Annotated in this window: 84 protein-coding genes and 1 tRNA gene (2 of these 85 running past the window's edge); 35 read left to right on the forward strand and 50 right to left on the reverse strand. The window is 58.2% G+C overall.

Translation table 11 applies throughout. From position 1 onward, the window contains the following. From AOC04_RS22145 to AOC04_RS22170, 6 genes are all read right to left on the reverse strand, one after another. On the reverse strand, positions 1 to 481 hold the start of the coding sequence (locus tag AOC04_RS22145; RefSeq protein WP_060696676.1) for a PepSY-associated TM helix domain-containing protein. It extends 632 nt beyond the left edge of the window; 481 of the gene's 1,113 nt are visible here — the first part of the coding sequence; it begins with the start codon at positions 479 to 481; its stop codon lies beyond the left edge, outside the window. A 132-nt stretch (positions 482 to 613) separates the two neighbouring features. Further along, positions 614 to 3,049: a TonB-dependent siderophore receptor gene (locus AOC04_RS22150; RefSeq protein WP_060696677.1), complete on the reverse strand. Its 2,436-nt coding sequence runs from the start codon at positions 3,047 to 3,049 to the stop codon at positions 614 to 616. 90 nt (positions 3,050 to 3,139) lie between these two features. Further along, entirely contained in the window at positions 3,140 to 4,114 is a 975-nt protein-coding gene (locus AOC04_RS22155) for a FecR family protein (protein WP_060696678.1), read from the reverse strand. Next, entirely contained in the window at positions 4,111 to 4,635 is a 525-nt protein-coding gene (locus tag AOC04_RS22160; protein ID WP_162232797.1) for an RNA polymerase sigma factor, read from the reverse strand. Before AOC04_RS22160 ends, AOC04_RS22155 begins: the two co-directional genes overlap by 4 nt. Before the next feature lie 203 nt (positions 4,636 to 4,838). After that, the gene (locus AOC04_RS22165; protein ID WP_060696679.1) at positions 4,839 to 5,549 is read right to left on the reverse strand and encodes a 3'-5' exonuclease; all 711 of its coding nucleotides are present in this window, start codon (positions 5,547 to 5,549) and stop codon (positions 4,839 to 4,841) included. Next, positions 5,546 to 7,480 carry a putative nucleotidyltransferase substrate binding domain-containing protein gene (locus tag AOC04_RS22170; RefSeq protein ID WP_060696680.1) on the reverse strand — a complete coding sequence of 645 codons (1,935 nt, stop codon included), beginning with the start codon at positions 7,478 to 7,480 and terminating at the stop codon, positions 5,546 to 5,548. Before AOC04_RS22170 ends, AOC04_RS22165 begins: the two co-directional genes overlap by 4 nt. 273 nt (positions 7,481 to 7,753) lie before the next feature. Between AOC04_RS22170 and AOC04_RS22175 the strand changes: the two genes are divergently transcribed. After that, positions 7,754 to 8,194, forward strand: a complete 441-nt coding sequence (locus AOC04_RS22175) for a response regulator (protein ID WP_060696681.1) — start codon at positions 7,754 to 7,756, stop codon at positions 8,192 to 8,194. A gap of 69 nt (positions 8,195 to 8,263) precedes the next feature. On the opposite strand, the gene AOC04_RS22180 is transcribed toward AOC04_RS22175, so the two are convergent. Beyond that, entirely contained in the window at positions 8,264 to 10,441 is a 2,178-nt protein-coding gene (locus tag AOC04_RS22180) for a malate synthase G (protein WP_060696682.1), read from the reverse strand. Between the two features lie 370 nt (positions 10,442 to 10,811). Between AOC04_RS22180 and AOC04_RS22185 the strand changes: the two genes are divergently transcribed. Then, complete coding sequence (locus tag AOC04_RS22185) at positions 10,812 to 11,330, forward strand: glycine cleavage system transcriptional repressor (protein ID WP_060696683.1); 519 nt, start codon at positions 10,812 to 10,814, stop codon at positions 11,328 to 11,330. 40 nt (positions 11,331 to 11,370) lie between these two features. On the opposite strand, the gene rarD is transcribed toward AOC04_RS22185, so the two are convergent. From rarD to AOC04_RS22210, 5 genes are all read right to left on the reverse strand, one after another. Continuing rightward, the gene (rarD, locus tag AOC04_RS22190; protein ID WP_060696684.1) at positions 11,371 to 12,255 is read right to left on the reverse strand and encodes an EamA family transporter RarD; all 885 of its coding nucleotides are present in this window, start codon (positions 12,253 to 12,255) and stop codon (positions 11,371 to 11,373) included. Between the two features lie 173 nt (positions 12,256 to 12,428). After that, positions 12,429 to 13,403 carry a serine/threonine protein kinase gene (locus AOC04_RS22195; protein WP_060696685.1) on the reverse strand — a complete coding sequence of 325 codons (975 nt, stop codon included), beginning with the start codon at positions 13,401 to 13,403 and terminating at the stop codon, positions 12,429 to 12,431. 235 nt (positions 13,404 to 13,638) lie between these two features. Beyond that, the gene (locus tag AOC04_RS22200) at positions 13,639 to 15,540 is read right to left on the reverse strand and encodes a PhoX family protein (RefSeq protein ID WP_060697009.1); all 1,902 of its coding nucleotides are present in this window, start codon (positions 15,538 to 15,540) and stop codon (positions 13,639 to 13,641) included. Positions 15,541 to 15,623: 83 nt separating this feature from the next. Beyond that, positions 15,624 to 16,388, reverse strand: a complete 765-nt coding sequence (locus tag AOC04_RS22205; protein ID WP_060696686.1) for a TOBE domain-containing protein — start codon at positions 16,386 to 16,388, stop codon at positions 15,624 to 15,626. 59 nt (positions 16,389 to 16,447) lie between these two features. Next, complete coding sequence (locus AOC04_RS22210; protein ID WP_060696687.1) at positions 16,448 to 17,188, reverse strand: ComF family protein; 741 nt, start codon at positions 17,186 to 17,188, stop codon at positions 16,448 to 16,450. Positions 17,189 to 17,277: 89 nt separating this feature from the next. On the opposite strand from AOC04_RS22210, the gene bioB reads away from it, so the two are divergent. From bioB to AOC04_RS22245, 7 genes are all read left to right on the forward strand, one after another. After that, positions 17,278 to 18,333 carry a biotin synthase BioB gene (gene bioB / locus AOC04_RS22215; protein ID WP_060696688.1) on the forward strand — a complete coding sequence of 352 codons (1,056 nt, stop codon included), beginning with the start codon at positions 17,278 to 17,280 and terminating at the stop codon, positions 18,331 to 18,333. A gap of 113 nt (positions 18,334 to 18,446) precedes the next feature. Then, on the forward strand, positions 18,447 to 19,619 hold the full coding sequence (gene bioF, locus AOC04_RS22220) for an 8-amino-7-oxononanoate synthase (RefSeq protein WP_060696689.1): 1,173 nt from the start codon (positions 18,447 to 18,449) through the stop codon (positions 19,617 to 19,619). Then, on the forward strand, positions 19,612 to 20,343 hold the full coding sequence (locus tag AOC04_RS22225) for an alpha/beta fold hydrolase (protein ID WP_060696690.1): 732 nt from the start codon (positions 19,612 to 19,614) through the stop codon (positions 20,341 to 20,343). Before bioF ends, AOC04_RS22225 begins: the two co-directional genes overlap by 8 nt. Next, positions 20,336 to 21,148 (forward strand): malonyl-ACP O-methyltransferase BioC, encoded by an 813-nt coding sequence (gene bioC, locus AOC04_RS22230; RefSeq protein ID WP_060696691.1) that lies wholly within the window; start codon positions 20,336 to 20,338, stop codon positions 21,146 to 21,148. Before AOC04_RS22225 ends, bioC begins: the two co-directional genes overlap by 8 nt. Further along, positions 21,145 to 21,825 carry a dethiobiotin synthase gene (bioD, locus tag AOC04_RS22235; RefSeq protein WP_060696692.1) on the forward strand — a complete coding sequence of 227 codons (681 nt, stop codon included), beginning with the start codon at positions 21,145 to 21,147 and terminating at the stop codon, positions 21,823 to 21,825. The genes bioC and bioD overlap by 4 nt, the downstream gene beginning before the upstream one ends. A gap of 284 nt (positions 21,826 to 22,109) precedes the next feature. Next, on the forward strand, positions 22,110 to 23,915 hold the full coding sequence (locus AOC04_RS22240) for a phenylacyl-CoA dehydrogenase (RefSeq protein WP_060696693.1): 1,806 nt from the start codon (positions 22,110 to 22,112) through the stop codon (positions 23,913 to 23,915). Positions 23,916 to 24,180: 265 nt separating this feature from the next. Further along, positions 24,181 to 25,959, forward strand: a complete 1,779-nt coding sequence (locus tag AOC04_RS22245; RefSeq protein ID WP_060696694.1) for an acyl-CoA dehydrogenase C-terminal domain-containing protein — start codon at positions 24,181 to 24,183, stop codon at positions 25,957 to 25,959. A gap of 299 nt (positions 25,960 to 26,258) precedes the next feature. Here the strand turns inward: AOC04_RS22245 and AOC04_RS22250 are convergent, their stop codons facing one another. After that, a complete protein-coding gene (locus tag AOC04_RS22250; RefSeq protein WP_060696695.1) occupies positions 26,259 to 27,158 on the reverse strand; it encodes a LysR family transcriptional regulator in 900 nt (299 codons plus the stop codon). Between the two features lie 229 nt (positions 27,159 to 27,387). Here AOC04_RS22250 and AOC04_RS22255 point away from each other — a divergent pair, with 229 nt between their 5' ends. Together AOC04_RS22255 and AOC04_RS23685 are read left to right on the forward strand one after the other, a co-directional pair. Further along, positions 27,388 to 28,662: an aspartate aminotransferase family protein gene (locus tag AOC04_RS22255; RefSeq protein ID WP_060696696.1), complete on the forward strand. Its 1,275-nt coding sequence runs from the start codon at positions 27,388 to 27,390 to the stop codon at positions 28,660 to 28,662. Between the two features lie 175 nt (positions 28,663 to 28,837). Further along, positions 28,838 to 28,996, forward strand: coding sequence for a YqaE/Pmp3 family membrane protein (locus AOC04_RS23685; RefSeq protein WP_004419451.1), 159 nt, complete (start codon positions 28,838 to 28,840; stop codon positions 28,994 to 28,996). A gap of 77 nt (positions 28,997 to 29,073) precedes the next feature. Here AOC04_RS23685 and AOC04_RS22260 read toward each other — a convergent pair whose 3' ends face one another. From AOC04_RS22260 to AOC04_RS22300, 10 genes are all read right to left on the reverse strand, one after another. Then, the gene (locus AOC04_RS22260) at positions 29,074 to 30,900 is read right to left on the reverse strand and encodes a S9 family peptidase (RefSeq protein ID WP_060696697.1); all 1,827 of its coding nucleotides are present in this window, start codon (positions 30,898 to 30,900) and stop codon (positions 29,074 to 29,076) included. Beyond that, on the reverse strand, positions 30,866 to 32,011 hold the full coding sequence (pqqE, locus tag AOC04_RS22265; protein ID WP_004419448.1) for a pyrroloquinoline quinone biosynthesis protein PqqE: 1,146 nt from the start codon (positions 32,009 to 32,011) through the stop codon (positions 30,866 to 30,868). Before pqqE ends, AOC04_RS22260 begins: the two co-directional genes overlap by 35 nt. Further along, complete coding sequence (pqqD, locus tag AOC04_RS22270) at positions 32,004 to 32,279, reverse strand: pyrroloquinoline quinone biosynthesis peptide chaperone PqqD (RefSeq protein WP_004419445.1); 276 nt, start codon at positions 32,277 to 32,279, stop codon at positions 32,004 to 32,006. The genes pqqE and pqqD overlap by 8 nt, the downstream gene beginning before the upstream one ends. After that, positions 32,276 to 33,028 (reverse strand): pyrroloquinoline-quinone synthase PqqC, encoded by a 753-nt coding sequence (gene pqqC, locus AOC04_RS22275; protein WP_060696698.1) that lies wholly within the window; start codon positions 33,026 to 33,028, stop codon positions 32,276 to 32,278. The genes pqqD and pqqC overlap by 4 nt, the downstream gene beginning before the upstream one ends. Before the next feature lie 67 nt (positions 33,029 to 33,095). Next, positions 33,096 to 34,007 (reverse strand): pyrroloquinoline quinone biosynthesis protein PqqB, encoded by a 912-nt coding sequence (gene pqqB / locus AOC04_RS22280; RefSeq protein ID WP_060696699.1) that lies wholly within the window; start codon positions 34,005 to 34,007, stop codon positions 33,096 to 33,098. A 97-nt stretch (positions 34,008 to 34,104) separates the two neighbouring features. Beyond that, positions 34,105 to 34,179: a pyrroloquinoline quinone precursor peptide PqqA gene (gene pqqA / locus AOC04_RS23690; protein WP_003444522.1), complete on the reverse strand. Its 75-nt coding sequence runs from the start codon at positions 34,177 to 34,179 to the stop codon at positions 34,105 to 34,107. Positions 34,180 to 34,329: 150 nt separating this feature from the next. Then, the gene (gene pqqF / locus AOC04_RS22285) at positions 34,330 to 36,777 is read right to left on the reverse strand and encodes a pyrroloquinoline quinone biosynthesis protein PqqF (protein WP_060696700.1); all 2,448 of its coding nucleotides are present in this window, start codon (positions 36,775 to 36,777) and stop codon (positions 34,330 to 34,332) included. 48 nt (positions 36,778 to 36,825) lie between these two features. Beyond that, positions 36,826 to 37,620 (reverse strand): carbon-nitrogen hydrolase family protein, encoded by a 795-nt coding sequence (locus AOC04_RS22290; protein WP_060696701.1) that lies wholly within the window; start codon positions 37,618 to 37,620, stop codon positions 36,826 to 36,828. Between the two features lie 135 nt (positions 37,621 to 37,755). Beyond that, positions 37,756 to 39,438: a flavin monoamine oxidase family protein gene (locus AOC04_RS22295; RefSeq protein ID WP_060696702.1), complete on the reverse strand. Its 1,683-nt coding sequence runs from the start codon at positions 39,436 to 39,438 to the stop codon at positions 37,756 to 37,758. 169 nt (positions 39,439 to 39,607) lie between these two features. Next, positions 39,608 to 40,060, reverse strand: a complete 453-nt coding sequence (locus AOC04_RS22300; protein WP_060696703.1) for an Lrp/AsnC family transcriptional regulator — start codon at positions 40,058 to 40,060, stop codon at positions 39,608 to 39,610. A 466-nt stretch (positions 40,061 to 40,526) separates the two neighbouring features. Here AOC04_RS22300 and AOC04_RS22305 point away from each other — a divergent pair, with 466 nt between their 5' ends. Beyond that, a complete protein-coding gene (locus AOC04_RS22305; protein WP_060696704.1) occupies positions 40,527 to 41,459 on the forward strand; it encodes an NHL repeat-containing protein in 933 nt (310 codons plus the stop codon). A 44-nt stretch (positions 41,460 to 41,503) separates the two neighbouring features. Continuing rightward, complete coding sequence (locus AOC04_RS22310) at positions 41,504 to 41,857, forward strand: delta-60 repeat domain-containing protein (protein WP_060696705.1); 354 nt, start codon at positions 41,504 to 41,506, stop codon at positions 41,855 to 41,857. Between the two features lie 424 nt (positions 41,858 to 42,281). On the opposite strand, the gene AOC04_RS22315 is transcribed toward AOC04_RS22310, so the two are convergent. The 4 genes from AOC04_RS22315 to rpsU form a co-directional block, all read right to left on the reverse strand. After that, a tRNA-Ile gene (locus AOC04_RS22315) sits at positions 42,282 to 42,358 on the reverse strand. A 493-nt stretch (positions 42,359 to 42,851) separates the two neighbouring features. After that, positions 42,852 to 44,699, reverse strand: a complete 1,848-nt coding sequence (rpoD, locus tag AOC04_RS22320) for an RNA polymerase sigma factor RpoD (protein ID WP_060696706.1) — start codon at positions 44,697 to 44,699, stop codon at positions 42,852 to 42,854. A 67-nt stretch (positions 44,700 to 44,766) separates the two neighbouring features. Next, positions 44,767 to 46,731, reverse strand: coding sequence for a DNA primase (gene dnaG / locus AOC04_RS22325; protein ID WP_060696707.1), 1,965 nt, complete (start codon positions 46,729 to 46,731; stop codon positions 44,767 to 44,769). A 473-nt stretch (positions 46,732 to 47,204) separates the two neighbouring features. Continuing rightward, entirely contained in the window at positions 47,205 to 47,420 is a 216-nt protein-coding gene (rpsU, locus tag AOC04_RS22330; protein ID WP_002551877.1) for a 30S ribosomal protein S21, read from the reverse strand. Between the two features lie 198 nt (positions 47,421 to 47,618). On the opposite strand from rpsU, the gene tsaD reads away from it, so the two are divergent. Then, the gene (gene tsaD / locus AOC04_RS22335; RefSeq protein WP_060696708.1) at positions 47,619 to 48,644 is read left to right on the forward strand and encodes a tRNA (adenosine(37)-N6)-threonylcarbamoyltransferase complex transferase subunit TsaD; all 1,026 of its coding nucleotides are present in this window, start codon (positions 47,619 to 47,621) and stop codon (positions 48,642 to 48,644) included. Positions 48,645 to 48,689: 45 nt separating this feature from the next. Here tsaD and plsY read toward each other — a convergent pair whose 3' ends face one another. Further along, positions 48,690 to 49,259, reverse strand: coding sequence for a glycerol-3-phosphate 1-O-acyltransferase PlsY (plsY, locus tag AOC04_RS22340; protein ID WP_060696709.1), 570 nt, complete (start codon positions 49,257 to 49,259; stop codon positions 48,690 to 48,692). A 74-nt stretch (positions 49,260 to 49,333) separates the two neighbouring features. Between plsY and folB the strand changes: the two genes are divergently transcribed. Further along, positions 49,334 to 49,687 (forward strand): dihydroneopterin aldolase, encoded by a 354-nt coding sequence (gene folB / locus AOC04_RS22345; protein ID WP_060696710.1) that lies wholly within the window; start codon positions 49,334 to 49,336, stop codon positions 49,685 to 49,687. Next, complete coding sequence (gene folK / locus AOC04_RS22350; protein ID WP_060696711.1) at positions 49,678 to 50,205, forward strand: 2-amino-4-hydroxy-6-hydroxymethyldihydropteridine diphosphokinase; 528 nt, start codon at positions 49,678 to 49,680, stop codon at positions 50,203 to 50,205. The genes folB and folK overlap by 10 nt, the downstream gene beginning before the upstream one ends. A 97-nt stretch (positions 50,206 to 50,302) precedes the next feature. On the opposite strand, the gene AOC04_RS22355 is transcribed toward folK, so the two are convergent. From AOC04_RS22355 to AOC04_RS22405, 11 genes are all read right to left on the reverse strand, one after another. Further along, positions 50,303 to 51,532, reverse strand: a complete 1,230-nt coding sequence (locus tag AOC04_RS22355; RefSeq protein WP_060696712.1) for a multifunctional CCA addition/repair protein — start codon at positions 51,530 to 51,532, stop codon at positions 50,303 to 50,305. A gap of 61 nt (positions 51,533 to 51,593) precedes the next feature. Further along, a complete protein-coding gene (locus tag AOC04_RS22360) occupies positions 51,594 to 53,156 on the reverse strand; it encodes a SpoVR family protein (protein WP_060696713.1) in 1,563 nt (520 codons plus the stop codon). Beyond that, positions 53,153 to 54,427, reverse strand: a complete 1,275-nt coding sequence (locus tag AOC04_RS22365; RefSeq protein WP_060696714.1) for a YeaH/YhbH family protein — start codon at positions 54,425 to 54,427, stop codon at positions 53,153 to 53,155. Before AOC04_RS22365 ends, AOC04_RS22360 begins: the two co-directional genes overlap by 4 nt. 100 nt (positions 54,428 to 54,527) lie before the next feature. Then, positions 54,528 to 56,450 carry a PrkA family serine protein kinase gene (locus AOC04_RS22370; protein ID WP_003444505.1) on the reverse strand — a complete coding sequence of 641 codons (1,923 nt, stop codon included), beginning with the start codon at positions 56,448 to 56,450 and terminating at the stop codon, positions 54,528 to 54,530. A gap of 297 nt (positions 56,451 to 56,747) precedes the next feature. Then, entirely contained in the window at positions 56,748 to 57,077 is a 330-nt protein-coding gene (glpE, locus tag AOC04_RS22375) for a thiosulfate sulfurtransferase GlpE (protein WP_060696715.1), read from the reverse strand. Positions 57,078 to 57,109: 32 nt separating this feature from the next. After that, positions 57,110 to 57,991, reverse strand: coding sequence for a symmetrical bis(5'-nucleosyl)-tetraphosphatase (locus AOC04_RS22380; protein ID WP_060696716.1), 882 nt, complete (start codon positions 57,989 to 57,991; stop codon positions 57,110 to 57,112). Continuing rightward, a complete protein-coding gene (gene apaG, locus AOC04_RS22385; protein ID WP_060696717.1) occupies positions 57,991 to 58,371 on the reverse strand; it encodes a Co2+/Mg2+ efflux protein ApaG in 381 nt (126 codons plus the stop codon). The genes AOC04_RS22380 and apaG overlap by 1 nt, the downstream gene beginning before the upstream one ends. 156 nt (positions 58,372 to 58,527) lie before the next feature. Then, positions 58,528 to 59,346 carry a 16S rRNA (adenine(1518)-N(6)/adenine(1519)-N(6))-dimethyltransferase RsmA gene (gene rsmA, locus AOC04_RS22390; protein WP_060696718.1) on the reverse strand — a complete coding sequence of 273 codons (819 nt, stop codon included), beginning with the start codon at positions 59,344 to 59,346 and terminating at the stop codon, positions 58,528 to 58,530. Next, the gene (pdxA, locus tag AOC04_RS22395; RefSeq protein WP_060696719.1) at positions 59,343 to 60,332 is read right to left on the reverse strand and encodes a 4-hydroxythreonine-4-phosphate dehydrogenase PdxA; all 990 of its coding nucleotides are present in this window, start codon (positions 60,330 to 60,332) and stop codon (positions 59,343 to 59,345) included. The genes rsmA and pdxA overlap by 4 nt, the downstream gene beginning before the upstream one ends. After that, positions 60,329 to 61,669 (reverse strand): peptidylprolyl isomerase SurA, encoded by a 1,341-nt coding sequence (gene surA / locus AOC04_RS22400; protein ID WP_073509789.1) that lies wholly within the window; start codon positions 61,667 to 61,669, stop codon positions 60,329 to 60,331. The genes pdxA and surA overlap by 4 nt, the downstream gene beginning before the upstream one ends. Then, a complete protein-coding gene (locus AOC04_RS22405) occupies positions 61,644 to 64,391 on the reverse strand; it encodes an LPS-assembly protein LptD (RefSeq protein ID WP_060696721.1) in 2,748 nt (915 codons plus the stop codon). The genes surA and AOC04_RS22405 overlap by 26 nt, the downstream gene beginning before the upstream one ends. Positions 64,392 to 64,523: 132 nt before the next feature. On the opposite strand from AOC04_RS22405, the gene AOC04_RS22410 reads away from it, so the two are divergent. The 3 genes from AOC04_RS22410 to AOC04_RS22420 are packed head-to-tail and all read left to right on the forward strand — an operon-like array spanning position 64,524 to position 66,986. Continuing rightward, a complete protein-coding gene (locus AOC04_RS22410) occupies positions 64,524 to 65,549 on the forward strand; it encodes an aminoglycoside phosphotransferase family protein (protein WP_060696722.1) in 1,026 nt (341 codons plus the stop codon). Next, on the forward strand, positions 65,546 to 66,217 hold the full coding sequence (gene murU, locus AOC04_RS22415) for an N-acetylmuramate alpha-1-phosphate uridylyltransferase MurU (RefSeq protein WP_060696723.1): 672 nt from the start codon (positions 65,546 to 65,548) through the stop codon (positions 66,215 to 66,217). Before AOC04_RS22410 ends, murU begins: the two co-directional genes overlap by 4 nt. A gap of 1 nt (position 66,218) precedes the next feature. After that, positions 66,219 to 66,986: a DnaJ domain-containing protein gene (locus tag AOC04_RS22420; RefSeq protein WP_060696724.1), complete on the forward strand. Its 768-nt coding sequence runs from the start codon at positions 66,219 to 66,221 to the stop codon at positions 66,984 to 66,986. A gap of 11 nt (positions 66,987 to 66,997) precedes the next feature. Here AOC04_RS22420 and AOC04_RS22425 read toward each other — a convergent pair whose 3' ends face one another. Continuing rightward, positions 66,998 to 67,993, reverse strand: coding sequence for an alpha/beta hydrolase family protein (locus AOC04_RS22425; RefSeq protein ID WP_060696725.1), 996 nt, complete (start codon positions 67,991 to 67,993; stop codon positions 66,998 to 67,000). A 74-nt stretch (positions 67,994 to 68,067) separates the two neighbouring features. On the opposite strand from AOC04_RS22425, the gene AOC04_RS22430 reads away from it, so the two are divergent. The 6 genes from AOC04_RS22430 to AOC04_RS22455 all read left to right on the forward strand — a co-directional run bounded on the left by AOC04_RS22430 (position 68,068) and on the right by AOC04_RS22455 (position 75,734). Continuing rightward, positions 68,068 to 70,455: a PAS domain-containing sensor histidine kinase gene (locus AOC04_RS22430; protein ID WP_060696726.1), complete on the forward strand. Its 2,388-nt coding sequence runs from the start codon at positions 68,068 to 68,070 to the stop codon at positions 70,453 to 70,455. A gap of 21 nt (positions 70,456 to 70,476) precedes the next feature. Further along, complete coding sequence (locus AOC04_RS22435; protein ID WP_060696727.1) at positions 70,477 to 71,106, forward strand: response regulator; 630 nt, start codon at positions 70,477 to 70,479, stop codon at positions 71,104 to 71,106. A gap of 272 nt (positions 71,107 to 71,378) precedes the next feature. Then, a complete protein-coding gene (locus tag AOC04_RS22440) occupies positions 71,379 to 72,503 on the forward strand; it encodes an ABC transporter ATP-binding protein (RefSeq protein WP_060696728.1) in 1,125 nt (374 codons plus the stop codon). A gap of 40 nt (positions 72,504 to 72,543) precedes the next feature. Beyond that, the gene (locus tag AOC04_RS22445) at positions 72,544 to 73,584 is read left to right on the forward strand and encodes an ABC transporter substrate-binding protein (RefSeq protein ID WP_060696729.1); all 1,041 of its coding nucleotides are present in this window, start codon (positions 72,544 to 72,546) and stop codon (positions 73,582 to 73,584) included. Between the two features lie 67 nt (positions 73,585 to 73,651). After that, complete coding sequence (locus tag AOC04_RS22450) at positions 73,652 to 74,899, forward strand: ABC transporter permease (protein WP_060696730.1); 1,248 nt, start codon at positions 73,652 to 73,654, stop codon at positions 74,897 to 74,899. 10 nt (positions 74,900 to 74,909) lie between these two features. Continuing rightward, positions 74,910 to 75,734, forward strand: coding sequence for an ABC transporter permease (locus AOC04_RS22455; RefSeq protein ID WP_060696731.1), 825 nt, complete (start codon positions 74,910 to 74,912; stop codon positions 75,732 to 75,734). A 3-nt stretch (positions 75,735 to 75,737) separates the two neighbouring features. On the opposite strand, the gene AOC04_RS22460 is transcribed toward AOC04_RS22455, so the two are convergent. Next, positions 75,738 to 76,196 carry an REP-associated tyrosine transposase gene (locus AOC04_RS22460; RefSeq protein ID WP_060697010.1) on the reverse strand — a complete coding sequence of 153 codons (459 nt, stop codon included), beginning with the start codon at positions 76,194 to 76,196 and terminating at the stop codon, positions 75,738 to 75,740. A gap of 298 nt (positions 76,197 to 76,494) precedes the next feature. On the opposite strand from AOC04_RS22460, the gene rpe reads away from it, so the two are divergent. The 7 genes from rpe (at position 76,495) to AOC04_RS22495 (ending at position 82,849) form a co-directional block, all read left to right on the forward strand. Next, positions 76,495 to 77,169, forward strand: a complete 675-nt coding sequence (rpe, locus tag AOC04_RS22465) for a ribulose-phosphate 3-epimerase (RefSeq protein ID WP_060696732.1) — start codon at positions 76,495 to 76,497, stop codon at positions 77,167 to 77,169. Beyond that, positions 77,166 to 77,984, forward strand: a complete 819-nt coding sequence (locus AOC04_RS22470; RefSeq protein WP_060696733.1) for a phosphoglycolate phosphatase — start codon at positions 77,166 to 77,168, stop codon at positions 77,982 to 77,984. Before rpe ends, AOC04_RS22470 begins: the two co-directional genes overlap by 4 nt. Before the next feature lie 70 nt (positions 77,985 to 78,054). Continuing rightward, entirely contained in the window at positions 78,055 to 79,542 is a 1,488-nt protein-coding gene (trpE, locus tag AOC04_RS22475; protein ID WP_060696734.1) for an anthranilate synthase component I, read from the forward strand. 11 nt (positions 79,543 to 79,553) lie between these two features. Continuing rightward, positions 79,554 to 80,147 (forward strand): aminodeoxychorismate/anthranilate synthase component II, encoded by a 594-nt coding sequence (locus AOC04_RS22480; protein ID WP_060696735.1) that lies wholly within the window; start codon positions 79,554 to 79,556, stop codon positions 80,145 to 80,147. Between the two features lie 9 nt (positions 80,148 to 80,156). Continuing rightward, positions 80,157 to 81,206 (forward strand): anthranilate phosphoribosyltransferase, encoded by a 1,050-nt coding sequence (gene trpD / locus AOC04_RS22485; RefSeq protein ID WP_060696736.1) that lies wholly within the window; start codon positions 80,157 to 80,159, stop codon positions 81,204 to 81,206. Beyond that, entirely contained in the window at positions 81,203 to 82,039 is an 837-nt protein-coding gene (gene trpC, locus AOC04_RS22490; RefSeq protein WP_060696737.1) for an indole-3-glycerol phosphate synthase TrpC, read from the forward strand. Before trpD ends, trpC begins: the two co-directional genes overlap by 4 nt. Before the next feature lie 108 nt (positions 82,040 to 82,147). Continuing rightward, the gene (locus tag AOC04_RS22495) at positions 82,148 to 82,849 is read left to right on the forward strand and encodes a lipoate--protein ligase family protein (RefSeq protein ID WP_060696738.1); all 702 of its coding nucleotides are present in this window, start codon (positions 82,148 to 82,150) and stop codon (positions 82,847 to 82,849) included. Here AOC04_RS22495 and crp read toward each other — a convergent pair. Further along, a complete protein-coding gene (gene crp / locus AOC04_RS22500; RefSeq protein WP_060696739.1) occupies positions 82,846 to 83,490 on the reverse strand; it encodes a cAMP-activated global transcriptional regulator CRP in 645 nt (214 codons plus the stop codon). The genes AOC04_RS22495 and crp overlap by 4 nt on opposite strands. A 227-nt stretch (positions 83,491 to 83,717) precedes the next feature. Between crp and AOC04_RS22505 the strand changes: the two genes are divergently transcribed. Further along, positions 83,718 to 84,140: an OsmC family protein gene (locus AOC04_RS22505; protein ID WP_003444470.1), complete on the forward strand. Its 423-nt coding sequence runs from the start codon at positions 83,718 to 83,720 to the stop codon at positions 84,138 to 84,140. A 234-nt stretch (positions 84,141 to 84,374) separates the two neighbouring features. Here the strand turns inward: AOC04_RS22505 and coq7 are convergent, their stop codons facing one another. From coq7 to hemJ, 6 genes are all read right to left on the reverse strand, one after another. Further along, complete coding sequence (gene coq7 / locus AOC04_RS22510; RefSeq protein ID WP_060696740.1) at positions 84,375 to 85,022, reverse strand: 2-polyprenyl-3-methyl-6-methoxy-1,4-benzoquinone monooxygenase; 648 nt, start codon at positions 85,020 to 85,022, stop codon at positions 84,375 to 84,377. Between the two features lie 120 nt (positions 85,023 to 85,142). Then, positions 85,143 to 85,481 (reverse strand): histidine triad nucleotide-binding protein, encoded by a 339-nt coding sequence (locus AOC04_RS22515; protein ID WP_060696741.1) that lies wholly within the window; start codon positions 85,479 to 85,481, stop codon positions 85,143 to 85,145. 66 nt (positions 85,482 to 85,547) lie between these two features. Next, on the reverse strand, positions 85,548 to 86,336 hold the full coding sequence (locus tag AOC04_RS22520; protein WP_060696742.1) for an SDR family NAD(P)-dependent oxidoreductase: 789 nt from the start codon (positions 86,334 to 86,336) through the stop codon (positions 85,548 to 85,550). A 76-nt stretch (positions 86,337 to 86,412) separates the two neighbouring features. Further along, complete coding sequence (locus AOC04_RS22525; protein ID WP_060696743.1) at positions 86,413 to 86,928, reverse strand: DUF805 domain-containing protein; 516 nt, start codon at positions 86,926 to 86,928, stop codon at positions 86,413 to 86,415. 62 nt (positions 86,929 to 86,990) lie between these two features. Then, entirely contained in the window at positions 86,991 to 87,950 is a 960-nt protein-coding gene (locus AOC04_RS22530) for an NAD(P)H-dependent flavin oxidoreductase (protein ID WP_060696744.1), read from the reverse strand. Positions 87,951 to 87,980: 30 nt separating this feature from the next. Then, positions 87,981 to 88,409 (reverse strand): protoporphyrinogen oxidase HemJ, encoded by a 429-nt coding sequence (gene hemJ, locus AOC04_RS22535; protein WP_060696745.1) that lies wholly within the window; start codon positions 88,407 to 88,409, stop codon positions 87,981 to 87,983. A 134-nt stretch (positions 88,410 to 88,543) separates the two neighbouring features. Between hemJ and argC the strand changes: the two genes are divergently transcribed. Then, positions 88,544 to 89,578, forward strand: coding sequence for an N-acetyl-gamma-glutamyl-phosphate reductase (gene argC / locus AOC04_RS22540; RefSeq protein WP_060696746.1), 1,035 nt, complete (start codon positions 88,544 to 88,546; stop codon positions 89,576 to 89,578). Between the two features lie 133 nt (positions 89,579 to 89,711). Then, positions 89,712 to 90,062 carry an iron-sulfur cluster insertion protein ErpA gene (erpA, locus tag AOC04_RS22545; protein ID WP_003444456.1) on the forward strand — a complete coding sequence of 117 codons (351 nt, stop codon included), beginning with the start codon at positions 89,712 to 89,714 and terminating at the stop codon, positions 90,060 to 90,062. Between the two features lie 75 nt (positions 90,063 to 90,137). On the opposite strand, the gene AOC04_RS22550 is transcribed toward erpA, so the two are convergent. After that, a complete protein-coding gene (locus tag AOC04_RS22550; protein ID WP_060696747.1) occupies positions 90,138 to 91,229 on the reverse strand; it encodes an anhydro-N-acetylmuramic acid kinase in 1,092 nt (363 codons plus the stop codon). Positions 91,230 to 91,232: 3 nt separating this feature from the next. Next, positions 91,233 to 92,210: the 3' portion of a peptidoglycan DD-metalloendopeptidase family protein gene (locus tag AOC04_RS22555; RefSeq protein ID WP_060696748.1), read on the reverse strand. The gene runs 414 nt beyond the window's last position; only the last 978 of its 1,392 coding nucleotides appear in the window; the start codon falls outside the window, past its right edge — the gene reads right to left on this strand; the stop codon is at positions 91,233 to 91,235.

Raw genomic sequence — 92,210 nt, forward strand, 5'->3', positions numbered from 1 at the left:
TGATCGCCAGCACAAAGAGGATGCCCATGAACGCCAGCAACAGCTTGCCGGGCAGACCGGCAAACATGTCCACGTGCAGGCGCAGCATGACCATCATGATGCCGCCGTTGGCGGAGGGCACATCAATCGCCTCGCCGGTACGTGCATCGAGCATAAAGGTGTGGGATGAATTGGGCTCGGTGTCTGCAGTGGGAGCCATGATGGTCAGGACGGCATTGGGTTCATCGTCGTCCCAGCCGAAATACTGCATGACCTCTCCCGGCCGGTGAGCCTGCGCCGCGAGCACCAGCTGTTGCAGATCGAGGGTTGGCGTGCCGGCAGGCAATTGCTTGACCTGTGGCGCGTCCCCCAGCAGATGGTCGATCTCATGGTGGAAAATCAACGGCAGGCCGGTCAGCGCCAGCATCAGCAAAAACGCGGTGCAAATCAGGCTGGTCCAGGTGTGAATAAAGGACCAGCGGCGGATGGTTTTGCTTTTCATGACATTCCCAAATGCAAAAACGCCCTTGTGGAAGCGAACTTGCCTGGCGATGGCACCCCCTCGGTCGGGGGATGATCTCATCGCGAGGCAAGCTCGCTCCTACAGGTGGGTAGTGGTGCTGTGTTTAGCGGGTTACCACTTGTAGTTGACGCTGGCCATGACGTTGCGGCGGTCGCCGTAGTAGCAGTAGAAACCATCGCAGGTCGACAGGTATTGCTTGTCGAAAACGTTGTTGGCGTTAACCGAAACCGTGGCGCCCTGCAGCGATTTGTTCATTTTGCCCAGGTCGTAATGCACCGCCGCATCGTAGACGGTGTAGGCGTCTGTGTGACCATAGGAAGCGTCCGGTACATAGGCCATGCTGCCAATCGCGATGTTGTCGGTCTCGCCAATGTAGCGGGCGCCAAAGCCTACGCCGAACCCTTGCAGCGCACCTTTGTGCCAGGTGTAGTCAGCCCAGATGGAAGCCTGATGTTCGGGGGTCAGTGGCAGTGGACGGTTCTTGTCCAGGGGGTCGGACACCTTGGTCATTTTGGTGTTGGCGTAGGTGTAGGCTGCCGTCAGCTTCAGGTTCTCGTTAACGTTGCCCACCGCTTCCAGTTCCAGGCCACGCACGTTGGCTTCGCCCAGCGGCCGGCTGACGCCCAGCGTATCGCTCAGCACAATGTTCTTGCGGGTCAGGTCATAGACTGCGGCGGTAAACAGCATGTCGCTGCCCGGCGGCTGGTACTTGAGGCCCAGCTCGTATTGCTTGCCGGTGCCGGGCTTGAATGATTTGCCGGCAAAACCACCTGGCTCGGCCTGGAACGATTCGGCGTACGAAACATAAGGCGTGAAGCCGGAATCGAACACATAGCTCAGTGCGGCATTACCGGTGAAGGCGCTGTCGTCACGTGTGTCGCGGGCATTGTTCTCGTTGTAGAACGTAGTGTCGGTGTGCAACCAGTCCTGACGTCCGCCAAGGGTCAAGCGCCAGTTGTCCAGGGCCATCTGGTCTTGCAGGTAAAGACCGGTGTCGCGGGTCTTCTGGTTGTAGTCGTTGTAGGTGGCGTATTTGACGTTGCTGAAATCCTGCCCATAGATCGGGTTGATGATGTTGCTGGCCGGAGCGGCGCCGTAATCCCATTTGTAGTTGGTATTGACGCGCTGATGGTCGAGCCCGATCAGGACGGTGTGCTTGATTGCGCCGGTATCGAAGTCAGCCTGGAAATTGTTGTCCACGGCGAACTGGCTGATGTCTTCATCGACCACGTTGGCCCCGCGCTGAACGGTGCCATCGTCTGCCACCGAGCCGTAGTAACCGCCTGCAGTGATGCCCTGGAAGGCCAGATCGCTCTTGGTGTAGCGCAGGTTTTGACGGAACTGCCAGACATCATTGAGGCGGTGTTCAAAGGCATAGCCGAGTGCGTAGTAGGTCTTGTCGTAGAACTCCCACTTGGGATCACCCAGGTTCTCGTGATACTTCACTTTGCCCGCAGGCGTGGACACCTTGGTCCCTTGCAGCGGTAAAAACTGGCTGGTGATCCCGGTGTCATCCCGGTTGAACTGGCTGAGGAAGGTTAGCTTGGTGTCTTGGTCAATGTTCCAGGTCAGGCTCGGTGCAATGTTGTAGCGCTTGTCTTCGTTGTGATCGATGGCGGTGTTGCTGTCACGCACCACGCCGCTGACGCGGTACAGAAAACGGCCTTCATCATCAATCGGGCCGGTGCTGTCGAAGCTGATCTGCTTGCGCTGGTAGCTGCCGATCTGCATCTGCACTTCGTGGCTGGCGGTATCTTCCGGGCGTCGGCTGACCATGTCGAGCAGACCGCCAGCAGGGGTCTGGCCGTAGACCGATGACGCCGGGCCGCGGAGCAGGGCCACGCGTTCCAGGTCCCAGGTTTCAAGTTTGGGCATGGCGTAGGTGCCTTTAGGCAACGGCAGGCCATCGAGGAACTGGGTCGGCTCAAATCCGCGGACCTTCAACCATTCAGCACGGCTGTCACTGCCATAACTGCTGGCCGTTACGCCCGGCATATAACGCACCGCATCATCCAGGTTCTGCACCGCCCGGTCCTGCATCTGGTTGCGGGTGGCGACGGAGATCGAGCGCGGGGCTTCGAGCAGGGAGGTGTCGGTTTTGGTGCCGGCGGCGGTGCGTTGGGCAAGGTAGCCGTCGACCGGCCCCCATGCGCTTTCATAGCTGTCCTGGCCGCTGATGGTGGTGGCTTCAAGCGCCACCACCCCTGCAGGGATGGCGATCAGGGTGAAGCTGCCGGCGCTTCCCGGCACCAGTTGCAGGCCGCTGTCGCGCAACGCCTCGCGCAATGCCGTGCTGGCCTCGAACGAGCCTTTGACCGGGGCTGAGGTTTTACCTGCAACCAGAGCCGGGTCGATGGCCAGGGTGATACCCGACTGGCTGGCGATCTGGTTCAGGGTTGCCGCCAACGGCCCGGCGGGCAGGTTGTAGCTGCGCGCAGTCGAGGCCTGCTCGGCGGCGATCAGCGAGGTGCTGGCCAACGGGGCGCAGAAGGCGATGGCTACGGCTAACAGGCTGGGGCGCAAAAAGGTGTCGAGGGAGCGGGACATTCGGCGGGTTCCTGAATGGAAATGTTTCTCAATGACTATCTGCCGAACGAGATCAGAAAAGTGATAGGGCTGATTGAAAATAATTTAGATTTAGTTTTTGCCGGGCCTGGCGCTGACGGTGACCCACCACGGGGTGTGCTGTTCAATCTGCACCGGTAAAGCGGGCAGCAGGGAATTGAGCGCCAGTTTGACGTTGTTCAGGGCGAAGCTGCCGCTGATGCGCAGGTCGGCCACGTCAGGGTCGACGCCCAGATGGCCGCGGTGATAGCGATTGAGTTCGCGCACCATGTCGCCCAGACGGACGTTGTCGAGGACCAGCATGCCGCGGGTCCAGGCGTCTGCTCCGGCGTTGACGGCGAGCATCTGGCCGAGGTGGTCGCGGTGCATCAGTACTTGCTGACCCTCGTTGTAGATGATTTCGTCGACGCTGTTTTCGGGATGAGCCGCGACCCGCGACTGCAATACGCTGAGGCGGGTGCCGTCGTCCTCGCGCCTCACCAGAAACCGCGTGCCCAGTGCGCGCAGGCTGCCATCGCGGGTTTGCACGATAAACGGCCGTGGGTCGCCATGGCCGGTCTGAACCATGATTTCGCCTTCTTGCAGGATGATTCGCCGCGTCGTCTGATCAAACCGCACATCGACTGCGCTGTGGGTGTTGAGGTTCAGCAGCGTGCCATCGGCCAGGTGTAACTGGCGCTGCTCGCCTGTGGCGGTGCGGTGATCGGCCATCCAGTAATCAACCGGCAGAAAGTCTTTGCCGACGAACAATGTCAGCCCGAACACCAGCGCGATGCTGGCCAGCCCGCCGCCGATTTTGCGCACCTGCTGCACGCCGTTGCGGGCCTTGAGCAAAGCGTTGCGTGCCGGGGCAGTGGCGCTGCTGAAGCGGTGGTCGAGCATGCCCAGTTGCAACCAGGCCCGCGCATGCTCTTCGCTGGCGCCGTACCACTTGCTGAATTCGGCTTGCTCTATCTCGCTGCCATTGCCGCAGTCCAGACACAGTTGCCAGGCAATGGCAGCATCCAGCACGGCTGCCGATACCGGTCTGGAACTGACCGGGCTCATGCCGGTTCGCCATACAGGGCGATGTAGCACTGGCGGATACCCTGGGCCAGGTACTGGCGCACGCGGGGCACCGACACGCCGAGGCGTTCAGCGATTTCAGCGTGGGTCAGGCCGTCGATGCGGCTATGCAGGAAGGCTGCGCGGGACTTGCTCGACAGTTTGCCGAGCAGGCGGTCGATGGCCTTGAGGTCTTCGAGGATCAGTTGCTGTTCTTCAGGCGAGGGTAGCTCGGCCTCGGGGATCAGCATCAGCTCGTTGAGGTAGGCCTGCTCCAGGGCGGCGCGGCGGAAGTAATCAAACAGCAGGCCTTTGGCAATGGCAGCCAGGAACGCCCGGGGTTCGCGGGGGGCCTTGAGGTCTGCGCGGCCGAGCAGGCGCACAAAGGTGTCCTGGCTCAAGTCTTCCGCCCGTTGCGGGCAGGCCACATTGCGTCGCAACCACGCCAGCAGCCAACCGCGATGGTCGCGGTAAAGCGCTCCAACCAGTTCACTGTGGGGGGTTTGGACTGACGACAAGGACATCACCGAAGATGAGTTTTAACTAACGATAACTATTCGCGATTGTGTCAGAGGCTATGGGCATGCGCAATTGACACTCATCGGAAGGTAAACAGCCTGTAGGAGCGAGTTTGCTCGCGAGCTCTTTGGCGCAGCCATGTAAGACTCGCGAGCAAGCTCGCTGCTACAGGTGTGAAGTCGTGCCGGTTGAGGAGTCGAGTTCGGTGTCAGAAGCTATGGGCTTGCTTGCGCCGCAGCCATTGGTTTAGCCGCTGCTGCAGGGCCAGCGGGCTGTCGATCTGTTGCGCGCGGGCGCGGCTGAACAGGATCAGCGCCAGTTCGGCTGTGGCCAGGGCGTCGGCACTGGCGTTGTGGCGGTCTTCGACTTGCAGGTTGAAGTGTCTGATCCAGTGATCAAGCCCGGCTTCACGCAGATTGACCTGCGGGCACAGCATCGGCGCCAGGGCCGCCACGTCCATGAACGGGTGCTGCAAGCGGTAGCCCAGGCTTTCTTTAAGGGCACGGCCGAGCATGTGCTGGTCAAAGGGCGCGTGGAATGCAAGCAGCGGGCTGTCGCCGACGAAGGCCATGAAGTCGAGCAAGGCATCGGCCGGATCACTGCCCGCCGCAATCGCTTCGGGGCCCAGGCCATGCAGCAACACGCTGGGAGTGAGGGGGGTGTCGGTGCGCAGCAGGGTACGTTCAAACGCCTGGCCCAGGTCTATCGCCCCATCTTCGATGACCATTGCGCCTATCGACAGCACTTGATCGCGATTGAGGTTCAGGCCACTGGTTTCCAGATCGACCACCACCCAGCGTTGTTTGCGCAGGGAGGTCTCGCTCAGCCCGGGTGTCGGCGGCAGTTGCTGAACGCGTTGCTGCTGCTCAAGGCTCAAGACCGGCTTTTTGCGTGGCAGTAACCAGGACAGCAGGCTCATAACTGATACCGCAGGGCCAGGCTGCTCTGCAGGCGCTGGGCCTGGCGCAGGGCTTCACGCAGGATGCGTCGATCCAGCTGGTTCAGGCTGTCTGGGTCGACACGGTTGGACCAGGGGCGGTTTTCCCGGCTTTGCAACTGGTGCTGTTGCATGCGGGTTTGCTGGATGAATTGGTAGGCCTCTTCATACGCCGCTCCGTCCAGCGGTTCGATCACTTCAAGGTGCACCAGCCGGCGCAGGCGTTCGAGGGTGTTGTTGGCTTCCACGCCGTGGGCCAACGCCAGTAGCCGGGCACCGTCGACAAACGGCGTGAGGCCTTGCACCTTGAGGTCCAGGGTGGCTTTGTCGCTGCCTTTGCGCTCCAGCACAAACTCGCGAAAACGCCCCACGGGCGGGCGATGGCGAAGGGCGTTGTCGGCCATCATGCGCTGGAACAAGCGATTGTCAGCCACTTGCTCAAGGATCCCGCGGCGCAGTTGCTGGCAGCCCTGTTCGTCACCCCAGACCACTCGCAGATCGAAATAAATGTTCGATGCCAGCAGGTTCTCGGGGGTTGCCTCGCGAATGAAAGCGGCGAAACGGCGGGCCCATTCGGCGCGTGCCAAGCACAGGTCCGGATTGCCGGCCATGATATTGCCCTTGCACAGGGTAAAGCCGCAGGCCGCAAGATGATGGTTGATTTGCTGCGCAACGGGCAGCAGGCGCTGGCGAATTTCGGCGGCGTGGCTAGCGTCCCTGGCCTCGAACAGAATGCCGTTGTCCTGGTCGGTGTGCAGGGTTTGTTCGCGTCGCCCTTCGCTGCCAAAACATAGCCAGCTGAACGGCACGCCGGGGTCGCCGCGGTCGGCCAGTACCAGCTCGATCACCCGGCATACGGTGTGGTCGTTGAGCTGGGTGATGATGTGGGTGATCTGGGTGGATGACGCACCATGGGCCAGCATGCGCTCTACCAACTGGCCTATCTCGCCGCGCAGGCTGATCAGGTTTTCCAGGCGGGGCGCATGACGGATGGTGCGTGCCAGATGGACCAGATCTACCCGTTGCAGCGAGAACAGGTCACGTTCGGAAACCACGCCGCACAGGCGTTGATCCTTGACCAGGCATACGTGGGCAATATGGCGCTCGGTCATGGCGATGGCCGCGTCAAAGGCGCTGTGGTCGGGGGTCAGGTAAAACGGCGCCGGGGTCATGTACAGGTCGATTGCCTGGGCGAAGTCCTGGACCCCGCTGGCCACCACCTGGCGCAGATCGCGCAGGGTGAAAATCCCCAACGGCGCTTTGCGCTCGTCGACCACCACAATGCTGCCGACTTGCTGTTCATGCATCAGGCGCACGGCTTCGCGCAGTGCGGTGTCCGGCAGGCAGGTCACCGGATGGCGCATGGCCAGTTCGCCGAGCCGGGTGTTGAGCGAATATTGAGTGCCCAGGGTCTCTGCGGCTTTTTGCTGAACCTGTTGGTTGACCTTGTCGAGCAGGCTGCTGACGCCACGCAAAGCGAAGTCGCGGAACTCGTCGGACAGGGCAAACAATTTGATAAAAGCGGGCTTGTTCAGTTGCAGGCAAAAAGTGTCTTCGGCGGCCCGGTGTTCGGTGCGGGTGGCGCGCTCGCCCAGTAGCGCGGCTAGCGGGAAGCATTCGCCGGCGGTAATTTCAAAGGTGGTTTCGGCGCCTTCACGGCCCACATGGGTCCGTTCACCCACCACCCGGCCTTGCTTGACGATGTAAAAATGATCTACCGGCCCGTCAGTCGGTCGGATGATGCTCTCGCCGGGGCCATAGAAGCGCAGTTGGCACTGCTCTACCAGGAACGCCAGGTGAGTGTTTTCCATTTGGTTAAAGGGCGGGAATCGCTGCAAAAATTGCATGGTGCCGTGAATGTTCTGCAGCACCGCAGTTTTCCCTGCCTGGAGAAACGCATCCGATTTACTCATTACCATTACCGCGTTGTTGTTATGACGGGACGGGGCGGGCCCATGGCGTGTTCTGACCCTCATGCTCGGTTGTCTGCGCGCGGGTGCCCATTGGACGTAAGTCTATGGGCACCGGTCGGGTCGAAGTTTTTGCGGGCTCGTGCGGACTTTTTCCTTGTATAACCAGATCTCAGGCTTGGCATTAATGTGATCTGAGTGCACATTGAACCGACCAAGGGATAGCCGACTTTAGCGCTGGGGTATTTGACCGGCATGACAGCTTACGAGAGCCGTATGACTGAACACGACATATTGACCGACGCCGAGCGCGAGGCCTTGAACGAGGTGATGCGAACACCCGTTCCGGAGCAGCATGTGGTGTTGATTGTTGACGATGATGAGCTGGCTTGTGAGCTGTTGGCGGAGTTTTTGACGTTGCACGGCATTGAGTGTGTAACGGCAAGCAATGAAGGTCAGGCGCTGGCGTTATTGAAGTCTGAAAAATCCATTGGGCTGATCATTACTGACTTGCGCATGGTGCCCCACGACGGCTTGCACCTGATCCGCAAAGTGCGCGCATCAGATCGGGCAAGTTTGCCGGTCATCATCATGTCGGGCGACGCCGGGGTGCGTGATGCCATCGAGGCGATGCATCTGGATGTGGTGGATTTCCTGCTCAAGCCGATTGATACCGCCAGGTTGCTCAAGCTGGTAAAGCAGGAACTGGTGTTGTAGCCCCGCACAGATTCATGCCCGAAAAAAAGCCCCGGCACATGGCCGGGGCTTTTTGTTTTGTGGCGGTTGTTACAAGCCATTCCTGGCTTTGAACTCACGACGACGGCGATGCAAAACCGGCTCGGTATAACCGTTCGGCTGTTTGCTGCCTTCGATCACCAGTTCGACTGCTGCCTGGAAGGCGATATTGCTGTCGAAGTCCGGTGCCAGCGGCCGGTACAGCGCGTCGTTGGCATTCTGGCGATCGACCACCGGGGCCATGCGCTTGAGGCTTTCAAGCACTTGCGTCTTGCTGACGATGCCGTGACGCAGCCAGTTGGCGATGTGCTGGCTGGAAATACGCAGCGTCGCACGGTCTTCCATCAGGCCGATGTCGTTGATGTCCGGTACTTTCGAACAACCAACGCCCTGGTCGATCCAGCGCACCACGTAACCCAGGATGCCCTGCGAGTTGTTATCCAGTTCGTTCTGGATCTGCTCGGGTGTCCACTGCGGGTCAACGGCCAGCGGGATGGTCAGGATGTCATCGACCGATGCCGGGACGCGTTTGGCCAGTTCGGCCTGACGGGCGAACACGTCAACCTTGTGGTAATGCAGCGCATGCAAGGCGGCCGCCGTGGGCGAAGGTACCCAGGCGGTGTTGGCGCCTGCCAGCGGATGAGCAATTTTCTGCTCCAGCATGGCGGCCATCAGGTCGGGCATTGCCCACATGCCTTTACCGATTTGCGCCCGACCTTGCAGCCCCGTACTCAAGCCGACATCGACGTTGTTGTTTTCGTAGGCGCCAATCCATTTTTCGGACTTCATGTCAGCCTTGCGCACCATAGGCCCGGCTTCCATCGAGGTGTGAATCTCGTCGCCAGTACGGTCCAGGAAGCCGGTGTTGATAAATACCACGCGCTCGCTGGCCGCCTTGATGCAGGCCTTGAGGTTGATGGTGGTGCGGCGCTCTTCGTCCATGATCCCGACTTTGAGCGTGTTGCGTGGCAGCTTGAGGACGTCTTCGATGCGCCCGAACAGCTCGTTGGTGAACGCCGCTTCTTCAGCGCCGTGCATTTTCGGTTTGACGATGTACACCGAACCGGTGCGGCTGTTTTTGCGGGTGGCCGTGCCGTTGAGGCTGTGCATCGCTGCCAGGCTGGTCAGCAGACCGTCGAGGATGCCCTCGGGGACTTCGTTGCCGTCCTTGTCGAGGATTGCATCGATGGTCATCAGGTGACCCACGTTGCGCACGAACAACAGGGAGCGGCCGTGCAGGCTGACAGTGCCGCCGTCTGGCGCGGTGTACTCGCGGTCCGGGTTCATGGTACGGGTGAAGGTTTCGCCGCCCTTGGACACTTGCTCGCTCAGGTCGCCCTTCATCAGGCCGAGCCAGTTGCGGTAGATCACCACCTTGTCGTCGGCATCGACCGCGGCGACCGAGTCTTCGCAGTCCATGATGGTGGTCAGCGCGGCTTCCATCAGCACGTCTTTGACGCCGGCGGCGTCGGTCTGGCCGACCGGGCTGGCAGCGTCGATCTGGATTTCGAAGTGCAGGCCATTGTGTTTGAGCAACACGGCCGTCGGCGCGGCAGCAGAGCCGTGATAGCCGATCAGTTGCGCAGTGTCGCGCAGGCCGCTGGCGTTGCCGTCCTTGAGGCTGACCTGCAAGGCACCCTCAACGATGGCGTAGCCCGTGGCATCAACGTGGGAACCGGAGGCCAGGGGGGCGGCTTCGTCGAGGAAGGCGCGGGCGAAGGCGATCACCTTGTCGCCACGGATCTTGTTGTAGCCTTTGCCCTTGGTGGCGCCATCGGCCTCGCTGATGGCATCGGTGCCGTACAGCGCGTCATACAGCGAACCCCAACGGGCGTTCGAGGCGTTGAGGGCGAAGCGCGCATTCATTACCGGCACCACCAACTGGGGGCCGGCCATGCGGGCGATTTCGTCATCGACGTTTTGCGTCGTTGCCTGGAAGTCTGCAGCTTCTGGCTGCAAATACCCGATGTCTTGCAAGAAGGCTTTGTAAGCCACGGCGTCATGGGCCTTGCCGGCCTGGGCCTGGTGCCAGGCGTCGATCCGCGCTTGCAAATCATCGCGTTTGGCGAGCAGTGCTTTGTTCTTGGGTGCCAGGTCATGAATAACCTTGTCGGCACCGGCCCAGAACTGGTCGGCGTCGAGGCCGGTACCGGGAATGGCTTCGTTGTTTACGAAGTCGAACAGGACTTTGGCGACCTGCAGGCCACCGACGTGAACGTGTTCAGTCATTGCTTGCCTCACTCATTTTTATTTAAAGCCTGGAGCGCTTCTTAAAACACCGCGTTGCTCATGCTGGCGGGGTTGTGCGGGGTGTAGCAGACGCCTTGGCGGACTATGTTGCAAATTATGTAGTGGTTGCCAGGGCATACTACATGATCAATTGAAGATGTGAAAATCAGACTAATCACGTCGTTCTGCGACCATTTGTACGCTATCGGTCACACAGAAGAACAGGATGTTCTCAAGAAATGTACGGGTTGTTCCAGATAATTCTAAAAACAGTACACAATTTGTTGTTCGGGGATGTTTTTGTGGGAGCCGAAGTGGCAGTTGTGGTCTTGCCTATACTCATCCGACCCCTAATAAGAGAGTCCCCGCCATGAACCATCTTGTGATTACCGTCTTTGCCCCGGACAAGGCAGGGCAGGTTGAGCGCATTGCCCAGTGTATCGCCGAGCATGGCGGCAATTGGCTGGAAAGCCGGATGTCGCGCATGGCCGGGCAATTCGCCGGGATCCTGCGCGTGGGCGTACCTGCCGAAGCCCATGATGAGTTGATCGCTGCGCTGCATGGTCTGGCCCCGGACGGGATTCGGGTGCTGATTGCCGAAAGCGGGATCGAGCAGTCGTGCACCTGGAAGCCGATTGCCATGGATCTGGTGGGCAATGACCGCCCGGGTATCGTGCGCGACATTACCCGGGTGCTGACGGAGCAGGGCGTTAATCTGGAGCGTCTGGTGACGGATGTGCGGCCCGCGCCCATGAGCAACGAGCCGCTGTTTCATGCCGAAGCCATTCTGGCGGTACCGCTGACGCTCTCGCTGGAGGTGTTGCAGGCGCGCCTGGAAACCCTGGCCGACGAATTGATGGTCGAGCTTGAGTTGCGCCCCGAGGACTAGGGGCCTTTCTCATTCAGTTTCCCGGCCGCATTGTGCCCCCCTAACCCCGGCGAAGGGTCAGCACTGCATCGAGGGTATAGACCGCCAGACCCGCCCAGATAAACATAAAGGCCATGAGTGTGGCTTCGGACAAATGCTCGCCAAATACCGAGACCGCCAGAATCAATACCAGTGTCGGTGCGATGTACTGCATAAAGCCCAGGGTGGTGTAGGGCAAGTGCCGTGCCGCGGCGTTGAAACTCACCAAAGGGATCAGGGTTGCCGGGCCTGCAGCTACCAGTAACCAGGCTTCTTTAGTGCTCCAGAACTCGGCATGGGCACTGTTGGCCTCGGGGTGCATAAGCAGCCAGCCAATGGCGATAGGCACCAGAATCCAGGTTTCGACCACCAGCCCCGGCAGCGCCTTGACCGGCGCCTGCTTGCGGATCAACCCGTAAAAGCCAAAGCTCAGTGCCAGCACCAGTGACACCCACGGCAGGCTGCCGACTTGCCACACCTGTTGTGCAACCCCGAGGGCGGCAAGCCCTACGGCCATCCATTGCAGGCGGCGCAGGCGCTCGCCCAGCAGCAACAGGCCGAGCAATACGTTGACCAAGGGGTTGATGTAGTAACCGAGGCTGGCTTCCAGCATGCGGTCGTTATTGACCGCCCACACGTAGGTCAGCCAGTTGGCCGCGATCAACAGCCCGCTGATGGCCAGTACACCGAGGCGTTTGGGGTTGTCGCGCAGCTCTTGCCACCAGCCCGGATGCTTCCATACCAGCAGCAACAGCGAGCCAAACAGCGCAGACCAGAGCACCCGGTTCACGATGATCTCGGCCGCGGGGACGCTGGCGAGTAGTTTGAAGTAGAGCGGGAAGATGCCCCAGATGATATAGGCGCTAAGGCCTAAAATGTACCCGCGACGCGGGTTGGCGGCTTGCATGCAGAATCCTTGCTTAGGCAACTAACTGATACGGAACAGCCCAAGAGTGTAAGCAGGTTTTACAGAGTGCGAGCAAAGTTTTTGTAGGGGCGAGCTGTTCGTTTTCGGGTAAAAGCTCGCGAGCAAGCTCGCTCCTACAGAACAAGCTCGCTCCTACAAAAGTCGGGGGCGGGTCAGAACAGCTTCAGCGGTTCTTCATTGAGTGCCGACAGTTGTTCGCGCAAGGCCAGCACTTGGTCGCCCCAGTAGCGCTCGGTGCCAAACCACGGAAAGCTGTGGGGGAACGCCGGGTCGTCCCAGCGGCGTGCCAGCCACGCGCTGTAGTGCATCAGGCGCAAGGCCCGCAGCGGTTCGATCAGCGCCAGTTCGCGCGGGTTGAAGTCATGGAACTCGCTGTAGCCGTCCATCAGTTCTGACAGCTGGCCCAGGCACTCCTGACGATCACCGGCCAGCATCATCCACAGGTCCTGCACCGCAGGGCCCATGCGACAGTCGTCGAGGTCGACGATATGGAACACCTCATCGCGGCACATCATGTTGCCGGGGTGGCAATCGCCGTGCATGCGGATGTTGGTGTGCGGGGTGGCGGCGTACACATCTTCGACGCGCTTGAGCAGGTCACGGGCCACCGACTCGTAGGCCGGTAGCAGGCTGCGCGGAATGAAGTTGCCTTCGAGCAGGGTGGTGAGCGAGTCGTGGCCAAAGTTCTTCACGCCCAGCGCTTCGCGGTGTTCAAACGGCTTGGTCGCGCCTACGGCATGCAGGCGCCCGAGCAGTTGCCCCAGACGGTACAGCTGGTCGAGATTGCCGGGCTCCGGCGCACGGCCGCCCCGGCGTGGAAACAGGGTGAAGCGAAAGCCGGCGTGTTCGAACAGGCTCTGGCCGTTGTGGATCATCGGCGCGACCACCGGGACATCACAGTCGGCGAGCTCGAAGGTAAAGCGGTGCTCTTCGAGGATGGCTTCGTTGGTCCAGCGTTGCGGTCGGTAGAATTTGGCGATCAGCGGTTCCGAGTCTTCGATGCCGACCTGGTACACGCGATTTTCGTAGCTGTTGAGCGCAAGCACGCGGGCATCGCTCAGGAAACCGATGCTTTCGACGGCGTCGAGCACCAGATCAGGGGTAAGTGTTGCAAACGGATGAGACATGCTGACTCCTGCGCGCAGCAGGCTGCCGCGTCCGGCCATGCATGTTAGCGCAGACCGGGAACGATCTGGCACTAAACCTTGTGGCTGGCGGCCAATGGGCCTCTTTGTGGGAGCTGGCTAATGGGCAGGCGTGAGGGAGCTGGCTTGCCAGCGATTCAGGCACAACGCCGGGTCTGGGGTTGTGCGGTGATGCTTTCGCCGGCAAGCCGACTCTCACAATAGAGCCGGCGTTGCATCAGGCGCCGACGATGCCGCCGTCTTCGCGGCTGATGGCCATGACCGAGGAGCGCGGTTTACCGTCGGGCAGGTGCTCGGGGAAGGTGGAGCCACCGTTTTCACCGGGATGCTGGATGCCGACAAACAGCGTCTTCTGGTCAGGGGAGAAGCTGATGCCTGTTACCTCGCAGCCAACCGGGCCGACCATGAAGCGGCGGATTTCGCCGCTGACCGGATCGGCGCAGAGCATCTGGTTATTGCCCATGCCGGCAAAGTCTGCGGCGTTGCTGGCATCGCCGTCGGTCAGGATCCACAGGCGTCCGGCGTCATCAAAGCCCAGGCCATCGGGGCTGTTGAACATGTTTTGCGCAGTGATATTGGACGAGCCGGCTTTGGGCTGACCGGCATGCACCACCGGGTTGCCGGCGACCACAAACAGGTCCCAGTCGAAGGTGTCGGCGCCGTGATCGCCGTTGTGGGCTTTCCAGCGCAGGATCTGCCCGTACACATTCTTCTCCCGGGGGTTGGGGCCTCCGACCGGTTGCCCGTCTTCGCCGCGTTTGGCGTTGTTGGTCAGGGTGCAATAGACCTGGCCGTCCTTGGGGCTGACCACGATCCATTCCGGGCGATCCATGCGTGTGGCATTTACCACGCTGCCAGCCAGGCGTGCATGAATCAGTACGTCGCCCTGGTTGGCGAAACCGCTGGCCGTATCGACCCCGTTTTTGCCATGGCTCAATTCCACCCACTGCCCCTGCCCCCTTGGCAGGTCGGGGTTTTTGTCGCCGTCGTCAAAACGGGCAACGTACAGGGTGCCGTGGTCCAGCAGGTCGCGATTGGCCTTGGGGTCTTTATGGTCGATCCGGTCGCGGCTGATGAACCGGTAGATAAATTCGCCGCGTTCGTCGTCGCCCATGTAGACCACCGCTCGGCCGTCTGTGGTTTCGGCCAGGGCTGCGTTCTCGTGCTTGAAGCGGCCCAGCGCAGTGCGTTTGACGGGCATGGAGTGCGGGTCGAACGGGTCAATTTCGACCACCCAGCCGTGGCGATTGAGCTCGTTGGGATTGACCGCCAGGTCGAAGCGCGGGTCATGGGGGTGCCAGTTGATTTCTTTGCTGGCGGCCACTGCGCCATAACGTTTTTGCGCGGCGTCGAAGCTTTGTTTTGGATCGGAGCTGCCAAAGCAGTCGGTGAAGTTCTCTTCACAGGTCAGGTAGGTGCCCCACGGGGTTTTGCCATTGGCGCAGTTCTGAAAGGTGCCCAGGGCAAGGGTGCCGCTGTGGTCGGCCCCGGTGCGCAACAAGGCATGACCGGCCGCCGGCCCGCCCAGACGGATCGGTGTATTGCCATGTACGCGACGGTTGAACGGCGAGCCCTGGGCGAACTGCCAGCCGTTGCCGGTACGACGGATTTCGATGACCGATACCCCTTCGCTGGCCTGGGCTTTTCGCACGTCTTCAAGTGAGGCGGGCATACCGCCATGGGGGTACAGGTAGCGATAGTTGGTGTATTCGTTGTTGATGGCCATCAGCGCACGGTTCGGGTCATCGGGGAAGGCAAACAGGCTCATGCCGTCATTGTTGTCGCCGAATTGCACTTCCTGGGCCTTGGCCGAACCGTTACCGCTGGGGTCGAACGCCGGGCCTGCAGCGTGCAGTGGCTGGCCCCAGCTGATCAGTACGCTGGAGCGATAGCCGGGTGGCAGGCTGATGCTGTCAGTGGTGGCCGCCTTGATACTGTCAAAACCCAGCAATTGGCTGGAGGCGGCGCTGATGCCGGTCGCCATGGCGCTACGGCTCAGCAGGCCGCCGCCCAAAAACATGGCTGCACCGCACAAGGCGCCGGCACCGATAAAGCTACGCCGGCTAAGGCCGATGATTTGCTCAAGGTCAGTGAGTTGATCTTCTTTTAACAGGGTCATGACAGGCTCGGCTCGCAGACGGTTTTGGCAGTCACCATAAGCAGCGGGCATGACAGCAATGTTTCAAACCGCAGTCCTGACCTTTACACAGGGGTGCCCAGCAACACCAGCGACGGCGAAAACTGCACCTGCGTCGCGCTGCCCGCCTTGAGCCCCAGTATTTCGAGGTGTTGCGGTTCGCTCAGGGCGCACAAAACCTGGCCGCCGGAGAGGCTGAAGCGCACTTCGCTGGGGCCGTCTTCGGCGTGGAGGATCTGCTCAATCTGCCCCTGCAGATGATTGTGCTCAGGGGTCGGTGTCTGACTGGCATCGATCACTTGCAGCCAGCCGGCCTTGATCAGGGCCACCACCGGGCTGCCCACAGCCAGCTCCAGGCGCAGGGTACTGTCGCGGGTGATTTGCGCGTGCAACGTCAGGCCGCCCGACAGTTCGAGCTCAATCATGTCGTTATGGCCATGACTGGCGATGGCGATCACGCTGCCGCGCAACTGGTTGCGGGCGCTGGTTCTGAGCATCAGGCGGCCCAGCAGGTCGAGGTCTTCGGCATCTTCGGCGGCGTCCAGCACCTGGCTCTGCAATATCTGCAGGCGCTGGTAAAGGCGCAGCACCCGCTCACCGGCGTCGGACAGTCGCGCGCCGCCTCCGCCTTTGCCGCCAACACTGCGTTGCACCAGCGCCGTTTGCGCCAGGTTGTTCAGTTCATCGATGGCGTCCCACGCAGCCTTGTAGCTGATGCCCGCGCTTTTGGCCGCAGCAGTGATCGAGCCCTGTTCGGCAATGTGCTGTAACAGCGCAATTCGCTGCGGGCGGCGGACCATGTGTTGTGCAAGCAGGGTGGGCAGGTGCATGACGGCGGATTCGCTAGACGGGTCGAGCCGCGCAAAGTGCCTGCTAGACCCGGGGGCCGTCAAGGTGCGCCTTCAGGTTTCGGGGTACGGGCCAGGCAGTACACGTCGACCCTCCGTGCCCCGGCGTTGAGCAGCAGACGAGCCAGACTTTGTGCAGTGGCCCCGGTGGTCAGTACGTCATCGACCAAGGCCAGATGCAGCCCCTTGACCTGCGTCCCCGGTGCCAGGGCAAAGGCTTGCAGCAGATTGCGCTTGCGGATTTTGGCGCCCAGCGCCTGTTGCGCAGGGGTGTCCCGGGTGCGCAGCAGCCAGTGCTCGCACCTCGGGATACTCAATTGCGCACTGAGCCAGTGACAGAGCATTGCCGCCTGGTTATAGCCACGTTGGCGCAGACGCTGAACGGACAGCGGTACCGGCAGCAAAAAGTCGGGTCGCTCCTGGCCGCAGTTGAAGCGATCAAGCAGGCATTGGCCGAGAAGTTCGGCCAACAGTCGGCCATAGGGCCATTTACTGTTGTGCTTGAAGCGTACGATGAGGCTGTCGACCGGAAAATCGTACGCCCAAGCTGCATGCACTTGCTCGAAGGCAGGCGGTTGCTTGAGGCAATGACCGCAGATAAGCCCAGACATTGGCAAGGGCAAGGCGCAGCGCTGGCAGCTCTCGCCCAGCCAGGGCAGCTCCAGTTCACAGGCGCTGCAGATCGGTAAAGCGCTCTCGGTAACTTCATCGCAGAGTAAACAGGTGTGGTTATTAAATAACCAGATGTCAACCGATCTAATCCAATGTGGTTGACAGTTCATGTCGCATCCTTAAACATGCCGGGCATCCGTGCCGTGCCTGAAGCGCTTGCTTCAGGTTCAAGTCAAAGCATAAATCAAGAGAAACGCCGATGAGCGCCAGCACCCTTGCCAACTTGCGACATGATTGGTCCTTAGCCGAAGTTCGCGCCTTGTTTGTTCAGCCATTCAATGACCTGCTATTTCAGGCCCAGACTGTTCACCGCGCACATTTCGATGCCAATCGGGTGCAGGTTTCGACGCTGCTTTCGATCAAGACCGGGGCTTGCCCGGAAGATTGCAAATATTGTCCGCAGTCGGGCCACTACAACACCGGCCTGGCCAAAGAGAAGCTGATGCAGGTGCAAGCCGTGCTTGAAGAGGCGGCCCGGGCCAAGGCGATCGGAGCTACCCGTTTCTGCATGGGCGCAGCCTGGAAACATCCTTCGGCCAAGGACATGCCCTACGTGCTGGAAATGGTCAAAGGGGTCAAGGCGCTGGGGCTGGAAACCTGCATGACCCTGGGCAAGCTGGACCAGGAGCAAACCAGCGCACTGGCTCACGCCGGGCTCGATTACTACAACCACAACCTCGACACCTCGCCCGAGTTCTACACCAGCATCATCACCACCCGCACTTATAGCGAGCGTCTGCAAACCCTGAGTTACGTGCGCGAAAGCGGGATGAAAATCTGCTCCGGCGGGATTCTAGGCATGGGTGAATCGCTGGATGACCGGGCCAATCTGCTGATCCAGCTGGCTAACTTGCCCGAGCACCCGGAATCGGTGCCGATCAACATGCTGGTGAAAGTGGCCGGTACGCCAATGGAAAACGCAGAAGATATCGACCCGTTTGATTTCATCCGCATGCTGGCGGTGGCGCGGATCATGATGCCGCAGAGTCACGTGCGGCTGTCGGCCGGGCGTGAAGCGATGAATGAGCAGATGCAGGCGCTGGCATTCTTTGCCGGGGCCAACTCGATTTTCTACGGTGACAAATTGCTGACCACGGCCAACCCGCAGGCTGACAAGGACATGCAGCTGTTCAGCCGCCTTGGCATCCTGCCCGAGGCCCGCGAAGACCATGCGGATGAAGTGCATCAGGCGGCCATTGAGCACGCGCTGATGGATCAGAAATCCAGCGAACAGTTCTATAACGCTGCGGTTTAAACCCGAGCCCCACCCTCTGCAGGAGCGAGCTCTTAAACGGCTCGCGAGCAAGCCCGCTCCTGCAGGGGCCGCTCGCTCCTGCAGGTTGTGCGCCATCTGTTTTCGAGGCCAGCATGTCTTTTGATCTGAACGCCCGTCTGGCCGCGCGTCGTGCCGACAATCTATACCGCCAGCGTCCATTGCTTGAGAGCCCGCAAGGGCCGCAGGTGGTGGTCGATGGTCAGCCGTTACTGGCTTTTTGCAATAACGACTATCTCGGTCTGGCCAATCATCCCCAGGTCATCGAAGCCTGGCAGGCCGGCGCATCGCGCTGGGGAGTGGGCGGCGGGGCATCACATTTGGTGATCGGCCACAGCGCGCCGCACCATGAGCTGGAGGAGGCGCTAGCCGAGTTCACCGGTCGCCCGCGGGCGCTGTTGTTCAGCAATGGCTATATGGCCAATCTGGGCGCAGTTACCGCTTTGGCGGGGCAGGGCGATACGGTGCTTGAAGACCGTCTCAATCATGCTTCGCTGCTGGATGCAGGCTTGCTGAGCGGTGCGCGTTTTAATCGTTATCTGCATAACGACGTACTCAGTCTGGCCGCGCGGCTGGAGAAGGCCAACGGCAATACGCTGGTGGTAACTGATGGCGTGTTCAGCATGGACGGTGATTTGGCCGACCTTCCCGCACTGACTCGCCAGGCCAGGGCCAAAGGCGCGTGGCTGATGGTCGATGATGCCCACGGTTTCGGTCCTTTAGGGGCCAATGGCGGCGGGATTGTCGAGCACTTCGGCTTGGGTGTGGACGATGTGCCGGTGCTGGTCGGCACCCTGGGTAAGGCTTTCGGCACCAGCGGTGCATTTGTGGCCGGCAGTGAAGAGCTGATTGAAAGTCTGATTCAGTTCGCCCGGCCCTATATTTACACCACCAGTCAGCCGCCCGCGCTGGCCTGTGCCACGCTGAAAAGTCTCGAGCTGTTGCGCACCGAACATTGGCGCCGTGAACACCTCAACCAGTTGATTGGCCAGTTCCGGCGTGGCGCCGAGCAGATTGGCCTGCAGCTGATGGAGAGTTTCACGCCGATCCAGCCGATCATGATTGGCGACAGTGGCCGGGCAATTCGTTTGTCGCAGATGTTGCGCAAGCGCGGGCTGATGGTGACGGCCATTCGTCCGCCAACGGTGCCGGCAGGCAGCGCGCGATTGCGCGTGACACTGTCCGCCGCGCACACGCAGGCGCAGGTGCAGCTATTGTTAAATGCACTCGATGACTGTTGGCGCAAGCTGGAGCCCGACCATGCGTGATCGTCTGATTTTGCTGCCCGGCTGGGGCCTGGGGGTTTCACCACTGGAGCCCCTGGCTGCAGCGTTGCGGGGCCTGGACGAGCACTTGCGGGTTGAAATCGAACCGCTGCCGGTGCTGGCGTCGACGACCCTGCAAGACTGGCTCGATGAACTGGATGCCACTCTGCCCGACAACGTCTGGCTGGGTGGCTGGTCGTTGGGCGCGATGCTCGCCACGGAGCTGGCTGCACGCCGGGGTGATCGTTGTTGCGGGCTGGTGACTCTGGCCAGCAACCCGAGTTTCGTCAGCCGTGACGATTGGCCAAGCGGGATGCCGGCCTCGACCTTCGAGCCCTTCCTCAGTGGTTTTCGCGAAGCGCCCAACACCACCCTCAAACGCTTTTGTCTGTTGTGCAGCCAGGGCTCGGCCGAGCCTCGTGCATTGGCCACCCAGCTGTTGAGTGGCGCACCCAAAGCGCAACCGGACATCCTGCTTGCAGGCCTGGAGTTACTGGGCAAGCTTGATACGCGGCGTGCCTTGCAGGCGTTCAACGGGCCGCAATTGCATTTGTTTGCCGGGCTTGACGGGTTGGTGCCGGTACAGGCGGCAACTGACATGCTGGCGCTGTTACCTGATGTCGAAGTGGGTCTGATTGAACAGGCCTGTCATGCCTTCTTACTGGAAGCTCCCCACGAATTGGCGGCGGCGATCCAGGCTTTTTTACATGAGTCGGGTGATGACTGATCTTGGTTTTGCAACCCCCGCCAATTGCTTGCCGGACAAGCGTCAGGTGGCGGTTTCGTTTTCCCGGGCCGCGGCCAGCTACGATAGCGTTGCTGAGCTGCAGCGCGCAGTTGGTCATGAACTGGCCGCCCGTTTGCCGGCCGATCTGAAGCCGCAGCGGTGGCTGGATCTGGGCAGCGGCACAGGCTATTTCAGCCGGGTGCTGGGCCAGCGTTTTGTTCACAGCGAAGGCCTGGCGCTGGACATCGCCCAGGGCATGCTGGCGTTCGCCCGGCCTCAGGGCGGAGCGCATCACTTTATTGCCGGGGATGCCGAAAGCCTGCCGCTGCAATCGGGCAGTTGTGATTTGATTTTTTCCAGCCTGGCGCTGCAATGGTGTGCCGATTTCAATGCCGTGCTCAGCGAAGCCCATCGGGTGCTCAGGCCCGGAGGAGTATTTGCCTTTGCCAGCTTGTGCGTGGGTACATTGAGGGAGTTGCGTGACAGCTGGCGGGTGGTCGATGGCCAGGTCCACGTCAATCGCTTCCGTGAGTTCGAAACGTATCAACAGCTGTGTGCCGAAAGCCCCCTGGATGTGCTCGGCTTGCACAATCAGCCGCATGTGCTGCACTACCCGCAAGTACGCCAGTTGACCCATGAGTTGAAAGCCCTGGGGGCCCATAACCTCAACCCCGGCCGCCCTGAAGGGTTGACCGGCAGGGCGCGGCTTCTGGGGTTGGTGGGTGCTTACGAACAGTTTCGTCAGCCTCTTGGATTGCCGGCGACGTATCAGGTGGTCTACGGGATTTTGGAGAAAACGCGATGAGCCCTGCGTACTTCATTACAGGCACCGACACCGACGTTGGTAAAACCACGATTGCAGCAGGTTTGTTGCATGCTGCACGCGAGGCCGGATTGAGCACGGCGGCGGGCAAGCCGGTGGCTTCGGGCTGTGACAACACCCCTCAAGGTTTGCGTAACGCCGACGCGCTGGCGCTGATGGCAGAGTGTTCGATCCAGCTCAGCTATGACGAGGTCAACCCCGTGGCATTCGAACCGGCTATCGCTCCGCACATTGCTGCGCGCGAAGTCGGTGTGGTGTTGACGGTGAAATCGTTGTTGTTGCCCATGCGCCAGATTTTGGCCCGGCAGGCGGATTTCACCCTGATTGAAGGCGCCGGAGGCTGGCGCGTGCCGCTGTCCGGGCAAGACAGTTTGTCGGATCTGGCCCAGGCACTGGATCTGCCGGTGATTCTGGTGGTGGGCGTGCGCCTGGGGTGCATCAGCCATGCCTTGTTGACGGCCGAGGCGATTGCGCGGGATGGTCTGCAACTGGCCGGTTGGGTGGCCAACATCATTGGGCCGAAGACCTCCCGGCTTGAAGAAAACCTCGCCACCCTGGCTGAGCGCCTTCCGGCGCCCTGCCTGGGCCGTGTGCCAAAGCTCAAGAGCGCCTCGGCACAAGCGGTGGCCGAGCATCTGCAGCTGGATTTGCTGGACTAAGCCCTGTTTCCCATGTGACTGCTCCCTTGTGGGCGCTGGCTTGCCAGCGATCCTGGGGGGCGGGTGTGCCTGTGCCCAGGCGCTGATGAAATCGCCGGCAAGCCGGCTCCCACCGTTCGAGACAGGCCCCATATAAACGCGTTGCTGATATGCCAAGACGAACGGCGGCATAGCGCTGCTTGACAATAAATGGGCGTAAACGTATGTTTCAAACACCTGTTTGACCGCCATAACAAATCCACGCGGTTGTTCATCCCCGGATTCATCAGCAGAGGTTTATCGCTATGCCTGACTACAAGGCCCCCTTGCGTGATATTCGCTTCGTTCGTGACGAACTGCTCGGTTACGAAGCGCACTATCAGAGCCTGCCGGCTTGCCAGGACGCTACTCCAGATATGGTTGATGCCATTCTTGAAGAAGGCGCCAAGTTTTGTGAGCAAGTGCTGGCACCGCTGAACCGCGTGGGTGATATCGAAGGCTGCACCTGGAGTGAATCCGGGGTTAAAACGCCTACCGGCTTTAAAGAAGCCTACAAACAATTCGTTGAAGGTGGCTGGCCTAGCCTGGCTCACGACGTAGAACACGGCGGCCAGGGCCTGCCGGAGTCTCTGGGTCTGGCAGTCAGTGAAATGGTTGGTGCGGCCAACTGGTCGTGGGGCATGTACCCGGGCCTGTCCCACGGTGCGATGAACACCATCTCCGAGCACGGCACTCCCGAGCAGCAGAACACTTACCTGAGCAAGCTGGTGACTGGCGAGTGGACCGGCACCATGTGCCTGACCGAATCGCACTGCGGTACCGATCTGGGTCTGTTGCGTACCAAGGCCGAACCTCAGGCTGATGGTTCGTACAAAGTTTCGGGGACCAAGATTTTCATCTCGGCCGGCGAACATGACATGGCCGACAACATCGTCCATATCGTTCTGGCCCGCCTGCCGGATGCACCGGCCGGCACCAAAGGTATTTCGCTGTTTATCGTGCCCAAGTTCCACGCTAACGCCGATGGCAGCATCGGTGAGCGCAACGCGGTGTCCTGTGGCTCCCTTGAACACAAAATGGGCATCCACGGTAACGCGACCTGCGTGATGAACTTCGACGGCGCTACAGGTTTCCTGATCGGCCCGCCGAACAAAGGCCTGAACTGCATGTTCACCTTTATGAACACGGCACGTCTGGGCACCGCTTTGCAGGGGCTGTCCCACGCCGAGATCGGTTTCCAGGGTGGTTTGAAGTACGCTCGCGACCGTCTGCAAATGCGTTCGCTGACCGGGCCTAAAGAGCCTGAAAAGGCCGCTGACCCGATCATCGTCCACCCGGACGTACGTCGTATGCTGTTGACCATGAAGGCATTCGCCGAAGGCAACCGTGCGATGGTTTACTTCACCGCCAAGCAAGTCGACATCGTGAAATATGGCGTTGATGAAGACGAGAAAAAGAAAGCCGATGCATTGCTGGCCTTCATGACTCCAATCGCCAAGGCGTTCATGACTGAAGTCGGTTTTGAGTCCGCCAACCACGGTGTACAAATCTACGGCGGCCACGGCTTTATCGCTGAGTGGGGCATGGAGCAGAACGTTCGCGACAGCCGCATTTCGATGCTGTACGAAGGCACCACCGGTATTCAGGCACTCGACCTGCTGGGCCGCAAAGTGCTGATGACTCAAGGCGAGGCGCTTAAAGGCTTCACCAAGATCGTGCACAAGTTCTGCCAGACCAACGAAGGCAACGAAGCCGTTCAGGAATTCGTGACACCGCTGGCTGCACTGAACAAGGAATGGGGTGAGCTGACCATGAAGGTCGGTATGGCAGCCATGAAGGACCGTGAAGAAGTGGGCGCGGCCTCGGTCGACTACCTGATGTATTCCGGCTATGCATGCCTGGCGTATTTCTGGGCCGACATGGCGCGTCTGGCAGCTGAAAAACTGGCTGCGGGCACGTCCGAAGAAGCGTTCTACAAAGCCAAGTTGCAGACCGCGCGCTTCTACTTCCAGCGCATCTTGCCGCGTACCCGTACGCACGTTGCCACCATGCTGTCGGGTGCAGGCAACCTGATGGACATGAAAGAAGAGGACTTCGACCTGGGCTACTAAGCCCCGGCCAGTCATCTGCAAAAGCCGCTTCTCCTCAGGGGACGCGGCTTTTTTATTTTGTACGTACCCCTTGTTGCAGGGGCGAGCTTGCTCGCGAGCTTTTAAACAAACAGCTCGCGAGCAAGCTCGCTCCTGCAGGTCGTGACTTAAGTATTGTGTCTGGTCACAGCTTGACCCTATGTATCGCTATCGTCGTTAAGTTAGACTGAGTTCCGGTTTCAACTGCCCGTTCGGGCTTCAACGTTTACAGATTACGAGGTTTGCCATGGCTGATTACAAAGCGCCCCTGCGCGATATGCGCTTCGTCCTCAATGAAGTTTTCGAGGTTGCTGCTCTTTGGGCGCAATTGCCTGCATTAGCTGAAACCGTCGATGCTGAAACTGTTGAAGCCATTCTCGAAGAAGCGGGAAAGGTCACCGCCAAAAGCATCGCGCCGTTGAGTCGCAGCGGCGACGAAGAAGGCTGCCACTGGAAGGACACCGTGGTGACGACACCTGCCGGTTTCGTCGACGCCTACAGAACCTACGCTGAGGGCGGCTGGGTCGGCGTGGGCGGCGCCCCGGAGTTCGGCGGCATGGGCATGCCCAAGTCGGTGTCGGCCCAGGTCGAAGAGATGATCAACTCCTCCAGCCTGGCTTTCGGTTTGTACCCGATGCTGACGGCCGGAGCCTGCGTATCGATCAACGCTCACGCCAGCGAAGAATTGAAGGCCACTTACCTGCCGAATATGTACTCGGGCGTGTGGGCGGGCTCCATGTGCCTGACTGAACCCCATGCCGGTACCGATCTGGGGATTATTCGCACCAGGGCCGAGCCTCAGGCAGATGGTTCCTACAAAGTCAGCGGCACCAAGATTTTCATCACCGGTGGTGAGCACGACCTCACGGAAAACATTATCCATTTGGTTCTGGCCAAACTTCCCGATGCGCCCGCCGGGCCTAAAGGCATTTCGCTGTTTCTGGTGCCCAAGTTCATGGTGCATGCCGATGGCAGCCTGGGTGAGCGCAACCCGGTTACCTGTGGTTCCATCGAACACAAAATGGGGATTCAGGCTTCAGCCACCTGCGTGATGAACTTCGACGAAGCCGTCGGTTATCTGGTGGGCGAGCCTAACCGTGGGTTGGCGGCGATGTTCACCATGATGAACTACGAGCGTCTGGGCGTCGGCATTCAGGGCCTGGCTTCGGGCGAGCGTTCGTATCAGAACGCTGTGGAATACGCCCGCGACCGCCTGCAAGGGCGTGCGGCAACCGGCGCTCAGGCCAAGGACAAAGTGGCTGACCCGATCATCGTTCATGCAGATGTGCGCCGCATGCTTTTGACCATGAAAGCCTGCAACGAAGGCGGACGTGCCTTTTCGACCTACGTTGCCAACCAGCTGGATATTGCCAAGTTCAGCGAAGACCCGGCGGCGCGTGAGCGGGCCGATGCCCAAGTGGCTTTGCTGACGCCTGTGGCCAAGGCCTTTTTGACTGATCTGGGGCTGGAAACCACTGTGCATGGCCAGCAAGTGTTTGGCGGGCATGGCTATATTCGGGAATGGGGCCAGGAGCAACTGGTGCGTGATGTGCGCATCACGCAAATCTACGAAGGCACTAACGGTATTCAGGCGCTGGATCTGGTCGCCCGCAAAATCGTCGGCAACCGCGGGGCTTACTACCGCTTGTTTGCCGACGAAATTCGTCAGTTCATCGCCGCGCAATCCAGCAGCCTGGACGAATTTACCCAGCCTTTGGCTGCAGCTCTGGACACGCTTGACCAGTTGACGGCCTGGGTCCTGGAGCGCTCGCAAAATAATCCGAATGAAATCGGCTCGGCCTCGGTCGAGTATCTGCAGGTTTTTGGCTACACGACCTATGCCTACATGTGGGCAATGATGGCCAAGGCTGCTTTGGGCAAGGAGTCGCAAGAAGCCTTCTATGTCAGCAAACTGGGCACTGCACGCTTCTACTTCGCGCGTCTGCTGCCACGTATTGACTCGTTGAGTGCGTCCGTGAAGGCCGGCAGCGAATCGCTTTACCTGCTCGACGAAGCGCACTTCTAAAGTCTTGTCAGGGCAATGTAAGCATTTGCTTACATTGCGTACTGCCAATCGCCCATATCGCCAGATTGGATCCATGGGTAATCTACTTATCAGGGACGTAGAGCAGGAAGCTCAAAGCAACAACAGGGACACGTAGGATTCTGCCAGGAAGGCGGAGTGAAAAGGATGTCAGGGAAACAGTCTGCAAAACCCCGCCTAGGCGGGGTTTTCTTTTTTGTGCGTATGGATTTTGATGCGCCTGGCAATTCCCGACTTATGGCCGCTGGCAAGCCAGCTCCCACAATGAATGAGGCGAAGGGCTACAGTGTCGCGTCTTTGCGATGCGTCACTTCCTCCAGCAACGTGCGCAGTAGTTCAAGAGTCGCCTGCTGGCGCTGTACATCACGGCATACCAACCCTACTTTAAGCGGCACGCGCGGTTCACTGAGCGGCTTCCAGAGCAATGCCTGATTGTCGTGCTCGTGTCGCGAGCGCCCTGGCAAGACCGTCGCGAGCCTGGTATGGGGCAAGCTTTCGAGAATCCCGGCCATGGTGTTCAGTTCAGCCTGAACCTGTGGGCGACGGCCCAGGCTTGCGAGCTGGCTCTTCCAGATCTGGCGCACCTGAAATTCTTCCCCCAGCAGCAACATTGGCAGTTCTGCAGCCTGCGTCAGTGACACCTTCTTGAATTCGCGCAACGGATGATCGGCCGGGATTACCAGTTGCAACTCGTCTTCGTACAGCAGTAAGCCGTGTAGCCCGGGCTGACGTGGCGGCAGGTAGCTGATACCGATGTCGAGTGACCCATTGAGCAGGCGCCGTTCGATCTCGATGCCCGTCAGTTCATATATCTGCACCACCAGATGCGGCTGGGCCTGGCGTACTCGCTCAAGCATCTGCGGCACCAGGCTGGTGTGCACGGTTTGCAGTACACCGATGGCAATCGTGCGCAACGCCTGGCCCTGGAAGTTGCTCAGTGCCTCTTTGGCCCGTTGCAAGCCATCGAGCAACGGCAAGGCATGGTTGTACAACGTGTGGGCAGCCAGGGTCGGCAGCAGGCGTTTGCTGCTGCGTTCAAAGAGGCTGACGTCGAGGTTGTGCTCCAGGTGGCGTATCTGCTGGGACAGCGCCGGCTGTGAGATGGACAGGCGCTCTGCAGCACGTCCTACATGACCTTCCTCGTAGACCGCGACGAAATAACGCAGTTGCTTAAAATCCATAAGTATTACTTATCGAAAATGCTTAAAAAACGAAATGGCTCAAAGGCCCGGCGGCGCCTAGTCTACGCCCATTCCACAAGGGCCGTAGAGCCTGAGAGCCAGAAGATCACTGATTTGCATGAGAGTTTTTGCATAGGTTAGGCAATATAACTTGCCCACAGCACGACCATTCATGCACAAGACACCCGCTTGCAAATCGTATCTGCTTATGATCACAAGGTCAGCGTGCATGAACCTGTTTAACCTGCGTCGTCCCCAGCCCAGCCTCAACCTGATGGCAGCCGAGTCTGCCCCGTCAATTCACGACGGCCGCCAGTCCCGCGCCTGCCTGATGCCCAGTGTCGAGCGTGCCGCTCAAGTCTTTGTGCGGGGCCAGGGCTCATGGCTGTGGGACAGCGAAAGCCGTGCCTATCTGGATTTTACCCAGGGCGGGGCAGTCAACAGTCTGGGCCATAGCCCGGCCGTGTTGATCAAGGCGATGGCTGATCAGGCGCAGTCGCTGATCAATCCGGGGGCGGGTTTTTACAATCGGGGAATGCTGAGCCTGGCCGCGCGTCTGTGCGACAGCACCGGCAGTGACCAGGTGCATTTTCTTAATACCGGAGCCGAGGCCAACGAGGGCGCGATCAAACTGGCGCGCAAGTGGGGGCAACTGCATCGTGGCGGTGCCCATCAAATTATTACCGCAACCCACAGCTGCCACGGTCGCAGCTTTGGCGCGATGTCCGCTTCGGGCAGCAGCAACTTTGAGAACCGCTTTGAGCCGCAATTGCCGGGCTTTATCCACGTACCGTTCAACGACCTGCCAGCGTTGCACGCCGCCGTCGACGCGCAGACCGTGGCCATCATGCTGGAGCCGGTTCAGAGCGATGCCGGAGTGATCCCGGCGACCGGGCATTACCTCAAGGGCGTCGAACGACTGTGTCGCGAGTTGGGCATCTTGCTGATTCTGGATGAGGTCCAGACCGGGATGGGGCGTTGTGGCACCTTGCTGGCGGAACAGAGCTACGGCGTACGTGCCGACATCGTAACCCTGGGCAAAGGCCTGGGCGGCGGTGTGCCTCTGGCCGCCGTGCTGGCGCGGGGCAAAGCCTGTTGCCTGGAACCGGGAGAGTTGGGCGGTACTCATCATGGCAACGCATTGATGACGGCTGCCGGCGGTGCGGTGCTTGAGGCGCTGCTGGAAAAAGGTTTTCTGCAGCAGGTGCGGGACACCGGTCAGTACATGCGCGAGGGCCTGGCCCGTTTGGCAAACAGTTATGCACAGGGTGAACTGCGTGGCCAGGGCCTGTTCTGGGGGCTGACCTTGTCGGATGACTCGGCGCAGGCCGTGGTAAAGGCGGCCTTGTACGAAGGTTTGCTGATCAGCGCGCCTCAGGCGGACTGTCTGCGCTTCACCCCTGCGCTGTGCGTCAGCAAAGGCAACATCGATGAAATGCTGCTGCGTCTGGCCCGGACGTTTGCACGGGTACGAACGGCGCAGTTGCAGTGCCGCAGAATTTAGAGTCATACCGGATTTAAAGAACCGTCTCGCGGTGTACCGCGCGCCCTGTGCCTGTTTTGTTCGGCACGGGGCGTTTTTTTGTCCAGGATAAGTACCGACTGAACCTTTTAATCGCGTGCGCAGTCGATTAGCTGTAGGGCTCGATTGGGCCCGCTATCAATTGGGAGCTGAACTCATGGACCTTATTAAAATCATTTTTGCGATCTTGCTCCCTCCACTTGGCGTGTTTATGCAAGTGGGATTTGCCGGCGCATTCTGGCTGAATATTCTGCTGACCTTGTGCGGTTACATTCCGGGGATCGTTCACGCGGTATGGATCATCGCCAAGCGTTAATGGGATTGTAGGAGCGAGCTTGAAGATCAACAGCTCGCGAGCAAGCTCGCTCCTACCGGTTGTGTGCAGTCCAAGGGTTATCTGGCCAGCAACTCGCTATAAAACAACCATTCCTGTTCCAGTGCATGTTCCTGATTTTTGGCCTTGCGAAATCCGTGGTGCTCATCGGGGTAGTAGTACGCCCGGGCCGGGATGTCGTTGTCTTGCAGCGCCTTGAGCATGTCGCGGGTTTGTTGCGGGACGACCACAGCGTCCAGCTCTCCCTGAAAGAAAATCACCGGCACGCGGATCTGGCTGGCATGCAGTAACGGGGTGCGCGCCGCATAACGCTCGGCATCCTGTTGCGGGTCGCCGATCAGCCAGTCCAGGTAGTCGCCTTCAAACTTGTGGGTGGCACGCGCCAGGGCGATCGGATCGCTGACCCCATACAGGCTGGCTCCCGCACGAAAGACATCGTGAAATGCCAGCGCACACAAGGTGGTATAGCCGCCTGCACTGCCGCCACGGATAAATGCGTTTTCGCCATCGATCAAACCCTGGGTCGCGAGGTAGCTGACCACAGCGCAGGCGTCTTCAACATCCACCTCCCCCCATTTCAGATGCAGGGCCTGACGATAGTCGCGACCGTAGCCAGTGCTACCCCGATAGTTGAGGTCGGCAACGGCAAAACCGCGCTGCGTCCAGTATTGAATGCGCGGGTCGAGCATCGGGTAGCAGGCCGATGTCGGGCCGCCGTGAACAAACACCACCAATGGCGGTTTGGTTTCGCCGTGCATCGCCGGGTAGAAAAAGCCATGGGCTTCGCCGCCACCGGAGGGGTAGCGCAGGGTATGTGGGCGGCTGATCTGCTCGGGGGGAAGCGGTGCAATGCCCCCTGCCAGAACGCTGACCTGTTTGTCGCAGCGGCGGATGGCAATCACGGCCGAGGGGCTGACCGGTGATGCGGCAATGCAATAGATGAACTCATCATCCAGTGCCAGACAGCGAAAGCGGCTGTAATCCCCGGTGTAATCTTCAAGATGGCCGTCAGGCGTATGGATGCCCAAGCGTGCGAAACCGCCCACGGTCCAGCTGGCCAGATAGGCCTTCTCTCCCAGTGGGAGCCAAGTGCTGGTGCCCAGTTGCCAGGGTGCTGGGGCGTGATCGGCATCAGCACTCGGTGCAGGTATCAAGCCATCGGCAAATTGTGCCCACGGCTGCCAGAAGCCGGCACGATCGGTGAGGCAATACAGGCGGTTGTGTTCGTCGAAGCGCGGTTGTTGCAGTGATTCTTCTCTGAGGTCGCCGGCGATGCAGCGTGGGGTATTCCAGCGGCCATCGACGTTGCCTTCAGCCAGCATCAAACGGGTCGACGTCCACGGCTGATGCGGCCGGCTCCATTCGATCCAGGCCAGACGCTGGCCGTCAGGGCTCAGGGTGGGGGCGGCGTAGAAGTCGGCGCCTTCAGCCAATATCCGGCGCTCAAGGGTGTCGAGGCTGATGCTGACCAGTCGGTGCCGGTCGGCATTTTCTTCGACGGCGAGTACCTGCCCGTCGGTGTATTGCACATCGCCATAGCGACAAGTGCCCCGGGTCAGTGCTTGTGGAGCCTTGCCGTCCAGGGTTTGCAGATACAGTTGCTGGTCGGACTCGTTGACGAACACCACACCGCTATCGCTCAGGCAGAACGCCCCACCGCCATACTCGTATACCCGGCTGCGCACACTGAATCCGTCGGGTGTCAGGCAACGTGCCTGGCCATCGCGCCAGTGCCAGATGCGACAGGCCGCGTCAGCAGGGCGGTATTCATTCCAGAACAGCCCGGCCGGACCGACCCGCAACTCTGCGAAATCGACTCCGGCGGCTACGGCGAGTGCGGCGCTGAAGGGTTCAGCCTTTTGCGATGAGACGTGAGTTTCGATCATTTCGGAACGCCAGTTGTTCGATGGTCTGGGTGGCGTGCTCGGCTTCTTCGCGCGCCTTGAGAATCAAGTCGTGTTGCGGCGATTTGCTGCAAACCGGGTCCGCATTGCTGGCATCGCCGGTGAGCATGAAGGCCTGGCAACGACAACCGCCAAAGTCCTTCTCTTTCTCGTCACACGAGCGGCAAGGCTCGGGCATCCAGTCATAGCCTCGAAAACGATTGAAGCCGAACGAGTCGTACCAGATGTGTTGCATGCTGTGGTCGCGCACGTTGGGGAACTCGACCGGCATCTGACGCGCACCATGACACGGCAAGGCGGTGCCGTCAGGTGTCACGGTCAAAAAGATGCTGCCCCAGCCGTTCATGCAGGCTTTCGGGCGCTCTTCGTAATAGTCCGGGGTGACGAAAATCAGCTTGCAGGGGTGGCCTTCGGCTGCCAGTTTGGCCCGGTATTCGTTGGTGATGCGCTCAGCCCGCACTAGCTGTTCTTTGGTTGGCAACAGCCCGACCCGATTGAGCTGGGCCCAGCCGTAGAACTGGCAGGTGGCAAGCTCGACGAAGTCGGCCTCAAGGGCTATGCACAGCTCGATAATGCGATCGATCTTGTCGATGTTGTGCCGATGGGTCACGAAGTTCAGTACCATCGGGTAACCGTGGGCCTTCACCGCGCGGGCCATTTCGAGTTTCTGCGCGAAGGCTTTTTTCGAGCCCGCCAGCAGGTTGTTCACCTGTTCGTCGCTGGCCTGAAAGCTGATCTGGATGTGGTCCAGGCCGGCCTTTTTGAAGTCGCTGATTTTCTGCTCGGTCAGGCCGATACCTGAGGTGATCAGGTTGGTGTAGAAGCCCAGCTTGCGCGCCTCGGCGATCAGCTCGGCCAGATCCTGACGCACCAGCGGCTCGCCCCCGGAAAAACCCAGCTGCGCGGCGCCCATTTCCCGTGCTTCGCGAAACACCTTGAACCATTGCTCGGTGCTCAGTTCCTTGCCCTGTTGGGCAAAGTCCAGCGGGTTGGAGCAATAGGGGCATTGCAGCGGGCAGCGGTAGGTCAATTCGGCCAGCAGCCAGAGCGGCAGGCCGATTTCGGGTTTGGGCGGGATACGGCTGTCAGGCAAGTTCGATCCAGTGCTCTGCACGAGCGACCTCCATAAATTGCTCGATGTCTGCGCCGAGCTCGGGTACGCCGGGGAACTGTTGGTCCAGTTCGCCGATAATGGCGGCTACGTCACGCTGGCCATCTATCAGGCCACCGATCAATGCCGCGCTGTCGTTGAGTTTGATCATGCCTTCGGGATACAGCAGCACATGGCCTTTTTGCGCCGGTTCGTACTGAAAACGATAGCCCTGGCGCCAGGTCGGGATTTTGCTGCGATCGAAGCTCATAGGGTGATTCCTTTGTGCCAGACCCGTTGGTCGGTCACGCTGTGGTAAGGCGGGCGGTCCAGCTCGTAGGCCATGGTCATGGCATCGAGCATGCTCCAGAGAATGTCCAGTTTGAACTGCAGAATTTCCAGCATGCGCTGCTGGCCTTCGTAAGTGGTGTAGTGCTGCAGGGTAATCGCCAGCCCGTGCTCTACATCGCGCCGGGCCTGACCCAGGCGGGTGCGGAAGTACTCGTAGCCGGCCGGGTCGATCCACGGGTAATGCTGCGGCCAGCTGTCGAGGCGTGACTGGTGAATTTGCGGCGCGAACATTTCGGTCAGTGAACTGCTGGCGGCTTCTTCCCAGCTGGCGCGGCGGGCGAAGTTAACGTAGGCATCCACGGCAAAACGTACACCGGGCAGGACCAGTTCCTGGGAGCGCAGTTGGTCCGGGTCCAGCCCGACGGCCTGGCCAAGTCGCAGCCAGGCTTCGATGCCGCCGTCTTCGCCGGGCGCGCCGTCGTGGTCGAGCATGCGCTGAATCCACTCTCGACGTACTTCACGGTCGGGGCAGTTGGCCAGAATCGCGGCGTCCTTGAGCGGGATGTTCACCTGATAGTAAAAGCGGTTGGCGACCCAGCCCTGAATCTGCTCGCGGGTCGCACGGCCTTCGTACATCGCCACCTGATAGGGGTGGTAGATGTGGTAATACGCGCCCTTGGCCCGCAGGGCGGCTTCGAATTCGGTGGTGCTGAGAGGGGCGTGGGTCATGGTGCCTCCAGAAAATAATGTCTCTGTAGGAGCGAGCTTGCTCGCGAGCAAGCTCGCTCCTACAGATTTAGAGCTCGATACTCATGCCGTCAAAGGCCACTTCAACCCCCCGGCGGGCCAGTTCGGCGCGCTCGGCGGAGTCTTCGTCGAGGATCGGGTTGGTGTTGTTAATGTGGATCAGGACTTTGCGTTGCCCGGGCAATTGCTCAAGTACTTCGAGCATGCCACCGGGGCCGTTCTGTGCCAGATGGCCCATTTCGCGACCGGTGCGAGTCCCGACGCCACGGCGTTGCATTTCGTCGTCGTCCCACATAGTGCCGTCCACCAGCAGGCAGTCGCTGCCGGCCATGATCTCCAGCAATGGCCCGTCGACCTTGCCCAGCCCCGGCGCGTAGAACAGTTTGCCGCCGGTGCGCAGGTCTTCGACGATCAGGCCGATGTTGTCGCCGGGGTGCGGGTCGAAACGGTGCGGTGAATAGGGTGGTGCAGCACTGCGCAGGGGGAGCGGGCTGAAGCGCAGGTTCGGGCAGGCCGGGATGGTGAACGAGCCTTCAAGCTCGATACGGTGCCAGTTCAGGCCGCCGTTCCAATGCTTGAGCATGGTAAACAGCGGGAAGCCGGTGCTGAGGTCTTCATGAACCATATCGGTGCACCACACATCGTGCGGGCAGCCTTCGCGCAGACTCAGCAGGCCGGTGGTGTGATCAATCTGGCTGTCCATCAGAATGATGGCGCTGATCCCCGTGTCACGCAGGGCACGACCCGGTTGCATGGGGGCAAAACTTTGCAGTTGTGCGCGGATGTCGGGTGAGGTGTTGCAAAGCACCCAGTTAACGCCGTCATCGGAGATCGCAATCGAGGACTGGGTTCGGGCTTTGGCGTTCAGCGTGCCATCGCGAAACCCCGCGCAGTTGACGCAGTTACAGTTCCACTGCGGGAAACCGCCGCCAGCGGCGGAACCTAGAATCTGGACAAACATGGCATGCTCTCTGGCAAATCTGAAAATAAAAACGCCCCGGCGAACCGAGGCGTTGAGTTGCTCTGCTCAGCTCTGTTGTGTACAGAGGCAGTGCAGATCAACGGCTAGCGAAGTACATGGTGACTTCAAAGCCAATACGCAGGTCGGTGTAAGCGGGTTTAGTCCAAGCCATGAGGTAACTCCTTCAGCGGTGGTGGGTGGGATCTCTAACGTAGTACAACTCCCGAAGGCGTTGTGCAAATGCTTAGGTGGCTATCTTACTCAATTAGACAGTTGTTGAACGCTCAATGTCGGAAAAAGCTCGTTGCACGTACGGTAACGATCAGCTTCTCCCTTGATAAAACGCTTCAGTCGCCGCGTGTGTTGCAAGGCACACACGAGCGCTATCAGCCTGATTGATTTGCTGTGCAACCTTGAGTGTAGTGTCTTGCTCAAGCGCTATAAGCGCGGCGTAGAGGCCTGTGAGGTAATCCGACGGGTGACCTGCCAGTCTGGCCTGCCATAACAGCTCAGCGGCCTGCGACACGCCCAGTGACTCGCTCGAGAATTGTCGTGCCAAAGTATCGCGTGCTTGAGTGAAAGAAGTTTCATCCAGCGCGCTGACTAAGTTCGGCAAATCGTCGAGAAAACTCTGGATGTGGCCATGGATTTCAGCGGTCGAGGCGTGGGGCGATTGAACGCCAAACAGCAGGCCGGTTTGCCCATTGATTTGGCGCAGGCCACTGAACACGGCGTAGCCCAATTGCAGCTCGACCCGTAGCCGCTGATAGAACGGGGTTTGCGCGATATGGGCAAGCAAGCGCCAGGCGGCTTCGTCAGCGAGATTGCCCATTGGAGCAGGGCAAAACAACAGCAGGGCCTGCTCGCTGGAATCGCAGGGCTCGGTATGCCAGAGGTGCCGGCCCGCAGGCTCGAGCGATTGCGCGACCCGGGCATCCGGGGTGCCAGGGACTTTGGCCAATACGGGCGTAATCAGGGGCTGCGTGGCGGCTGGCAAGCCGACGGCCAGCCCGTCCCACTGTGCTGTGGCCCAGCACTGCTCCAGGTCACCGACCGCGTATTCGCTGCGAGTCTGGCAGACCTCGGGGAGGCGCTTGAGCAATTGGCGAATGGGCATCAAGGAGGGGGCGTGTGGGGGGCTACTCAATGGCTCGGTCGGCGGCGTGCCCAGTACGCGCAGGGCGTGTTCGAGGATGGCTGGCATGGGCATATGAAAACCGTGCAATTTCAGCAGCCAGTCATTGGCGTAAGCGCTGAAGGACAGTTCGACTCCGGCCTGGCGGGCATCCTGTTGCAGCGAGCGCAGGCCGGTTTCCAAGAGTGGCAGCACGCCTTCTGCGGGGATTGCCCGCAGACGCCAGCGCAGGTAAATCGCAGCTTCGCCGTTATGGGCAGCAACCGCCGTACTGAAGCTCATCGCAGACAGATCGCGGCGACTGCGCAAGCGATCCTGAGCGAAGGTGCGCAAGCCCCGGTGAGCGCTGGTTTGTCCACGAATCAGGCCGGCACTGACCGGCTCTTTAGGTGCAAGGAGAAATGGATTGGGTGTTGGCAGTTGCCAGGCGTGCAGGCGGGTGGAGAGGGGCCCGGGCTGCATCTGTGTCAGCATGGCTTTAAGGGCCGCCACGGCTTGATCCGACAGCTGCACCTCGCGCTGCTCGCAGTCCAGGCGGGCCAGTTCCATTGCGCCACAGACGTCCATCTGACGCTGTTGCAGTAAATGAAATTCTTCGCGCAGAGCCGGCCAGTTTTGCTGGGCGCTGAAGAACGCCAGCCAGTCGTAAAACATCTCGTTTATCTGTGTGGCGTCTTGAGTGATTTCGGCCGCTGCGCTGAACTCAATTTGCAGCAGTGCCTGACCCTTGAACTGATACAGCACAGCAGCTTTCAGGCCAGTGATCAGTTGCTGCTGGCGTAGCTGTGCCATCAGGCCGCCGGGTTTTTCGGCATTGATCCAGTGGCACAGGAAGTTCAGAGCCTGGCTGGAGGCGGGCTGCAGATACTCGAAGGCGAACATCAGGTTCAAGTGCTGGCCGTCGATATGTTGGTAGCCCTGCCTGGCGTCAGCCATCAATGCCGGGGGCGCGACTTGTGCGACGGTTTCTGCGCAGCGCAGTTCGGCGCTGCAGTGTTCTGCCAGTGCGGTCAGTTGGTCTGCGGACTGCGGGCCCGTCAGGCTCAGACTCATTTGCCCGGTTTGATAGAACTGTTGGTAAAAGTCCTGCAGCGCCTGCTGAAAACTCGGGCGAGGGATTGGCAGGCTGTAGCGGTTGCCGGCATGAAAAGCCCTGAGCGGATGTGCCGGATTCAGGTGCTGCAACAGTTTCAGTTGGCGTTGTGCGCAAGGTTCGCGAGCCCAGGCGATAAATTCGGCATGCAGTACTTCGCGTTCGCGTAGCTGGTCATCCAGAGTCATGGATGAATGCGCGAGCATGTCGCATAAACGCTCAACGCCACCGGCAAAGGCCTCGGGTGTCAGCTCAAAAAAGAAGTCGGTATGACGCTCACTGGTTCTGGCATTCACCTGACCTGCGTGGCGTTGCACGTAGGCCATGAGGTTATCTTGTGCCGGGAAACGCTCGGTGCCGAGGAACAGCAAGTGCTCCAGAAAGTGCGCGAGGCCAGGCCAGGCGGCGGGGACATCGTGACTGCCTGCGGCTACGCGTAATACGGCCGCGCAGCGCTTGAGGCGCGGCTCATGGCGCACAGAAAGAGTCAGCCCGTTCTTCAGGGTCGAGCGTTGGGTGTGGGGGTGGTTCAGCGCAGGCATGGGCACTTCCGGAACAGAGAAGCGCTCATGCTAGCGGATTACTGGCAATTAGCGCTTGCTCAGCTCGTTGTAAAGTTCGGGGCGGCGGTCGGCCAGGTAGAAATTACCGGTTTTGGCGTCAAGCAGCTGCTGGCGTTCCAGCGTAGCGCTAATCAAGGTTTCGTCATGTCCGGCCAACGCAATCTGCAAGCCGTTGGGTGCAGCGATACTGCTTTGGCCGCAGTAATGAATACTGCCCTCATGTCCGCAATAGTTGGCGTAGGCCACATAGCACTGGTTCTCGAAGGCACGGCAGCGCACGGTGACATCGGCGATAAAGTCATAGGGCGCCATGTTGGCGGTGGGTACCACAATCAATTCGGCGCCGGCCAGGGCCAGGCGCCGGGTATTTTCCGGGAATTCCAGGTCGTAGCAAATCAGCAGACCCAGTTTCCAGCCATTGAGCTCGAACACCGGGAAGGCGTTGGGGCCTTTGCTGAACATGGAGTGGTCCAGGTCTCCGAAAAGATGGGTTTTGCGGTAGTTGCACAGGCTTTTGCCGTGGGCGTCGATCAACTGCACGCTGTTGTAGATTTTCCCGTCGTCACCGCGCTCGGGGTAGCCGTACGCAATCGCCATGTTCGTGGCTTTGGCCAGTTCGGCAATTTGTTTCGCAGCATCGCCGTCGTGAGTTTGCGCGAGGCTCTCCACGGCTCTGGCACCGATGTTGTAGCCCGTTAGGAACATTTCCGGCAGGACCAGCAAGTCGACGTCTTCGGATTGCAGCGCAATTTCACTCAAGCGCTGAAGGTTTCCCGCGACATCCAGCGGCAGGGGCGGACATTGATAAAGGGCGATGCGCATGGGGTTCTCCGGTGTGAATGCTGACCTTTCCCAGGAGTCTGGCTCGACGGCGCTGATGCAATCGCTGGCAAGCCTGACTTCCACAAGCCGTGGATCAATTCAGACCCTTGGGATACACGATCATCACAAGGATGGTCAATCCGGCAGGGCAATCGGGCCGATTTCGTGGAACACATCGCCCGGCCCTGGATTCTCGGCATGGGTGCTGCCGCCGAAGTGGGTCATGATGCCCCATACCGCGTTCAAGGAGGTCTGTACCGCACCCTCTACCCATGCCGGGGTCCATGACACATCATCGCCGGCAATGAAGATTCCGCGTTGCTCGCCGGGTAAATCCTGCTGCATGAAGTGGGCGTACATTCGCTGGTTGTAGCGATAGTGCCCCGGCAGCGCGCCTTTAAAGGCGCCAAGGAAGTGCGGATCGGCTTCCCACGACACGGTGATCGGGTCGCCGATGATGCGGCTGGCGATATCCACCTTGGGGTAGATCTTTTTCAACGAGTCGAGTGCCAGTTTGACGCGCTTTTCCACGGGGTGAGGAAGCATTTTCAGCGCATCACTCATCCACGAGTACGACAGACAGATAACCCCGGGCTTATCGTCTCCGTTATCGAACAGGTAGGTACCGCGGGTCAGGCGATCGGTCAGAGTCATGCTCATCAGGTCGCGGCCAGTTTGCGGGTCTTTGTCTTTCCAGAACGGGCGGTCGACCATGACAAAAGTTTTCGAAGACTGCATGTAGCGCGTACGGTCCAGTGCCATCCACACCTTTTGCGAAAACAGCGACTCTTCGCATTCGATCTGGGTGGTCAGCAGCCAGCTTTGACAGGTAACCAGAATGGCTGCATGGGAGCGGACCACCCCCAGGTTGTCGGTGACGCAAAACTGCCCGTCAGGGGCGCGGGATATGGCTTTGACCCCGGTACGCGGTGCACCGTTGTGCAATGAGCTGAGGCTGGTGCCTTCGGGCCAGTGGGCGCAGCGTTCAGGCGCATGGCGCCAGATGCCCAGCGGGACTTGCTCAACACCGCCGACGACCAGGTGCTGGTGGTCATCACAGTTGGTCATCACTACCCGGAAAATCTCGAGCATTGAGTTAGGGAAATCGGAGTCCCAGCCGCCGGTACCAAAGCCGACCTGGCCAAACACTTCGCGGTGCTGGAAAGACAGTTTGGCGAAGGCCTTGGATGTGGCCACAAAGTCGTAGAACGTGCGGTCGTCCCACAGTGGAACCAGCGTGTTCCACAGCTCTTTGAGGCGTGGTACGTCACGGTCGCGGATGGCTTGCTGGATATCGCCAAAGCGCGAACCCGATTCGAGCGCATCCGCCCACGCGTCAGCGACTTCCTGGAAGAGTGCAGGCAGGTCCGCCAATTTTTGGGCATAGAATGTCTGGCCTTCCAGATCAATCACAGTGCTGCCCGAAGCGGGTGTCAGCGGGTTGGGAAACGGTTTGGTTTCCAGCCCCAGCTTGTCGACGTAGTGGTAGAACGCGGTTGAAGACACCGGGAAACGCATGCCGCCCAACTCGGCGATTACCCCTTCAGTGCCTTCAAAGGCTTGTGAACGCAGGCGCCCACCCATTTTCGAGGCTTCATACACTACGGGTTTGAGGCCCAGTTTCATCAGTTCGTATGCGGCGACCATTCCGGCCATGCCAGCGCCAACGATGGCCACCTCGGACCCCAATTTGTCCGCAGGGATACTGCCCAGGCCAGCCGGGTGTTCGATCCAGTCATCAAAGGCAAACGGAAAGTCCGGGCCGAAGATGGTAATGGGTTTTTTTCCGTCGATAGGGTGGCGATTATTTTTGTTCATGGCTGACCTGCTGGCGACCCGCGTTCAACGCTGAGTATAGGAAAAGACAGGCACCATGATAGGGAGCGTAGAACACGTTAATAAGGCGCAATGTGTCGTCGTTATGACTGATTTTTAGTCAGTATGACGAATCAAGGCTGCATAGTGATGTGTCTGACAGGGGTAAGTGTCACCCGCGGTCGACTTTGCTGCTGAGAATGATCGAGGTGGTGGTTTTTTCAACACCTTCGACATTGCCAATCTGATCCAGCAATTGATCCAGCTGCTCGGGAGAGTCGCTGCGTAGCCACGCCACGTAATCGAATTCGCCACTGACAGCGCACAGTTGCTGCACCTGGCTCATGCTGCTCAGGCGTCTGACGACCTCTTTACCCGAGCGCGGTTGCACGGTAATGCCGACATAAGCCTGCAAGCCTCCATCAATAAGTCGCTGCCCCAAACGTACGCCGTAGCCTGTGATCACTCTGGTTTTCTCCAGCCGCGCCAGACGAGAGGTCACTGTAGTGCGCGCGATCCCCAGCTTGCGCGCCAGCATCGCCACGCTTTCGCGGGCATTGAGCTGCAAGGCCGCAATCAATTGACGGTCGATTTCATCCAGTGCATGCGGGTGGGCATCAGACAAGGGGGGCTCCTGTTACATGAGTGGCGCGGGCGGTCATGGTACATGGCCTCTCGTTAGCAGCCTACGTCTGGACTCGGTTCTTCATATGTTCATCAAACGACAGTTATAACCACGAAGATAATGAGCCTGTCGATCAGACGATGAAATATATAAAAGTCATAGCTTATATACGTCTACTGACAGTTTTCGGGAGGATGAATTCGGATTAAGTGCTTTATGCAAAACATGCAATACTGGATTTAATTACCTGAAAAATCAGAACGTCAAATACCTGTGTTTGTATAGCGTGTCGCGACAATCACCGGTCTTGCTGTCGACATATAAGAAAACAGTTTTGGTGCGAATACCCCATACCCAAATAAAAAATCGTCGTCGATACTGTTTGTCGCAACATCGAATCTGTTCATAACCGGCGATCTCTATTTCTTCGGAAATAGCAGGCGGCCATTAATTGAGGAATATATAAATGGTTACTCAAAAAGCGATTTTCCATACAAGTCCGGGTGATATGGATACCAGTTTTGGAATAGGTGGCATTGCAACCATTGAGGTGCCAGGTGCCTTTTACTCTACCGTCACGGGAGTCATAAATGGTAAGGACGACTCCCTGTATGTTTGCGGAACGGCGGATACGGACACTGGTTCAAGATTTTTCATCACGCTTTTAGAATCCAGCGGGAGCATTAATCAAAATTTTGGTAACAAGGGTTTTGTCATTGGTACCTTTGGTTCAGCAGCCGAAGACTCCTATGCTGCGCAGCTTGTCTGGTCTCACGATGAAAAGCTGCTACTGATTGGGTCCTCCCGTATTGGTCTCGATATTTATCCGGCACTGGCCAAGTTTGACCAACAGGGCAATATTGACCCGACATTTGGCGAAAGTGGCAGTGGTAAGGTTGTAGTGTTGCTTCCCGGTCCGCCGGGCACACATTTCTCATCAGAAAGCGATTCTGAGCAGAAGGCGGTTAAAATCACTATTGCACCATTGAAAGTCGGCGCTGCCAGCCTGCGGAGTGATGGGAAAATTCTGCTTTCCCATTATTTCTTCAGAGGACCTGCTCCAAGCTACGGCATGGTCATCCAGCTCAGCTCTAATGGCTCTCTGGACACAGAGTTTAACGCTACCGGTTATTTAGCTGTCATGGCTCCCGGTAACAAGTCGGGTCAGACACAAGTGACCAATGTAACGATTGATTCAGCAGGCCGGTATTTAGTGTGCGGTGGTGTCAACAGTCTTGACTCCTCCCCGCTTAATTCTTTTATTGCGCGCTATACGGCACAGGGTGTGCCGGATAACACATTCGGGCCGGACGGGTTTCAAATAGTGTTTCAGGATGAAGTCCTTCCCGGTGGGGATCGCGTAGAACTAATGGTTCCGTTGGACGCTGGGGTGTTTTAGGGCTCGGTGGTTCTATTTATGAGCCTTATGTCGGTCAGCTATTAATGCTGGAAGAAAATGGCCAGATGAACCCTGATTTTAATTTTGGTACCCCCCTTAATACACGTTTGGGTGAAAGCGGGACACTGTGGAAAAACTGTACTTATCAACCTGACGGGATGCTGGTAGTCGTGGGGGCAATCGACAAGCTTGTAGACTCATTTGACTTTGATATCGTTATTGCCCGTTTTGATAAGTCGGGTGGTCTGGACAGTTCATTCAACTCGGGGCTCGGTTGGGTGCGCACGCGATTAGGCAATGAAGTAGCAGGCGCTTACACGGTTCTGCTGCAGAACAACAAGATTGTCGTTGGTGGGGTTTCGGATTCCATGGGGGTTGTATTGCGCTATCAAAGTTAAGACCTTTTTGGTTTAACAATAACCCAGTCTTGTAGTGTGAGTTGCTGAGTGTAAATAAGAGCCTGTCATATATATGGCGGGCTCTTCAGTATTCTTATTTCACCGCCCGAATCTGATGGACTGTTACGGGGCCGACAAGGTAGGTGAGGTTGTTATGCGTGTAAAGATTGCTAGGGTGGCGCACGTACGCTCTAAGCCGTTGCGCCTGGATGCTCGCACCTCTGGTCATGCTGTCTTCGGTGCGAAAGGTTGCCACCTGGTATGCGAATCAGAGCCTTCCAGATGGCGAAAGGAGCTTTGACGAGAGTTTCCATGAGAGGTGTTTTTAGGAGGCTGGCGAGCCTGTACTTAACCTCTGGAGCGCAGAACTAACGCCAGGGCTCATGCAAAAACACGAAAGCCGCGCAATGCGCGGCTTTGAGTATGGTGGGCCCAGTAGGACTCGAACCTACGACCAAGGGATTATGAGTCCCCTGCTCTAACCAACTGAGCTATAGGCCCTCAGTAGGCCGCGGATTATAACGATGGTTTCTCGCGAGTGCTATCCGAAAAGTCTGAAATAGAGACGTGAAGAATGTTCTCTGCGATTTTTTTGCAGTTTAAGACCCGATTGCGATATTTCTCTTTGTGTTGCTCGCAGCCTGCTCGACAAGAAAATCTCGTAGCGGCAGGGCTTCGACACCCTCTGCAATGACGGTAGTGACAATGACTGTGTCGTAGGTGTTATGGGGAAAGCCGCGATAATTTTTTGTCGTTTTTTATATGCCCAGAGATAAATGCTTAAGCTGGTCTTGATTGATGCCCCCCCCCCAGGGTTTAACCCCTGCTCCGACGGTCCAGGTAAAAGCGGCAGTAACAGAATGGCCGGCGAGCGTGGTTTGAGCTGCCCTCTATAGGCTCGGCTCTGGCGGGAGTTGCGAGTGGTATTGCGCAGGAGTGGGGCAGGGGTTATTGCTATAAAGCAAAACCCCCGGCAGGGCCGGGGGTTTTGGTATCACTCGTCGAGGAAGGAGCGCAGATGCTCGCTTCTCGTCGGGTGGCGTAGCTTGCGCAACGCCTTGGCTTCGATCTGACGAATCCGTTCACGGGTAACGTCGAACTGCTTACCAACCTCCTCAAGGGTGTGGTCGGTATTCATGTCGATACCGAAGCGCATGCGCAGTACTTTGGCTTCACGTGCGGTGAGGCCGGAGAGTACGTCGCGTGTTGCTTCTTTAAGGCTCTCAACGGTGGCTACATCGATTGGCGACTGCATAGTCGAGTCTTCGATGAAGTCGCCCAGATGGGAGTCTTCGTCATCACCGATCGGGGTTTCCATGGAGATCGGCTCTTTAGCGATCTTCAATACCTTGCGGATTTTATCCTCAGGCATTTCCATGCGTTCGCCCAGCTCTTCCGGGGTCGGTTCACGGCCCATTTCCTGCAGCATCTGGCGGGAAATACGGTTGAGCTTGTTGATCGTCTCGATCATGTGCACCGGAATACGGATGGTGCGGGCCTGGTCGGCGATCGAGCGAGTGATCGCCTGACGGATCCACCAGGTGGCATAAGTCGAGAATTTGTAGCCGCGGCGGTATTCAAACTTGTCTACCGCTTTCATCAAGCCGATGTTGCCTTCCTGGATCAAGTCGAGGAACTGCAAGCCACGGTTGGTGTACTTCTTGGCAATGGAGATCACCAGACGCAAGTTGGCTTCAACCATCTCTTTCTTCGCGCGGCGGGCCTTGGCCTCACCGATCGACATGCGACGGTTGATGTCCTTGATCTCGGCAATCTTCAAGCCGGTTTCAGCTTCCAGTGCAGACAGCTTTTGCTGGCAACGGATGATGTCCGGTTGCAGGCGACCAATAGCTTCAGCATATTTGCTTTTGCCTTTGGCCAGCGCGTCGCTCCAGCTTTCATCAACTTCGTTGCCCGGGAACAGGCGCAAGAAGTCGGTGCGCGGCATGCGTGCATCACGTACACACAGCTGCATGATGGCGCGCTCTTGTGCACGCAGACGCTCCAGAGCGCTACGAACACGTTCAACCAGGCCTTCGAATTGCTTCGGGACCAGTTTGATCGGCATGAACAGCTCAGCCAGTGCGACCAGCTCTGCAATTGCTTGCTTGCTGCCGCGACCGTGCTTTTTCAGTGCCTTGCGAGCGATTTCCATCTGATCGGAAACAGCGCCGAAACGCTGAGCCGCGATGATCGGGTCAGGGCCGCTTTCGACCTCTTCCTCTTCCTCGGTGGACTCTTCCTTCTCTTCCTCTTCGTCATCGCCCTCGGCTTTCACCTTTGGGTCGACGGGAGGCGGTACTTCGGCTGCAGGCGGTGCAATGCCGTCGTCCGGGTCGATATAACCGCTCAGAACGTCGGACAGGCGTCCACCTTCGGTGGTGACGCGAGTGTACTCGGAGAGAATATGGTCAACCGTGCCAGGGAAGTGCGCAATTGCGCCCATCACTTCGCGGATGCCTTCTTCGATACGCTTGGCGATTTCGATTTCGCCTTCACGTGTCAGCAGTTCTACCGTGCCCATTTCACGCATATACATGCGTACTGGGTCGGTAGTACGACCAATGTCGGTCTCTACTGCTGCCAACGCTGCAGCTGCTTCTTCAGCAGCTGCTTCGTCGGTGTCAGCATCGGCCAACATAAGGGCGTCCGCATCCGGAGCACTCTCGTGTACGGGGATCCCCATGTCATTAATCATGCGGATGATGTCTTCCACTTGCTCCGGATCTGAAATATCTTCGGGCAGGTGGTCGTTGACCTCTGCGTAAGTCAGATACTTCTGCTCACGGCCGAGGGTGATCAACTCTTTGATACGAGACTGCTGTTGCGCTTTTCCGGACATAACACCCTATCCACTGAAGGTCTTGGCGGGCAAAAAACAAGCCGAGGATTATACCTTAGCTATGACCTCACGCGCCAGTTGAGGTCGGGTTTGATGCGGAATTATTGCGACTTAGAAGGTCGCGTAACTGATTTTTCTCCTCGGTACTGAGCTCGCCTTGACGTGCTTTTCGAAGAAGTTGCTCCAGATTTCGCTCGCGTTGGCGAGCTGACAGGCTAGTTATAGTGTCGAAAAACTGTTGTTCAAGGTTGTCGGCATCAATTAACCATTCCTTTTCCAGCAATCTTTGCAATAAACGACCCTGTTCAGTCCCGTGCCAGCGGGATAACAACTGAATAGAGCTTAGCTTAGGATTTTTCTGTACGGCCTCAACCAGAGCGATCAGCAGTTGGTTATTAGTCTGGTCTTCTGCAGCGAAGTGCCCGGCGTCTTCAACTTTTGCAGCCAGTTGAGGGTGGTGCAGCAAGGTGCGCAGTGCGGCCAGGGTTGGCGGCTCTACTGCTGCGGGTATGCGCGGGCCGCGCGGCGGGTCGTTGTCACCGCCTCGCCTGGTTTTTTTGTCCCAAGGCTTGCTTTCCCACTTCTTGCCGCCAGCGCCAGGCTTTTTCGGAGTCCACTCCTGTTGGGGGAGGTAGGTGTCCGGTTGCTGGAAGTCGCTATAGTCAGGCATTCCATCGTAATCAATGCTCGGGTCGTAAGCAGGTTGCGCCTGTGTTTTAGCGGGTGCGTTCTGTGCCAGTTGGCTGACTGTTTCGCTGGTGAGGCCGGTTATCTCGCTCAGTCGTTGACGCATCAAGGTCCGCAGGTTGGCGCCCGGGACTTTGTCGATCAGCGGTGCTGCAAGGGTGGCCATATGGGCCTTGCCTTCAAGCGATCGCGGGTCGGACTCTTCCGTCAATTGCTGGAAGAAGTAATCGGCCAGCGGTTGTGCGTGCTGGTTGATGCGGGCCTTGAAGGCGTCGGTGCCTTCTGAGCGCACCAGGGTATCCGGGTCTTCGCCTTCGGGAAGGAACAGGAAGCGCGCGCGACGTCCATCCTGCAGGCAGGGCAGTGTTGCCTCCAGTGCGCGCCAGGCGGCATTGCGGCCTGCCTGGTCGCCGTCAAAGCAGAACAGAACGCTGGGCACCACGCGGAACAGGCGCTTCATGTGTTCTTCACTGGTTGCCGTGCCGAGGGTGGCTACGGCATTGCGCAGGCCTTGCTGGGCTAGGGCGATGACATCCATATAACCTTCGACCACGATGATTTCGTCGAGGCTGCGGTTGAACTTGCGTGCTTCGAACAGCCCGTACAGTTCCTGGCCCTTATGAAAGACCGGGGTTTCGGGGGAGTTCAGATACTTTGGTTTATCGTCGCCCAGCACGCGGCCGCCGAAAGCGATTATGCGGCCCCGGCTGTCTCGGATCGGAAACATGACACGATCACGAAAGCGGTCATAGCGCTTGCCGGTTTCGGCATTTTCGACCAGCAGGCCGGCGTCGATCATGGCCTTTTGTTGCAGCGTGTCGCTGCTCAGGTGCTTGTACAGGTTGTCCCAGCCCGGCGGGGCGAAACCGAGGCCGAAGTCGCGGGCTATTTCGCCGGTCAGGCCTCGTCCCTTCAAGTAGTCCACGGCTGCTTTGCGTGCAGGATGGCCTTTTAGGGCTTGACGATAAAAGTCGGCAGCGGCTGTCAGTAGCGGGTAAAGCGGGGAGTCGGTCGGCTGCCTTGGTTTGTGTGGGCGGCCGCTTTCTTCCCGGGGTATTTCCATGCCGGCGGCTTTGGCCAGTTCTTCTACAGCCTGGGGGAAGTCCAGGTTGTCGTGGTCCATGATAAAGCCGAGGGCATTGCCGCCTGCGCCGCACCCGAAACAGTAATAGAACTGTTTATCAGGGCTGACGCTGAAGGATGGGGTTTTTTCTTTATGGAAGGGGCAGCAGGCGGTGTAGTTTTTGCCGGCTTTCTTCATTTGCACGCGCGAGCTGACGACATCGACGATATCGGTGCGGTTCAGAAGGTCGTCAATAAAGCTCTGGGGGATTAACCCGGCCATGGCGTTCTCGTCATCTCAGCGCAGAAATTAACCCGCATGAAGGCTTGGTCATCTGGGCGTGCAGGCAAGTGCTCTGCAAGATCGGGGACGTCTGCTTGATCATGTTGGGGGAGTGTATCTGTCGAAACATCACTGATTCATTATTAATCAGGGTGAAAAGCTTCGAAAGGTGTCGCGCTCTGAGTCCGGCATTGACCAATGGCTGGTCTCGGATAGCTCATAAGCAGGCACTGGAGAGGTGCCTTGGGCTGATCGTCTTTAGGAAAATCAGAGGGGTGTGCTCGTCGGTAGCCTTGGAAGGCTCGTCAGTAAAGACGTGCACCGCTGGCTATTAGGCCAGGTCTGACGTGATGTAGCGTTTTGTCGCGGTCGCATCTGCGGCCTTGACAATAAAGCATGTAACTAAAGCTGCAACTGCCTACGGCCCGGCTTTAGGCCGGGCTTGGCAGAAGCGTGCTTCGAACGTCTGTGTATTAGTACAGACGAACGGCGCGGCGCTGCTCGCGCTGAACTTTCTTCGCGTGACGCTTAACAGCAGCTGCTGCTTTACGCTTACGCTCAGAAGTCGGCTTCTCGTAAAATTCGCGGCTGCGAACTTCAGCCAGAACACCGGCTTTTTCGCAGGAGCGCTTGAAACGACGCAGAGCTACGTCGAAGGGTTCGTTCTCTTTTACTTTGACGGCTGGCATCCAGAGCTACCTTCATTCATTACCGGGGTCAACGTCTCAAGGCAAAATCGCGTTGGAAGACGTCGGTTTTTAAGGGTTGCGGATGTTAACCCCTCATCGCCCGGAATGCAAAGCCTCTGATCGAAAACCGCTGGCCGGGGGCGGGAGTGGCGACTATTATGCGCGCCTTCGAATTTAGCCTCTACAAGGCGTAAACCCATGCTAGTACTGGGATTAGAAACCTCCTGCGACGAGACCGGCGTCGCGCTTTACGACAGTGAACGCGGGCTTTTGGCCGACGCACTGTTCAGTCAGATCGACTTGCACCGCGCTTATGGCGGTGTAGTTCCGGAGCTGGCTTCAAGGGATCACGTCAAACGCATGCTGCCCTTGATTCGTCAGGTGCTGGCTGAGGCTGATTGTGTGCCTACAGAGATTGATGCCATCGCCTACACGGCGGGGCCTGGATTGGTCGGAGCCCTTCTGGTTGGGGCTTCGTGCGCTCAGGCGCTGGCTTTTGCCTGGGGCATTCCGGCCTTGGGTGTGCACCACATGGAGGGCCATTTGTTGGCTCCGATGCTGGAAGAGCAGCCTCCGGAGTTTCCGTTCGTCGCTTTGTTGGTGTCGGGCGGGCATACGCAGTTGGTGCGTGTGGATGGAATCGGTCAATACGCGTTGTTGGGCGAGACTCTGGACGATGCTGCCGGAGAGGCGTTCGACAAGACAGCCAAGATGATGGGACTCAACTATCCGGGTGGTCCTGAGATCGCGCGATTGGCCGCTCAGGGCGTTGCTGGCCGGTTTGTGTTCCCAAGGCCAATGACTGACCGTCCGGGGCTGCAGTTCAGCTTCAGCGGCCTTAAAACCTTTGCCTTGAATACATGGCAGCGCTGCGTGGCAGCGGGTGACGATACGGAGCAAACCCGTTGCGATATCTCTCTGGCGTTCCAGCAGGCTGTGGTCGAGACGTTGACCATCAAGTGCAAGCGCGCTTTGAAGCACGCAGGCATGAAGCGCCTGGTGATTGCGGGTGGGGTTAGTGCCAATAAAGCGCTGCGCGTTTCACTTGAGAAAATGCTGGGCGAGATGAATGGCAATGTGTACTACGCCCGGCCGGAGTTTTGCACGGATAACGGCGCGATGATCGCATTTGCCGGTTGTCAGCGGTTGCAGGCAGGTCAGCACGAAAGCTTGGCGATCAGTGTGCAGGCACGTTGGCCAATGGAGCAGCTAAAGCCGTTGTGAGTGCGGGGGTGAGGTGGTTGCTTGAGCGTTTTTCATGTGCGCTATTCAGAAATGCCGTTCGCGCCCGGCCATGAGGTCGCGTAAATTGCTGCGATGGCGCCACACAATGAGTCCAGTCAAGGCGCTCATTGGCAGTAAGGCGGCAGGTTCTTGCCAGGCCAGCAATGGCAGGGTCAGAGGCGCGGCAATCAGCGCTGCCAGTGAGCTGGTGCGGCTTAGCTGGAAGGTCAGCAGCCAGGCGACAATCGCTAGCAGTGCGGCAGGCGGATAGAGTCCCACCAGCATGCCTGCGGCAGTGGCGACACCTTTGCCGCCGCGAAAACGGAAGTACAGCGGATACATGTGCCCGATGACGGCGCAGACGCCTATCCAGGCCTGTTGCTGGAGCGGGAGGCCGAACTGGTTGGCCAAAAGTACAGGCAGCAAACCTTTGCACAGGTCGCCGAGCAGGGTCAGGACCGCCAGCTTTTTGCCGGCAAGGCGCAACATGTTGGTCGCGCCGGCATTGCCCGAGCCACTCATTCGCGGATCGGGATTTCCCGTCAGGCGGCTGAGCAAAATGGCGAAGGACAGAGAGCCAAGCAGGTAGGCGAGGATCGCCAGTAACCAAAACATGCTAACTATTCCGGGCGAGGACGCCCTGATTCTAACGGCGCATTGCGCCCTTGTCGTGCTGCGGAGAAGAGTGCTTGGACAGAGTGTTTATCGAAGGCCTGGAAGTTGACACCGTGATTGGTGCTTATGACTGGGAGCGTGGCATCCGCCAGTGCTTGCGGCTTGACCTGAGTTTTGCCTGGGATAACCGCCCGGCTGCAGCGGGTGATGACCTGACGCTGGCCCTGGATTACGCCAGTGTCTCATCGCGAATTCAGGCATTTGCCGAGGCGGCTCAATTCCAGTTGGTGGAGACCTTTGCAGAGCGTTTGGCCGAAGTGCTGATGAGTGAATTCAACATTCCGTGGTTGCACTTGAAGCTGACCAAGCCCGGGGCCGTTTCGGCGGCCACCGGTGTTGGTGTGGAGATTGAGCGCGGATGTCGCTAACTCGGGTTTTCCTTGGGCTGGGCAGTAATGTCGAGCGTGAAAAGCACTTATGCGCGGGGCTTGATGCGCTTGCCGGCTTTTTGCAGGGCATGAATTGTTCTGCGGTGTTTGAAAGCCAGCCGGTGGGCATCAAGAGCGGGCCCTTTTTCAACCTGGTAGTGTCAGCAAAGACTGATTTGCCATTGGCTGAATTAAGTCGACGTTTGAAGCTTATTGAAGCGGATAACGGGCGTTATGCCCTGGATCGCAAGGGTTTGCCTTTGGACATCGACGTGTTGTTTTACGGTGATCTGGAGGGCAACTTTGACGGTTTAATTTTGCCTCGCGCAGAAATTCTCAAAAATGCTTTTGTTTTATGGCCTTTATCGTTGATAGCGCCAGACAAGGTGCATTCGGGTGTGGGCAAGACTTTGGCTCAGATTTGGGAAGAAGCACAGATCGATCAGGTTCTGGCGCCTGCAGCATTTGAATGGCGGGGGGAGCAGTTGACCCCGGCCGGGATGCTTTTGCCTTTGTAGTGGCTGCTGCAGGCTGCGATGGGTTGCCTGGTGGCCCTGCGGTGAAGGTCCTTCGGTCCTTATCGCAGCCTGCGGCAGCGACTACAAGAGTTGTGTATCAGGCTTTGGCTGCTTCTTTGTAGGCTTGCAGCGCCTTTAGTCGCTCGTGCTTCAGCGCTTCTCCAAGTTCAGGGCCTTTAAACCCTTGTTCAAGTAATGGCTGGACGGCCACGGCCTGTGCCGCCTTGGCTGCTGCGCGCAAATAATCGGCCTGAGGGTACGGGCGATTCTCCAGTCCCAGGCGCCCCTTGGCATCCATCTCGCACGCCACGACAAACTCCTCAAAGCGCTGCGGTCGGCGATACACGTCAAAGCGCTGCAACAATTCCAGTAGCGTCGAGGCTTTTAGCTCCAGGGCGCGATGACCGTGGGTGTGATATTCGCCTACAAGGAGTGCCAGTTCCTGACAGTCGCGGGGTACTTTGTACCGCTCATTGACTGCTTTGATCAGGCGAAGGCCTTTGTGTTCGTGGGCAATGTGGCGTGGCCAGTCCTTTTCAGGTGTAAGCCCTTTTCCCAAGTCATGTAGAAGACATGCCCAGCGCACGGTCAATGGTTGATTGTGCAGGGCGGCCTGCTCCAGCACGCTCAAGGTGTGTACGCCGCTGTCGATCTCCGGATGATGCGCGGGAGGTTGCGGCACACCGAACAGAGCGTTGACCTCAGGTAGCAGCACTTCCAGAGCGTCACAGCTGCGCAGTATTTCTATGAATAACTGTGGTTGATCTTCCATCAGGGCGCGGGAAATTTCTTTCCAGCAGCGCTCCGGGGTCAGGGCTTGCAGCTCGCCTGAGCGAGACAGTTGGCGCATCAGCTCCAGTGTTTCGGGAGCGACGGTGAAACCGAGCCCTGCATAGCGCGCGGCGAACCGGGCCACTCGCAGTACTCGGAGTGGATCTTCGGCGAAAGCGGGCGAAACATGGCGTAAAATCCGTGCTTCAAGATCGCGCTGGCCATGGAAAGGATCGGTCAAATTACCTGCGTCATCTTCAGCCATCGCATTGATGGTCAGATCGCGTCGAATGAGATCCTGCTCAAGGGTAATGTCGGGGCTTGCATGAAAAATGAAGCCGCCATAGCCCCGACCGCTTTTGCGTTCTGTACGGGCCAGTGCATATTCCTCTCCGGTTTTGGGATGAAGAAATACAGGGAAGTCCGAGCCCACCGGGCGAAACCCTTTGGCGAGCATTTGTTCGACTGTTGCGCCGACCACCACCCAGTCTATATCTGTGACGGGCCTGCCCAGCAGGCGGTCCCTTACGGCGCCGCCAACTTTATAAATCTGCATAAAAAACCTCCGTTAGCACGACAGGATAACGCTTGCGCCGTGATAACGGAGGCTCCTGTGTTTACAGGTGAATGGCGCTCATGTCCAAACGTCCGTAGTCGGTGTCGGAGTGCTCGCCTTTTGGGGGGACGTGGTGGACCTTCATGATCTGGTCGCCTTGTAGCGTTTCAAGATGAATATCAAAACCCCACAGACGATGCAGGTGTTTGAGCACTTCGTCGGTTGAGTCGCCCAAGGGTTTGCGGTCATGTTGCTGGTGGCGCAGGGTCAGCGAGCGATCACCACGGCGATCGATGCTCCAGATTTGTACGTTGGGTTCACGATTGCCCAGGTTGTACTGGGCCGCAAGGGTTTCGCGAATGGTGCGGTAGCCATTCTCGTCATGAATGGCAGGTACCAGCAGGTCATCCTTTTGGTCATCGTCCATGATGCTGAACAGTTTCAGGTCGCGGATGACCTTGGGTGACAGGTATTGCAGGATAAAACTTTCGTCCTTGAAGCTGCTCATGGCGAATTTGATGCTCGACAACCAGTCGCTACCAGCCATGTCCGGGAACCAGTGGCGGTCTTCTTCAGTGGGATGCTCGCAAATACGCCGGATATCGCAATACATCGCAAAGCCCAGCGCGTAGGGGTTGATCCCGCTGTAGTGAGGGCTGTCAAAGCCAGGCTGGAACACAACGCTGGTATGGGATATGAGGAACTCCATCATGAAGCCCTCAGTCACCAGGCCTTCATCGTAGAGGTCATTCATCAAGGTGTAGTGCCAGAAAGTTGCCCAGCCCTCGTTCATTACCTGGGTTTGCCGTTGTGGGTAAAAGTACTGGGCAATCTTGCGTACGATGCGCACGACTTCGCGCTGCCAGGGTTCGAGTAAAGGAGCATGTTTTTCGATGAAGTACAGGATGTTTTCCTGAGGTTCGTCGGGGAAGCGTGCATTGTCCTTCTCGCTTGATTTGTCTGCACCTTTGGGAATGGTGCGCCACAGATCATTGATCTGTTTTTGCAGGTGTTCTTCACGATCCTTTTGCCGGCGGCGTTCTTCTTCGGCTGAAATAGGGTAAGGCCGTTTGTAACGATCGACACCGTAGTTCATTAGGGCATGGCAGGAGTCGAGCAGGTCTTCGACCGCATCGATACCGTGGCGCTCTTCGCACTGCATGATGTACTGCTTGGCGAACACGAGGTAGTCGATAATCGAACTGGCATCTGTCCAGGTGCGAAACAGGTAATTGCCTTTGAAGAAGCTGTTATGCCCATAGCAGGCATGGGCCACCACCAGTGCTTGCATGCAGATGGTGTTTTCTTCCATCAGGTAGGCGATGCAAGGGTCGGAGTTGATCACTATCTCGTAGGCAAGCCCCATCTGGCCGCGGCTGTACGACTTTTCGGTGCTCAGGAAGTGTTTGCCGTAGGACCAATGGTGGTATCCCAGTGGCATGCCCACAGACGCGTAGGCATCCATCATCTGCTCGGCAGTGATCACCTCTATCTGGTTGGGGTAGGTATCCAGGGCGTAACGTTCTGCCAGGCGGCCGATTTCACGGTCATAAGCCTGGATCAGTTCGAAGGTCCACTCTGAGCCGGTAGAGATGGGTTGGCGCTTAGTCTCTTTGGCGGTCATGTCACTAACCTGCGCTGGAAGAGTTCACGGAAGACCGGATAGATATCGCCGGCCGAGACCAGTTGCTGCTGGGCGAAGGTATCTGAAAAAGATTCGCTGATACGCTCGTATTCGTACCAGAGTGCCTGATGTTCGCGCGGGGTTATTTCCACGTAAGTGTAGTACTGCACGAATGGCATGATCTGATTGATCAGAATATCGCGGCAGATGGGTGAGTCGTCGTTCCAGTTATCCCCGTCCGAAGCCTGTGCTGCGTAGATATTCCACTCGTTAGTGGGGTAGCGCTCAGCCATGATCTCCTGCATCAGCTTAAGAGCGCTGGAGACGATGGTGCCGCCGGTTTCCCTGGAATAGAAAAACTCTTCTTCATCAACTTCCCGTGCACTGGTGTGATGGCGAATAAACACCACATCAATCTTGTCGTAGTTCCGTTTCAGGAACAGGTAGAGCAGGATGAAAAAGCGCTTGGCAATATCCTTGGTGGCCTGCGTCATGGAGCCTGAAACGTCCATCAGGCAGAACATTACGGCTTTTGAGCTAGGGTTGGGTTGCTTGACCAGCAGGTTGTACTTGAGGTCGAAGGTGTCTAGGAACGGCACACGGTGGATGCGTGCGCTGAGCTTCTCGATTTCAGTCTCGATTTCTTTGATATCGCCGAAGTTGTCGGGTTCTTCGCGCTTTAGCCGTTCAAGTTCAGCTTTGGCTTCCTTGAGTTTTTTCCGGCTGCTACCGGACAAGGCAATACGCCGTGCGTGAGCCGAGCGCAGGGTGCGGATGATGTTGATACGAGACGGGTTGCCTTCGTTGCTGATACCCGCACGTACCGTTTTAAAGGTATCGGTTCCCGTGAGATTGCGTTTGACCAGGTTGGGCAGCTCAAGGTCTTCGAACATGAATTCGAGAAACTCTTCCTGGGTAATTTGAAACACGAACTCGTCCATGCCCTCGCCGGAATTGCCCGCCTTGCCAGGGCCGCCCCCGCCACCCGCGCCACCTTGCGGGCGTTGAATGTGTTCGCCGCTGGTGAATTCCTTGTTGCCGGGGTGAACTACCGTTTGCTTGCCACCACGCCCGTGGTGCAGCACCGGCTCATCGATATCCCGGCCTGGAATACTGATTTGCTCGCCATGTTCCATATCGGTAATGGAGCGGCGGCCCACGGCCTCTTCTACGGCCTTTTTGATGTGGTCACGGTAACGCCGCAGGAAACGCTGACGGTTTACCGTGCTCTTGTTCTTGCCATTGAGGCGTCGGTCGATCACATAGCTCATTAGGCCCTCCGGGCAGCTTCAAGTTGTGAGCTGCAAGCTGCAAGTCCAAGCAACGCGCGTGCTTTTCCTTGCAGCTTGAGGCTTGAGGCTTACAGCTGCCTCACTGCGATTTTCTGACCCGCAGGTACCACTCGGAGAGCAGCCGTACTTGTTTGTCGGTGTAGCCACGTTCGACCATTCGAGTAACGAAGTCGTTGTGCTTTTGTTGATCCTCTTTGCTTGCCTTGGCGTTGAAGCTGATGACCGGGAGGAGGTCTTCGGTGTTGGAGAACATTTTTTTCTCGATAACCACTCGCAGTTTTTCGTAGCTGAGCCAGGTCGGGTTTTTGCCGTTGTTGTTGGCTCGGGCCCGCAGCACGAAGTTGACGATTTCGTTACGGAAATCTTTCGGATTGCTGATGCCTGCCGGTTTTTCGATTTTCTCGAGCTCTTCGTTGAGGGCCACACGATTGAGAATTTCGCCGGTCTCCGGATCGCGGTACTCCTGATCCTGAATCCAGAAGTCCGCGTAGAGCACATAGCGGTCGAAGATGTTTTGCCCGTACTCGCTGTAGGACTCCAGGTAAGCAGTCTGAATTTCCTTGCCGATGAACTCGATGTAGCGCGGTGCCAGGTACTCTTTGAGGAAGCGCAGATAGCGTTCGCGTGTTTCCGCCTGGAACTGCTCTTGTTCGATCTGTTGTTCCAGTACGTAGAGCAGATGTACCGGGTTGGCTGCAATCTCGTGCGGGTCGAAGTTGAATACTTTGGACAGTATCTTGAAGGCGAAACGGGTCGACAGACCGTTCATGCCTTCGTCTACGCCAGCGCTGTCACGGTACTCCTGGATTGATTTGGCTTTTGGGTCGGTGTCTTTAAGGTTTTCGCCGTCGTAGACCCGCATTTTTGAGTAAATGTTGGAGTTTTCCGGCTCTTTAAGGCGCGACAGTACAGTGAACTGCGCGAGCATTTTCAGTGTGTCGGGCGCGCAATGGGCTTTGGCCAGCGAGCTGTTGAACAGCAATTTGTCGTAGATCTTCACTTCGTCACTGACGCGCAGGCAATACGGTACTTTGACGATGTAGATCCGGTCGATGAACGCTTCGTTGTTCTTGTTGTTACGGAAGGTGTGCCATTCCGATTCGTTGGAGTGAGCCAGCAGGATGCCGGTAAACGGGATCGCACCCAGACCTTCGGTACTGTTGTAGTTGCCCTCTTGAGTGGCAGTCAGCAGGGGGTGGAGAACCTTGATCGGGGCCTTGAACATCTCCACGAACTCCATCAGGCCCTGGTTGGCCCGGCACAGCGCCCCTGAGTAGCTATAGGCGTCGGCGTCGTTCTGTGGGTATTCCTCGAGTTTGCGGATGTCGACCTTGCCCACCAGCGCCGAAATGTCCTGGTTGTTTTCATCTCCTGGCTCGGTTTTGGCCACGGCGATCTGATTGAGAATCGATGGGTAGAGTTTCACCACGCGGAACTGGCTGATGTCGCCCCCGAATTCGGCCAGGCGTTTGGTCGCCCACGGCGACATGATGGTGCTCAGGTATCGTTTGGGGATACCGAAGTCTTCCTCGAGAATGGCGCCGTCCTCGGTGGCATTGAACAGCCCCAGTGGCGACTCAAAGACCGGTGACCCTTTGATTGCGTAAAAGGGGACTTTCTCGATCAGTTGCTTCAGTTTTTCAGCCAGCGATGATTTACCGCCGCCCACCGGGCCCAGCAGATAGAGGATTTGTTTCTTTTCTTCCAGACCCTGCGCAGCATGGCGGAAGTAGGAAACGATCTGGTCAATGCATTCTTCCATTCCGTGGAAGTCTTCAAAGGCCGGATAGCGGCGAATCACTTTGTTGGAGAAGATTCGCGACAGGCGAGAGTTATTGGAGGTGTCCAGCAGTTCCGGTTCACCAATGGCCAGCAGCAGCCTTTCAGCAGCAGAGGCGTAAGCGCTTTTGTCTTGTTTGCACAGTTCAAGATATTCCTGAAGTGTCAGTTCTTCTTGGCGTGTGGATTCAAAGCGTTGTTGGAAGTGGCTAAAAATACTCATGACGTCACCTCGCTCGATACGTGGAGCCGGCGATAGATCGGTCAGTTCGAGTGCTGGCATGCAGCAGCATTTCAGCCGCCGTGTACCCCCCAGGACACCATCAAGGTAGTTAACTCCTTGAACTTACTACTGATAATCCATACACCGGTGTACCGGCTCTCCCCAGATTCGGATGGCCTGATCTAAAGGATAGTTGGTAATCAGAGAGGTCAAGGCGAGATGCGAGATTTGTTACGTCGACCGTTGGTCAGGCAGGGCGCCAACCCGCGGATCACGCGGGCTGGCGTCTATAAAAAATTATTCGGCGTCGTGCCGGGAGGTTACTTGCGGATAAGTTGCACGCCACAGCTCGAAGCCGCCATCAAGGCTGTAAACCTCGCTGAAGCCCTGGCTCACCAGATAAGCCGCAGCGCTCTGGCTGGAGTTGCCGTGGTAGCAAGCAACGATCAGGGGCGCATCCAGATCGGCGTTGGCGATGAAGTCATGCAGCGAATGGTTATCCAGGTGTTTCGCACCGCTGATATGGCTGGCAGCGAACGCCTGCGGGTCGCGTACATCGACTACCACGGCGCCTTGTTCGCGTAGAGCCTGTGCTTGCTCGGGCGGGATACGTTTGAATTCGGTCATGGAGGATTCCTGTGGCCTGACTGCGGGCGCGGCTAGACGGCGCCCAAGGGTGGGGAAGGTTGTTCGGGGAGCGGAGTGGCTGAGTGGGCAGCAAGGCCAAGGTCGTCACAATCACAGCTAAGGCGCTGGCCAGAGTCGACATTGAGCAGAGTCATGGCTCCTCCCCAGACACAGCCTGTATCGAGAGCGAAAATGCCGGGCTCCTTGCAGTTGCCTTCAAGTGCTGCCCAATGACCGAATATTATCTTCAGGCCTTGGGTCTTGCGCTCTTTATAGCTGAACCAGGGGGCGTAGCCGGGTGGTGCGCTGCCGACCCCTTCTTTGCTTTTGAGGTCGAGTTTGCCGTCTCGGGTACAAAAGCGCATACGCGTGAAATAGTTGGTAATTACCCGCAAGCGGGCAACGCCAGTGAGTTCGTTGTCCCACTTGGCCGGTTCGTTGCCGTACATGCCATCCAGAAAAGGGCCCAGCAGGTTGTCGTCACGCAACGCGTGTTCGACTTCGCTAGCGCACTTGAGGGCTTTTTTCAGGCTCCACTGCGGTGGTATTCCTGCGTGCACGAGGGCTACGTTGCGTTCCGCATCGTGGTGCAGCAAAGGCTGCCGGCGCAGCCATGACAGCAGTTCGTCGCAATCGGGCGCTTGCAGGATTTCGCGCAGCGTATCGCCTTTTTTCAGGCGCTCGATGTTGTGAGCGGCGGCCAGCAGGTGCAGGTCGTGGTTGCCCAATACGCACACCAGCGACTCGCGTATGCGATATAGAAAGCGCAAGGTCTCCAGCGATTCCGGGCCGCGGTTAACCAGATCGCCCACCAGCCACAGTTTGTCTTTGGCGGGGTCGAAGGCTACGCGCTCCAGCAGGCATTTGAGTGGCTGGAGGCAGCCTTGCAGATCGCCCACGGCATACACGGACATCAGTGCAGGGCTCCGGGCACGGCAAGACGGAAGGGGGCAATGATGGCTTTGAACTCGTGACCATCTTCGGCGTGCATCAGGTAGCTGCCCTGCATGGTGCCTACTTTGGTGGTAATCACCGAGCCGCTGCTATAGACGTGCTGTCCGCCCGGCTCGATCAATGGCTGCAGACCTACGACACCAGCGCCACGGACTTCTTCGACATGACCGTCGCCATCGGTGATCACCCAATGCCGGGACAATAGCTTCGCGGCTATCGACCCCTTATTGTGCACCGTAATGGTGTATGCAAAGGCGAAACGCTGAAGTTCGGGTTGTGATTGTTCTGGCAGGTAACGGGTGACGACGCTGACGTCGACCAGATAGCGGGGATCGGGCATGCGAGAGGCCTTACTTGAAAGCGTAGACACAGTTCGGGATAAAACTGATGCCTGAGTCTAGGCCAAGTAATGGTGACTAGGCCAGCCGGTTAAGGCGGGGCAACTGCAGGAGTCGCCGGTCGACGCTCCTGCAGAGGTGGGGCATCAGCCCGGGGATCAATCTTCGGCTGGGGTGGCTACAGGTTGCTCGCTGAGTATGTCGGCCAGACGCACAAAGGCCGCAAGGTCGAGTTGCTCCGGACGCAAGCTGCCATCAACCCCTGCCGCTTCAATCTCGGCGTTGCTGAGCAAGGCTTTGAGGGTGTTGCGCAGTGTTTTGCGGCGCTGGTTGAAAGCCTCCCGAACTACGCGCTCAAGCAGGCGATGGTCTTTGGCCGGGTGAGGCAACACTTCGTGCGGCACCAGACGGACAATCGCCGAGTCAACTTTAGGCGGTGGGTTGAACGCACCAGGTCCTACGTTGAACAGGTGTTCCACGCGACAGTGATACTGAACCATGATTGACAGGCGACCCCAATCGCCGCCGCCCGGGCCTGCGGCCATGCGCTCTACCACTTCTTTTTGCAGCATGAAGTGCATGTCGCGGATCAGGCTGGCATTTTTCAACAGGTGAAAAATCAGCGGGGTAGAGATGTTGTACGGCAGGTTACCGACCACTCGAAGGGTGCGCGGTGCAGCGCCAAGGCTGTTGAAGTCGAACTTCAGCGCATCGCCCTGATGCAGGGTGAAGTTGCTCATGCCGGCGAACTGCTGCTTGAGAATCGGGATCAGGTCTTTGTCGAGCTCCACGACATCAAGCTGGCCGCCGCTGTCGAGAATGCCTTTGGTCAATGCACCCTGGCCCGGGCCGATTTCCAGCAGGCGATCAGTGGGCTTGGCGTTGATGGCGCGCAAGATGCGGTCAATGACGCCCGCATCGTGCAGGAAGTTCTGGCCAAAACGCTTGCGCGCCTTGTGTTGGTATTGCTCGTTCATATACGGGTCTCGGCCATCTGATAGGCGGTTTCCAGGGCGACTTGCAGGCTGCCGGTATCGATCTTGCCGCTGCCTGCCAGATCCAGGGCGGTGCCGTGGTCGACAGAGGTGCGGACAATCGGCAAGCCAAGGGTGATGTTGACTGCAGCACCAAACCCTTTGTATTTCAGTACGGGCAGGCCCTGGTCGTGGTACATCGCCAGCACTGCATCGCAGTGCTCCAGATATTTGGGGGTAAACAGAGTGTCGGCAGGCAGCGGGCCATGCAGGTCCATGCCTTCGCTGCGCAGGCGCTCCAGAGTTGGTTCAATGATGTCGATTTCTTCATGGCCCAAGTGCCCGCCTTCGCCGGCGTGGGGGTTAAGTCCGCAAACCAGGATACGGGGTTGGGGGATGCCGAATTTTTGTTGCAGGTCGGCGTGCAGAATGCGGGTAACCCGCATCAGGCGCTCAGGGGTAATGGCGTCGCTCACCTGACGCAGAGGCAGGTGAGTGGTGACCAAGGCTACGCGCAGGCCGCGCGTGGCGAGCATCATCACTACCTGGTCGGTATGAGTCAGGTCCGCGAGAAACTCGGTGTGACCGGAGAACGGAATCCCGGCCTCATTGATGATCCCCTTGTGCACGGGCGCAGTAATCATGCCTGCGAAGTGGCCATCGACACAGCCAAGGGCTGCACGGGTCAGGGTTTGCAGCACAAACGCTGCGTTGGCTTTGTCCAGTGTGCCGGCAATAACCTGCGCATTCAGCGGGGTATCCCACACATACAGACTGCCCGCAGGGGCGGGTTGATCGGGCCAGTTGTCCGGGCTTACCGGTAGCAGGCTGACAGCCACGCCCAATAGCACGGCCCGCTCAAGGAGCAGGTCGTGGCTGGTAATGGCAATCAGGGGGTGTGGCTGGCGTTGAGAGGCGAGAAGCAGGCACAGGTCTGGACCTATGCCTGCCGGTTCGCCGGGTGTCAGTGCAAAACGCTTTGTTTTCACTGCTCAGCCTGATTTGCGCTCTCTGGCGAGGTGGCGCCAGGAAGCTTGATCTCAACATAGGCTTCGTCACGGATCTGACGCAGCCAGGTTTGCAGTTCTTCATCGTACTTGCGGTTACGCAATGCGTTCATCGCCTGCTGTTCGCGAGCCTGGGTAGTGCTGTCTGTGGCGCGGCGGCCTAGGACTTCCAGAACATGCCAGCCGTACTGGGTCTTGAACGGTTTGGACAATACGCCTTGTGGGGTATCGGCCATGGCTTCGCGGAACTCGGGTACCAGTGAGTCCGGATTGACCCAGTTCAGGTCGCCGCCGTTAAGGGCCGAGCCCGGGTCCTCAGAGTAAGTTTTGGCCAGGGTTGCAAAGTCTTCGCCCGACTTGATGCGGTCGTAGATTTTGTTGATCAACTCTTTGGTCTGGGCTTCGCTGCGGATCTCGCTCGGTTTGATCAGGATATGGCGAACGTGCACTTCGTCCACCACCACGGTTTCGCCACCGCGCTTGCCATTGAGCTTGAGAATGATAAAGCCGCCCGGTGTACGCACCGGAGGCGTCACCTCACCCACTGGCATTTCACTGAGCATGCGGTCGAAAGGTGGTGGCAATTGAGCAGCTTTACGCCAGCCCATGTCGCCACCTTCCAGTGCTGTATCGCTGCCGGAGCGGGCGATGGCCATCTGACCGAAGTCAGCGCCTTTCTTGAGCTGGTTGTAGACCTCTTCAGCCTGTTTGGCGGCTGCCTGGATGGCTTCCGAATTCGCGCTTTCAGGCGTTGGAATCAGAATGTTGGCCAGGTTGAACTCTTCGGACATTTGCATTGCGCCCATAGGCGAAGCGAGGAAGTTTTTCACTTCCTGCTCTGTCACCTGAATGCGCTCAGCGACACGACGTTGACGCACACGGCTGATGATCATCTCGCGACGAACCTGCTCGCGGGCATCCTCATAGGACAGGCCGTCATGGGCCAAAGCCTGACGGAACTGATCAATAGTCATGTTATTGCGCTGGGCAATGGTGCCAATGGCCTGGTTCAGCTCTTCATCCGTGATCCGGATGCCTGAGCGTTCGCCGATCTGCAATTGCAGGTTTTCGACGATCAGACGCTCAAGTACTTGCTGATCCAGAACGCTGGCAGGCGGCACGCCCTGGCCGCGCTTGGCAATGGTCTGCTGAACCTCGTGGACACGCTGGTCCAGTTGGCTCTGCATGATCACGTCGTTGTCGACAATGGCCACGACCTGGTCAAGGGGCTGTACTGCAGCGTGTGCTGCAGTACCCAGGAACAACGCGCCCAGTACTAACGGGCGCAGACAATCAGAAAGCTTGATCTTCACGTTCACGATAACCTTGGATGCCTTTGTCGAGGAAGCTCTCTACTTTGGTGCCGACTACGCCACCGAGACCTTTCAGCACAACTTGGAGGAAGAGACCATGATCGCCCTTCTCGTTTTGAGGGGCTTCTTGGGTGTACTCGTCGTTGGATACCCAGTAACGGCTGATCAGACGAAGCTTCCAGCAGCAGTTGTCGTATTCGAAGCCACCGAAGGCTTCCAGGGTACGGTTGCGGTTGTAGTCGTACTGCCAGCGGCTGATGGCGTTCCACTGCGGCACGATCGGCCAGATAACCGAGAAGTCGTGCTGCTGGATCTTGTAGTAGTCCTTGATGTAACCAGGATCTTTCGGTGTCAGGTAATCACCGCCCATTTGCCACTTGCCGGTGTACTGGTTGTAAATCACCTGGTCGTTGCGATAGCGATAGCCCAGGTTGACCACCTTGTTAGGGTTGTCTTCAGGCTGGTAATGCATCATCGCACTGCCCGAACGTGGGCTGCGGGTTTCCGGATCCCAGTTGTAATCGGCTGTCGCGCGCCAGTCGCGGTTGAAGCGATAGGCGTATTCCAGTGCATATGGCGAGACGCTGGCAGTTGAATCCTTGCGATCGTCGGAAATGCCCGGCAATTGAACCTTGCGATCCTGGAAGTAATAAGCCTGGCCAATGCTGACACGCTGGCGTTCAAAGCCATTGTCTTCGATCCAGCGGCTGGTCAGACCCAGCGACAGCTTGTTCTCGTCGCCCACGCGGTCAGAACCGGTGAACCGGTTATCACGCCACAGCGAGGAGTAGCTGAATGTGCTCTCGCTTGTATCGAAAACAGGAATGTCTTCCTGATTGCGCTCAGGGACATACAGGTAGAACGCACGCGGTTCGAGGGTCTGGCGGTAGTTGGTGCCGAACCAGTTGGTATTGCGGTCGAAATACAGGCCGCTGTCGACGCTGGCAATAGGGACGCTGCGGTTTTGCGAGCTCTTGAAATCCTCACCGGCGAGCAAAGTACTCTTGCCCTTGCTATCCAGATCAAGATCGTACTGGGTGTACATGTACTTCAGGGTTGGAGTCACAAAGCCATAGCTTGAAGTCATCGGCAGACTCATGCTTGGTGCCAGATTCAGACGTGTACCATTAGCTCGGGCCAAGCCTTGAACGTTGTTGTCGAGTCGTGGGTCAGTAGTGCCATCTTCGTTGGTGTAGTTACCGCTTTCCAGGCTGCGCTCAAACCGCACCAGTTCGGTGTCGTAATTGAAGTTCAGACCACCCGGATGAGTTGGCAGTACACCGTTGAGGGTTAGCTGCGGCAACTTGTTGTAAGGCGTGACCTGAGTAACAGTGGCCAGTTGATAGGCCTGTGCATTCAACCGGGCAGTGTAACTGTCGCCCCGATAGCTGACGGCAGCTTGCTGGTTCAGGTAATCGCGGTTTTCGACACCGATCTGATCAGTTTGCAGATCCTGGAAGTAGTACGGATCGCTGATCTTGGTGTAATCGACTTCGGTCATTACACGCGAATCCAGACCGCCCTTGTGCTGCCAGTTAAGCATGTAGCGCTTGTCGGAATAGTCGGTTTGACCATTGCGCTTGGTGTCGTCGTCGTTGAGGTAAGCGGCGCCGAACTGTCCCTCGCTGGACTCGGTCAGGTAGCGGAACTCGCCTTCCATCAACAGACCGCGCTTGGTCATGTAGCGCGGATACAACGTGGCATCGTAGTTCGGTGCCAGGTTGAAGTAGTACGGGGTCACGAGCGTAAAGCCGGTGTCGGTGCTGCTGCTGAAGGACGGCGGCAGGAAGCCGGACTGACGGCGATCGTCGATCGGGAAATAGATGTACGGGGTGTAGAAGATCGGGATGTCTTTGACCCGCAACGTCACGTTGGTCGCCGTACCGAAGCCGGTGGCCGGGTTCAGCGTGATGTTGTTGCCCTTGAGCTGCCAGGCGTTGCTGTTCGGCTCGCAGGTGGTGTACGTACCATCCTTGAGGCGGATGATGGCGTCTTCGGCACGCTTGGCATACAGCGCACTGCCGCGAATGCGCGACTTGTGCAGGACGTATTCGGCGTTGTCGACCTTGGCTGCGCCAGTGTCCAGCTGAACATCGGCGTGATCGCCGACAATCAGGGCACCGTTGTCACGCAGACGGACGTTGCCATTGAGCTCACCACGGCTTTCAGCCTGATACAGGCTGGCCTCGTCGGCCTCGACCTGCATGCTGCCCTGACGCATGACGACATCGCCAGCCAGTGTCGCGACCTGCTCTTCCTGCTGATAGCGGGAAGCCTTTGCGCCGACAAAGGTCGGTGCATCGCTTTTACTGGTGGTGTCGTTCATGCCCGGACGGATGGGCTCGACGTAGGAACCCGAGCAATACGGTCCGGTTTCGGCCAGCTGAGCCGGCGTCAGCTTGTCCCGGGGTACCCAGTCCAGATGGCTGTAGTCGTCGCTGCGCGCTTTTAGCCCACGGCCCTTGGCTTCAGTGACCAGCGGGGTAGGCGCGACTTGCTCGCTGGCCTCACCGCTGGCATCTGCCAATACGCCCTGGTGCGCCGGACGCGGCGGCAATTGCGCGGCGTTGGTTTTTGGCGCGCAATCCCAGCCACCCGTAGCCGACACGGAACAGTCATACTGCTCCTCGGCAACAGCGAACGGCATGGCTAGAGGTTGCATGGCCAGCAAACTGCCGGTTACCAGCAACGGAAATTTTTTACGAAACGCGGGGGATTTCAATGCCATCTTATTAGTCCGGGCTTCCTGCGTGCCATCAGCCCGCGGTGGGGGACCGCAACGCCTATCGATGGTCTGGAAAAGATGCTGGATAATAAAGCATGACCCGCTTGACGGCTAGCACCGTCGGAGACCCTTGTAATGCCTGACCAAGATGTACGCTTGCAACACCTGAAAGTTTGGCTGGATCAGCAGTTGGTAACCTTGTACGAGGACGAGGGCTGGGGTGTCGTACCCCCGGCCACGTTGACTTCAGCCAGTAGCGACGCGAGCTTCAGACGCTATTTTCGCTGGGAAGGTGAGGGTCGCACTTTTGTCGTGATGGACGCGCCGCCCCCTCAGGAAAACTGTAAGCCATTCGTCGATATCGCTGATTTGCTGCGCACCAGCCAGATAAACGTGCCGAAAATTTATGCTCAGGACCTGGAGCGCGGTTTTCTTTTGCTTAACGATCTGGGCAATAAAACCTATCTCGACGTGATTAACAGCAGCAACGCCGACGAATTGTTCAAAGACGCCATAGAAGCCTTGCTGGCCTTTCAGCAATTGCCGATGAAAGCGCCTTTGCCCAGCTATGACGTGGCGTTGCTGCGCCGCGAGCTTGAGTTGTTTCCCGAGTGGTACGTGCGCCGTCATTTGGGGGTGGAGCTCAATGAGCAGCAATTGGCAGCCTGGCAGCGGGTCAGCACACTGCTGATCGACAGTGCCTTGCAGCAGCCTCAGGTTCTGGTCCACCGCGACTTTATGCCGCGCAACCTGATGCTCAGTATCCCCAATCCCGGGGTCCTGGATTTTCAGGACGCGGTCTACGGCCCGGTCACCTACGACATTACCTGCCTGTTCAAGGACGCCTTTCTCAGCTGGCCGGAAGAGCGTGTGCACACCTGGCTGCGGGACTACTGGGAACTGGCCTTGCCTCTGGGCATCCCGGTGGGCCCGGATTTTGAAGCGTTCCTGCGTGCCAGTGACCTGATGGGCGTGCAACGACATCTGAAGGTGATCGGTATTTTTGCCCGCATCTGCCATCGTGACGGCAAGCCACGTTATCTGGCAGACGTGCCTCGTTTCTTCTCTTATATAGAAGCGGTGTTGGCGCGGCGTCCTGAACTGGCGGAGCTGGGCGAGTTGTTCCACAGCCTGGGCCAGCGTGTCGAGGCTCAACTATGAAGGCGATGATTCTGGCTGCGGGCAAAGGCGAGCGCTTGCGCCCACTGACCTTGCACACTCCCAAGCCGTTGATCCGTGCCGGCGGCGTGCCTTTGATCGAGTACCACCTGCGGGCACTGGCAGCCGCGGGCTTTACCGAGATCGTGATCAACCACGCCTGGCTGGGACAGCAAATAGAAGACCATCTGGGCGATGGTTCACGCTTTGGCGTGACAATCCAGTACTCCGCTGAAGGCGAACCGCTGGAGACCGGTGGCGGTATTTTTAAAGCCTTGCCGTTACTGGGCGATAACCCCTTTGCGGTGGTCAATGGTGATATCTGGACCGACTACGACTTTGCCGGTTTGCGTCAGCCTCTGAGAGGCCTGGCGCATCTGGTTCTGGTGGATAACCCGGCCCATCATCCGGGCGGTGACTTTTACCAGCAAGGTGCTCAGGTTCTCGATGCGGTGCCGGGCGTGGATGCCTTGACCTACAGCGGCATCGCGGTGCTCAGCCCCGCGTTGTTCAAGGGGGCCGCGCCTTGCGCGTTCAAACTCGCACCGTTACTGCGCACAGCCATGGCCGACGGGCAAGTGACGGGTGAGCGTTTGCAGGGGCATTGGGTAGATGTTGGAACTCATGAACGTTTGGCTGAGGTTGAATCGTTGATCAAGGGCAAGCACTAAAATGTTGTGGCCAGGGACTCTTGTCGGAGCCGGTGCGGGCTTTTTCATCGCCAGCATTCCGGGGGCCATGCTCGGGGCTTTATTGGGGCAGGCGCTGGACCGGCGTCTGCAGTTGCACAGTTGGGCGCAGTTGCGTGAGCGCCTGGGCGGTCGTCCGGCGTTGCGCAACGATGAACTGTTGTTTGTGCTGCTCGGACGCCTGGCCAAAAGCGGCGGCCGGGTTGTGGACAAACACATAGAACAGGCGCGTCTTGAAATGCGTCAGCTCGATATGTCCGGCCCGGCGCAGCAGCGAGCCATTGCCGCGTTCAATCGAGGCAAATCGCAAAATGACTCCCTGCGCGGCTATCTACGACGCCTGAAAACCCAGCCCCATGCAGCAGAAGGTGTGCTGCGTGCCGGCTGGCGGATGATTTTGGCTGATGGTCGTATCGATCCCAAAGAACGTGAACTGATTGTGTCGTGGGGCCTCTGGCTGGGCTGGACGGCGCAGCAGGTACTGGCGTTGGGGCCGGACCAGAATCTGCACAAAAAGCCGCTGGCAACCCGTGGTGGCACGTATCAGCAATCATTGGCCCTGCTTGGCGTAACGGCCAGTTCTGATCCGGAGCAGATCAAACGTGCCTACCGGCGCCTGCTCAGTCGCCATCACCCGGACAAGGTTGCCGGCACCGGCGCCAGTCCGGCTCAGGTGCGAGAAGCCACGGAAAAAACCCGGGAACTGCACCACGCCTACGCCATGATTCGTGAGCAGCGCGGTTTTCGTTAACGCTGTGGCGATTATTTGCGGGCAGGCTGCGGGCTGAGCCAGCCGCGTACCCTGCGGAACAATTGCTCCTGCTCGGCGTCGTCGTTGCCCGGGATGGCATTCAAGGCCACTTGACTGAAATTCGAACGGCTTGCCCGCTTGCTGGCTTGCAGTCGTTGCAAGGCAGCCTTGCGCGCCAGTGGCCGGTCTTTGTAGAAAATATCCAGAAGCGCTACCGAGAGGGTCGGCGCCAATTGGCTCAAGTCAGGTTCAACCCCGGCCGGGGTCCGGGCGGCGACCATGATCAGCTTGGGAAGCTGGGCCGGCTGCTTTTCGCTCACATAGCGCGCGGCCCAATAGGCACCTGTACCGTGACCGAGTAACACCAGGCTGCGCATGTTTTGCTGTTGGGCAAAGGCAACGGCGGCGTCAATACGGGCGAAAATCCGCTCGGCATCCGCTTTGCTTATGGCCTCAAACGTATCGCCCGGTGGCGATTCCACTGCGTTTTCGGAACCGGCGCTGGCTGCCTGTTCAATGGGTTTGGCTGTGGTACTGGCCTCTTTACTGCTAGTGTTCGGCTCCACAGGGGCAGGAGAGGTCTGTGCTTGGGCCATGCGCGGCTGACTGGCCAGGCTTTGCATGTCCGGCAAACTCAGGCTCAGGCTGGCCCAGTTGGCATCCGGCAGCTTGTTGCGCAAGGGGCCCACCGTCAGCGGCCAGTCTGCGCTTTCGCCCGCTCCCGGTACGATAATCACCGCACCGTCGGGGTCGTTGCTGTTGGCCGGTTTCCAGAGCGCGAGAAAACTGTCTTCCCCTGCTTGTAGTTGTTGCTGCTCGTTTTTCGGTAGCTGGCGCTCAAGAGCCGTTTCGTCTTCCATGCTGCGTTCGGGCAACTGTGGACGTATTTCAGGCTGAGTTAGTACAGGCTCTGTCGCTGGCTGCGGTTCAGCCGCCAGCACCGGCAGGGCGACCGGCAGGATCAACGACAGATACAGCGCCACATGTGCCGGGCGCAAAGAAGACATAGATTATTCCAGGCCAGAAGTAATCCCGGCAGCCTAATGGGTTGATCAGCATTTGTCAGGGTATGAGTGTTCCGATGAAGCGTTTTTGCTATCTGTTGATTATCGGCTGGTTATCGTTGCCCTTGATGCTCAATGCAGCCTCCATACCTGCCGCCCTGTTGAACCCGGACCAGCAGCAATGGCTGGCTCAGCACAAGGAGTTGCGCGTCGGACTGGTCTTGCAGGCGCCCTATGCCAAATTCGATCAGCGTTTGCAGCGACTGTCCGGGGCCAATGTCGAACTGATGAAATGGCTGGCGCAAAGCCTGAACGTTGAGTTGGTCTGGCGTAACTATGCCGATCTGGCGCAACTGGAACAGGCCGCCCGTGGGGGCGAGATCGACCTGGCGCCGGGGCTGACGCAAACCCCCGCGGGCTTGCGGCTGTGGCTTTTTTCAGACCCTTACATGCGGGTTCCGCACTTGTTGGTGGGCGAGCGCAACGCAGGCGGATCAGTCGACCTTGAACGCGTAGACAGCCAGACCCGGGTCGCGGTGCGAATGCCAAGTGCCGCTGCCGATTATCTGCGCAGCAGCTATCCCGGACTCAACCTGCAGGGCGTGCCGCTCGAGCGTCAGGCCTTGCAGTTGCTATTGAGTCAGCAAGCGACCTACGCGGTGATTGATGAGGCGCAACTCGCCCGGCTGTCGGTCGAGCCCGAGTTCGCCGGCCTGGCAGTGGTCGGTGATATCGGGTTGCCGCAGTTGTTGCGGGTGGCGACCCGGCGTGACTGGCCGATGCTGGCCGGCATCGTGGAGCGCGGGCTGCATGCCATTCCTGCGCGGGACATGGAGCAACTGCACAGCCACTGGCTGCAGCCCAAGTACCCGAAAATCGGGCCGTCCCCCGGCTTCTGGCAAAACCTGTGTTTGCTGATCGGTGTGCTATTGCTGGCCTGTATGGCAATCATGTTTTGGCAGCGTCGCCAGCAGACGGCCCTGGAGCGTTCGTTGCTGGCTGCCCGCGAAGACCTTGCCCTGCGTACCGCCAGCGCCGAAGCATTACGCTTGACCCAATTCTCAATCGATCAAAGCCCGATGGGCATTTTGTGGGTTAACTGGGACAGTCATGTGCGCTATGCCAATCAGGCGGCCGAAGACATGCTCGGGTATCCGCCGGGGGCTGTGCTGGAGCGTCCGCTGAGAGATTTTGAACCGGGCCTGGATATGGATCGCTGGCTGACTTTATGGCGCCGCGCCCGTGCCAGCGAAGAGGCCGTGCAACGGATTGAAACCCACTGTATCCGCGCCGATGGTAGCGAGTTTCCGGCCGATGTGACCTTGAGTTTCCTGCGCTTCAAAGATGCCGAATACCTGGTGGTCTACCTCAATGACATCACCGATCGCCGGCGGGTGCAGGCTGCCTTGCAGGAAAGCGATGCGCGTTTGCAAGGTATTGCCGCCAACGTCCCGGGGCTGGTCTTTCGCCTGGAGCGCTCGCTGCTGACCGGCGAGCTGGACTTCCCCTACATCAGCGAAGGCAGCGAGAGTCTGGCGGGTTATTCCCCTGCCACTTTGCGTCAGCGTGAAGTGGGGTTGCGCAGCCTCGTGCATCCGGATGACAAAGCCGATTACCACCGGGTTCAGGACCTGGCGCTGGACAGCGACAGTGACTGGTCGTGGCAGGGCCGCATTCTGACCCGTCAGGGCCTGCAACGCTGGGCCGAGATCAAGGCCATCACCCGCCGTCTTGAAGATGGCACCGTGGTTTGGGACGGCATCGTCTGGGACATTAGCGAGAGCAAGCGTATTGAACTGGAACTGGACAGCTCGCGCGGCCAGCTGCGTGAATTGTCGGTCCACCTTGAAAGTGTGCGCGAAGAGGAAAAGGCCCACATTGCCCGTGAGGTTCACGATGAATTGGGGCAGATGCTGACGGTTCTCAAGCTGGAGACTTCAATGTGCGAGCTGGCGTATGCCGAGCTTGATCCGGGGTTGCGCGAACGACTTAACAGCATGAAAAAGCTGATCGCGCAGTTGTTCCAGCTGGTACGTGATGTGGCGACGGCACTGCGCCCGCCAATTCTGGATGCCGGTATCAGTTCCGCCATCGAATGGCAGGCCCGGCGTTTTGAAGCCCGAACGCAAATCCCGTGTCTGGTGCAGGTGCCCGAATATTTACCGCCACTGAGTGCCGCCAGGGAAGTCGGGCTGTTCAGGATCATGCAGGAAGCCCTGACCAACGTGATGCGCCATGCCAATGCCCAGACGGTTGAGTTGACCTTGAGCCTGGAGGGCAACGACTTGTGCCTGAGCATCAGCGATGATGGCCAAGGTTTTGTGCCCGATAAGGGCAGGCCGACTTCATTCGGTCTGGTCGGTATGCGCGAGCGAGTCTTGATGCTGGGCGGTACCCTGACGTTGCACAGTGTGCCGGGTGAGGGGACGATGTTGAGTGTGCGGGTGCCATTGCCCCTTGAGTGACCTTTGAATAAGGAAGTGTCCGTGATTCGAGTACTGGTAGCTGAAGACCACACCATTGTGCGCGAGGGCATCAAGCAATTGATTGGCCTGGCCAAGGATCTGCTGGTGGTGGGCGAGGCAAGTAATGGCGAGCAGTTACTGGAAACCTTGCGCCATGTGCAGTGTGAAGTGGTGCTGCTGGATATCTCCATGCCCGGGGTTAACGGTCTTGAGGCCATCCCGCGGATTCGCGCACTGAACAATCCGCCCGCCATTCTTGTGCTGTCCATGCATGACGAGGCGCAAATGGCAGCCCGCGCCTTGAAGTTTGGCGCCGCGGGCTATGCCACCAAGGACAGCGATCCGGCGTTGTTGCTGATGGCGATTCGCAAGGTCGCGGCGGGTGGGCGCTATATTGATCCGGACCTGGCCGACCGAATGGTGTTTGAGGTCGGATTGACAGATGAAAGGCCCTTGCACGCGTTGTTGTCCGAGCGTGAGTTTTCTGTTTTCGAGCGTCTGGCCCAGGGCGTGAATGTCAACGAAATTGCCCAGCAACTGGCCCTGAGCAGCAAAACCATCAGCACTCACAAAGCGCGCCTGATGCAAAAGCTTCATATCACTTCATTGGCGGAGCTGGTGAAATACGCCATGGAGCACAAGTTGCTCTAAATGTAACTTGACGGGTCGCGGTACTGCCGATCGCAGCCTGCGGCAGCGACTACATATTTAGCGCATGCCTGATTACGACACTTTCATGACGTGTCTTTGCCCGGTTACTGGGCCCGCCCCAATCAACCATCCAAATCGCGACAACGCTGTAGGGCTTTCCCTACAAAAAGCCTTCCAGCCTCCTGATGTGAATCTCTCCTGCGCCCCGATTTCTGTGGTCTGGCGGCTTGTTTAGTCTTGGGCTACGGCAGTCCAAAACAAAAGGTGTGGCTATGAGTCAGGTCGGTGCAAGCGCTGGGGCGAGTGAGATATTGGTCAGCTTCCGTGGTGTGCAAAAGAGCTACGACGGCGAGAACCTGATCGTCAAAGATCTCAATCTGGACATTCGCAAAGGCGAATTCCTGACCTTGCTCGGGCCGTCCGGTTCGGGCAAAACCACCAGCCTGATGATGCTGGCCGGTTTCGAAACACCTACCGCCGGTGAGATTCTCCTGGCCGGGCGCGCGATCAATAACGTGCCACCGCACAAACGCGACATCGGCATGGTGTTCCAGAACTACGCCCTGTTCCCGCACATGACCGTGGCGGAAAACCTGGGTTTTCCGTTGTCGGTGCGTGGCCTTAACCGCACTGACATCAGCGAGCGGGTCAAGCGGGTGCTGAGCATGGTGCAGCTGGAGGCCTTCGCCCAGCGCTATCCGGCCCAGCTGTCCGGTGGCCAGCAACAGCGGGTCGCGCTGGCGCGGGCGCTGGTGTTCGAACCGCAGTTGGTGCTGATGGACGAGCCGCTGGGGGCTCTGGACAAGCAACTGCGCGAGCACATGCAGATGGAGATCAAGCATCTGCACCAGCGCTTGGGCGTAACAGTGGTGTATGTCACCCACGACCAGGGCGAAGCCTTGACCATGTCTGATCGGGTCGCGGTATTTCATCAAGGTGAAATCCAGCAAATTGCGCCACCGCGTACGCTCTACGAAGAGCCGAAAAACACCTTCGTCGCCAACTTCATCGGTGAAAACAACCGCCTTAACGGCCGCTTGCACAGTCAGGACGGCGAGCACTGCGTGGTCGAGTTGAGCCGGGGTGAGAAAGTCCGGGCATTGGCGGTGAATGTGGGACGAACCGGTGATCCGGTGACCCTGTCGATACGACCTGAGCGTATCTGCCTCAATGGTTCCAGCGAGGCATGCGCGAACCGTTTCTCGGGGCGGGTCGAAGAGTTTATCTACCTGGGCGACCACGTCCGGGTGCGTCTGGAAGTGTGCGGCAAGAACGATTTCTTTGTGAAACAGCCGATTGCCGAGCTGGACCCCTCCCTGGCCGTCGGTGACGTCGTGCCGCTGGGTTGGCAGGTCGAACATGTACGTGCGCTGGACCCTCTCTTAGAGGCGAATTAATCGCCCCGGCTTCACCAACCCTGCACTGTGGAGAATAAAAATGCATACATCCCTTAAGTTCACGGCCTTGAGTCTGGGCCTGATGTTCGCGGCCAATGCTCTGGCCGCGACCGATCTGACCGTGGTGTCGTTTGGCGGCGCGAACAAGGCGGCTCAGGTCAAAGCTTTTTACGGCCCCTGGGAAGCCAAAGGCGACGGCAAAATCATCGCCGGTGAATACAACGGTGAAATGGCCAAGATCAAGGCCATGGTCGATACCAAAAGCATTTCCTGGGATCTGGTAGAGGTCGAATCGCCGGAGCTGTCCCGCGGTTGTGATGAAGACATGTTTGAACCGCTGGACCCGGCTCTGTTCGGTAATCCTGAGCAGTACGTCAAAGGGGCCATTCAGACCTGCGGTGCCGGCTTCTTTGTGTGGTCGACCGTGCTGGCGTACAACGCCGACAAATTGAAAACTGCGCCCACCAGCTGGGCAGACTTCTGGGACACCAAGACCTTCCCCGGCAAGCGCGGCCTGCGCAAGGGCGCAAAATACACCCTGGAATTTGCCTTGATGGCCGATGGTGTGGCACCCAAGGATGTGTACAAGGTGCTGGCGAGCAAGGACGGTCAGAACCGTGCCTTCAAAAAGCTTGATGAACTCAAGCCGAGCATCCAGTGGTGGGAAGCGGGCGCACAGCCGCCCCAGTACCTGGCTTCTGGCGATGTAGTCATGAGCTCGGCTTACAACGGCCGGATCGCAGCCGTGCAGAAAGAAAGCAATCTGAAGATTGTGTGGAACGGCGGGATTTACGACTTTGACGCGTGGGCCATTCCCAAAGGCTTGAGCAAGGACAAGGCAGAAGTGGCGAAGAAATTCATCGCCTTCACCCTGCAGCCGCAACAGCAAAGCCTGTATTCGCAGAATATCGCTTACGGTCCTGCCAACAAGGAGGCCATGCCACTGTTGCCTGCAGCCGTGCAGGCAGACATGCCGACCGCTCCGCAAAACATCGCCAACCAGGTGCAGATCGACGTCAGCTTCTGGGCTGACAACGGCGAGCAGCTGGAGCAGCGCTTCAACGCTTGGGCTGCCAAGTAAGCAGCGCTGATATGCGGCGCACCTGTTCAGGTGCGCCGCCATCGTTTAAAGATTTTCGGAGTTCGCCATGGCCATCGCCGTTCCCCTGAACGAGGTCTCCAGCCCCACGTTGAAGAAGCGCCTGGCGCATGCCGAGCGGATTAACCGCTGGAAGGCGCAGGCGCTGATTGCACCGTTGGTTATTTTCTTGCTGCTGGTGTTCCTGGTGCCGATCGCGGCCCTGCTCTACAAAAGTGTCGGCAACCCTGAGGTGGTTGGTGGCTTGCCGCGCACGGTCGTTGCCGTGGCCGGCTGGGATGGCAAGGGTTTGCCCGCAGAGCCGGTATACAAGTCTCTTAGCGAAGACCTGGCCGAGGCCCGCAAGAATCAGGTACTGGGTGATTTGTCCAAACGCCTGAACATGGAGTTGGCCGGTTACCGCAGTTTGCTGATGAAAACGGCCAAGGGGCTGCCGTTCAAGGCGGTGCCCGAGTCGTATAAGGATGCGATGGAAGCCCTGGACGAACGTTGGGGCGACCCTGCGTACTGGCAGGCAATCAAGCGCAACACGTCCAGCGTAACCCCGTTTTATCTGCTGGCGGCGGTGGATCACCGGATTGATGATCTGGGCGAAATCGCCCCCGCCACCCCTGATCAATCGATCTATCTGGATATTTTCGCCCGTACGTTCTGGATGGGGCTGGTGATTACCTGCATCTGTCTGGTGCTGGCCTATCCACTGGCGTACTTGCTGGCCAACCTGCCCGCTCGTCAAAGTAACTTGCTGATGATTCTGGTGCTGCTGCCGTTCTGGACCTCGGTGCTGGTGCGGGTAGCAGCCTGGATTGTGCTGCTGCAGTCGGGCGGGCTGATCAATAGCGCGCTGATCAGCATGGGGTTGATCGACAAGCCGCTGGAGTTGGTGTTCAACCGCACCGGTGTGTACATCTCGATGGTGCACATTCTGTTGCCGTTCATGATCTTGCCGATCTACAGCGTGATGAAAGGTATTTCACCGACCTATATGCGTGCGGCGATCTCACTGGGCTGTCATCCATTTGCGAGCTTCTGGCGGGTGTATTTCCCGCAAACCTATGCCGGAGTGGGCGCGGGCTGCTTGCTGGTCTTCATCATTGCCATTGGTTACTACATCACCCCGGCGTTGCTCGGCAGCCCGAATGATCAAATGGTCAGCTACTTTGTGGCGTTCTACACCAACACCAGTATCAACTGGGGCATGGCGACGGCTCTGGGCGGTTTGTTGTTGCTGGCGACCGTGGTGCTTTATCTGATTTACAACTGGCTGGTGGGCGCTAGTCGCCTGCGTTTGAGTTAAGGAGACCGCCATGCTTAGCCCTTATATGTCACCTGTTGAGCGGGTCTGGTATTACAGTTTGCGCATTCTCTGCGGGCTGATCCTGTTGTTTCTGATTTTGCCGGTGCTGGTGATCATTCCATTGTCGTTCAACTCGGGCAGCTTTCTGGTGTATCCATTGCAGGGCTTTTCGCTGCACTGGTATCAGGACTTTTTTGCTTCGGCGGAATGGATGCGTGCCTTGCGCAACAGCGTAATCGTGGCGCCGGCGGCCACCGTGCTGGCAATGGTCTTTGGCACGCTGGCGGCCATTGGCCTGACCCGCAGCGACTTTCCCGGCAAGGCTTTGGTCATGGCGCTGGTGATATCACCGATGGTGGTACCGGTGGTGATTGTCGGTGTTGCCAGCTACCTGTTCTTTGCCCCGCTGGGGTTCGGCAACAGCTTCCTGTCCCTGATCGTGGTGCATGCCGTGCTGGGTGTGCCCTTCGTGATCATCACGGTGTCGGCCACCTTGCAGGGGTTCAACCAGAACCTGGTGCGTGCGGCGGCCAGCCTGGGTGCTTCGCCTCTGACGGCCTTTCGTCGTGTGACCTTGCCGCTGATTGCGCCGGGAGTCATTTCGGGTGCGCTGTTCGCCTTTGCAACCTCGTTCGATGAGGTCGTGGTCACCCTGTTCCTGGCGGGCCCGGAGCAGGCAACGTTGCCGCGGCAGATGTTCAGCGGTATTCGCGAGAATCTCAGCCCCACCATTGCGGCGGCGGCCACCTTGTTGATTGCGTTCTCGGTGGTATTGCTGCTGACGCTCGAGTGGTTGCGCGGGCGCAGCGAGAAACTGCGCACGGCCCAGGCCTAGCGCCTAGATCCAGCAGGCATCCCATAGGGGGTAGTCTCCGATTCGCGTGGCAAGCCCTGCGCGGATCGGGTTTTTGACGATATAACGGGCAATATCTTTTACGACTTCTTCCTGTCGAACAGCACGATCGTGGTAGCCCTTTTGCCATATACGACCGCTGGATTGAGCTGCCTGATTTATAGCCACGCAACTGCGTGACTTGATCCGGCACATCAGCTCGCCCAGTGTTTTGCTGCGTAATTCGATTAGCCAATGACAATGATCTGGCATAACCACCCAGGCAATAGAGTGGACGATGCCTTCGTCGTGGGCGTCTTTGAGTTGGTTGACCAGCAGGCGCCCTAACTGAAAGTTTTCGAATACTGGGCGCCGATTGTCGGTGACTGTTGTGAGCAAGTAGATCCGGCCATGTTCTGAATAGCGACCTTTCAATAGTTGATTACTACTAAATGAGTGTGGCATTCCTTTGCCCTCATGATGGTGGGTGTTCTTTAACTTAGGCGGCAACTCAACAGGCAGTTGCTTGTTCATTCTCAAGATGTTTCTGGAAGGTCCTTCGGCCCTTTTTCGCAGCCTCCGGCAGCGACTACAGATCCACGATCGCGTGTGGCCCTGTAGTCGCTGCCGAAGGCTGCGATCGGGCGCGAAGCGGCCGTATGAGATGCGCCGTCACGCAGTCAATCATCGCCGCCCGGTGTGCGGGGCTCGGGTCGGCGGTATACAATGCGCGCCACCGTGTTTTGCTCACTAAAGGTGCGTTATGCAGCCCTTCGCTATTGCCCCATCGATTCTTTCCGCCGATTTCGCCCGTCTTGGCGAAGAAGTCGACAATGTGCTCGCCGCTGGCGCTGATATCGTGCACTTCGATGTCATGGACAATCATTACGTGCCCAACCTGACCATCGGCCCGATGGTTTGTGCAGCCTTGCGCAAGTACGGCATCACCGCTCCCATCGATGCTCATCTGATGGTCAGCCCGGTAGACCGGATCATTGGCGACTTTATCGAAGCCGGCGCGACCTACATCACCTTCCACCCCGAAGCCACCCAGCACGTTGATCGTTCCCTGCAACTGATCCGTGAAGGCGGCTGCAAGGCGGGCCTGGTGTTCAACCCGGCAACTCCGCTGGACGTGCTCAAGTACGTGATGGACAAGGTCGACATGGTCTTGCTGATGAGCGTCAACCCGGGCTTCGGCGGGCAGAAATTCATCCCCGGCACCCTCAATAAATTGCGCGAAGCCCGTGCCCTGATTGATGCCAGCGGGCGCGATATTCGCCTCGAAATCGACGGCGGCGTGAACGTAGGCAACATTCGTGAGATCGCTGAGGCAGGAGCCGACACGTTCGTCGCCGGTTCGGCGATTTTCAATACGCCTGACTACAAGGAAGTCATTCAGAAAATGCGCGCCGAGCTTGCGTTGGCGCGTCCATGAGTGGCTTTGAGCAGTTGCTCCGGGGGCAACTGCCAAAACTGGTGATGTTCGATCTGGACGGCACCCTGATCGACTCGGTGCCGGATCTGGCAGTCGCCGTGGAGACCATGCTGCTCAAACTGGGCCGCCCGCCCGCAGGTATTGAAAACGTGCGGATGTGGATTGGCAACGGCGCGCCAATGCTGGTGCGCCGGGCGCTTGCCGGCAACCTGGAGGCTTCGGGTGTCGATGATGCTCAAGCCGAGCAGGCGCTGGAAATTTTCATGGACGCCTACGATGGTGGCCATGAGCTGACCAGGGTTTACCCCGGCGTGCGCGAAAGCCTCAAGTGGCTGCAGAAGCAGGGCGTTGAAATGGCGCTGATTACCAACAAGCCCGAGCGCTTTGTGGCGCCTTTGCTGGACGAGTTGAAGCTGGGCCGGTTTTTCCGCTGGATCATTGGTGGAGACACCTTGCCGCAAAAAAAACCGGACCCGGCCGCGCTGTTATTCGTGATGAAAATGGCCAGTGTGACGCCAGCGCAGGCATTGTTTGTCGGTGATTCGCGCAATGACGTACTGGCTGCCAAAGCCGCAGGCGTGAAATGTGTTGCTCTAAGTTATGGTTACAACCACGGCCGGCCGATTGAAGAAGAATCACCCGATATGGTGATCGATAACCTGCATGAGCTGATAGCCGGTTGCTTAGATTCTGCGCCTGAGATAACGTTGGCCAATTCCGTTCACCCCTCTCGAAGAGATTCCATCGTGGTGGTCACTCGCAAACTCTGGATGAAAGTTATCAAGGCCCTGGCCCGTTGGCGTTGGCGCGCCTGACTTGAATCTGGCCGGAGATCCGGCACGTTTGCATACCTGACTGTTTGACCCTCAGACCACGAGGCACCTCATGATCCGCGAAGAATTCCTGCGTTTGGCCGCTGCCGGCTACAACCGTATCCCGCTTGCACGTGAAACCCTTGCCGACTTCGACACGCCGTTGTCGATCTACCTGAAACTGGCCGATCAGCCCAACTCCTATTTGCTGGAGTCGGTGCAGGGCGGCGAGAAGTGGGGGCGCTATTCGATCATCGGCTTGCCGTGCCGCACCGTACTGCGTGTGCATGAGCAACAGATCCGGGTGACCCACGATGGCGTCGAGATCGAGTCCCTTGAAGCGGACGACCCGCTGACCTTCGTTGAAGAGTTCAAGGCCCGTTACAACGTACCGACCATCGCCGGGCTGCCGCGTTTCAACGGCGGGCTGGTGGGCTATTTTGGTTATGACTGCGTGCGCTACGTGGAGAAGCGTTTGGGCAAGTGCCCGAACCCGGATCCGCTGGGCGTGCCCGATATTTTGCTGATGGTATCGGACGCTGTGGTGGTGTTCGACAACCTGGCCGGCAAGATGCACGCAATCGTGCTGGTCGACCCTGCGCAGCCTGATGCCTACGACGAAGGCCAGGCCCGTCTTGAGGCACTCCTTGAACAGTTGCGTCAGCCGATCGCACCGCGTCGCGGCCTGGACTTCACACAGCAGCAAGCAGCCGATCCGGTGTTCCGTTCCAGTTTCACCCAGGCTGACTACGAAAAAGCAGTCGATACCATCAAGGACTACATCCTTGCGGGCGACTGCATGCAAGTAGTGCCGTCGCAGCGGATGTCCATCGACTTCAAAGCTGCGCCGATTGATCTGTATCGCGCGCTGCGTTGCTTCAACCCGACGCCTTATATGTACTTCTTTAACTTTGGTGACTTCCACGTGGTGGGCAGTTCGCCGGAAGTCCTGGTGCGGGTCGAAGACAACTTGATTACCGTGCGCCCGATTGCCGGTACGCGTCCCCGTGGTGCAACTGAAGAGGCTGATCTGGCGCTGGAGAAAGACCTGCTCAGTGATGACAAGGAAATCGCCGAACACTTGATGCTGATTGATCTTGGTCGCAATGACACGGGCCGTGTTTCTGAAATCGGTTCGGTCAGGCTCACCGAAAAAATGGTCATCGAGCGTTACTCCAACGTGATGCACATTGTGTCCAACGTCACCGGCCAGCTCAAAAGCGGGCTGACGGCAATGGATGCGCTGCGGGCGATTCTTCCGGCGGGTACTTTGTCCGGCGCACCGAAAATTCGTGCGATGGAAATTATCGACGAGCTGGAGCCGGTCAAGCGCGGTGTATATGGCGGCGCAGTCGGTTACTTCGCCTGGAACGGCAATATGGACACGGCCATCGCGATTCGTACCGCGGTGATCAAGAACGGTGAGTTGCACGTGCAAGCCGGCGGCGGCATTGTCGCTGACTCGGTACCGGCCCTGGAGTGGGAAGAGACGCTGAACAAACGCCGCGCGATGTTTCGTGCCGTAGCGCTCGCTGAACAAACCCCCGCGTCCGACGCCTGAGGAGCTTTGCCATGTTGCTGATGATCGATAACTACGACTCTTTTACCTACAACGTTGTGCAGTACCTCGGCGAGCTGGGTGCCGAGGTCAAGGTGGTGCGCAATGATGAGCTGACCATCGCCCAGATCGAAGCGCTCAAGCCTGAACGCATTGTGGTCTCGCCCGGCCCGTGTACGCCGAACGAGGCGGGCATCTCGTTGCAAGCCATCAAATACTTTGCCGGCAAGCTGCCGATTCTGGGTGTATGCCTGGGGCACCAGTCCATCGGGCAGGCCTTCGGTGGTGATGTGGTTCGCGCCCGGCAAGTGATGCACGGTAAAACCAGTCCGGTGTATCACCTTGATACCGGGGTGTTCGAGGGATTGAACAACCCGCTGACCGTGACCCGTTACCACTCGCTGGTGGTCAAGCGTGAAACTTTGCCTGACTGCCTGGAGCTGACTGCGTGGACACAACACGCCGATGGTTCGGTAGATGAAATCATGGGTTTGCGCCACAAAACGCTGAACATCGAAGGGGTGCAATTTCACCCCGAATCGATCCTGACCGAACAAGGTCATGAACTGTTTGCCAACTTTCTTAAACAAACCGGCGGCACGCGCTAAGGACTTTATATGGATATCAAGACTGCCCTGAACCGTATCGTCGGTCATCTGGATCTGACCACCGAAGAAATGCGCGATGTGATGCGCGACATCATGACCGGTCAGTGCACCGAGGCGCAGATTGGCGCGTTCATGATGGGCATGCGCATGAAAAGCGAAAGCATCGACGAGATCGTCGGTGCCGTAACAGTCATGCGCGAGCTGGCCGACAAGGTTGAACTCAAGACCCTGGACGGCGTGGTCGACATTGTCGGCACTGGCGGCGATGGCGCGAATATCTTTAACGTCTCCACAGCTTCCGCCCTGGTGATTGCGGCCGCAGGCTGCACTGTTGCCAAACACGGTAACCGCGCGGTGTCGGGCAAAAGCGGCAGCGCTGATTTGCTGGAAGCGGCCGGGGTGTATTTGAACCTGACGCCGGTGCAGGTCGCCCGTTGTATCGACAGTGTGGGCATCGGTTTCATGTTTGCCCAATCCCATCACGGCGCCATGAAGCACGCGGCCATCCCGCGTCGCGATCTGGGCTTGCGTACTCTGTTCAACATGCTTGGCCCGCTTACGAATCCGGCTGGCGTTGTGCATCAGGTCGTAGGCGTATTCAACCAGGCACTGTGCCGGCCGCTGGCTGAAGTCTTGCAGCGACTGGGAAGCAAGCATGTGCTGGTGGTGCATTCGCAAGATGGCCTGGACGAGTTCAGCCTGGCGGCACCGACCTTTGTTGCAGAGTTGAACAAGGGTGAAATTACTGAGTATTGGGTGCAGCCTGAAGACTTTGGTATCAAGAGCCAGACCCTGTTTGGCCTGGTGGTCGATAGCCCGGAAGAATCGCTGGAATTGATCCGTGACGCCTTGGGCCGTCGCAAAACAGAAGCAGGCCAGAAGGCCGCTGAGATGATCGTGCTCAATGCCGGGGCCGCGTTGTATGCCGCTGATCTTGCCTACACTCTCAAAGAGGGTGTGGCTTTGGCTCACGATGCGCTGCATACAGGTCTGGCTCGGGAAAAACTCGAAGAGCTGGGCGCCTTTACCGCGATCTTCAAGCAGGAGAATCAAGCATGAGTGTGCCTACCGTTCTGGAAAATATTCTGGCACGCAAAGTTCAGGAAGTGGCCGAGCGCAGCGCTCGTGTAAGCCTGGCTGAACTTGAACGTATGGCGGCTCAGGCTGACCCGGTGCGCGGCTTCGCCAGGGCCATGCTGGCGCAGGCCAAGTTGAAACAGCCTGCGGTAATCGCTGAAATCAAAAAAGCTTCGCCAAGCAAGGGCGTAATTCGCGAGCATTTTGTGCCTGCCGAAATTGCCGTTAGTTATGAAAAAGGCGGTGCTACATGCCTGTCTGTCCTGACTGACATTGACTATTTCCTCGGCGCCGATCAGTACCTGCAGCAAGCTCGCGCTGCTTGCAAGCTGCCGGTGATTCGCAAGGACTTCATGATCGACCCGTACCAGATCGTCGAAGCCCGCGCGTTGGGTGCCGACTGCGTACTGTTGATAGTCTCTGCGCTTGATGATGTGAAGATGGCTGAGCTGGCTGCAGTTGCCAAAAGCGTTGGGCTTGATGTGCTGGTCGAAGTGCATGATGGTGATGAACTCGATCGTGCGCTCAAAACCCTCGACACGCCGTTGGTGGGGATCAATAACCGTAACCTGCATACCTTTGATGTCAGCCTGGAAACCACGCTGGATCTGTTGCCACGTGTTCCACGTGATCGATTGGTCATTACCGAGAGCGGGATTCTCAACCGCGCGGATGTGGAACTGATGGAAATCAGCGAAGTGTATTCGTTCCTGGTGGGCGAAGCCTTTATGCGTGCAGAGAACCCGGGTAATGAACTGCAGCGCTTGTTCTTCCCTGAGCGGGTTGTACAAGTCACGGGCTCTACGCTGGATTGACCGGCTCTGCAGGAGCAAGCTTACTCGCGATGGCAGCAGCGCGGCTTTGAAGTTGAGCCGGGTTGCCTGCATCGCGAGACAATTGGTTTGTGCCAGACAAGGACACCTATGCCCCTCATCCAGCAACTCAGCGTAGAAGCAGGCCTCAAGGCCGAGCAGGATTTACTGGCGTCAGTGTGTGCGGGTGAGCTGGACGCTGGCGTCTTGTTCTGGCAACCCACGGACCGTGCCCTGGTGATGCCGCGTCGCTTGAGCCGGTTATCGGGTTTCGAGCAGGCCAGTCTGGAACTGGCGGCCAGTGGCTGGCCCATATTGTTGCGTGAAACCGGCGGCGAGCCGGTGCCTCAGTCAGCGTCGACAATCAACATCGCTCTGGTCTATGCGCCCGCGCGTGCTGAAGGTGATCATGGGCGTATCGAAACGGCCTATCGCCGGTTGTGTGAGCCGATCTGCGATTTATTGACAGAACTGGGGGGCGAGGCGTCTTTGGGCGAAATTGAAGGCGCATTTTGCGATGGCCGTTTCAACGTTAACCTGGACGCGCGAAAGCTGGTCGGCACCGCTCAGCGTTGGCGCCAGAGTCAGGGCGGGCAACGGCCAGTCGGTCTGGTCCACGGCGCGTTACTGGTTGAGAACGAACGTGACTCGATGGTAGCTGCGGTCAATCGGTTCAATCAGTTGTGCGACCTGGATCAGCGCTGTCGTGCCGAGAGTCATATCGCACTGCATGAAGTGTTTGGTGCACCCGATTTCTTTGAGCGTTTGAGCGCCAGTTACCAGCTGATTCTGGCGCCCTTGCTGAAACCTTAGCGTGTACCGAACACCACCATGGTTTTACCTTTGACGTTTACCAGGTTCTGTTCTTCAAGATCCTTGAGCACGCGCCCTACCATCTCACGCGAACAACCGACAATTCTGCCGATCTCCTGACGGGTGATCTTGATTTGCATGCCGTCCGGGTGAGTCATCGCGTCGGGTTGCTTGCACAGTTCCAACAGGCAGCGGGCGACTCGTCCGGTTACGTCAAAAAATGCCAGATCTCCGACTTTGCGCGTGGTGTTGCGCAGTCGTTGGGCTATCTGGCCGCTGATTGCGTAAAGAATTTCCGGTTCTTGCTGAACATACTCTCTGAATTTCGCGTAGCTGATTTCTGCTATCTCGCACTCAGTCTTGGCGCGAACCCATGCGCTGCGGGCCTGCTCTTGTCCGGGCTGCTCAAAAAGACTCAATTCGCCAATGAAGTCGCCGGGGTTGAGATAAGCAATGATCATCTCTCGGCCATCATCGTCCTCAATCACAATCGTGACCGAGCCTTTGATAATGAAAAACAGTGTGTGTGAGTTCTCTCCGGCGCAGATGATGTTGTTCTTGGTCTGGAAGCGTCTGCGTTGGCACTGAGTCAAAAATTTGTCGAAGTTCTTGATCTTGGGTATGGGAGTAAAAGCAACCATGGTTGTATCCCGAAACATGCACAGTAAGGGTTGTATCTATTTTTTTATAACGCGCTGGCTGCCTGGCGCCAGTGATTTGGCGCAAGCTTAACAGACAGATTCTTTACGGTTGTCAGAATTTTCCTGATGCGTCATGCCGGATTGAATAAAGGTTGCAGCGTGGCGGGCGCTCGGTTTCGGGTGCTGTGCTAAGCTGGCGCCCCTTTTAAATCAGTGGAGTCTGGGCGATGAAGGCACGCATTCAATGGGCTGGCGAAGCCATGTTTCTAGGCGAGTCGGGCAGCGGCCACGTCGTTGTGATGGACGGTCCTCCCGAGAGTGGTGGTCGTAACTTGGGTGTTCGGCCGATGGAAATGCTTCTGCTGGGGCTGGGCGGTTGCAGCAACTTCGATGTTGTCAGCATCCTCAAGAAGTCGCGTCAGGCAGTTGAGAGTTGCGAAGCCTTCCTGGAAGCCGAGCGCGCCACTGAAGACCCTAAAGTGTTTACCAAGATTCATCTGCACTTTGTGGTTAAAGGCCGCGGCTTGAAAGAAGCTCAGGTTAAACGTGCCATCGAACTGTCTGCCGAAAAGTATTGCTCAGCGTCGATCATGCTTGGCGCCGCTGGTGTGGCCATCAGCCATGATTATGAAATCATTGAGTTGGGCTGAGTCGCCATTGCGAAGCGCTTTACAGCTGGATATTCACCTGTTCAGCGATGTCACCAGAAATCGTTCGGTTGGACAGCGTGTTCATCTGAAGCACGCAATGCATGAGATCTTTTCCCCGCGCAACAGGGCGTAAGGTTTCAGGAATAAAAAAGGCGGCTACCGAGAGGTAGCCGCCTTTTTATTTGCATGGGAGCTGGCAAGCCAGCACATGCAGTGTTCCAGCGGTAGTTTCAGTCAGAAGCGGTAGGTGCTTTTGGTCATGACTTTGGCCATCAGGCTCATGCCGAACTTCACTGGAGCAGGGAAGCGGAATCCGCCGGCACTGAGTGCAGACTCGGCATGTTGTTCTTCGTCGATGCGCATCTGTTCGAGGATCGCCCGCGATTTCTCATCTTCCGCAGGCAGTTGCTCAAGATGTTCGTTGAGGTGTTTGCACACTTGATCCTCGGTGGCGGCAACAAACCCGAGGCTGACTTTGTCGCTGATCAATCCTGCCGCAGCCCCTATCCCGAAGGACATGCCGTAAAACAGTGGATTGAGCACACTTGGATGGCTGCCCAGTTGGCGGATGCGTTGTTCGCACCAGGCCAGATGGTCAATTTCTTCTTCTGCGGCGTGCTCCATGGCCTGGCGCACATGCGGCAGTTTGGCGGTCAGGGCCTGGCCTTGATACAAGGCCTGGGCACAGACTTCACCGGTATGGTTGATGCGCATTAACCCGGCAACATGGCGGCTTGCCTGGTCGTCCAGCGGGTTTTCAGGCTTGACGATGGCTGGCGACGGGCGATGAGGCTGGCCGCTGAACGGCAGCAAGGTGCGCAGCGCCGTGTCGGCTTGTAACAGAAGACGGTCAATCGGCGAGTAGTGACGTTGGGTAGTCATGCTTACCTCCGGAAAAAATCACGGCGGTCAGTTTACCCCAATCGCGCGCACAGGGTTTGCGCTGGATCATCGGTGAACGTGGGAGCCGGGCGGCGCCCACGATTGAATGCGGTTATTCAATCAGCCCGGCGGCCAGTTCATCTGGCGCTGACCCAGTACATGCATGTGAATGTGGTAGACCGTTTGGCCACCCTGCTCGTTGCAGTTCATCACAACGCGGAAACCGTCTTCACAACCCAGCTCTTTGGCAAGACGTTGTGCGGTAAACAGGACATGCCCCATCAGTGGCTTGTCTTCTTCGGTCAGGTCGTTGAGGGTGCGGATCGGTTTTTTGGGAATGACCAGAAAATGGATCGGCGCTTGTGGGGCAATATCGTGAAATGCCAGCACCTGATCATCTTCGTAGATGATCTTGGCGGGTATTTCACGGTTGATGATTTTGGTGAACAGAGTATCCAAAGCTGTGTCTCCGTGAGTGAAGTCCGGTCCGAGTGTACTCAGGGGCGCGGATTACGCCCAGTGCGGTTAACGCGGGCAGTAGGATTTGTTGATTCCTGCGGCTATTTTTCGCGTCATCCAGCGTGAGAGGACGCGAGGAATGCGGGTTATCCAGCGATTGCGCCGGCCGGGAATGATGATGGCCTTGTTTTTCTCCAGCGCACGTACGGTATAGAGCGCAACTTCTTCGGGCGTCATGGCGCCTTCGCTTTGCTTGACCTTGTCGGCGTTCATTTTGGCTGCGTCGAAAAAGCGGGTCCGCGTGATACCGGGGCAAAGTACCGAGACCTTGATCCCGGTTTTCTTCACTTCTTCGCGCAAGCCTTCGGAGAAATGCAGCACGTACGCTTTACTGGCGAAGTAAGTGCTGAGCCAGGGCCCTGGCTGGAAGGCTGCAATGGAGGACACATTGAGGATTTGCCCGCCACCCTGGACCGCCATCATGTTGCCGATGGCATGACATAAACGGGTGAGCGCCAGCACGTTGAGCTCGATCAGGTCTTGTTCGGCGCTCCAGTCGTGAGCCAGGAAGGGGCCGCAGGTGCCAATGCCCGCGCAATTGACCAGCAGATCGATCTGGCGATCGCCTTCTTCGAGTTCAAGTAAAAATCCGGAAAGACGCAGCGGCTCGCCAAGGTCGCAGGCACGGAACAGTACTTCTACGCCGAAACGCTGGGTCAACTCCAGCGCAATGCTTTCCAGCGCGTCCCGTTGGCGGGCCACAAGAATCAGGCTGCGCCCGCGGCGGGCGAGGGCTTCGGCCAGAGCCAGGCCAATGCCGCTGGAGGCGCCAGTGATTAAAGCGTAACGGGTCATGTTGTTCTCCATCGCAACGGTGCAGTCCGGTGACAATGATGTCCCTGGCGTTAGCGCGTTCATTTAGACGCGCAGTCTACAGGCTGTTGCTGTTGGCTGCGTTGATCAACGAGTCCTGCAGGCCCAGAGCCATGGTGGCGATCAGGGTGAAAATACCCAACACCATGAGAACAATGCTGATCCAGGCCAGAACTTTTACCGCGGTGCTGTTGGGCGGGGGTGGCAAACCGTACTTGTTGGGCCCCGGAGTACCGGGCATTAACAGCATCGCAAGCGTTAGCACCAGATTGGCCACCGGCACCAGGTGCAGCAACAGCATCCACGCGGACCAGTTAAGATCGTGCAGGCGTTGCGCATTGATTCTGAGGTGGACTACCACGAAGGCGAGCGTCAGCGTCGCGCCAAAGGTTATGGCCAGAGTGGGGGATACCTTGGTCGCGAGCAGCACCAGCACTATGACAATGCCGGCGCTGGCTCCCAGAATCAGGCTCCAGGCCAGCAGGCGCATGCGTCCGATCCGGCCGCTGAACCCCAGGGGGTCTAGTGTCGCGTAGTGTTCTTGGGGCGATTTCTCCAGGTTGAGCTCTGTCATGCTGGCTTCCTTGTCCGGGTGTTTTAACAAAAAGCCCGCCATGGTTGGCGGGCTTGGGAGTGTCAGTGGTGTGGCCAGTGCCGGGCCAGCTCTCGTGTCTGGCTGTGCGCCTTGCGATATTCCTCTTCCATGCGTGCGATCAGCTGGTCGGTTGCAGGCAGATCGTTAACGCCTCCTGCGCCCTGGCCGGCAGACCATACGGTTTTCCAGGCCTTGGCTTCTTCATTGAGGGGCTTGAGTTTGGACTCGCCTTTACCTTGAAGTGCGTCGAGGTCGAAACCTGCACTCTCGAGACTTTTGCGCATAAAGTTTGCGGGTACACCCGAGACGGCAGGGGTATGGATGATATCGGCTGCACGGGATGCCAGAAGCATGTCTTTGTATGCGTCAGGCGCGTGGCTTTCCTGGGTGCCGATGAATCGAGTCCCGATGTAGGCAAGGTCTGCGCCCAGGATTTGCGCTGCCAGAATTTCGTGGCCGTGGTTCATGCACCCGGCCAACAGCACGGTCTTGTCGAAAAACTGGCGAATTTCAGCCAGCAGTGCAAAAGGACTCCAGGTTCCTGCATGGCCACCGGCGCCCGCTGCGACTGCAATTAGGCCATCGACCCCGGCCTCTGCTGCTTTTTCGGCGTGACGCCGGGTCGTAACATCGTGGAACACCAGCCCGCCATAGCTATGGACCGCATCTACTACTTCCTTGGCCGCGCCCAGGCTGGTGATGATGATCGGTACTTTGTGCTCGATACAGATCGCCAAGTCAGCCTGTAGCCGTGGGTTGCTGTTATGCACTATCAGGTTAACGGCGTAAGGCGCGGGGTTATCCAATAAGGCCAGGCCCGTTTCTATTTCCTCAAGCCATGCCTTGAAGCCACTACTGTCGCGTTGGTTGAGTGCAGGGAAACTGCCCACCACTCCATTACGGCAGCAGGCCAGCACAAGTTGCGGGTTGGAAATCAGAAACATGGGAGCCGCCACCACCGGCAGGCGCAAGCGTTTTTCGAGCAAAGCGGGCAGTGACATTGGATAACCTCGGCAAGTGACGGGATGTGTTTAGAACGGTTTGACCACTGCCAGAATTACAATCGCCAGCAAGAACACAACGGGCACTTCGTTGAACCAGCGGTAGAACACGTGAGAGCGCTTGTTTTCGCCGCGGGCAAAGCGCTTTACCTGTGCGCCACACATGTGGTGATAGCCGATCAGCAGAATGACCAGTGTCAGCTTGACGTGCATCCAGCCCTGGCTGAAGTAACCGCTCGGATTCAGGCTGATTAACCACCCGCCGAAAATCAGGGTCGCGATCATTGCCGGCCCCATGATGCCGCGATACAGCTTGCGTTCCATGAGGCTGAATCGCTCTTTACTCACGGTGTCTTCGCTTTGTGCGTGGTAAACAAAGAGGCGGGGTAAGTAAAAGAGACCTGCAAACCAGCAGACGATGCTGATGATGTGGAAGGCTTTTAGCCATAGATAAAGCATTTTTAGTTATTCCCAGGTTCACGGTAGATCAAATAGTAGTAGTAGAGCGTCCGGGAGTCACCTTGACGGTTGTCGCAGGGGCGCGCTGTGCCTATTATCGTGGGCTTTCCAGTGGGTTCGTTGAGGGGCAGGTTATGGTCAAGGTCGGTATTGTCGGCGGCACGGGTTACACCGGGGTCGAATTGCTGCGTTTGCTGGCACAGCATCCGCAGGCTGAGGTGGTTGTTATCACCTCTCGATCCGAGGCGGGCCTGCCGGTTGCCGATATGTATCCCAACCTGCGTGGGCATTACGACGGCCTGGCCTTCAGCGTGCCAGACACGCAAGCCCTGGCGGCATGCGATGTGGTGTTTTTTGCCACGCCTCATGGGGTCGCTCACGCGCTGGCCGGCGAACTGCTGGATGCGGGCACCAAGGTGATCGACCTGTCCGCAGACTTCCGCTTGCAGGACGCGGATGAGTGGGCCAAATGGTACGGTCAGCCCCATGGTGCGCCCGGACTCCTCAACGAGGCGGTATATGGCCTCCCGGAAGTGAATCGTGAGCAAATCAAACAGGCGCGCCTGATCGCGGTACCGGGGTGCTATCCCACTGCAACCCAATTGGGTTTCCTTCCATTGCTGGAAGCGGGGCTGGCGGATACTTCGCGGTTGATCGCTGATTGCAAGTCAGGCGTAAGCGGCGCAGGTCGCGGTGCGAGCGTAGGTTCTCTGTACGCCGAAACATCCGAAAGCATGAAGGCGTATGCCGTCAAAGGTCATCGTCATTTGCCTGAAATTCGCCAGGGGTTGCGTCGTGCAGCGGGTAAGGATGTCGGTCTGACATTCGTGCCGCATTTGACGCCGATGATTCGCGGCATTCACTCGACGCTGTATGCCACCGTGGTTGATCGGTCTGTTGACTTGCAGGCACTGTTTGAAAAGCGTTACGCCAATGAGCCTTTTGTCGATGTGATGCCAGCAGGGAGCCATCCGGAAACCCGCAGTGTGCGTGGCGCAAACGTGTGCCGTATTGCGGTGCATCGTCCACAGGATGGCGATCTGGTTGTGGTGCTCTCCGTCATCGACAACCTGGTCAAGGGCGCTTCTGGCCAGGCAGTTCAGAACATGAACATTCTGTTCGGGCTGGATGAGCGTTTGGGCTTGTCTCACGCGGGAATGTTGCCTTAAAGCAGCGTCGGGCTTGATGCGGCAAGCTGTGGCTTGCCGTTGCTACTTATGAATAGTTGACCGCTTTTCTAGGAGAAGCGGATAATGCGCGTCATCACGCATTATGGCGGCACATCGCCGGGAGATAATCAGCATGAGCGTCGAATCCTTCACCCCCATGGCTTTGCAATTCACCGAAGGTGCTGCGCACAAGGTGAAGAGCCTGGTCGATGAAGAGGGTAATGATCGTTTGAAGTTGCGCGTTTTTGTTACGGGCGGCGGTTGTTCCGGTTTTCAGTATGGCTTTACCTTCGATGAAGAAGTGGCCGATGACGACACCATTGTTGAGCGCGAAGGCGTTAGCCTGGTGGTCGATCCGATGAGCTTCCAGTACCTGGCGGGTGCCGAGGTGGATTATCAGGAAGGTCTGGAAGGCTCGCGTTTTGTGATCAAGAACCCGAACGCCACCACGACATGTGGTTGCGGATCATCGTTCTCGATCTGATTACGCAGTACAGGTTTCACACTCAACGCCGCGTAGATTCGCGGCGTTTTGCTGTCTGGGGTTTGTGTGAGCAGGTCAGGCGGGGTAGATGCCGCCCAATACACGCAGGCCGCGAGCACCGGTGACGCTAGGGCGGTTGGTCGGGATGTTTTCCAGGCAGCAGTGCGCCAGCCATGCAAACGCCATGGCCTCGACCCAGTCAGGGTCTACCCCTTTGACCTGGGTGCTGTTGACCCGGGTTTGCGGGAGTAATTGGGCGAGTCGGGTCATCAGGGCCGCATTATGAGCGCCACCCCCGCACACCAGCAGTTCGTCGGTATGGGTTTGCGCCGCTTGCAGTGACTCGACGATGGTCAGAGCTGTGAGCTCTAGCAGCGTTGCTTGCACGTCCTGGGTCGGAAAGGTTGGCAGGGCGAAGAGGTGGTGTTTCAGCCAGTTGAGGTTGAACACTTCCCGGCCAGTACTTTTTGGGCCCTTGGTCTGGAAGAAAGGGTCGCTGAGCAAGGCTTTAAGCAGCAACGGCTCAACTTGTCCACTGGCGGCCCACTGGCCGTTGAGGTCATACAGTTCGCCGCGTTGTTCTTGTATCCAGGCATCCAGCAGGACATTGCCGGGGCCACTATCAAATCCAGCCACAGGGTTCTGTGGAGTGATCAAGCTTAAATTGCTGAACCCTCCTACGTTCAACACCGCTCGATGCTCATGCTCGCCTGTAAACAGGGCTTCATGAAAGGCGGGGACCAAGGGCGCCCCCTGGCCTCCAGCGGCGACATCACGGCGGCGAAAGTCAGCGACGACACAAATATTGGTCAACTCGGCCAATAGCGCGGGGTTACCGATTTGCACGGTATAACCCTGGGCAGGTTCATGCCGGATGGTCTGGCCATGGCTACCGATTGCCCGGATGTCTTGAGGTGAAAGCTGCTGCTGGGCAAGTAGCGCGTTTACGCCTTGAGCCGCCAGTTCGACCCAGTGGTTTTCGGCAATGGCGCAGCGTGCCACTTCGTCAGGACCGCTGGCGCATAAGCCCAGTAACTCGCTGCGCAGGGCGGCTGGCATGGGGATGTAATGGGTAGCGAGCAGTGTGATGCCCGCCCCCATCTCGATTAGGGCTATGTCCATGCCATCAAGGCTGGTGCCGGACATCACGCCTATATAGAGAGCCATCGTTTAACGCTTGCTCGAGGCTAGCAGGGTGGCTTTTTCCTGGTTCATGCGAGCCATTAATGGCTGGCTTTGTTGCAGGAAGCGCGTGCGTTCGGCTTTTGCAATCGGGTCGGCCATTGGCAGCTTCTGGCCTAGCGGATCTACGTGTACACCATTGACCTGGAACTCATAGTGCAAGTGAGGACCAGTGGAGAGCCCCGTTGTACCGATATAGCCAATGACTTGCCCCTGCTTCACCGAGCCCCCGGTTTTAACGCCTTTGGCGAAGCCCTGCATGTGCCCGTAAAGGGTGCGGTAGGTATTGCCGTGTTGAATGATAACGGTATTGCCATAGCCGCCACGGCGGCCCGCGAGTAGTACTTTGCCATCGCCGGCTGCTTTGATCGGTGTGCCGCGCGGAGCTGCGTAATCCACGCCTTTGTGGGCGCGGATCTTGTTGAGGATCGGGTGCTTGCGGCCTGAGGAGAATCGCGAGCTGATACGGGCGAAGTCCACGGGAGTGCGGATGAAAGCCTTGCGCATGCTGCTGCCGTCAGCAGTGTAGTAATTGCTCACGCCTTGCTTGTTTGTATAGCGTACGGCGGTGTACGTCTTGCCGCGGTTAGTAAAGCGCGCCGAGAGGATGTTGCCCGTACCGACCGTTTTACCGTTGGCTACTTTTTGCTCATAGATCACTTCGAACTGGTCGCCAGGGCGAATGTCCTGTGCGAAGTCGATGTCGTAACCAAATACTTTAGCCATATCCATCGTCATGCTGTGCGGCAGGCCGGCGCGTTGGCCTGATGCTGATAACGAGCTAGTGATTACGCCGTGCACATAGGCTGAGCGCACGACTGGCAGGGTGGTAACGCGACGAAATGTATAGCCCTTGGAAGATTTGCTGAGAGTGATGGTTTCGAGGTCGCTAACCTGGCTATGCAGATTATTCAGTTGGCCATCAGGGCCCATTTCAAATTCGAGCTTCTGGCCGTGTTTCAGCTG

This window comes from Pseudomonas versuta (genome assembly GCF_001294575.1).
In the GTDB taxonomy this organism is placed as follows: domain Bacteria; phylum Pseudomonadota; class Gammaproteobacteria; order Pseudomonadales; family Pseudomonadaceae; genus Aquipseudomonas; species Aquipseudomonas versuta.

Excerpts from the sequence above, each read along its gene's own strand:
- pqqB (WP_060696699.1), bottom strand. The coding sequence starts at position 34,007 with ATGTTTGTCCAGATTCTAGGTTCCGCCGCTGGCGGCGGTTTCCCGCAG.
- bioB (WP_060696688.1), top strand. The coding sequence starts at position 17,278 with ATGAGCGCCAGCACCCTTGCCAACTTGCGACATGATTGGTCCTTAGCC.
- AOC04_RS22370 (WP_003444505.1), bottom strand. The coding sequence starts at position 56,450 with ATGAGTATTTTTAGCCACTTCCAACAACGCTTTGAATCCACACGCCAA.
- AOC04_RS22245 (WP_060696694.1), top strand. The coding sequence starts at position 24,181 with ATGGCTGATTACAAAGCGCCCCTGCGCGATATGCGCTTCGTCCTCAAT.
- AOC04_RS22260 (WP_060696697.1), bottom strand. The coding sequence starts at position 30,900 with ATGATCGAAACTCACGTCTCATCGCAAAAGGCTGAACCCTTCAGCGCC.
- AOC04_RS22420 (WP_060696724.1), top strand. The coding sequence starts at position 66,219 with ATGTTGTGGCCAGGGACTCTTGTCGGAGCCGGTGCGGGCTTTTTCATC.
- folK (WP_060696711.1), top strand. The coding sequence starts at position 49,678 with ATGTCGCTAACTCGGGTTTTCCTTGGGCTGGGCAGTAATGTCGAGCGT.
- bioD (WP_060696692.1), top strand. The coding sequence starts at position 21,145 with ATGAGCCCTGCGTACTTCATTACAGGCACCGACACCGACGTTGGTAAA.
- AOC04_RS22225 (WP_060696690.1), top strand. The coding sequence starts at position 19,612 with ATGCGTGATCGTCTGATTTTGCTGCCCGGCTGGGGCCTGGGGGTTTCA.
- AOC04_RS23685 (WP_004419451.1), top strand. The coding sequence starts at position 28,838 with ATGGACCTTATTAAAATCATTTTTGCGATCTTGCTCCCTCCACTTGGC.
- AOC04_RS22160 (WP_162232797.1), bottom strand. The coding sequence starts at position 4,635 with ATGTCCTTGTCGTCAGTCCAAACCCCCCACAGTGAACTGGTTGGAGCG.
- tsaD (WP_060696708.1), top strand. The coding sequence starts at position 47,619 with ATGCTAGTACTGGGATTAGAAACCTCCTGCGACGAGACCGGCGTCGCG.
- dnaG (WP_060696707.1), bottom strand. The coding sequence starts at position 46,731 with ATGGCCGGGTTAATCCCCCAGAGCTTTATTGACGACCTTCTGAACCGC.
- apaG (WP_060696717.1), bottom strand. The coding sequence starts at position 58,371 with ATGCCCGATCCCCGCTATCTGGTCGACGTCAGCGTCGTCACCCGTTAC.
- trpD (WP_060696736.1), top strand. The coding sequence starts at position 80,157 with ATGGATATCAAGACTGCCCTGAACCGTATCGTCGGTCATCTGGATCTG.
- AOC04_RS22550 (WP_060696747.1), bottom strand. The coding sequence starts at position 91,229 with ATGGCTCTCTATATAGGCGTGATGTCCGGCACCAGCCTTGATGGCATG.
- bioF (WP_060696689.1), top strand. The coding sequence starts at position 18,447 with ATGTCTTTTGATCTGAACGCCCGTCTGGCCGCGCGTCGTGCCGACAAT.
- AOC04_RS22205 (WP_060696686.1), bottom strand. The coding sequence starts at position 16,388 with ATGCACCTGCCCACCCTGCTTGCACAACACATGGTCCGCCGCCCGCAG.
- pqqF (WP_060696700.1), bottom strand. The coding sequence starts at position 36,777 with ATGCCTGCGCTGAACCACCCCCACACCCAACGCTCGACCCTGAAGAAC.
- coq7 (WP_060696740.1), bottom strand. The coding sequence starts at position 85,022 with ATGACTACCCAACGTCACTACTCGCCGATTGACCGTCTTCTGTTACAA.
- AOC04_RS22185 (WP_060696683.1), top strand. The coding sequence starts at position 10,812 with ATGAACCATCTTGTGATTACCGTCTTTGCCCCGGACAAGGCAGGGCAG.
- trpE (WP_060696734.1), top strand. The coding sequence starts at position 78,055 with ATGATCCGCGAAGAATTCCTGCGTTTGGCCGCTGCCGGCTACAACCGT.
- AOC04_RS22440 (WP_060696728.1), top strand. The coding sequence starts at position 71,379 with ATGAGTCAGGTCGGTGCAAGCGCTGGGGCGAGTGAGATATTGGTCAGC.
- AOC04_RS22405 (WP_060696721.1), bottom strand. The coding sequence starts at position 64,391 with ATGGCATTGAAATCCCCCGCGTTTCGTAAAAAATTTCCGTTGCTGGTA.
- AOC04_RS22210 (WP_060696687.1), bottom strand. The coding sequence starts at position 17,188 with ATGAACTGTCAACCACATTGGATTAGATCGGTTGACATCTGGTTATTT.
- AOC04_RS22165 (WP_060696679.1), bottom strand. The coding sequence starts at position 5,549 with ATGAGCCTGCTGTCCTGGTTACTGCCACGCAAAAAGCCGGTCTTGAGC.
- pqqD (WP_004419445.1), bottom strand. The coding sequence starts at position 32,279 with ATGAGCTTCGATCGCAGCAAAATCCCGACCTGGCGCCAGGGCTATCGT.
- bioC (WP_060696691.1), top strand. The coding sequence starts at position 20,336 with ATGACTGATCTTGGTTTTGCAACCCCCGCCAATTGCTTGCCGGACAAG.
- AOC04_RS22200 (WP_060697009.1), bottom strand. The coding sequence starts at position 15,540 with ATGACCCTGTTAAAAGAAGATCAACTCACTGACCTTGAGCAAATCATC.
- AOC04_RS22305 (WP_060696704.1), top strand. The coding sequence starts at position 40,527 with ATGGTTACTCAAAAAGCGATTTTCCATACAAGTCCGGGTGATATGGAT.
- AOC04_RS22240 (WP_060696693.1), top strand. The coding sequence starts at position 22,110 with ATGCCTGACTACAAGGCCCCCTTGCGTGATATTCGCTTCGTTCGTGAC.
- AOC04_RS22295 (WP_060696702.1), bottom strand. The coding sequence starts at position 39,438 with ATGAACAAAAATAATCGCCACCCTATCGACGGAAAAAAACCCATTACC.
- AOC04_RS22255 (WP_060696696.1), top strand. The coding sequence starts at position 27,388 with ATGAACCTGTTTAACCTGCGTCGTCCCCAGCCCAGCCTCAACCTGATG.
- AOC04_RS22155 (WP_060696678.1), bottom strand. The coding sequence starts at position 4,114 with ATGAGCCCGGTCAGTTCCAGACCGGTATCGGCAGCCGTGCTGGATGCT.
- AOC04_RS22480 (WP_060696735.1), top strand. The coding sequence starts at position 79,554 with ATGTTGCTGATGATCGATAACTACGACTCTTTTACCTACAACGTTGTG.
- AOC04_RS22195 (WP_060696685.1), bottom strand. The coding sequence starts at position 13,403 with ATGTCTCATCCGTTTGCAACACTTACCCCTGATCTGGTGCTCGACGCC.
- plsY (WP_060696709.1), bottom strand. The coding sequence starts at position 49,259 with ATGTTTTGGTTACTGGCGATCCTCGCCTACCTGCTTGGCTCTCTGTCC.
- AOC04_RS22425 (WP_060696725.1), bottom strand. The coding sequence starts at position 67,993 with ATGTCTTCTTTGCGCCCGGCACATGTGGCGCTGTATCTGTCGTTGATC.
- pqqC (WP_060696698.1), bottom strand. The coding sequence starts at position 33,028 with ATGACCCACGCCCCTCTCAGCACCACCGAATTCGAAGCCGCCCTGCGG.
- AOC04_RS22250 (WP_060696695.1), bottom strand. The coding sequence starts at position 27,158 with ATGGATTTTAAGCAACTGCGTTATTTCGTCGCGGTCTACGAGGAAGGT.
- hemJ (WP_060696745.1), bottom strand. The coding sequence starts at position 88,409 with ATGCTTTATCTATGGCTAAAAGCCTTCCACATCATCAGCATCGTCTGC.
- AOC04_RS22380 (WP_060696716.1), bottom strand. The coding sequence starts at position 57,991 with ATGTCCGTGTATGCCGTGGGCGATCTGCAAGGCTGCCTCCAGCCACTC.
- rsmA (WP_060696718.1), bottom strand. The coding sequence starts at position 59,346 with ATGAACGAGCAATACCAACACAAGGCGCGCAAGCGTTTTGGCCAGAAC.
- rpoD (WP_060696706.1), bottom strand. The coding sequence starts at position 44,699 with ATGTCCGGAAAAGCGCAACAGCAGTCTCGTATCAAAGAGTTGATCACC.
- AOC04_RS22450 (WP_060696730.1), top strand. The coding sequence starts at position 73,652 with ATGGCCATCGCCGTTCCCCTGAACGAGGTCTCCAGCCCCACGTTGAAG.
- AOC04_RS22175 (WP_060696681.1), top strand. The coding sequence starts at position 7,754 with ATGACTGAACACGACATATTGACCGACGCCGAGCGCGAGGCCTTGAAC.
- erpA (WP_003444456.1), top strand. The coding sequence starts at position 89,712 with ATGAGCGTCGAATCCTTCACCCCCATGGCTTTGCAATTCACCGAAGGT.
- AOC04_RS22455 (WP_060696731.1), top strand. The coding sequence starts at position 74,910 with ATGCTTAGCCCTTATATGTCACCTGTTGAGCGGGTCTGGTATTACAGT.
- argC (WP_060696746.1), top strand. The coding sequence starts at position 88,544 with ATGGTCAAGGTCGGTATTGTCGGCGGCACGGGTTACACCGGGGTCGAA.
- AOC04_RS22290 (WP_060696701.1), bottom strand. The coding sequence starts at position 37,620 with ATGCGCATCGCCCTTTATCAATGTCCGCCCCTGCCGCTGGATGTCGCG.
- AOC04_RS22460 (WP_060697010.1), bottom strand. The coding sequence starts at position 76,196 with ATGCCACACTCATTTAGTAGTAATCAACTATTGAAAGGTCGCTATTCA.
- AOC04_RS22445 (WP_060696729.1), top strand. The coding sequence starts at position 72,544 with ATGCATACATCCCTTAAGTTCACGGCCTTGAGTCTGGGCCTGATGTTC.
- AOC04_RS22410 (WP_060696722.1), top strand. The coding sequence starts at position 64,524 with ATGCCTGACCAAGATGTACGCTTGCAACACCTGAAAGTTTGGCTGGAT.
- rpsU (WP_002551877.1), bottom strand. The coding sequence starts at position 47,420 with ATGCCAGCCGTCAAAGTAAAAGAGAACGAACCCTTCGACGTAGCTCTG.
- AOC04_RS22180 (WP_060696682.1), bottom strand. The coding sequence starts at position 10,441 with ATGACTGAACACGTTCACGTCGGTGGCCTGCAGGTCGCCAAAGTCCTG.
- AOC04_RS22495 (WP_060696738.1), top strand. The coding sequence starts at position 82,148 with ATGCCCCTCATCCAGCAACTCAGCGTAGAAGCAGGCCTCAAGGCCGAG.
- AOC04_RS22530 (WP_060696744.1), bottom strand. The coding sequence starts at position 87,950 with ATGTCACTGCCCGCTTTGCTCGAAAAACGCTTGCGCCTGCCGGTGGTG.
- AOC04_RS22310 (WP_060696705.1), top strand. The coding sequence starts at position 41,504 with ATGCTGGAAGAAAATGGCCAGATGAACCCTGATTTTAATTTTGGTACC.
- AOC04_RS22170 (WP_060696680.1), bottom strand. The coding sequence starts at position 7,480 with ATGAGTAAATCGGATGCGTTTCTCCAGGCAGGGAAAACTGCGGTGCTG.
- AOC04_RS22520 (WP_060696742.1), bottom strand. The coding sequence starts at position 86,336 with ATGACCCGTTACGCTTTAATCACTGGCGCCTCCAGCGGCATTGGCCTG.
- AOC04_RS22525 (WP_060696743.1), bottom strand. The coding sequence starts at position 86,928 with ATGACAGAGCTCAACCTGGAGAAATCGCCCCAAGAACACTACGCGACA.
- AOC04_RS22355 (WP_060696712.1), bottom strand. The coding sequence starts at position 51,532 with ATGCAGATTTATAAAGTTGGCGGCGCCGTAAGGGACCGCCTGCTGGGC.
- glpE (WP_060696715.1), bottom strand. The coding sequence starts at position 57,077 with ATGACCGAATTCAAACGTATCCCGCCCGAGCAAGCACAGGCTCTACGC.
- trpC (WP_060696737.1), top strand. The coding sequence starts at position 81,203 with ATGAGTGTGCCTACCGTTCTGGAAAATATTCTGGCACGCAAAGTTCAG.
- AOC04_RS22150 (WP_060696677.1), bottom strand. The coding sequence starts at position 3,049 with ATGTCCCGCTCCCTCGACACCTTTTTGCGCCCCAGCCTGTTAGCCGTA.
- murU (WP_060696723.1), top strand. The coding sequence starts at position 65,546 with ATGAAGGCGATGATTCTGGCTGCGGGCAAAGGCGAGCGCTTGCGCCCA.
- rarD (WP_060696684.1), bottom strand. The coding sequence starts at position 12,255 with ATGCAAGCCGCCAACCCGCGTCGCGGGTACATTTTAGGCCTTAGCGCC.
- crp (WP_060696739.1), bottom strand. The coding sequence starts at position 83,490 with ATGGTTGCTTTTACTCCCATACCCAAGATCAAGAACTTCGACAAATTT.
- AOC04_RS22430 (WP_060696726.1), top strand. The coding sequence starts at position 68,068 with ATGAAGCGTTTTTGCTATCTGTTGATTATCGGCTGGTTATCGTTGCCC.
- AOC04_RS22470 (WP_060696733.1), top strand. The coding sequence starts at position 77,166 with ATGAGTGGCTTTGAGCAGTTGCTCCGGGGGCAACTGCCAAAACTGGTG.
- AOC04_RS22360 (WP_060696713.1), bottom strand. The coding sequence starts at position 53,156 with ATGACCGCCAAAGAGACTAAGCGCCAACCCATCTCTACCGGCTCAGAG.
- AOC04_RS22365 (WP_060696714.1), bottom strand. The coding sequence starts at position 54,427 with ATGAGCTATGTGATCGACCGACGCCTCAATGGCAAGAACAAGAGCACG.
- rpe (WP_060696732.1), top strand. The coding sequence starts at position 76,495 with ATGCAGCCCTTCGCTATTGCCCCATCGATTCTTTCCGCCGATTTCGCC.
- AOC04_RS22505 (WP_003444470.1), top strand. The coding sequence starts at position 83,718 with ATGAAGGCACGCATTCAATGGGCTGGCGAAGCCATGTTTCTAGGCGAG.